The sequence below is a fragment of the Catenovulum sp. 2E275 genome (assembly GCF_025515275.1).
In the GTDB taxonomy this organism is placed as follows: domain Bacteria; phylum Pseudomonadota; class Gammaproteobacteria; order Enterobacterales; family Alteromonadaceae; genus Catenovulum.
The window spans coordinates 1-113037 of sequence record NZ_JAOPFU010000008.1 but is presented as its reverse complement, the minus strand read 5'-3'; the positions used below and the strand labels follow the sequence as shown (position 1 = coordinate 113037).

Annotated in this window: 79 protein-coding genes; 26 read left to right on the top strand and 53 right to left on the bottom strand. The window is 38.1% G+C overall.

The window, feature by feature from the left end; translation table 11 throughout:
* Positions 1–202: 202 nt before the first annotated feature.
* The 6 genes from N7931_RS06675 to N7931_RS06650 all read right to left on the bottom strand — a co-directional run bounded on the left by N7931_RS06675 (position 203) and on the right by N7931_RS06650 (position 11542).
* Positions 203–2230 carry an ATP-binding protein gene (locus tag N7931_RS06675; RefSeq protein WP_262792839.1) on the bottom strand — a complete coding sequence of 676 codons (2028 nt, stop codon included), beginning with the start codon at positions 2228–2230 and terminating at the stop codon, positions 203–205.
* A gap of 188 nt (positions 2231–2418) precedes the next feature.
* Positions 2419–3855, bottom strand: a complete 1437-nt coding sequence (locus N7931_RS06670; RefSeq protein ID WP_262792837.1) for a pectinesterase family protein — start codon at positions 3853–3855, stop codon at positions 2419–2421.
* Between the two features lies 1 nt (position 3856).
* The gene (locus N7931_RS06665; RefSeq protein ID WP_262792835.1) at positions 3857–5047 is read right to left on the bottom strand and encodes a substrate-binding domain-containing protein; all 1191 of its coding nucleotides are present in this window, start codon (positions 5045–5047) and stop codon (positions 3857–3859) included.
* Positions 5048–5121: 74 nt separating this feature from the next.
* Complete coding sequence (locus N7931_RS06660) at positions 5122–6540, bottom strand: glycoside hydrolase family 28 protein (RefSeq protein WP_262792833.1); 1419 nt, start codon at positions 6538–6540, stop codon at positions 5122–5124.
* A gap of 71 nt (positions 6541–6611) precedes the next feature.
* Complete coding sequence (locus tag N7931_RS06655; RefSeq protein ID WP_262792831.1) at positions 6612–9641, bottom strand: TonB-dependent receptor; 3030 nt, start codon at positions 9639–9641, stop codon at positions 6612–6614.
* 533 nt (positions 9642–10174) lie between these two features.
* Positions 10175–11542, bottom strand: coding sequence for an alkaline phosphatase PhoX (locus tag N7931_RS06650; RefSeq protein WP_262792830.1), 1368 nt, complete (start codon positions 11540–11542; stop codon positions 10175–10177).
* A 241-nt stretch (positions 11543–11783) separates the two neighbouring features.
* Here N7931_RS06650 and N7931_RS19530 point away from each other — a divergent pair, with 241 nt between their 5' ends.
* Positions 11784–12371, top strand: coding sequence for a sugar O-acetyltransferase (locus N7931_RS19530; RefSeq protein WP_316250568.1), 588 nt, complete (start codon positions 11784–11786; stop codon positions 12369–12371).
* A gap of 54 nt (positions 12372–12425) precedes the next feature.
* Here the strand turns inward: N7931_RS19530 and N7931_RS06635 are convergent, their stop codons facing one another.
* The 3 genes from N7931_RS06635 to N7931_RS06625 form a co-directional block, all read right to left on the bottom strand.
* Positions 12426–13442: a family 43 glycosylhydrolase gene (locus N7931_RS06635; RefSeq protein WP_262792828.1), complete on the bottom strand. Its 1017-nt coding sequence runs from the start codon at positions 13440–13442 to the stop codon at positions 12426–12428.
* Between the two features lie 274 nt (positions 13443–13716).
* Positions 13717–15393, bottom strand: coding sequence for a glycoside hydrolase 43 family protein (locus N7931_RS06630; protein ID WP_262792826.1), 1677 nt, complete (start codon positions 15391–15393; stop codon positions 13717–13719).
* A 139-nt stretch (positions 15394–15532) separates the two neighbouring features.
* Positions 15533–16813 (bottom strand): glycoside hydrolase family 105 protein, encoded by a 1281-nt coding sequence (locus N7931_RS06625; protein WP_262792825.1) that lies wholly within the window; start codon positions 16811–16813, stop codon positions 15533–15535.
* A gap of 591 nt (positions 16814–17404) precedes the next feature.
* Here N7931_RS06625 and N7931_RS06620 point away from each other — a divergent pair.
* Together N7931_RS06620 and N7931_RS06615 are read left to right on the top strand one after the other, a co-directional pair.
* Positions 17405–19543 (top strand): TonB-dependent siderophore receptor, encoded by a 2139-nt coding sequence (locus N7931_RS06620; protein ID WP_262792823.1) that lies wholly within the window; start codon positions 17405–17407, stop codon positions 19541–19543.
* 198 nt (positions 19544–19741) lie between these two features.
* On the top strand, positions 19742–20635 hold the full coding sequence (locus N7931_RS06615; protein ID WP_262792821.1) for a LysR family transcriptional regulator: 894 nt from the start codon (positions 19742–19744) through the stop codon (positions 20633–20635).
* A gap of 2 nt (positions 20636–20637) precedes the next feature.
* Here the strand turns inward: N7931_RS06615 and N7931_RS06610 are convergent, their stop codons facing one another.
* Complete coding sequence (locus N7931_RS06610; protein ID WP_262792819.1) at positions 20638–21618, bottom strand: DMT family transporter; 981 nt, start codon at positions 21616–21618, stop codon at positions 20638–20640.
* Positions 21619–21941: 323 nt separating this feature from the next.
* Between N7931_RS06610 and N7931_RS06605 the strand changes: the two genes are divergently transcribed.
* The 3 genes from N7931_RS06605 (at position 21942) to gdhA (ending at position 24251) form a co-directional block, all read left to right on the top strand.
* Positions 21942–22361: a GreA/GreB family elongation factor gene (locus N7931_RS06605; protein WP_262792818.1), complete on the top strand. Its 420-nt coding sequence runs from the start codon at positions 21942–21944 to the stop codon at positions 22359–22361.
* Positions 22362–22464: 103 nt separating this feature from the next.
* Complete coding sequence (gene rnk / locus N7931_RS06600) at positions 22465–22845, top strand: nucleoside diphosphate kinase regulator (protein ID WP_262792817.1); 381 nt, start codon at positions 22465–22467, stop codon at positions 22843–22845.
* A gap of 53 nt (positions 22846–22898) precedes the next feature.
* Positions 22899–24251 (top strand): NADP-specific glutamate dehydrogenase, encoded by a 1353-nt coding sequence (gdhA, locus tag N7931_RS06595; RefSeq protein WP_262792815.1) that lies wholly within the window; start codon positions 22899–22901, stop codon positions 24249–24251.
* A 65-nt stretch (positions 24252–24316) separates the two neighbouring features.
* On the opposite strand, the gene N7931_RS06590 is transcribed toward gdhA, so the two are convergent.
* The 3 genes from N7931_RS06590 to exbB are packed head-to-tail and all read right to left on the bottom strand — an operon-like array spanning position 24317 to position 26544.
* Positions 24317–25138: an energy transducer TonB gene (locus N7931_RS06590; protein ID WP_262792813.1), complete on the bottom strand. Its 822-nt coding sequence runs from the start codon at positions 25136–25138 to the stop codon at positions 24317–24319.
* Entirely contained in the window at positions 25135–25572 is a 438-nt protein-coding gene (gene exbD / locus N7931_RS06585; protein WP_262792812.1) for a TonB system transport protein ExbD, read from the bottom strand. The genes N7931_RS06590 and exbD overlap by 4 nt, the downstream gene beginning before the upstream one ends.
* 3 nt (positions 25573–25575) lie before the next feature.
* Positions 25576–26544 (bottom strand): tonB-system energizer ExbB, encoded by a 969-nt coding sequence (gene exbB, locus N7931_RS06580; RefSeq protein WP_262792810.1) that lies wholly within the window; start codon positions 26542–26544, stop codon positions 25576–25578.
* Between the two features lie 156 nt (positions 26545–26700).
* On the opposite strand from exbB, the gene N7931_RS06575 reads away from it, so the two are divergent.
* On the top strand, positions 26701–27207 hold the full coding sequence (locus N7931_RS06575; protein WP_262792809.1) for a sigma-70 family RNA polymerase sigma factor: 507 nt from the start codon (positions 26701–26703) through the stop codon (positions 27205–27207).
* Here the strand turns inward: N7931_RS06575 and N7931_RS06570 are convergent.
* From N7931_RS06570 to N7931_RS06525, 10 genes are all read right to left on the bottom strand, one after another.
* A complete protein-coding gene (locus N7931_RS06570) occupies positions 27204–27578 on the bottom strand; it encodes a YbaN family protein (RefSeq protein ID WP_262792808.1) in 375 nt (124 codons plus the stop codon). The genes N7931_RS06575 and N7931_RS06570 overlap by 4 nt on opposite strands.
* Positions 27578–28186 (bottom strand): biliverdin-producing heme oxygenase, encoded by a 609-nt coding sequence (locus tag N7931_RS06565; RefSeq protein ID WP_262792807.1) that lies wholly within the window; start codon positions 28184–28186, stop codon positions 27578–27580. The genes N7931_RS06570 and N7931_RS06565 overlap by 1 nt, the downstream gene beginning before the upstream one ends.
* A gap of 86 nt (positions 28187–28272) precedes the next feature.
* Complete coding sequence (locus tag N7931_RS06560; protein WP_262792806.1) at positions 28273–29646, bottom strand: tetratricopeptide repeat protein; 1374 nt, start codon at positions 29644–29646, stop codon at positions 28273–28275.
* 25 nt (positions 29647–29671) lie between these two features.
* A complete protein-coding gene (locus tag N7931_RS06555; protein ID WP_262792804.1) occupies positions 29672–31102 on the bottom strand; it encodes a surface lipoprotein assembly modifier in 1431 nt (476 codons plus the stop codon).
* Positions 31103–31260: 158 nt separating this feature from the next.
* Positions 31261–32067, bottom strand: a complete 807-nt coding sequence (locus tag N7931_RS06550; protein ID WP_262792803.1) for a Slam-dependent surface lipoprotein — start codon at positions 32065–32067, stop codon at positions 31261–31263.
* Positions 32068–32250: 183 nt separating this feature from the next.
* A complete protein-coding gene (locus N7931_RS06545) occupies positions 32251–33192 on the bottom strand; it encodes a TonB-dependent receptor domain-containing protein (RefSeq protein ID WP_262792842.1) in 942 nt (313 codons plus the stop codon).
* A gap of 226 nt (positions 33193–33418) precedes the next feature.
* Entirely contained in the window at positions 33419–34948 is a 1530-nt protein-coding gene (locus tag N7931_RS06540) for a transposase (RefSeq protein WP_262792802.1), read from the bottom strand.
* 92 nt (positions 34949–35040) lie between these two features.
* Positions 35041–37194: a TonB-dependent receptor gene (locus N7931_RS06535; protein ID WP_262792800.1), complete on the bottom strand. Its 2154-nt coding sequence runs from the start codon at positions 37192–37194 to the stop codon at positions 35041–35043.
* A 159-nt stretch (positions 37195–37353) separates the two neighbouring features.
* Positions 37354–38289, bottom strand: a complete 936-nt coding sequence (locus tag N7931_RS06530) for a FecR domain-containing protein (protein ID WP_262792799.1) — start codon at positions 38287–38289, stop codon at positions 37354–37356.
* A gap of 51 nt (positions 38290–38340) precedes the next feature.
* The gene (locus N7931_RS06525) at positions 38341–39612 is read right to left on the bottom strand and encodes a TIGR03862 family flavoprotein (RefSeq protein ID WP_262792797.1); all 1272 of its coding nucleotides are present in this window, start codon (positions 39610–39612) and stop codon (positions 38341–38343) included.
* A 145-nt stretch (positions 39613–39757) separates the two neighbouring features.
* On the opposite strand from N7931_RS06525, the gene N7931_RS06520 reads away from it, so the two are divergent.
* Positions 39758–40228 carry a VF530 family protein gene (locus tag N7931_RS06520; protein ID WP_262792796.1) on the top strand — a complete coding sequence of 157 codons (471 nt, stop codon included), beginning with the start codon at positions 39758–39760 and terminating at the stop codon, positions 40226–40228.
* 64 nt (positions 40229–40292) lie between these two features.
* Here the strand turns inward: N7931_RS06520 and N7931_RS06515 are convergent, their stop codons facing one another.
* The 7 genes from N7931_RS06515 to N7931_RS06485 form a co-directional block, all read right to left on the bottom strand.
* Positions 40293–41180, bottom strand: a complete 888-nt coding sequence (locus N7931_RS06515) for a hypothetical protein (RefSeq protein WP_262792794.1) — start codon at positions 41178–41180, stop codon at positions 40293–40295.
* A 3-nt stretch (positions 41181–41183) separates the two neighbouring features.
* A complete protein-coding gene (locus N7931_RS06510; protein WP_262792793.1) occupies positions 41184–41882 on the bottom strand; it encodes a hypothetical protein in 699 nt (232 codons plus the stop codon).
* 218 nt (positions 41883–42100) lie between these two features.
* A complete protein-coding gene (locus tag N7931_RS06505; protein WP_262792791.1) occupies positions 42101–42451 on the bottom strand; it encodes a DUF2200 domain-containing protein in 351 nt (116 codons plus the stop codon).
* A gap of 75 nt (positions 42452–42526) precedes the next feature.
* Positions 42527–42859, bottom strand: coding sequence for a YnfA family protein (locus tag N7931_RS06500; protein ID WP_262792789.1), 333 nt, complete (start codon positions 42857–42859; stop codon positions 42527–42529).
* Positions 42860–43013: 154 nt separating this feature from the next.
* Complete coding sequence (locus N7931_RS06495; protein ID WP_262792788.1) at positions 43014–44801, bottom strand: hypothetical protein; 1788 nt, start codon at positions 44799–44801, stop codon at positions 43014–43016.
* Between the two features lie 83 nt (positions 44802–44884).
* Positions 44885–46711 carry a PhoX family protein gene (locus N7931_RS06490; RefSeq protein WP_262792786.1) on the bottom strand — a complete coding sequence of 609 codons (1827 nt, stop codon included), beginning with the start codon at positions 46709–46711 and terminating at the stop codon, positions 44885–44887.
* A gap of 67 nt (positions 46712–46778) precedes the next feature.
* On the bottom strand, positions 46779–48899 hold the full coding sequence (locus N7931_RS06485; RefSeq protein ID WP_262792785.1) for an endonuclease/exonuclease/phosphatase family protein: 2121 nt from the start codon (positions 48897–48899) through the stop codon (positions 46779–46781).
* A gap of 203 nt (positions 48900–49102) precedes the next feature.
* Between N7931_RS06485 and N7931_RS06480 the strand changes: the two genes are divergently transcribed.
* Entirely contained in the window at positions 49103–49801 is a 699-nt protein-coding gene (locus N7931_RS06480; protein WP_262792783.1) for a phosphoglycolate phosphatase, read from the top strand.
* Positions 49802–50005: 204 nt separating this feature from the next.
* Positions 50006–50791, top strand: coding sequence for a BPSS1780 family membrane protein (locus tag N7931_RS06475; protein WP_262792781.1), 786 nt, complete (start codon positions 50006–50008; stop codon positions 50789–50791).
* Between the two features lie 83 nt (positions 50792–50874).
* Here the strand turns inward: N7931_RS06475 and N7931_RS06470 are convergent, their stop codons facing one another.
* From N7931_RS06470 to N7931_RS06415, 12 genes are all read right to left on the bottom strand, one after another.
* Positions 50875–52227, bottom strand: coding sequence for a DUF58 domain-containing protein (locus tag N7931_RS06470; RefSeq protein ID WP_262792779.1), 1353 nt, complete (start codon positions 52225–52227; stop codon positions 50875–50877).
* A gap of 45 nt (positions 52228–52272) precedes the next feature.
* Positions 52273–53253 (bottom strand): AAA family ATPase, encoded by a 981-nt coding sequence (locus N7931_RS06465; protein ID WP_262792777.1) that lies wholly within the window; start codon positions 53251–53253, stop codon positions 52273–52275.
* Positions 53250–54515 (bottom strand): DUF4350 domain-containing protein, encoded by a 1266-nt coding sequence (locus N7931_RS06460; protein ID WP_262792776.1) that lies wholly within the window; start codon positions 54513–54515, stop codon positions 53250–53252. The genes N7931_RS06465 and N7931_RS06460 overlap by 4 nt, the downstream gene beginning before the upstream one ends.
* Positions 54516–56099 (bottom strand): hypothetical protein, encoded by a 1584-nt coding sequence (locus N7931_RS06455; protein WP_262792774.1) that lies wholly within the window; start codon positions 56097–56099, stop codon positions 54516–54518.
* Positions 56086–57042, bottom strand: coding sequence for a stage II sporulation protein M (locus N7931_RS06450; RefSeq protein WP_262792772.1), 957 nt, complete (start codon positions 57040–57042; stop codon positions 56086–56088). The genes N7931_RS06455 and N7931_RS06450 overlap by 14 nt, the downstream gene beginning before the upstream one ends.
* Positions 57039–57722: an RDD family protein gene (locus tag N7931_RS06445; protein WP_262792770.1), complete on the bottom strand. Its 684-nt coding sequence runs from the start codon at positions 57720–57722 to the stop codon at positions 57039–57041. Before N7931_RS06445 ends, N7931_RS06450 begins: the two co-directional genes overlap by 4 nt.
* 304 nt (positions 57723–58026) lie before the next feature.
* Positions 58027–58452 (bottom strand): SRPBCC family protein, encoded by a 426-nt coding sequence (locus N7931_RS06440; RefSeq protein WP_262792768.1) that lies wholly within the window; start codon positions 58450–58452, stop codon positions 58027–58029.
* 45 nt (positions 58453–58497) lie between these two features.
* Positions 58498–59511, bottom strand: coding sequence for an alpha/beta hydrolase (locus tag N7931_RS06435; protein ID WP_262792767.1), 1014 nt, complete (start codon positions 59509–59511; stop codon positions 58498–58500).
* Between the two features lie 354 nt (positions 59512–59865).
* Positions 59866–62040, bottom strand: coding sequence for a family 43 glycosylhydrolase (locus tag N7931_RS06430; protein ID WP_262792765.1), 2175 nt, complete (start codon positions 62038–62040; stop codon positions 59866–59868).
* Between the two features lie 123 nt (positions 62041–62163).
* Positions 62164–64878 (bottom strand): TonB-dependent receptor, encoded by a 2715-nt coding sequence (locus N7931_RS06425; RefSeq protein ID WP_262792763.1) that lies wholly within the window; start codon positions 64876–64878, stop codon positions 62164–62166.
* 368 nt (positions 64879–65246) lie between these two features.
* Complete coding sequence (locus tag N7931_RS06420) at positions 65247–67223, bottom strand: metallophosphoesterase family protein (RefSeq protein WP_262792761.1); 1977 nt, start codon at positions 67221–67223, stop codon at positions 65247–65249.
* An 18-nt stretch (positions 67224–67241) separates the two neighbouring features.
* A complete protein-coding gene (locus tag N7931_RS06415) occupies positions 67242–68330 on the bottom strand; it encodes a phosphatidylinositol-specific phospholipase C1-like protein (protein ID WP_262792760.1) in 1089 nt (362 codons plus the stop codon).
* Between the two features lie 346 nt (positions 68331–68676).
* On the opposite strand from N7931_RS06415, the gene N7931_RS06410 reads away from it, so the two are divergent.
* Positions 68677–69705 (top strand): LacI family DNA-binding transcriptional regulator, encoded by a 1029-nt coding sequence (locus N7931_RS06410; protein ID WP_262792758.1) that lies wholly within the window; start codon positions 68677–68679, stop codon positions 69703–69705.
* A 444-nt stretch (positions 69706–70149) separates the two neighbouring features.
* Here the strand turns inward: N7931_RS06410 and lldD are convergent, their stop codons facing one another.
* Positions 70150–71289 (bottom strand): FMN-dependent L-lactate dehydrogenase LldD, encoded by a 1140-nt coding sequence (lldD, locus tag N7931_RS06405; protein WP_262792757.1) that lies wholly within the window; start codon positions 71287–71289, stop codon positions 70150–70152.
* Positions 71290–71429: 140 nt separating this feature from the next.
* Between lldD and N7931_RS06400 the strand changes: the two genes are divergently transcribed.
* The 7 genes from N7931_RS06400 to N7931_RS06370 all read left to right on the top strand — a co-directional run bounded on the left by N7931_RS06400 (position 71430) and on the right by N7931_RS06370 (position 84035).
* Positions 71430–72344: a LysR family transcriptional regulator gene (locus tag N7931_RS06400; RefSeq protein WP_262792756.1), complete on the top strand. Its 915-nt coding sequence runs from the start codon at positions 71430–71432 to the stop codon at positions 72342–72344.
* A 167-nt stretch (positions 72345–72511) separates the two neighbouring features.
* On the top strand, positions 72512–74578 hold the full coding sequence (locus N7931_RS06395; RefSeq protein ID WP_262792755.1) for a glycosyl hydrolase 115 family protein: 2067 nt from the start codon (positions 72512–72514) through the stop codon (positions 74576–74578).
* Between the two features lie 209 nt (positions 74579–74787).
* Positions 74788–75765: an inositol oxygenase gene (locus N7931_RS06390; protein ID WP_262792753.1), complete on the top strand. Its 978-nt coding sequence runs from the start codon at positions 74788–74790 to the stop codon at positions 75763–75765.
* A gap of 143 nt (positions 75766–75908) precedes the next feature.
* Positions 75909–79064: a glycoside hydrolase family 2 TIM barrel-domain containing protein gene (locus N7931_RS06385; RefSeq protein ID WP_262792752.1), complete on the top strand. Its 3156-nt coding sequence runs from the start codon at positions 75909–75911 to the stop codon at positions 79062–79064.
* Between the two features lie 21 nt (positions 79065–79085).
* Complete coding sequence (locus N7931_RS06380) at positions 79086–80024, top strand: family 43 glycosylhydrolase (protein WP_262792751.1); 939 nt, start codon at positions 79086–79088, stop codon at positions 80022–80024.
* A 61-nt stretch (positions 80025–80085) separates the two neighbouring features.
* Positions 80086–82032 carry a glycoside hydrolase family 97 protein gene (locus tag N7931_RS06375; RefSeq protein WP_262792750.1) on the top strand — a complete coding sequence of 649 codons (1947 nt, stop codon included), beginning with the start codon at positions 80086–80088 and terminating at the stop codon, positions 82030–82032.
* A gap of 392 nt (positions 82033–82424) precedes the next feature.
* Complete coding sequence (locus N7931_RS06370) at positions 82425–84035, top strand: RNA polymerase sigma factor (RefSeq protein ID WP_262792749.1); 1611 nt, start codon at positions 82425–82427, stop codon at positions 84033–84035.
* An 83-nt stretch (positions 84036–84118) separates the two neighbouring features.
* Here the strand turns inward: N7931_RS06370 and ccoG are convergent, their stop codons facing one another.
* A complete protein-coding gene (gene ccoG, locus N7931_RS06365) occupies positions 84119–85450 on the bottom strand; it encodes a cytochrome c oxidase accessory protein CcoG (RefSeq protein WP_262792841.1) in 1332 nt (443 codons plus the stop codon).
* A gap of 152 nt (positions 85451–85602) precedes the next feature.
* Between ccoG and N7931_RS06360 the strand changes: the two genes are divergently transcribed.
* Positions 85603–87012: a PLP-dependent aminotransferase family protein gene (locus N7931_RS06360; protein ID WP_262792748.1), complete on the top strand. Its 1410-nt coding sequence runs from the start codon at positions 85603–85605 to the stop codon at positions 87010–87012.
* Between the two features lie 192 nt (positions 87013–87204).
* Here N7931_RS06360 and N7931_RS06355 read toward each other — a convergent pair whose 3' ends face one another.
* Positions 87205–89292: a TonB-dependent receptor gene (locus tag N7931_RS06355; protein WP_262792747.1), complete on the bottom strand. Its 2088-nt coding sequence runs from the start codon at positions 89290–89292 to the stop codon at positions 87205–87207.
* A 288-nt stretch (positions 89293–89580) separates the two neighbouring features.
* Here N7931_RS06355 and hsdR point away from each other — a divergent pair, with 288 nt between their 5' ends.
* The 4 genes from hsdR (at position 89581) to N7931_RS06335 (ending at position 97393) form a co-directional block, all read left to right on the top strand.
* Positions 89581–93102 carry a type I restriction-modification system endonuclease gene (hsdR, locus tag N7931_RS06350; RefSeq protein WP_262792746.1) on the top strand — a complete coding sequence of 1174 codons (3522 nt, stop codon included), beginning with the start codon at positions 89581–89583 and terminating at the stop codon, positions 93100–93102.
* Positions 93103–93230: 128 nt separating this feature from the next.
* A complete protein-coding gene (fic, locus tag N7931_RS06345; protein ID WP_262792745.1) occupies positions 93231–94337 on the top strand; it encodes a protein adenylyltransferase Fic in 1107 nt (368 codons plus the stop codon).
* 15 nt (positions 94338–94352) lie between these two features.
* The gene (locus tag N7931_RS06340; protein ID WP_262792744.1) at positions 94353–96044 is read left to right on the top strand and encodes a type I restriction-modification system subunit M; all 1692 of its coding nucleotides are present in this window, start codon (positions 94353–94355) and stop codon (positions 96042–96044) included.
* Positions 96044–97393, top strand: coding sequence for a restriction endonuclease subunit S (locus N7931_RS06335; RefSeq protein ID WP_410369337.1), 1350 nt, complete (start codon positions 96044–96046; stop codon positions 97391–97393). Before N7931_RS06340 ends, N7931_RS06335 begins: the two co-directional genes overlap by 1 nt.
* A gap of 235 nt (positions 97394–97628) precedes the next feature.
* Here N7931_RS06335 and N7931_RS06330 read toward each other — a convergent pair whose 3' ends face one another.
* Positions 97629–98063, bottom strand: a complete 435-nt coding sequence (locus N7931_RS06330) for a MarR family winged helix-turn-helix transcriptional regulator (RefSeq protein WP_262792741.1) — start codon at positions 98061–98063, stop codon at positions 97629–97631.
* A gap of 95 nt (positions 98064–98158) precedes the next feature.
* On the opposite strand from N7931_RS06330, the gene N7931_RS06325 reads away from it, so the two are divergent.
* Positions 98159–98935 (top strand): siderophore-interacting protein, encoded by a 777-nt coding sequence (locus tag N7931_RS06325; protein ID WP_262792739.1) that lies wholly within the window; start codon positions 98159–98161, stop codon positions 98933–98935.
* 54 nt (positions 98936–98989) lie between these two features.
* Here N7931_RS06325 and N7931_RS06320 read toward each other — a convergent pair whose 3' ends face one another.
* The 5 genes from N7931_RS06320 to N7931_RS06300 form a co-directional block, all read right to left on the bottom strand.
* Complete coding sequence (locus N7931_RS06320; protein ID WP_262792738.1) at positions 98990–99964, bottom strand: Gfo/Idh/MocA family protein; 975 nt, start codon at positions 99962–99964, stop codon at positions 98990–98992.
* A 7-nt stretch (positions 99965–99971) separates the two neighbouring features.
* Complete coding sequence (locus N7931_RS06315; RefSeq protein ID WP_262792737.1) at positions 99972–101789, bottom strand: NPCBM/NEW2 domain-containing protein; 1818 nt, start codon at positions 101787–101789, stop codon at positions 99972–99974.
* A gap of 384 nt (positions 101790–102173) precedes the next feature.
* Entirely contained in the window at positions 102174–102977 is an 804-nt protein-coding gene (locus N7931_RS06310) for a sialate O-acetylesterase (RefSeq protein WP_262792736.1), read from the bottom strand.
* A 635-nt stretch (positions 102978–103612) separates the two neighbouring features.
* Positions 103613–106426 (bottom strand): TonB-dependent receptor, encoded by a 2814-nt coding sequence (locus N7931_RS06305; protein WP_262792734.1) that lies wholly within the window; start codon positions 106424–106426, stop codon positions 103613–103615.
* A 79-nt stretch (positions 106427–106505) separates the two neighbouring features.
* Complete coding sequence (locus N7931_RS06300; protein ID WP_262792732.1) at positions 106506–108476, bottom strand: right-handed parallel beta-helix repeat-containing protein; 1971 nt, start codon at positions 108474–108476, stop codon at positions 106506–106508.
* A gap of 528 nt (positions 108477–109004) precedes the next feature.
* Between N7931_RS06300 and N7931_RS06295 the strand changes: the two genes are divergently transcribed.
* Together N7931_RS06295 and N7931_RS06290 are read left to right on the top strand one after the other, a co-directional pair.
* A complete protein-coding gene (locus N7931_RS06295) occupies positions 109005–109256 on the top strand; it encodes a hypothetical protein (protein ID WP_262792731.1) in 252 nt (83 codons plus the stop codon).
* A 259-nt stretch (positions 109257–109515) separates the two neighbouring features.
* Positions 109516–109806: a hypothetical protein gene (locus N7931_RS06290; RefSeq protein WP_262792730.1), complete on the top strand. Its 291-nt coding sequence runs from the start codon at positions 109516–109518 to the stop codon at positions 109804–109806.
* Positions 109807–110169: 363 nt separating this feature from the next.
* Here N7931_RS06290 and N7931_RS06285 read toward each other — a convergent pair whose 3' ends face one another.
* Complete coding sequence (locus N7931_RS06285; RefSeq protein WP_262792729.1) at positions 110170–111192, bottom strand: LacI family DNA-binding transcriptional regulator; 1023 nt, start codon at positions 111190–111192, stop codon at positions 110170–110172.
* 204 nt (positions 111193–111396) lie between these two features.
* Positions 111397–113037 (bottom strand): hypothetical protein (locus tag N7931_RS06280; protein ID WP_262792728.1); only part of this gene is annotated, 1641 nt, incomplete at its 5' end.

Here is a 113037-nt window from a genome sequence, read left to right as displayed (position 1 = left end):
GCCTTAAATTTATTGGTTTTTAGTTTAAGTTCTTTTTCTAGTGAGGGATTTTTTCTGAGAACAAGGCGAATTTGCGTACGTAATAGCTGGCTATTGCTAGCGAATTCAACGTAGTTATCGGGGAAAATAACCACTAGAAAGCAATTTGTTATCCAGAGTTGAGGTTATTTAATAAAGTGACTTTTAATGTCACCCAAACAACTTAGACTAACTGCTTACAAGCTTTAACGTCTATAGCTTCTTTAACCGCTTTATAAAGCATTGGTAACTTAATGGGTTTAGTAATGAATAAATCCATCCCTGCTTTTTTACATTCTAACTTATCAGATTCCGAAGTATTAGCAGTTAAGGCTGCAACAGGCACCTCTGGGGAAATTAACCGCTCCTTTCTAATTTGTTTTGTCGCTTGCCATCCGTCCATTTCAGGCATTATACAATCCATGAAAATCAAATCATATTGAGTCTTTCTGCATTTAAATACTGCATCTCTACCATCTATTGCAAACTCGGGTTTTATATTAATTTTTAATAAGCAAGATTCCATAACTATTCTATTGATTTCATTATCATCGACCACTAATACTTTTAATATTTCAGCATCTTTAATTTGAGGTATCGGCTCACTTTCATGAGTTTCTTGCACTCCCTCAAACATAGTCAGATTAACTGTAAAAGTCGTACCAACCCCCAACTCACTTTCAACCTTTATCTCTCCTTCCATCATTTCAACTAGTTCTTTTACAATAGACAGGCCTAAACCAGTTCCGCCATATTTTTGTGATATGTTTTCAGCCCCTTGAACAAAAGGTTTAAATAAAGCATTTAAAGTAGATTGACTCATTCCAATACCAGTATCAGATACTGATAAAGTTAACAGTATTTGATGATCAATTTTTCGGGTATGCACAGTTAGCTCAACATAACCTGAGTGTGTAAATTTAATCGCATTATTTAAAAGGTTTGAAACGATTTGCCCTAACCGAGTCACGTCAAAATGAACATAGGTAGCATTTTCAATTTCAAGTTTATGTCTGAGTTGAATAGATTTATTTTGGCATAAAGGTGTGAATAATGAGACTAAATCAACAAAAACCGTTTCAAGTAAGAAATGACTCGGCTCTAGGCTAAGTTCTCCATAACTAATTTTAGAATAATCAAGAACTTCATTTATTATACATAATAATAAATCGGAACTTCTTAACGCTACTTTCAATTTGTCACGCCGGCGGGAATTATCGCCTTCATCAATTGCGGCAGTTAACATCCCAATAATGCCATTAAGTGGTGTTCTTAATTCATGACTAATTTTGGCAAATAACTTACTACGTTCAGCAAGAGCAAACTCCGCTTCTTCTTTTTTTCGCCTTAATTCCTGACGTAATTCTACTGAATCAGTGATATCCTGAATAGTGCCAAACAGCCGTATACATTTACCATTAACAAACTCTGCACTCCCTTTAGTAGCAACCCATACCGCTTTATTTTTTGCTGTAATAATTTCTAATTCTAAGTTCCAACTCTCTCCCGTTTGTATTGCTACCTCAATTGCTTCACTGATCAAATTCTGATCATCTGTGCTTTTATAAAATGCCAACGCATCTTGTATATTAGGTTGGTAATCAGGTGAGACTTCATGCAAAATTTTAGTTTGTGCACTCCAATCTATATGATTATTAACCAAATTAAATTGCCATGTGCCAATTTTTGCGGCTGATTCAAGTTTTTGAAGAGTTTTATTATTTACTTCAAGCTCATATATAAATTGATTACGAGATAACTCTGCCCCAAGCCATTGTGCAAATAACTCAATATAATCTATATGTTCTGAAGTAAAAGGGAGAGACGGCTCAACAGAAGAAAAATTCACTGTCCCATAAGTTTTACCATCTATTTTAATTGGAGCACCAATATAAGATTCTAACTGAAAGTTTTGGTAGCATGGATGCGTCGCTATTTTACTTTGCCCTGCATGATGAAATGATAAAGCTTTATCCGCTTTTAACGTATGAACACAATAGGTGTTTTCTAATGGAAAACTAGCCCCTGTTTGTAACTCCTGATTATAACAAGCAACGTAAATAACCGTATAATGATTATCTTCAACTTGACTGATGATTCCTATATCTAACTGAAATACCTGTAAGCCAAATGATAATAAAGCTTGTGATTTTTGATCAAACGATAACGCTTGGTCAGTTACTATATTATGAAACGTTCGTAAAAAACTCACCCAAAACCTCCCTGAACCAATTTAAGTTAAATGACTTATATTCTTATAGTTACTTAACTAATTAGTTTTTTGAAAACTGGCATAAGTTTAGTCAATTATGCTCTTAGATTCATACATTACAGAGTATAGTTAATAACTCATATTTTTTGAGGTTGAAAGAGTTTTTTGGAAAAACAAGTCATTATAGATTATGGTATCCAACCACTGCCATTGTTAAAGCTTTTAAAAATAAAGGCTTTATCCATATATTGCTGAGCCTCTGAATAACTTAACTGTTTGGCGTGTTGGGATCTAAAACTATAATCAATTGGCTCACCAGTTAAATCGGTTGAACCATATTCCTTCCAACCAGTTAAAGCATTAGCGTAGGATGGATTAGGTGTTTTTTTAGCTAACCATGCTTGAGGTGCTATATGTTCACCTAACTGAGCATTAATTAAGGTAATATTATCAAATAATTTATCTGAGCCAGCGCTGCGAGCAATAAAAGTAGATTGTGGTAAAACCTGATTTCCCAACGCCCCTTGTGCTGATGTAAACCGGCTATTTAAAAAGACAAAACCGACCGCGTTTTTATCTGGTGTTCTAGCCTGTAAAACATAGCCGCCTTGACTATCTTTTGGATACACTTTGGTATCGGCAATAGTTTGAATTTCGCAATCTTCAAATAAAGTTGCCTGACTATATCCCCAAATAAAATCGACATTTCCAACAATTTTAGAATGATAAAACCAGTTATATCCTTTCACCAAAATTGTATCCTGCTCACTGACAAACGTCATATTTTTAGCCGTCAAACGGCCTGTTTCGCTATTAAAATATAAAGCTTCGGCTTGATCACCTTTACCTGTTCGTAAATGAGTATTTTTAACGGTGAAATTCATCAGGTTAATTTGGTCAGAATCTTCAATTAAAAATAATGCGCGGTTGGATGCTCCCGGGTTTAGCCCATCATTATTAGTATAATAAACTTGTGTTTGTTGTTGGTCTTGACCTGAAATCGTTAAATTACTAACCCCTTTTAAATATAATATTTCATGGTAATCACCATTTTTTATTTCAATATGTTTTGGCGCAGTATTTTGGAGCGCCATCATATAATTTAATGCACCTTGCACTGTGGTAAAGTCAGCCACTCCACTACTGTCTACTACCATCTTAGCTTTATATTTTGGTTGAGGTTTTATCTTAAATGCCAACGACTTATCTCTAATCCCAGTAAAAGGCTGGCCATTTAATACGCCAGATACTAAATTACTAGAAATATGTACATAATAGCTCTGCCCATATTCAAATAGCATGTCGTTTAACTCAATAAATAACGTATTTTCTTGCAGATAAATTTGTTGTTGATTGACCTTTCGGCTAAAAGGCAAACCGACTTTTTGTTTGTTCAAACCTGGGGTTATGGTTTCGATTTTTTGATTAGTTAAACCATCATAAATGGTAACAACTCCCTGTTTATTCAGTTTGACCTTACTATCAAACTGAATCCGCACTACATGATCTAAGTTGACTAATTGATAATTTGAATCAGCCTTGCTTGGTAGCTGGCTACAGCCAGATAAAGCCCATACAAAATATAAAAATGGTATAAATTTAAAACAATAATTTTTTTCAAACATATTAATTCTCAATAGCTTTATATTTTTTACGGTAAGCCGTTGGTGTGGTCTCAAAATGCTTTTTAAATAAGGTATACATATACTGCAAAGATGGGTAACCACAAACTCTTGAAATGGTATTAACATCCATATCTGTATGTCTTAATAAATCACAGGCTTTGTTGATTTTGACATTATGGATTTCAATATGTAGTGTATGCCCCCGCTCTTCGGTAAACCTTTGTTCTAAATTTGAACGGGAAACACCAACAAAATCACAAACTTGTTCAACTTTAATGCCATGAAATGCATTATTTCTAATAAAATGCACAGCCTGAATTACATGCGGATCTTTAACTGCTTTAAAGTCAGTTGAGTCACGTCCTATCACAGCCGAAGGAGAGACAAGTTCCACTTTTTTTTGGATACTATGTCCGCGGAGTAGTATATCCAGATTCTTAGCCGCTAAATAGCCGATTTCGGTTCCATTTTGGCGAACAGACGATAAACTGGTTCGGGATAAACTACGCACTACATCGTCGTCGTCAATTCCAATAATCGACACTTGATCCGGTACAAAAATACCAGCTTTTTCACAAGCACTTAATAAATGCCGCGCTCTGGAGTCTGTCGCTGCGACTATGCCACAAGGGTGCTCTAGTCTTTTTAATATTTGTACCAAATAGTCCATTGATACTTTCCATGTATCCGATTTAGTTAATAATCCTTTTATCACTTTGCAAGGAAACTCATCTTGCTTAGCCAGCTTCACCATTGCTTTTTCGCGCTCACTTGCCCAATGGTAAACATATTCATCGGGAAAACCATAAAATGCAAACCGAGTAAAACCTCGTTTTTTCAAATGGTTATACGCAGCTTCGACTAAAGCATAATTGTCGGTTGCAATATAGGGGATATCCGGATAATGTGCCGGGTTTGCATAAGATCCACCTACACCAACAATAGGCAATTTAGCTCTGAATTTTGAGCTGGTTAAAACCTGACTCAATCTGGGATCATCAAAATCGGCTATAATACCATCGCCATACCAATTGTTTATTTGCTCCTCACGCCATCTAAAATCTTCTTCGAGATATAAATCCCAGTTGACTTTGCTTGACTGTAAATAGCGTCCAACCCCTTCAATAATTTGTCTGTCAAATGCCTTGTTGGCATTTAATAATAAAGTAACGCTATAGCTTTCTTTTTTCATAATACAATCCCTGCTACTTGGCACTGCGTAGTATATCGACTGAACAGGTAAGCTCTACTAACTTATTCTAAAAATTAGAAAGATTGACCATTAATAATGACATTGTGTTTATCGAGCTGGTCAATGTGTTGAATTACACTCTCTTTTTCTACTTTAGCAAATTGAACATTATCTAATTTAATATTGCTAACAGGGGATGTTGGATAGCCATTAATCACAAAAGCACGCTGAGCTTTTTCACAATAAAAATTGGTAATAGTTAAATTTCTAACAATGGGCTGATATTGCCCAGCATCACCTTCGCCATAAAAGTAATTAATCACAATAGCATCCTTGACTTGACCAACTTTTATATCTTTAAAATGGCAATTTTCAACAATACCACCACGCACAGAGTTTGTTTTAATTCTGATTGCTCGATCCAGCTCAGGGCTATCCATAAAACAGCGTAGAGCAAAAATATTACGAACCGAACCTGTTACTTCACTGCCAATAACCACCCCTCCATGACCCGCTTTCATCTGGCAATCTTCAATTACAATATTTTGGCACGGAATATCAACACGCCGACCATCCGTGTTTTTCCCTGACTTAATCGCTATACAATCATCACCGGTATCAAATATGCAGTTTTGAATGAGTACATTACTACAAGAATCTGGATTACACCCATCTGAGTTAGGGCCAAGTGAAACGCAGTGCACCTTATTTACAGTTACGCTGCGGCAAAAAACCGGAGTTATACACCAAAAAGGGGAGTTTTTAACTGTAATACCTTCAATTAATATATTTTTACATAAATATGGCTGAATAAACGGTGGCCTCAAATAATTCTGCTCTAATATACGGTTTTCAACCGGTACATTTGCCTCAATCATTTTAACTAATGCGGGCACAGATGCTCTTTGTGTTTGACTATTTGGCCGGTTATTAAATTTGCCACTCCATGCCCACCAATTGTCTTGATTAGCATTACCTTCGACTATTCCTTCACCAGTAATTGCAATATCGGTTTTATTAAAGGCATAAATAAGGGGCGAATACCCCATTAACTCCATTCCTTCATATCGAGTACGTACCAAGGGTAAATATAAGCTAGGGTCAGGTATAAAAGATAAAGTAGCACCTCTCGCAATATGCAGCTCCAGATATGACTCTAAATGGATAGCACCAGTTAAATAAATGCCCTGACTTGCAATCACCCGACCACCACCAGCCTGACTTGCTTGCTTAATCGCCTCAGCAAAAGCTTGTGTACAATTGGTTTTTCCGTCTGCTACAGCACCAAAATCTTCAACATAAAAATCGCGGTTAGGTATTGCTGGTTTTTGAATGTTTTGTTTAATTTGTTTAACGTGCTGGGTAAACTCTTGCTCGTTTAAATGAGTCGATGTTCTGTCCATCCTTGCGCAAGCAGTTAATGAGCAGATACTAGCTACACCGCTACCAAACATTGCAGTTTTTAGTATGTTACGTTTAGAAATATTAATCATAATGACAATCTTCGTATAATGCTAACACTCGCTCACATTTTAAATAAGCATTTAAAATGTGAGCTAAATTATTAAATTGAACCTCGAATCCCTAACAAATATTGTCTGCCATTAGCAAAATATTCATACGGATTCTGGAATTCTACCGAACTCCATTGTTTACGGCTTTCATTGGTAATATTGATTGCTTCAAATGATAAAGATAAATATTTATTTAACTTATATCGTCCTGAAAACTTAAGAGAGCCATTGCCAATTTGACCTCTACCAAAATTACCTTCACGTTTACGGACGTTAAAGTCTTTAATATAGTCAGCACGTTCAGAGTACGAAATCCGGCCACTCCAATCGCCTTCTTCATAATATAAAGTGGTATTAAAAGTAGTTTGTGAAGTACCTTCTGGCTCAACTTTTAGCATTCTGCCGGTAAACGGATCTTCATGTTCTACGGTAAAATCAATATAAGTATAGTTAGCTGAAATACCCATTTGACTCAGTGGATAAGGGAGATCCGTGAAAGGTTGCTGATAAGTGAATTCCGCGCCCCACATTCCTTCAGGTTCATTATTGACCAGTTGCTCTATACTCCACAATTTTTCGGGTGTCCAGCGCTCAACATCACCACCAATACTTGCTAAATATTCGGCAGATACAGTTTGCTCGTTCGATTTTTTACTAAGCGTTGCAATATCTTTATAAAAGAAAGTACCAGCCAACAACGCTTCTGGAGCAAAATACCACTCTGCGCCAAATTCGTATTGAGTTGCTTCTTCTGGCTTTAAGGTAGGGCCGGCACCTAATCTAATTCGGCCAACCGCTTGTGAACTATCGCCGCCCTCACCATCATCACCATAACTAACAGATATGTTGGATGCTAAATCACTTAGCTTAGGTCGAGTAATTGCTTTTGATGCACTAAAACGCACGACTACATCATCTAATACATCAACCGCTAAATTTAACGAAGGTAAAAAATCTTCGCTGGTACTTTTTGCTTCTACCCATTCAATACCTGCATTAGGATCATTAAGCAATAAAGTTTTACTATCATAAGTACCCACTTTAACGCTCCACGCATAGTTTGTATTTTCAAGATAACGTACCCCTAAATTACCACGCACACCTAAACCGGCAAGCTCGGTATTAAAGCTAAGTTGAGCATAAGCAGCGTCTACTTCTTCTTTAATAATGTAACCATTATTTAAACGTTCTCTCGGCTGAAAATAATATTTATCGCCGTATTCACCCAGCATTTTTTTAAAGTCTGGCGCTAGCCAAGTATTTTGAGTTAATAATGAATCTGAAGGGACGCCTGCAGCATTACCAAACTCTAAACCTTGTTCAGAAATAGTCGAAGCGAAAGCAGTGCCATCTAAAATAGCATTAGGATCACATTTCATTAATTCTTCCGCATTGCGGAATCTAGCTTTATCATCGTCATAATCTATACAGCCGGAAACTTCCTCCTGCCAGCTATTACGCCAATTATGACGCTCTGTTTCAAATGAGCGGCTATTCACGCCAAATTTTAACGTCAAGCTATCATTTAAAATATAATCAGCATCAATTTTAATGGTCGAGTTTTCACTTTCTATGGTATCAGCTTCGGTTCTGGCTAAACCAACCGTATATTGACCACCATTGGTCATTAGCTGGCTCAGTTCTTGAGCTGTATAGGCAGTGCCATCTAGTTTGCGTCCAACACCCGGCGCAAATGCAAAAGACATCATATCCCGATTAATTTCACCGCTACCAACTACACCGGTCTGCCCATTAATTAAATCAAGCGGCGCATGATTTTTATCAAAACTAAACGCAACCATAGATTCAGCATCCAGACCTAAAGTTGTTTTATAAGGCACATCGGTATCTGATGTGCCTTTACCAATTAAAAATTGAACATTTAGTTTGTCATTTATATACCAATTAGCATTTAACGATAGCTGATTAAACTCTGATTCAATTTTATCCTGACGTGCTTCAGAACGAACCGGTGCACTTGAAAAAGCACCAGCAACAATACGTCCTTCATCATCTTTAATCAGGTTTTCAGCATAAGTGGGGTTATCTTTATTGTCTCTAAATAAAATTTCATACTGACGTTCATTAACCAAAGTATCTAATTGAGCATGTAAAAAATCTAAGTTAAATACTAAGTCTTCAGTTGGTGCATACTGTAATGCTCCGGTAATGCCTAACCGAGATTGGTCTTTACTGTAAACTGAATATCTTGGGATACGTGGTAGCCATGCACCATCTAAATCATCATTGGTGTAACCCGCATTTGGGGTAATTATGGTATTGTTTTCATCAATCACATAATTGCTTCCACCCTCTGTTACCAAATCACCATCGGCTACATAATTTGGGTTTAACCGAGTCCAATGCACAGTAGATGCACCTTCGGTTTGAACCAATCCTTCAGAATAAGCAACAGATGCTAATACCCCAAATTTATTGTCAAAGTTTTTACTTGCCATAAACGAAACTCGGGGTTTAGTTTCACCGGAAATATCGTTGTAACGCGCATTTAAATTATAAGAAAGTTTCGTACCCTGATATTGAAACGGTCTGGCAGCTTGTAAATCGACTGTACCACCAATTCCACCGTCTTCAAGCTCTGCGGCTGGGGTTTTATCTACTTTTATTTGGGTGAATAACTCAGAAGCGAAAATATTGAAATCGAATGCGCGTGAAGTATTTGAACCACCACCCGCATCAGAGCCGCCACCAGCAGAAGCTGATTCCATCCCATTTATTGTTGTCTTAACGTAACGCGAACCTAAACCACGAATAGATATTTGACGGCCTTCACCGCCATCCTGTTCAACCGAAACCCCCGGAATTCTCCCTAAAGAATCGGCAATATTCAGATCAGGAAATTTCCCTATGTCTTCGGCTAATATAAGGTCGCTGGTACCAACTGCATCACGCTTTGACATCAAAGCAGCATTTAAGCTACTTCTAAAACCTGTTACCTGAATTACTTCAGCTTGTTCTGCTGAATTTTCAGTTGTTTCTGCCGCTTGTGCGGCTAAAGGTACAACCAGACCGGCTAATAATAAACTACTCAATATTTTGTTTAACTTGTATGTTTTCATCTTGAGTTTCCCATACCTATGGCTTTGATATTAATATTCCGTATGCATACACTTCGGTATTTTTGCTACCGGTGGCAATTATAGTAAGAGGATTTAATGTTAAAAAATATTGAAAGATAGTTTGCAAAAAAATTGAAAATAAAAATAAAAAAACATAAAACGATAAAATAAATAGAAACAAGATAAACTAACTAATAAAGCGATTCATCATGCAATCTTATTGTTTTTTAGACACAAACAAAAAATAATACAAGACTTTGTATTTTAAATAAAATAAAACAAAAAAACATGGTTAAAATGACTATATTGAAGACATAAAATGCCCAGCGTAAAGGATTAAAATAACTCGCATACAAGCTTAAAAAAATAAAAAGAAAAAACGTAATGTGAAAAAACATAATTATAAAGAGTTATAATTTTTACTTTTTTACATTAAAAAATTTACAAAATGAAAAAACAAAGCAAATCTCACTTTATAAAAATCTGATTTGCTTTGTTTGATTTAGATGTGTAATCCAGAGAAATGCTTATTTTTAACCTGTAAATTTGTCCCAAGGGCCGGTAATTGCAAGCGTTTTGGCAGGTGAATATGCGTTAACAAATAATACTTTTCCATCTGGCGAAAAACAGGCGCCAGCCAGTTCTGTTTGGGCTATTAAGCGGGCAAAATCATATACTTTGCCTTGTGGAGTCACGCCGCGTAAATGATTATCAACCACTTCGGTGTATTGATCTTCACATACAATTAAATGGCCGCTTGGTGCAACCGTTAAATTGTCACCAAAGTTATAAAAAGATTTATCCATGCTTTCCATAAATAACTGAATTTTTGCAGGTGATGCTTTTTCTGCTGGCTTGCCCTCATGAGCTGACGGCTGATAACGCATAATTTGGCCTAATTGTTTTGCGCCGCCATTAGTACAGCAAAAATACAATTCGTTATCGCCCCAATGAATCCCCTCACCACGCGCAAATAACGCAGCGCCAGCGCTATAACCTCGGGTTCTTAAATCATCTTCGGGGCTAAGTGGGTTATCTAAATCAATCCATTCTGCGTCAAACCAACTGTGTAATGGCATCCCGGTTTGTGCCCAGTTGCGGGTATCAAACTTAGGCTTTTGTTTAATGACCATAGCTTGAAGCTGGCCGCCTTTTTCTAATTTGCCATATTCTTTTGGAATAAACCGATAAAACAGGCTATCGCCTCTGTCTTCGGTTAAATATACAATCCCAGTTTTTGGGTCAACCACTGCGGCTTCGTGATTAAATCGGCCTAGCTCTGGTAACGGTTTGGCTTGTATCAATCCACTTGCATTGGCAGGCACTTCAAATACAAAGCCGTGAGCTTTAGCAAATCCATCTTGCTGATCTAACACAGTTTCTTCACAGGTTAACCAGCTTCCCCAAGGTGTAACACCGCCAGAACAATTACGAATTGTGCCAACCAGTGATAAAAATTCCTGCTCTTTTTTACCGGTTTTTAAATTATAAATAATGTGACTCGTACCGCCGGGTAATGCAACTCCCTCGGCTGTCGCATTATACGCCAGCGGCGTTTTATGCTGCTGAATTGAATGCTCAGCTTTTGCTAAGTCTTCTGGTTTTAATTCGTGATTACGAATAAGTGCAACCCGTTCTTCGTCTAACGCAATACAACCCATACCATCGGCTTTATTAGGAACCGTAAAACCATCTGACATGGTTTGCCCTAACTCAGAAATGACTTTGTAACTAAAACCGGCGGGTAAATCCAATAACTTGTTAGGATCTGGAATCAGCGGGCCATAACCTAATACTTTTTCAGATAAATCATCTAAAGAGACTTTACCAAATGCACTTTTGGATAAGCCAATAAACGCCAGCGAACCGGCACTAACTAAAAAGTTTCTTCTTGTAATCATACTGCTGTGAAGTTCCGTATAGAAATTATCCCCATTTACATGGGCTTGAAGATGCATCAGAGCGCTAGAATACTGCAAACTTTCGCCAAAAATTAAAAGGGGCAAAAACTTAATAAAAATGTCATATAAGGTTTTATTCTTTAGTCATTTTTCACTCAACTTAAAAAACAATGATGAAAACTGGTGTTATCAAACCCACAATATTATTGTCAATTAAACTTTAAGGTTGAGATTGTATTGAATGACTAACAAAGAAAAAATGCTCAATGGTGAATATTATATTAGTTGGGATCAACAACTCACCGATGAACGAGAAGCAGCAAAAGATCGTTTATTTGAATTTAATGCGATTCGCCCATCATTAAGAGCGGAAAGAGAAGCCATTATCCACAAATTATTTAGCAAGGTTGGCAAAAATTGCTGGATAGAGTCACCATTTAACTGTGATTATGGCTATAACATTGAAGTGGGCGATAACTTTTATGCCAACAGTAATTGCTGCATTTTAGATTGTGGCCGAGTGGTTTTTGGCAACAACGTCTGGATTGGGCCTAATGTTGGTTTTTATACGCCAGAACATGCCTTTGACAATGAAGAAAGAAGCGCCGGTTATGAGCAGTCTTTACCCATTCAAGTAGGTGATAATGTCTGGATTGGTGGCGGTGTGAGTATTCTTTCCGGTGTTACTATCGGCTCAAACTGCATTATTGGCGCTGGCAGTGTTGTCACCAAAAACATACCGGATAATTCACTTGTGGTTGGCAACCCAGCCAGAGTATTAAGGCAAATTACAGAGCAGGATAAAATTGGTTTGTTAAAAAATGCCTGAAACTGAGTTTCAGGCATTTGGGGTTAATTAACGGGTAAATAATACGACAAACTTTTACTTAATTTTTTGCGCAAAGTCGCTTACGCCTTTGTCTGTGCGCTCAACTGGTTTAATGGTGCCATCGTCATTAAAGTATAAATATTCAGCTGCACTGTGGCGTTGTCGGCCGCAGGCTGAGTCTATATCTAACCATCTGTGATAAAACAAAATCCACTGGCCTTTGTATTCAACAATTGAGTGATGATTATTGCTGTTATGCTCCTGCTCCATAAACTGGCCTTTGTATTCCCACGGGCCGGTTGGCGATTCAGACATATAATAAGTCAGCACTCGGTTATTTTCCGGCATGGTGAAATAATAGTATTTACCTCGTTTAAATATCCAAGGGCCTTCCATTTTAGGTTCGTATCCGCCCATATCCATTTTGATAAAATCGCCTTGGGTACTGCGCATATCATCAGCCATTTTAATCACATGGTAGTCATGTTTAGTGCCGTGATAGTACAAATAAGCTTGTCCGTCATCATCAATAAACATGCTTGGATCATTAGCATAAGGCGTGCGCCATAACGGGCCACCAATCATATCTTTAAATGGGCCGGTTGGTGAGTCACTTTCAGCAATACCAATTCCCATCCATTTAGTGCTTTTTTCTGGATTCACTCTGTCTTTATGGCCATTGCCAGCCGGAAATACCAAATAATATTTTCCGTTTTTGTAAGCTGCATCCGGCGCCCATGCGTAGTTATCAGCCCAAGTTAAATCGTCTACTGATAATAACGGGCCATGTTTTTCCCAGTTTTGTAAATCGGTAGATGAAAATGCATACCAGTCTTTCATCCAGAAATCTTCCTGACATTCTTCGTCATGCGAGGTATAAACATACATTTTGCCATCTGCCCACACATGGCCAGACGGATCAGCGGTGCGAATATTACCGCCAAAATTAAGCGGATTGCCTTTAAGCTGCGTACTGTCATCCGCTTGTTCATTGGTCTGCTGTTGTGCACAACCTGCCACTGCGGCCATTAATACACTGGCAGTTAATATTTTTAATACAGGTTTAAACATAATTTTGCCCTTTGGTTAGTTTTGCTTGATGTTTTTCTCTTAGTAATTAACTTAACCTGAACTGCGTATAAGAAATGTTGAAGTAAATTGTTCAACTATTAGATTAAACAATAACAAACCTACCTTAATTTACGTTCCAACGAGGATATTTTTTTGTCTATCAAGGCATTTTTTCTGTATCTAATAGCTAGCTATTAGTCAGAAAAATAACGATGAGAGACGGAAAAATAGCCCGTTGGGCAAATTTTATTATGTGCAGTTCAGGTTAACTAGCTTAATCCAGCGGATTAAAACGAACATAGTCCACATCAATATATTGGCTATGGTCAGTTTGTTCAGGTGTGACTGCAAATAACGCCACTTTAGCACCAACCCAACGCCCTCTTAATGCAGAAAAATGCTCGCCGATAATTCTAAATCTATCCATATCTGGAGTTTTGTAACTAAAGATAGCTTCTGCACCAGATTGCACAACCACTCTTAATTCAATTTCGCTGGCGGTTAATGTTTCAATTTCTTTTTCTTGCTGACCTTCATCACAGCCTTTACGTGCGCCATGACAATGCATATAGACAATTTCCTGCTCGCCCTGTGCATTTTCAGAAATGCCAATCCATGCGTAATCTTCGCCAAAAATACTTAAACCTGCCTGCATTTTGGTTAAATTATCGGATAAATTAAATTTAGTAATCACTTCAAATTCTTCAGCAGGTAGCTTCTGCACTAATAAAGAGGGTGTCATCCATAAATTATCGCCTGTGGTTTTAATTTTTGGCTGAGCATATAACCTGATGTGACCCGGATTTTCAGTTAACGAATACCAGTTTGATTGTGGATTAGCATTCCACTGCCACTGTAAAGCTAACTTGTCTTGATTAAATTCATCATTAATTTCAAGCTGTTTCTCACCTGTGTAGTGAGCTGTTTTTGGTCTTGGATAAGTTGTCACCGGCTGACCAATCCCATCTCCGTCTTTATCTTCACCAATCACAGGCCAATCGTTTTGCCAGTGCATAGGTTGTAAATGCGTGATCCGCCCATAGGCTTTTTTCGCCTGAAAATGCACAAACCAGTCTTCATTTTGATCTGTATGTACCCAAGCGCCCTGATGCGGCCCATTAGTGCGGCTTCGGCCTTGCTCCATCACAATTTTTGCTTCGTATGGGCCGGTAATTTGTTTTGATCTAAATACGGTTTGCCAACCTAAATCAACGCCACCTGCCGGTGCAAAAATATAATAGTAGCCATTTCGTTTATAAAATTTAGGCCCTTCAATCGTCCTAAAATGCTTTAGCTTATGACCATCAACAATATTGACATATTCATCCGATACCCAGCTAGTATCAGCAGCCATTTCGCGCAGGCTCAGCACATTATTAAAACCCGCACGACTTTTTGCCCATGCATGTAACAAATAAGCTTTGCCATCGTCATCCCACATCGGAGTTGGGTCAATAATACCTTTACCCGCTAAAATTAATTTAGGCTCAGACCATTCACCCGCCGGATCGCTTGTGGTTGTCACATAAATCCCAAAGTCAGGATCAGGATAAAAAATCCAGTATTTGCCATCATGAAACCGAATATTAGGTGCCCAAACGCCCTCACCATGGCGCGGAGTGGCAAAATGATCAGCCGGAATCTGCACTGGCAATGCGTAGTTAATTAACTGCCAGTTAACCAAATCGGTAGAATGCAATATCGGTAAACCAGGCGCAGCGTTAAAGCTTGAAGCTGTCATATAATAATGACCACCAACAGCCACTACGTCCGGATCAGAATAATCAACATGCAAAATTGGATTAGTATAAGTTTGTTGACTTGTTTTATCTGCCGCTGGTGCAGTTTCAGCTTGCGCTTGCTGAGGTTGTTGCTGTTTTGTTTGCTCACCACAACCGGCGGCTAAACCCGCTAGCATCAATGTAGCTGCAATTAAATTTAATTTTTTCATTGGATACCCTGTTTTGTTAATACCGTTTTTGTCCGTTCTTTTTTAGCTCGATCTATTGTTTGTTAATTTAAATAACCTGAGCTGTATATAAGAAAATTTGCCCAACGGACTATTTTTCCGCACCTCAGGTTAAATAAAATTAAGGCTTTAGATTTAATTCTTCAATTAATAAACTCGCCATAATAAATGGCCCAACCGCTTTAGGATCGTTCGCCCGATAAGGTTCGTTAATATAATATTGATAACTGGCATCGCGGTACGGATTGCCCCCTAACCCCGCCACTGCACAAACCTGCTCAATACTGATTTGATTTTGTGGATTAGCGCTAATTAAATGATCGAGAATGCCCTGATAAGCAGTTAAACCAACGGGTAAAAGGCTTGGGTCTAAATCGTGCTGTTTGTAAGCTTTTAGTACCGAATATGCCATCATAATACTGCCGGATGCTTCTAAATAATTTCCCGCTTTACCCGGCAATTCAACCACCTGATACCAAAGCCCTGTACTGTCTTGATATTTATTCATTGCTTTAACTAAACGATTAAAACGCTCAGCCAGCCATTTGCGCTGTTCACTTTGCTGTGGCAAAAATTCAAGTACATCGACCATAGCCATGGCATACCAACCCACCGCACGCGACCAATGATGAGGCGACTGGCCGGTTTTAGGATCTGCCCATTGTTGTTGTCTGGATTCATCCCAGCCATGTACAGGTAAACCCGTATCCGCCCGATAAAGGTGTTTTTCAATTAATTCAAATTGTTTAATCACATCTGAATAATCTTTATGATCAGCAAATTCGTAAATATACTGCGCATAAAATGGCGTACCCATATACAGGCCATCCAACCACATTTGTGAGGTATAACGCTGTTTATGCCAAAAACCACCCTCTTTTGTTCTGGGATGATCTTTTAACTGGCGACGCAGGGTATCCATAGCTAATTTGTATTTTTGTTCACCCGTCTGGCGATATAAAAAGAATAAAATTTTACCCGGATTGATCATGTCAATATTATATTTTTCAATATCATAGGTTTTAATATTGCCACTTGAGTCGATCAAACTATCAGCATAATCTTTAATGTAATTAAAATAACGAATATCGCCGGTTTGTTGATAAAGCTGGCTAAAACTTAATAAAACCAAGCCATGAGTGTAAGTCCATCTTGGATATTCACGCCAATCAATCGACCAAGCTTCTGGATTGCGCAACATTTCAGACTGAGCCATGCGCTGCGACATCGGCAATAACGAATTCAGTACGGGCTGGTTAGCGTGAGTTAAATTAGCAGAGTTGACTAATTTATGGCTTGGCTGATGTTGAGCACTAGCCTGCGTTGAGGAATTAGCCAAAACGGATTGGCTCAATAAAGCCAGTAATAAACTGGCAGTTAACGGATATAGATTTTTTCTCATTTCACTTTGTCCACCGGTGGCAAAACATAGTTAAATGGTACACAAAGATTTTACATTATCCATGCAAAATTTTACTTTTTTGATTATAAATAATTATAACCTTTTATAATTATTGTATATCTTAATATCATCTTATATTTAATTTTTAATTATAATTCAAACAGTTAAAAACACATAAAATCTTAAAGCTAACTCAATGAAAATTTTACATAAAGTATTTAAAATATCTCCAACCCTATTAAAATTTAACATTTAGTCATTTAAACTATTACATTTAAAGTAAATTACAAATCGTGTTATTTGGCATTTCTTCTGAGTGCCCTTATATGAATGTGGAGCGGAATAATGTTGTAGAAGTATACAACTCAGTTATGTAGCTATTACACAACCGCTATTCCTTGAATAAATTCAAAAAACTGCTGAAAAATTGTACTTAGACGTTTAGTGGATCTTAGATATGTATAGTCGCACCTAGTGCAATATTAAATATAGTGATATTTACTGAATTATTGCTGATGATAAATTAAAATAGTAAAATGATAATAAAAACTATTATCAATATCATATTAAGCAATTAAATTAGGATGAAAAATGGTACACTTTAAAAAAAAACTATGTGGCTTAGCGGTATTAGCTTTAATGAGCCCATCGCTATCATTTGCACAAAATATTGACGAAGAAGCCGATCAACAAAATGAAGAAGTCAAAGAAAAAATATTTGAACGCATAGCAGTAATAGGTAGCCCACTAGACAGAGCAACTACAGCAACAGGTTTACCACTAACGTTAAGAGAAACGCCTCAATCTATTTCAGTTATCGATAGAACGTTTATTGAAAGTTTTGCACTTGATACAGTCGCCGATGTAATGCAATTTGCGCCAGGAATTCAAGCACAACAAGCAGAAACTGATCGTTTTTTCTTCCGAGCAAGAGGGCGTGATGTAACTAATTTCCAATTTGACGGAGTACCAATTTCTTACAATAGCTTTTTCAGTGAAGCCTTAGCCGATTCGGTAGTTTTTGAACGTGTAGAAGTTGTACGCGGCGCAACTGGCTTATTAACAGGAGCTGGAGAGCCTTCGGCAGCCATTAATTTAATTCGTAAACGCCCTAAACTCAATTCAGGAGGTTACGCCAGCGCAAGTTTTGGTTCATGGAACAATATTCGCCTAGAAGCTGATCACTCACAAAATTTGAACCCCGAAGGGGATATAAGAGCTAGAGTAGCAATTGCACATGAAAAAGGTGATAGCTATGTCCACCTGTCAGAAAAAAATAATACTCAATTATATGCCGTAATATCAGCAGATATATCCGATAAAACTCGTTTAACAATAGGTACAGACCATAGTAAACGAGATCCTAAAGGAAGTATGTGGGGCGCACTACCTTTATTTTATTCAGATGGTACACAAACTGACAACTTAGATGTAGGTACAACTACAGCTTCGACTTGGAATAGTTGGGCAAGAAATAGTACAAACGCTTTTGTGAAGATTGAACATGCATTTGATAATGGCTGGGATCTACAAGTGGATGTTGAGCACAGAGAAGATGATATGAATGGCTATCTTTTATATTTGTCTGGATATCCAGACAAAGCGACTGGAGAAGGCTTAGGTACGTCACCGAATCACTATGTTTCAGACCGCGAACAAACCTCGTTTCGTTTTTTAGCCTCTGGCCCCTTTGAACTATTTGGCAGAGAACATCAATTAACGACAGGAGCCTTGTATTCTAAACAAGATGTTAAAGCGAGCTCTTATGGGACCAATGACGAAATAACGGTTCCAAGTTTATATAACTGGGGAAAAGGCGTAAACAAGCTTAATTTCAATAATACAGCCAATTACTCAACTACAGAAGGACATGTTCAACAAGGTATTTATGCCGCCGTCAAACTCAACTTACTGGATAACCTCACAGCGATCCTAGGTAATCGAATTACTAATTATGAGTATGAGTCTGTCTCACCTTGGGCAAGCGGAGAATATAAAAATGATAGTGTAAATACCCCCTATGCTGGGTTGGTTTATGATATCGCTAATAACATTTCTGTCTACACTAGCTATACCGAAATTTTCCAACCTCAAGAAGCTCGTGATATTAACAATAAACAAATAGGGCCTGTAGAAGGTTCTAATATTGAACTTGGTGTAAAGGGTGATTTCTTTAGTGATTCATTAACCGCCAGCTTTGCAGTTTATAAAGTTGAAGAAGACAATTTAGCTGTCGCTGACCCAAATAACCAAGAACCAATTCCAGGAACAAGCATTTTCCCGTCAATCGGCGTAAAAGGAGCTAAAAGTACCGGATATGAAGTCGAGTTAAATGGGCGGCCTATAGATAGTGTAAATATCTTCCTTAGTTATACTCACAATGATGCAGAAGATGCTAGTGGAGCAGACTATGTTCCATATCTGCCCGAAGACATGATCAAAGCGAGTATTTTATACGACATTTCTGAAGAAGTTATGTTAGGCATTAATGCAAACTGGCAAAGTGAAACAACTAACCCAAACATAGGACCAAACGGTGAAACTTTTGTGCAGAGTAGCTATGCCATAGTTAATCTAATGGCTAGTTATAAACTCACTGCAGATTTACAGCTGAGTGCCAACATAAATAATCTGTTTGATGAAAAATATTTTTCTAGCATCGACTTTTATAACCAAGGATATTTTGGTGCACCCAGAAATGCTCAAGTCAGTATTCGATATAACTGGTAACACTTAGTTCCAAACCAAATGATAGTACCTAAGATAAACTTAATTTAGGTACTATCATACAACCTAAAGACCTATTTTTAGCTAATAATTTTGTACCTGTCTTAAAACATTTTCATCAAAAGTAACATCATTACAACCAGCTGAGTTTATTTTATAATAAAGCCCATATTTCAAATTGAGTGATAACCAAGATTAACCATGCAACTAAAATACTCTCTTGATGATCTGCGTTATTTTTGCATGGTCGCAAAATTAGGCAGTTTTAAACAAGCAGCACAGCATCTGGATATTCCACTATCAACCCTCAGCCGCAGGATTTATAAATTAGAACAAGATTTACAATTAAAATTACTGCACAGAAACGCCCATAAAGTCGCTTTAACTCACAGCGGCGAATATTACTACTTACGTTCCAGTGTATTATTTGACGAATTAAATGTAATTGGCGAGGAGTTATATACAGAACAAAATAAAGCAAAAGGCAAAATTAGAGTGACCGCACCAATTTATTCCGGCACTCAGTTTTTAAGACAATTTTTCTATGAATTTTTATTAAAATATCCGCAAATTCAATTAGATTTAAAATTTTCAAATAACTTAGTCGATATTGAAGCTCAGGGGATTGATGTCGCCTTTAGAATTGGCGATCCAAAACTAGAAAACTGGATCGCCAGAAAGCTGAAATCTACCTGTAATATTTTGTGCGCACCTTTAGATTTTCCCGAGAAAAATCTTAATCATCCCAAACAACTCGCGGAATATGCCAGTGTTATTTGCCACCCAATTTCACCGTGGCAAATGTTAAACCTCAATACTAACGAGACATTTACCCACCAGAAATTTAATATAATTCGCTTGGAGGTCGATCAAATACAATTAGTGCCACCAGCAATAAAAATGGGCTTAGGGATCAGTTTTTTACCTGATTATATTGCCCAGCCCATGATTGAAAATAATGAGATAAAACACATTTTACCCGCTTGGCAAAGCACTGAGCGAAACTTATCAATGCTTTACCGAGACCGAACCAATATGCCTTATCGGGTCAGGTTATTTATTGATTTTATTGTAGAAAAGTTTAGTCAGCTCTGAGTTTAGCTACTGGTGCTATTTTCACAGAGTTTGTTATTTGACTGCTTATACTGAGTTTCAGCATGGCTTTTTTTCACCCGTACAACCAAATAAATACCAGAACAAACCAAAATTAAAGCAATCATATTTTTCCACTCTAAAATGGTTTCATTTAAAAACCAAGCGGAAAGCAAACTACCAAAAACTGGCACTAAAAAATTAAAAATAGTCACAGTGCCCACTGAGTTGTGTTTTAACAAGGCACTCCACAACGCAAAAGCAGCAGACGACAATACAGCCAAATACAATAACAACAGCAAAGATTTAACATCAAAGTGTCCACTTTGGCCGCCAAACACATAACCAACCAATAATAACGCAACTCCACCTATGGTTAATTGCCACGCAGTCATTAGCATTGCATCAAAATTCTGCGATATTTTTTTACCATAAAGCGATGCCGCCGCTAAAATAAAAGCTGCTAATACAACCGAGCCTTCTCCGGCTAAGCTAAACTGAAAGTCGAATAAAGATTGATTAAAATTAACAATAAACACACCCAAAAAGCCCACGGCACAGCCCAAAGATTTACGGTGCGTTAGCCGATCATTTTTATAAATAAAATGGGCCAGCAATACACTAAAAAATGTAACCGTTGAATTAATAATTGAAGCTTTAACGCCGCTGGCAAAAGCCAAACCAATGTAAAAAAAGATATACTGTAAACTGGTTTGAGTCAGGCCCAACACAGTTATTTGTTTGATAATTTTCGCCGAATACTGAGCTTTACATCCGATTAATTTAGCAAGCGCCAATAACAATACACCCGCAATTAAAAACCTTTGCCCTGCAAAAACCATTTGAGAGGCAACATCGTGCGACGCAATATTTAACATTTCATAACCGGCTTTAATTGCTGGGTAGGCACTTCCCCACAACAATGTACACAAAATGGCCAAACAATAAGCTATGGCTGGTTTAGAAAAATAACTGGGTGAACTCATTTAATTATGACCTTGGTAACAAAGCTAAATCCGAATTTGGATTGAATAGGATTAAGATTATATTGATTCCACAATTAAGATTAAACAACCAAAAATGGTAGGTTTAATTTCAAAAATGGAACGGTATAACTCGGGTTTAGCCGTTGTTTAAAAATTTTTTGTCGCTATACTCAAATGTCGTTCAGAGGAAAATATGTCTAAAAAATACACGATCAACATAATAAAGAGCAACGTTCTCAACTTCCCAAATTAAGCCGGACGTAGCTCACTACGTTCGGCAGCAATTCTATTTCCTTTTTTATGATTCGGTCGGAGACATAGCCGTGCTTAATTGTATCTATCGTTTTGGTGCGCTGTTTTTACACACCCAAAATAAGGCATTTAAAGATGCCAGCTATCAAATTTTAATGAACCCAATAAAACTCAGCATATTAATAAACCAGCTTGAGTTTAGTCAGACACATGCGTCTCGCTTAACCAACCGCGTTGGCATTGGCAGTTGGGTTACCTTAAAAAATTTAACTAATAATCAAATCATTAAAACTCAATTAGTTAAAACCAGTTATGCAAGTTTACCGCCTCAAACACTGTATTTTCTGTCGGCAATTGGCGCAGAAATAATAGGACGACAACAAGGCGATATGATTGAAATTAAACTTGGGAAACAAACCGATTTATGGAAAGTGATTTGTATTAGCAACAAAGTTGATAAGCAGTACCAAAATAAGTTTATAAGGAGGTAAACCATATTATTTGAAAACACTTAAGTTTTTGAGCTTTTGAATTTATCAATGCAAGCGTATCACAGCGAATTATTAACTTTATATAACTGCGAAGAATTGAACTATGAACACTAAACCAGAAATTATTATCTCTAAAACCGATTTAGCCGAAATTGAATCTCGTCTTGAACAGCGAAAATTACCGGTTGAACTAGCCGACGCTTTAGAAGAAGAAATTGCCAGAGCCACCATTTTACCCAATAACGAAATGCCAAAAAATGTGGTGGCATTAGGCAGCCAAGTGGAATTTAAAGTGCTCGAAACCGGTAAAGTCTTTACCAAAACCTTATGTTTACCTGAGGACATTAGCAAATATCAAGATTCGATTTCTATTTTTGCGCCAATTGGCTCAGCAATTATTGGCTTATCTATTGGTCAAAAAATTGAGTGGCAGCTCCAAAAAAGTATTCAAACCGTTGAAATAATTAATGTTTCAAAAATTTAAAGTAAATCAAAGCGCAGCATACCTGCGCTTATTTTTTATAAGGTATTAATAAAATGACATACGTGCATGACACCATTTCGTCTTTACAGTTAAGTAGCCCCGCTCAATCAGAGTTTTATCAAGCGGTTGAAGATGTGCTCAGCTCTTTATCACCTATTTTGGAAAGCAATAATTTTTATAAAAAACAAGCCATAATAGAACGAATTGTCGAGCCAGAACGCCAAATTATGTTTCGAGTTCCGTGGGTTGATGACAATGGCAATATTCAAGTTAATAAAGGTTACAGAGTCGAATTTAACTCAGCACTTGGGCCTTATAAAGGTGGGTTAAGATTTCATCCATCAGTAAATGCCAGCATTATCAAATTTTTAGGGTTTGAACAAATTTTTAAAAATGCCTTAACCGGCTTGCCAATCGGTGGCGGCAAAGGGGGTTCTAACTTTAACCCAAAAGGTAAATCAGATGGCGAAATTATGCGTTTTTGCCAATCATTTATGAACGAACTCTACCGCCATATCGGCCCGGTTACAGATGTTCCGGCGGGAGATATAGGGGTAGGCGCACGTGAAATTGGGTATCTGTTTGGTCAATACAAACGTTTAACTGGACGCTACGAAGGCGTATTTACCGGAAAAAGTTTACTCTGGGGCGGCTCTTTAGTCAGAAAAGAAGCGACAGGCTATGGTACGGTTTATTTTGCGCAGTATATGCTTGATGACAGAGGCGATTCATTACAAGGCAAAAAATGTTTAGTATCAGGCGCGGGCAATGTTGCCATTTATGCCATTGAAAAACTTTATCAGTTAGGGGCAATTCCTGTTACCTGCTCAGATTCAACCGGCACAATTTATCACCCGAAAGGCATCGACCTTAAACTGTTAAAAAGATTAAAAGAAGTTCAGCGCACTGGATTAATTGAGTACCTTGAAACCTATCCTGAAGCCACTTTTACCCCAGTTGCAGATTATCCAAAAGATGGTCATGCCGTATGGCGCTATAGTGCAGATGCAGCTTTTCCTTGTGCGACTCAAAATGAGTTAACCGAAAATGATGCTGAAAAGTTAATCGAAAATGGATGTAAGTTAGTGAGCGAAGGCGCCAATATGCCGAGCACCAGTGGCGCAATTAATTTATTTATTAGCGCAGGCATTGCTTATGGCCCGGCCAAAGCGGCAAATGCGGGCGGCGTTGCCACCAGCCAATTAGAAATGGCTCAAAATTCTAGCATGCAAAAATGGTCTTTCCAGACGGTTGACGACCATTTAAAACAAATTATGAAAAACATATTTATCAGCGCAAATGAAGCCAGTCATGAATTTGGTCAAGCTGGTAATTTAGTTTTAGGCGCTAATATCGCGGGTTTCAAGCGAGTTGCGGATGCAATGATAGAACAAGGCGTGGTATAAAAACCCAAATTAAACAGGCTCTAAGCTATTTGAAAATATCTGATTTTTTCAAATAGCTTAGCTGATCAATTTAAAAAAAATTCTACCGGTACAACAAATTCAAGTGCGCCTTGCATACCCGTTGGTGGAACTGGTAAGGGTTGCGCCCGTTCAATCATAGCTAATGTTTCTTTGTCTAATAGCGAATAGCCCGAGCTTTGCGCTATGCTGGCAGTTAAGACATGGCCAGCGCGATTCATTGAAAATTTGAGAAACACAGTGCCTTCTTGACGAGAGCGCCGCGCACGAGATGGATATTGTTTGGCTTGATTTATTTTCATCATTAAACTCGCTTGCCAACTCATCAGTTGGTTGGTATCAACAACTGGGTTTGATACGCCCTGATTAGGCGCTGCGGCTTTAACATCCTCTTCTGGTGCTTTTGGTGGTGCCGTGACGCTGCTGGCAAGTTGTTCTTTTTTATCGGTATTATTTTCTGGTTCTGCAGTTTCTTGTGGTTCTATTGGCGGCTCTTGTGGTTTGGGCTCTGGCTCAACAGGCGGTTTTACTTTTTCAATCACGACTTCTGGATCGAGTGCATTTTCTACTGCTGGAATTTCAGTTTCAACCGGTTTAACGGGTTCAGGCTTAATTTGTATGGACTGGGTTTGAGTTTGTTCAGGGCCAGGCGGTAAATCAGCAGGTGTTGGGGGCGCAACAGGCGCTGCGGCAATTTCCACCACCATAGCGGCCGGAGGTGGTAAATGACTACTCGCCGTAGTATCCGGCCATAACCACCATACAAGGGGAGCAACATAAATCATTAACACCAACATCAGCGAAGATAACCACAAACGGGATTGCTTACTCAAACTCAAGGTGAATCGACCGGTTAAACCTCTGCTCATTTAGCATTTTCCTGCTGCGCTGGTCCATTTTCCAAACCGACTAAAGCAATTTTTAAATATCCCGCTTGCTGTAATTGATTCATCGTTTGCATGAGGGTCTGATAATCCACGGTTTTATCTGCCCGTAAAAATAGTCGCTGTGTGGTATCACCCGAGGTTTCGCTATTAAGTTTTTCGGCTAAATTTGCCAATGTAACCGTATTATTGCCCAGTGATAAACTGTGATCAGCCTGAATGGTTAAATACAATGGCTTGTCAGGTTTAGGCTGAGGTTGTGCTGTTGAGGCCGGTAAATCCACTTTCACATCTACCGTTGCCAAAGGTGCTGCAACCATAAATATAATCAGTAAAACCAGCATTACATCAATAAAAGGGGTTACATTTATTTCGTGATTTTCGGCCATTTCATCATCGTGTTGAAATTGAGCAGCCATTTATTACTCCTGAATGTGTGATGTTTTTTCAGCTTGGGGATTGTATTGGCTTAAGTCACGCGAAACTAAACGCAAAACCGCAGCCGATGTATCAGCAACCATTGCTTTATAGGCTGCAATTTTACGCGCAAAGTGGTTATAAATAACCACAGCCGGAATTGCAGCAACTAACCCTAATGCGGTTGCCAATAAAGCTTCAGCAATACCGGGGGCGACCACGGCTAAATTGGTTGTCTGAGCTTTAGAGATTCCGATAAAACTATTCATAATTCCCCATACAGTGCCAAACAAACCAACAAAGGGCGCTGTTGAGCCTATCGTTGCTAAAATGCCAGTACCCGCCGTAGCCTCTCGGCTTGCCGCCACTTGTAATCTTTCTAAGCGTGAAAAAACTCGCTCTTTTACGCCTTGAGTGTCGGCTAAAACTGCGGCGGACAATTCTAATTCGGCAATTGCAGCTTGCGTAAATTCACGGTTACCCTGCTCATTGTTTACATGGTGATCGGCCGTTGTTAAATCAGGCGCATTGCTGGTTAAAGATAATGTAATATTTTGTCTATTAACCAAAACCGTTAACTCGCGCTGTTTCGCCACTAACACTGTCCAAGTTGCAATTGAAGCCAGCAATAAACCTATCATCACAGTTTTAACGACCCAATCTGCTTGCATAAACATACCCCAAGGGCTTAAATCATGCGGTAGTTGAAGTGATTGGGTGGATGGTTTTACTTCTGGCTGAGCCATTGCCAGCTCATGATTAGGCACTAAAACTTGAGATTCATCCGGTGATAACTGATTGTCAGATTCTACAAGCTGGGTTGGGCTATTTGTCTCATCAATCGCCAATACTGCTGATTGAGTTTGTCCGGTTTCACCTGTCGGTTGGTCAGCCATATTGTCCTGCGACCACAGGGGTGTACTGTATAATACCCAACTTATTGCGAGCGCCAACCAAGCATATTTTTTAATCATTCAGATTCCTTTTTTATCATTTTTGTTATCATATTGATAACTTATTGGTGTAAATCTTTAAGTTTTTTAAGCAGTTGCATTCGCCACCCCAATGTATGATAATGATAACCATTACTATTTATTGCAAGATCAAATTTTGGTCACAAGGGGTAACCGATGAACTGCATCAGTAAATCACAGGCTGCACAAATAGACTCTTTTTATGTAAACCACCGCAGTTGGCTTTCTATGTTTGTCCAACGTCGTATGGGCTGTAGTGAAACAACAGCCGACTTAGTTCAAGATACTTACCTGAGAATCATGGCAAGCGGTAGACTACCTGAACACAAAGATGCGCGTCGTTACCTGACCCATGTCGCCAAAGGTTTAATGGTTGATTTACTTAGACGCAAGCGCATTGAAACAGCTTACCTAGAACACTTACAGCAACAACCAGAAATTTTGGCGGTTTCACCTGAAACTCAAAGCCTAATGATTGAGGCTTTAACCGAAATTGAGACTATGCTCAATAAATTACCGAAACATTGCCGCCAAGCGCTATTACTCAGACAAATTGATGGCTTAAGCTATAAACAAATTGCCGAACAAATGAAAGTATCGGTCTCTTCGGTCGAAAAATATGTTGCCAGTGCTTTGCGTCATATTTTATTGAATACAGCTTAAATTTGTTGGTAAACCCTTTCAGGTCGGCTTAACAACCAGCATAAAACCAATAATATTGTTAAAATCAACAGTACTTTTAGCCATAACATCATTTGGCTGCTGACTAATAAATAAACGCTAATTCCCATAGTAATACAGCAAAAAATCTTGGCTTTTCGCGGCATAATTTTGTGGGTGTTCCATTGCGTAATCACTGGCCCAAAAGTTTTGTGATTTAACAACCAGTTATTTACCGCAGGCCAGCCTTTACCTGAACTCCACGCCGCCAATAGAACAAATTCAGTCGCTGGTAATCCAGGTAATACAGCGCCTAACACAGCTAACGCCAATGCAATTATGGTTAAAAATCGCCACCAAAAGGTTGTGAGCATTAGGTGGATGCCACCACCTCGGGCATGCAAACTTCAACACTATTTATGGTGTAATCAAAAGCCGCAACCGCGCCATCTAAAGCTTGCTGCTGTTGTAACTCAGTTAAGTCGAGTTTATCGAGCAAAGTTTTAAATTCGCGCCAATGAATTACGCGGCCGTCATCGTGTGCGGCCATATGCCTTGCACCAAAGGTTTCTGAAAGCTGCAAACACTTTTTAACCTGTTTTAACAACATAGCCGCACCCATAGTAGAGCCTTCAACTGTATACAGCCAGCCCAAACCATAATATGGATTGGTGATGTTAATAGTAGTTGCTTGTTGTAAGTCTTGTTGCTGTAAATCGGTATCAATCTTTAAATCGTGGCAATCGGCAATCACCGCTTTTAACCGGCTGCGAAAGACTAAACCTGGTAGTAGATTTGCATAAAAATTGGCTTTATATAACGACTCTGCCGCCGCGTGTAAACGCAGTTGCATGCGTAAAAACCCTTGATAACTATTTAAATCCGCAAATGGTTGGCTTTGCATAATGCGTTTGTCGAGTTGTCTATGCTGTTGCTCGGTACCGCTTTTTAACCGCTCTGATAAATTTAGTTGTTTTTCCATTTCATTCATCTTTTTATTTAGGTTGTTTATTTCTTACTTATAGATATCACCGAATGAAGATGCCATTTCCGTAATATATTTTTAATTTATTTTAAATTATCGGCTGTTTGTTTTAATTGCCTCGCCCTGCGCTGGAATGGTCGGGCTTTATTACTTTTACCCCAACTGGTATACAGTGCAGTTAAATTATCCAGTGCAGTTAAATTATCCAGTGCAATTAAAACACTTTTACTGTCGGCCTTTTCGGAGCTATCAAGCCAAGCTAAAGCCTGTAAAAACGCTGGCTCGGCTTTGCTGTATTCGCGTAAACGATAATAAACTGATCCTAAATATCCAGCCGTTCTTGACGCATCAATAGGTTTGAAATTAGACGACTTAGCCTTAGGGTCTAACGCAAATTTTTTATGTAATAAATAACTTTGCTCAAACAAGACCTGAGCAGCCTGCAAATCATCTTGGTTTAGCTTAACACTGGCGTAATTTCCCAAAATTAATGCCTGTTCCACCGAGCCAGTTTGTCCAAGCTGAACCAAAGCATTAAGCGCTTGCTGATAAAACTCACTCGCTTGCTGATACTGAGCTTTTTGTTGGTGGTGCAAAGCCAGCTCGTTGAGCTGCATAACTTTAACCATGCTCACGGTTTCCATTGAATTTAATGCCAAAATTTGGCTGCGAACTTGAGCAGATTGTTCAAACTGTTTTAGCTTATCGTAGCTATTTGCCAATAACTCGAGTATTGCAGTGTGCTCGGGTTTAAAAGCCAATTGCGCGTGTTTAAAACTTATTCTGACTTGTTCAAGCGTTTTAATCGCTTGTACATAAGCTTGTTGCTTGTATTCAAGTTGTGCTTTTAACAAATTTAACTCTGTTGCCGCCGTAATATTGGGTATATGCTCAAACGCCTGTGTTTGCGGGTAACCGGCTAATGCATGGGCTAAATTGGCAATTGTCTGTTTGGCTTGGTTAAACTGAGTAATTTGTGCGCGGGCTAATTCGGCCTGCCATAATTTACCACCACCAGTACTGCCTAGTTTGAGATAACATGCTATCGCTCGGCTTAAAACCGATTCGGCTTGAGTATTTTTACCCGCTTGTTGCAATAATAAACCTTGGTTAAATAAAAAAGCCGCAACTTGTTCATTTGGCTGTTGCGGCAAAGTTTCAGCCAGTTTAACCGCAGTTTGCACACTTGTTAGTGCTGTAGTTAATTGGTTATTTGCAGACTGTATAAATGCCAATAAATTATAACTACTCGCCAAATACGACTGACCATTATCCGCTTGTTCTGCCCGCGTAATGGCCTGATTAACCGCTAAATAAGCGGCCTCATAATCTCCGGATTGATAAGCCAGAGTTGCTTTTCCATATAAACTTTGCCAGTCGTCAGCATAAACGAATCTACTAACCAAAAAAAAGCCAGCCAAAATCATCATTAACTTAAATGGCATAAAATTAAACATAATTTCTCCGTGACAAAAAATTAACTTAAAACTTTTTTTCCAACTTAAAGCTAATGCTATTGCGATTGTGTGAATACAACCAGTCAACATTACTGCGTACTTTGCGATGCTTTAAAGTTAAATTGGGTTCTAACCCATAAAACCTGAATTTGGGAAAGCGGACAATTAACGTATAGTTTTGCTCGATATCACGACGTTTTTGCTCAAATATCGCGCTGTACTCATCGTGATCACGTTCGCGTAGCGCGGTAAATAACACCGCATTAATTCCCTGATTAAAGGTTTTAGCCAAACCCGTACGAATGCCAGTTTGTTGGTAAGCAAGCTGATCAACCTGAGCTTTTTTGCGGCTATAATCAAGCCCACCAAACACCATCCAGTCATTAGGTAGTGCGTACCAAGCAGTCGCAAAGCCAGACCAAATCCCACCGTTGTATTGATCGGCCAAATTATCTTTGCGATAACGCTGATCTTTATAATCAGCCTCTAGCTTAAACATGACTTTATCTGTTAAATAATGCAGCCACTCCCCATGTACCCCCCACGCGCCATATAACGAGTTATTACCATAATGGCTAAACTCAAATGATGGTGCAATTGCATACTGGTTACGCATATTGTGATAACTGTAACCAAATTGAGTACTGAGTTGGTTTTCATTGTAATGGGCATAATCTTTATAGTTTTGCCCAAACCACACTGAACGAACATACATCCCGTGATGACCAGACAAAGCAAATCGTTTATTTAAACTCAGCTCGTATCCCAAGCCGTGAGCTTGAATTGCCGACGGGGTTTCGCGCTCGTAAACACAAGTTTCATCGTAATAATACAAGCAGGTATAACTTTCTGAGGTTTGATTCAAATTATCAGACCATACCGGCCCTGCGGCAATTGAGCCTTGCCACGACTGACGTTTATCTACCGCTTGTAAAAATCGTTCAACCGTTGTTAAAACCCCTTGCTGGCGAGGATCATCTGGATTGAGTGAAGTAAAAACTTGAGTCAACATTGCCTGTGATTCACTGTCTTTACGGTTTTCAAATAGTACTCTTGCCAGCTCTAACTGCCCCAATAAAAAATCGGGTTGAATCTCCAGTAAAATTTTAAATTCAGCTTCCGCTTGATCCATAAAACCTTGCAAGCGAGCTAATGATCCTTGAGCATACGCCACAAGCATAGGATCAGAGTTTTCAAACATTAAATACTCATTGAGAAAATACACCACCGCAGACCACTGTTTTTGTTGTACAGAAAGGTATAGCGCCCGCCCAACATCGTTGACCTCATGGCGAATAGTGTAGGTTTTACCATTTATAGTTAAGGTGGGACGCTCGCCTTTAAGATAATCCTCATCTTTAAGGATTTGCCGTTCTTGCTGATTTGCTTCTAATTCAAGACGCTGATTTAACCGTAACGCAGTGTCCTGATCATCAGCATGGCTGCTTAAACTCAACAATAGCAAGCTGAAAAAGCCGCAGGGAAAAACAATATTTTTTGTGTGGGTATTGAAAAATAATAAAAGTCTGGTTAGCATACAAGCGCTCAAAGCAAAAAGAAGCCAGATACCTCTGCCAAGGTATCCGGCTTTGTTTAAAAGACTAGGTAAACAATTTAGTCGGCTACTGAACCACCAAAGGCCGTGTCATATTGATTATTGGTAAATTCAACCATGCCGGCTAAATCTTCATGGCTGTTATAAAATCGGCCAGAAACATCACCATTACTTGCCAATGAACCACTGGAGTCAGAGGCTTCAGCGGTAGAACCAGAGATAATAGCAGTAGATGAGATCGCAGCTGTTCCAATATCAATTTTAAAGCCATTGCTATTTTCTATGCTGCCTGTCAGTGTTCCGTATGAGCCATTGAACGTAGCTTCAAACTCTCCTGATAATAAATTGCCGCCACTAGCTGAACTATAATCATTAATTCCAACAACGTTATAAGTGACACTGCCAGATGATGGAATTGAACTGTCATAATCTTTACCAAAATAATAAACCGTATGTGACCCATTTGTTACATCACCATTAGATGACCATTCACCAATCCATAAATCGTCACTGCCTATTTTGGCAAATGCAAATACACCCATATTACCATGGCTTGACGGTGCGCCAGAATAAGGAGCTGAAAACTGGAAAACTTCATGAGTGCCCCAGTCAACATTTGCATAACTACTGGTTGAATAACCACTTATGCCTTGAAAGTCCACTTGAGTGCCTATTCCGGTTGCGTTTACCCCAAAACCGGCAAGTCCGGCGGTATGTACTGTACCTGCATTCACATCTGATTTACCAACGCTTACATAACTTCCGTCACTGGTATCACCATAATAGTTACCCTCGGTAACTGCAGCCTGAGCAGTTGATGCTACAAATGTAGCTGTAACTAATAATGCTAGATTAAATTGTTTCATAATTATATTTCCTTTTAAGTTTATATACCCAAGCTACATGAAAGTGCATATCTCGTATCTTCAAGCAGTTTGGGGGTCAGTCATTAAAACGATCCTTGTACTTATACCCGTGCTCCCTCAAGATGAATATTTCAAGCATCTTGAAGCAGCACGGTATATCTTCCTTGTATTAACCGGCTCGGCTTAAAACCTAGCGGTCAAACTGAGTTTAACCGTGCGCCCCGGTGCAGCCATAGCCGAGCGGGTGGCAGGGTCAACATAATATTGGTCGGTTAAATTGGTTCCTACTAACTCCATAGTGAGCCTTTCTGTTACCTGATAATTTGCATACGCATCAACCAGTAAAGTCTCGCCCCAGCTAAACGGAATATTATAAAAATAGAGGTAGTTGCCCACCCCTGGGTTATCCGGGTTATAAGCATGGCTGGCATACCAGTCTAAATCTTTATTTTTGTATTTTTGATAGTAGGTAATACGACTGCCCAGTTCTAACTTGTTTTCCAAAAAGCGGCCACCAACCGACCAGTTTGCTGAAAACTCTGGCGTTGCTTGAGTTAATAAATAACTGTTAGGAAAACCGTATTTCATACACTGAGGGATAGGATCTGTTTTGGCTAAGCTCATACTTTGCATTGAGAGTATAGCTGCGGTATTTTCATCACAAACTTCATTTTTAAAGGTGGAATTAACCCCAAAATCAGTGAAGAAACGACCAGAATCATATCTTGCTGTAAACTCAATCCCGCTAATAATTTGTTTGTCGATATTTTCAAAGCGGAAATAATTATCGCGGTCAATCACATCGCGAGTTAAGTGGTGATAGTAAGCCAGTTTTACATCGGCAAATTCAGCTTCCGGCAACCATGGGGTTAAATCTGAGACAAAGGCAAGTTCCCAGTTATAAGCATGTTCGGGTTTAAGTGGGTATTGACTCGTTGATGCCGAAAAGCCGACTGTGCTTTCAAACATGGATGGATAACGCAAATCTTCTGCGTAGCGGAAATACACTCGGTTGTGATCATTTATATTTGCGGTAATGCCAAAATGCGGAACCCAACCATTGTCTTTTTTACGCTCGGCATTTACGGTTTCAAAGCTATTAACCGCTCGAGTGCTACAATTAATGATGTTTTGATCATCCAGCGAACCATTTAAACAGGCATTGAGACTGTAGAATTACTCATTTTTTGAAGTGATTTATTCTTTTAATGGCCAATATTTTTATCTGATTTTGATTACTGTTCATGTAGTCATTTTTGATATGATTTTTATCTGGTTTTTCTAATGAGTAGTGAGGCGGTGGCTAGCTACTTTGATCGTAATTTCGGGCGAAAAGGCACCTTTTAACCTTTTATTGCAGGCTATTTCTGAGTTTTTCGATGTTGTGAACTAAGCAGTACATTTGCCATTGTGCATTCACTTTGGTTTTCCCGCGTAAGGTGAAGTAACCCATCCCTTTATTTTTGGAAATATTAGCAAAGACAGGTTCAATGCAGCCCAGTCGTTTGCTGTATTCACGTCGCCCTTGTGGACTGTCTATTTTGGCTTTCATTTCATCACTGAGTATTTGAGCCTTTGTGCGCTGTTTATCTATCGGAATTGAAACTTGCCGGCCATGATTTTTAGGCTCTTTTTGCATACATTGTTTACGCAAAGGGCAATCCCGACAATCTTTCAGGTAAGCCTGAAACCGCGTATGCGTTGCATCGGCTTTTGGTTTGGCGGTTAGCCACATGAGGTTACCCGCTGGGCAGATACAGGTTAGGTCAGCCTGATTGAATGTGAACTCATGGTAGGTAAAGAGTTTGTGGCTTTTATCGGTTCGCGCCTTTCGTTTTTTAGCCTGATTTTGTTGATAGGTTTTACTGCTTTGAAAGAGAGGATTACGGCTTCTGAATCCGGTATCGGCAATGTAAGCATCTATCTTTTCGTTGGCTAAAAACTGAATATTATCATGGCTGTTAAATCCGCTGTCGGCACTGAATTTGGCGGTTGTTAAGGAGCCTGATTGTTGAATTTGAGTGAGTGTATTTTGCAGCTGTTTGATAGCCGGTTGTAAAGTTTGTTGTTCACCAACAGAGCCCCACGCTTGTGCTTGTAAGATAATTTGATGTTTGTCATCGCTAATGGCAATGCCATTGTAACCTTGAATGGTGCCTTTACTGGTGGTCATTTTAGCACTGTCGTTATCGGTGATGTTGCTTTTAACAGGAACATTTCGACTGCCGATTCGTTCTTCATTTTTTGCTAAGAAGTGTTCAATTTTCTGGGCGGTATTGTCTAACTTTTCTTTTTGCTTTAAATCCTGAGCGATATCATTTTCGGGTAATTCATCCTGCGCTTTATGTGCGGCGATAATCCGTTTGCTGGCTTGTCTGAGTCGTTTAGCTTTTTGTTTAAGTTCTTGATGTGTACCACTCCATTCTTTACTGGCATTAGATGGTATTTTGCAACCATCAATAGCAAACATATGGTGGCCAATTAAGTTTTCCTGCTCACAAATCATTAAGACTTGCGTAAATAAGGGCTCAATGTAATCACTCATATTGGCGACAAAGCTGGCAATTGAAGTGAAGTGAGGTTGTGCATCACCAGATAAAGCCATAAACGTGATATTGGTTTGGCAGGCCTGTGCAATTCGGCGGCTTGAAATATAACCGCGAGAATAGGCGAACAATATGATTTTGAGCATGACGGCAGGAGAATAGGCAGCAGCGCCGCCTTTATCATTTTTATAGCGGTTATCAAACGTGGTTAAATCTAAGTGTTTATCGACAATATGGCTTAGTGCGAACTCGAATGTACCGGGGAGGATTTGCGCAGAAAAATCAACGGCAATAAATTGATTTTGGTGTGAGTAATCAGGCTTGTAATTGGCCATAAATAGGAAGCATAGGTGAATAATAGTTATTAGATCATATGAGATCTGGCAACTCAATGTTTCTTTTCAATAAGTTACAGATTAAACTGAATTTATTTATAAAGGCGAGATGAGAGTAATTCTACAGTCTCATTATCCGCTCGATCATAATTACCGTCTGTATCTGGTTCCCATAAAATAACATGCTCTTCATCAACATATTCTCCAGTGCCGCTTATAATCCCTCCCACAAAGATGTCAAATATAAATTGAGGCATTTCACCTGAATCAACTAGCGCTTGCCACTCTTCAACTTGAGGTGTGCTATAGATGTAATCGAGCTTATCTTGCTCATCGTTAAAATAACGCCGAGTTTGATAATTCAACTCATAATAATGAGTATACTGAGTACTAATTTCGCCTTCGTGAGCACTTACATAATCATCAAATGCCCAAAACGAGCTGTAACGCATACCGGCATTTAACTCCAAAAATTCAGTTGGGCGCCAAGCAAAATCAAAATCAAATTCTTTTTGCTGGCGTCGCCCTTCCCGCGGAAACATAGCACTTGCATAGGTAAGCCGTTCGTCATCTGAACGCAATTGCTCATGCTGATAACTAGCATTTATGGTTAAATCGAGCGAGTGGGTTACATTAAATTTGTTACTTAAGTTAATACCTGAGCGCACATTGTCTGAATGGCTAATCGCGTTGTTTTCAATTATCGGATTTCCCTGCTGAGTATTCATATTGTAATCAACATAATTAGGGAATCCGCCTCGGGTATAGGTATTACTTTCAGTATCTGTATGCCATAAATTAATATGCAGATCGATCCAGCGGTTACCTTCTGGTTTAGCGATATATTTTATATGATACGCTTTTGCATCTATTTTACTCAGTGGCCACTGTACTGTTCCGCGTTGTAATCGGTCGATTCGCGATGGCATTATTTCGCCATAAGTTGAATCTGACTGACGAAAACCCAATTCAAGTTGCTGGTTATCTGACAAATGAAAAGTGGATTTAAATAACCAAGACTCCATTTCGTTGGAGGTATTTAAGACCTCGTAGCCGGGTTTCCAGAATGAGGCCATAGAGGTTATATAGTCTTTTTCGGATGCTTCTCCGGGCGTATCGTAATAACCTGTGTTATGAGTACCTGCATAATAATTACCGCGTTTTCGATAAGCGTAACTGGCTAAAATATCAACTAAATCTGTTTTGTTAGCAACCGCTAAACGGTAAGTATAATCGTCACCAGAAAACACATTAATACCACCGCTGTCACCATCTGGTTGTACAACTAAAGTTACATCTTCTATGCCGTTATTATCCGGATAACCTTCTACGTCACGAAAATCTTCACCTGTGTGTAAAGCGGGCACCCGTTCTTTTACCGCATTACTGCTGCCCTCTATTTTTACTTCTACCCCAAAATTTTCACCGGGTTTAACAATGTCATCCACGCTCAGAGTATTGACCACCATTGCGCCACCAACACCGGTATTAACATCTCTTACAGAGCCAGCTCCTTTATAAATTTGCACATTGCTCACTAAATTAGGGTCAATATAACTTCGGTTAGTTGCGCCGTTATAACCACGCCAAACGACTATTGATTGCTCTGAACCATCAATTGCAACAGGCACTCTACCCGGCCCTTGAATGCCGCGAATATTTAAATCTAATGCGCCACTATTACGCGCTTCGCCGCTGAATATACCGGGCATGCCTTGCAATAAATCTGACGGCGTAGCACCTTTATAACGTTCAACTTCAACTTTACCCATATAGGTAGTTGAAATATTTTTATCAAATACCTCGTTGTAACCTTGCTCGTCGCGACTAATCACGACACCGCTCCCTTTAACCGTTACTTTATCCAGATACATGACATTGTCTGGTATTTCTTTTAATAACTCACTGCTTGTCCCTATTCGGTAAGCACCGTTTTCCTGTTCTAGCGCTATCAGCCCTGTACCTGCGAGCAAGCTTTGCAAACCGTCTATTGGCGTGTAAGACCCCTTTAAGCCTGCACTGGTTTGATTTTGGCTTAACGCACCATCCAAATACAGCTCTAACCCTGCTTCAAGCCCAAATTGGGTTAATACTTGATCTAAACTACCTGACGGTATATTGAATTCGCGGCTTTCAGTAAGTTCTGTTTGCGCTTTAACTGGCATAGAGACTGCTGTTGCTGATAGCACAGCAAAAGATAATGCGGTCAGCGCAAATTTAACTTTGGGGATTGATTTTAAATTCACTTACGGTGTTCCTCTTATTTTTGTTTATTCAGAATTTTACTAATAACACCGAATAACAAACAAAAAAACCGTAATGATAATAATTTTCATTTTCATTAAATCATTATCAAACCTTACTTTCAATCACTTAAATAATAATGATAAAATGCGTTAAATAGTTTAGCGAGCGCTTATATTAATCCACCACGGGGTAATATATTGAATATCGACAGGCAAAATCTCACTTACCCGTGACAAAACTTTATGAGTATCGTTTAGAGAAAAAACGCCAGTAATAATCTCTGCAGATAATTCAGGGGCAATTCTGATAATGCCCGAATGGTAGCGCGATAACTCATGAATAAATTCGGTTAACGACATATTGGATACTGCTAACTTGCGATAAACCCATGCTTTTGAGTCTAGGTAAGCTGAAAAGTGTTTGTGGATACCGTTGGTATCAAAATCTGCACCTTTATTGGTTTCAATAATATAGTTAAATGACTGACTTTTAGGGGTAATTTGTACCCGTCCCTGATAAACATTCAACCGTGTTTGCTGATTCAGTTCACGAACCGTAAACTCAGTGCCCAATGGCCGCATTTGGCCATGGCGGCTAATTACGGAAAACGGCTTGGAATGATCGCCCGTTGCAACCCAAATTTCCCCTTCAAGTAAACGAATATGTCGCTGGTTTAAATCAACATCAACTTTGGTTGCCGTATTTAAAGTTAACCGCGTACCGTCATCTAATAAAATATCGCGAATTTCACCGGTTTGAGTCAGGTAGTCTGCCTCTTCATTTAAGTGTGAGCTCAATTGACGGGTTCCCACAACACCAACGCCCAAACCCACGCCAATAAAAGCTAATAAGCGGCGGCGGCTAAAAGATTTGTGCTGAATTAAAATACGGCTGCCCATTTTGCGATCAGGCAGCCTATCAAAAGTATCACATAATTTTTGCAACTTTTGCCATGCGTCTTCATTGGCGGGATCAGCCTTGCGCCATATTTCACAAGCTTGTTGATCCTGAACAGTTACATCATCCGCCAACAAACGAGCCATCCAAATACAGGCCTGATCAAGAGGTTCAACGGGTGAGCTGCTTCTGTCCATGTAATGCTAAGTATCCAATTGCTAAAAGAATAAAGCAGCAATTATTGCGAATTAAATCTGCTTGTTCAAGTTGTTGCTTAAAAAATCACATACCCCTGTAGCAGCAAGCCGCCCAGTCGCAAAACACGCAGTTAATAAATACCCACCGGTTGGCGCTTCCCAATCCAGCATTTCGCCAGCGCAAAAAATACCGGGGAGCGCAGTTAACATTAAGTTGTGATTAACACTGGACTGACAAACACCACCGGCACTTGAGATAGCTTCTTCAATCGGTTTCACTTGGGTTAATGTAACGGGCACTTGTTGAATTGCACGGGCTAGGTATTCAATATTATGTAATTGTGTTTTATCAAATTTTTCAAATAACAAAGCTATTTCGAGTGAGTTAAGCGCAATACTGCGTTTTAAATATTTATTAAAACTTTCTTTTGGTTTTTTATTGCTCAGCTTTTGGCAAATTTGCTCAAAACTTAAATCCGGAATTAAATCTATGGTGATATTTGCCTGACCAGTTTGATTAATCGCATCACGTAAATATTTAGAAAATGCATAAAATAAACTGCCCTCAAAACCATCTTTAGTGACAATACATTCTCCTTTTTTAACCATTTTTTCGCCATTTGGTGCAGTAAAATGCAAGGCAATATTTTTAAGTTGAGTACCGGCAAATTGATTTTGAAGATAAGTTGACCAGTTGCAATAAAATCCACAATTAGCACTTTGTAGCTTATGCACACTCACGCCTTTATCCGTCAATAAGTTAAACCACTTACCGTCAGAGCCCAATTTAGGCCAGCTTGCGCCGCCCAAAGCTAATACAACTGCCTGCGCGGTTATTTCAGTCGGTTCTGCTTTGTTGATAAAGCTTAATTGATAGCCATTTGATTGGTCATGTAAGTTAAATGGTGCTAAGGCGATTAATTTATGATTGGGATAAAACTCAACTCCGTTGTCTCGTAAATTTTTTAACCAGTTACGTAACAAAGGCGCAGCTTTCATATCCTGCGGGAATACTCTGCCGGATGATCCGGTAAAACTGTCTATGCCTAAACTTTTCATCCAAGCTTGAATATCATCTGCGGTAAATTGGCTGATAGCTTGGCTAAGCCATTGTGATTTTTCATAATAACGGGTAATAAATTGCGGATAAGGCTCTGAGTGTGTGATATTCATGCCACCAACGCCCGCTAATAAAAACTTACGTCCGGCGCTGGGTTTTGCATCAAATACCTTTACCTTAAAACCGGCTTGACTAATCACCTCGGCAGCCATTAATCCGGCAGGACCCGCCCCAACAACCACAACAACTTTATCTGAATTCACTCAATTTAACTCTCAACAGCGCAGCCAACGGCTGAAAAGATTATTTTATCTCATAAATTGAGCAAACAAATAGCGTTAAAATAACCAATTTACTTTGATTTAGTTATACAATACTCAGCCTTGAATCAATAAAAGAGCAGCGATCATGACAGAACAAAACGAAATGCTGAATAACCCGCTACATGGGGTAAAGCTTGAGCAGCTATTAACTGAGTTAGTTGAGCATTATGGCTGGGAAATTTTGGCTGAGTACACCCGGATAAAATGTTTTGATAAATTGCCAAGTATTGAGTCAAGTTTAAAGTTTTTACGTAAAACCGAGTGGGCAAGAGAAAAACTCGAAATTTTTTATTTATACAAATTTAAAAACCTGCCAAAAGCAGACGATGCCAATTATGCCCTGCCGCCACGCAAACGGATTATTCCTGCGCATCAAAAACCAAGACAGCCTCAGGTATTAGTTTTAGGTCAAGCACCTCAGCCAAAAGACCGAGGTTCAAATAGCCGTAATCAAAATACCAGTAAACACCCTGCACGTAGAACACCAAGAAATAAAACCCGTCAGGATAACCAATCGGCAGACAAACCCTATGATCCTTGGGCAGTCCATAGGTAAAATAAGCGGGTAAATGCTTTTATAATAAACGCATCTAAGATTTGTTAAGTATTAAACAATAGCGTTAGTGTTGGGCTGCTATAGTACAAATACCACTTTTACTGGTATTTACTTTTTCAAGGTCTTGAATAGGAAAAGCAATAAACCAAGACCGAATATCTTTTACTATATTCATTCCACATCGTTCATCGACAATATTGCCTCTAATAACTTGACGTTGTGTATCCTGCTCTATTATGAAAGTTTTAGCTTGTGCATTTATATCCTGATACTGTCCAGCTAAAGCGTTTTTAGCTATTTCGAGCGAGGTAACAAGTAACTTACTCAATATTTTAGACAATAAATTCACATCTCCAGATTTGAGTGACTCTACCTCATCTTTATTTAAGGTTTGTCCATAGACTTGAACCATATTTTGATATTGATTATCCGGCTCTTTACGTGATTTTTTGTTCTGTTTTCGAGGGATCCAAACATGCGTTTTAACAAATAACCTATTCATTTCTGAGTTACTAAAAAAAATTGGTTTAATAAAAACAGGAGAAGTTTCAGCTTGTTTAATTAAAGAGCCATTAATTAACTCAGACAATGAAATATTCTGAGATAAATCAATAAGAGGTGTTATTTCTGAATTGGCATTTTTCTGTGCTTCTGCTAGTTTTTTATCTCTTTCAGAATCAATTAATGTAGAGTGTGTTCCAATTTGTAAGACTAAACCAGCAATTCCTGCATCACCTTGATATAAAACGGGTGTTCCATCTAATGTATTGTTGCGATTATAGAGGCCTCTTAGATCAACTAAACCATCCCCAGAGAACTTAATTTTAAAATCGATATAGTCAGACTCGAGATGATTTATGTGTTTTAAATAATCATCTTGATAGGGGGTAGAGCCACACCCTATCAACAAGCTTGCAACCAATAAATTGATTGCGAATATAAACATTTTCATGTTTTAAATAGCGGTCTTAATTTTATGCTTCGTATTTTCTATAGCTTGATAATAAGCCATAGTTACATTTGGAAATGTTGGCGGTTCATCCCATTCACCTGATGGCTGAATCTTTTCATCAATTGATAAATATTGAAGGTAAGCATTTGTATTTAAATCAATAGCGTATAATAAACCAGATAAGTATCCCTGCGGATCACCATTAGGAATATAGTTACTAAAACTTCGAAATGCCCCATACTGGTGTATTTCTAACACCACCAACACATCAATGCCTAAACTTTCTTTTAATGGCCTAAAATCTTTTTTGGCGTAACCAAGTTCACCTTTAAATTTTTTCAACTTATTAATCGGCTGGGATAGCTCAACCATTGATATATTGTTAGAACGTTTCTGATATGAAGATAACACTAAACCTTTAATATTATCTAGTTCTTCGGTTGTTATTGTACTCTCTAAATGAGTATCTAATTTACTTGTTAATGCAGAAGCAACTCCATAGCATAGCAAACACCCAGCACCATATATATGAGTTGTAGCTTTATCAGATGGTGATACATAAACAAAACCTAGTTTTAGTTCATCTTTGGCCAAAAGATTCGTATTTAATTCAACTACAGGCTGAGGCGTTGAACCACATGAAGCCAATATTAAAGTAAATACTAAAACAAAAAACGCTCTGAGTTTAATTTTCCAATTCATTTTATTATGTTCCTATTTATAATTTTTAATCTATCCTAGAGTTTAGTTACTATTTATCTTTATTTTTAAAAGACCAAAATACTTTACATATTTACATATTTACATATTTACATATTTACATATTTACATATTTAAATAAATAACAAATATTTAAAATAAAACCTCTACCATTCTCTCTAAAAAAGTACAAAAATCTGATAAGAAAAAGTACTTATGAATTACGCTGAACGCAAAATTTTATCCATTGTTTTACCTTTAGCGAGTTCATCAATTAACTTATCCAAATAACGGATTTTTTGCATGAGAGGATCATCTATCTGCTCAACCCGTACTCCACAAACCACACCTTTAATCAGGTGAGTATGCGGATTCATTTTTGGGGCCTGAGCAAAAAAGGCTTCGAAACTATGATGGTTAATCAGCTGTTCTGCCAACTGTGTTTGGTTGTAACCAGTTAGCCAGCTAATAATGTGATCGACTTCTGCCTGAGTGCGGTTTTTACGCTGCGCTTTTTGCACATATAGCGGATACACTTTAGCAAACGGCATACTAAAAATTTTATGTGTCATACTATTAGCCCATGCATCCAAAGTTGTTCAAAAATCAAAAAATAATCCAGAGTCATGCCAAATATCATCCTTTTGTTATGACGATCTTGGCGCAAACATAATAATCGCCATTCCGGCTAGCGCGACGGCTGAGCCAATTATATCCCATGTGCTGGGGCGAATACCGTCAACGCCCCATAACCATAAAATGGCGACAAAAATATAAACACCACCATAAGCGGCATAAACCCGGCCTGCCGCGGTGGGGTGCAAAGATAATAACCAAGCAAATAACATTAAGCTAAAAGCTGCCGGAATAAGCAACCAAATACTTTTCCCTTCGCGCAGCCACAAATAAGGAAGATAACAACCCACAATTTCTGCAATTGCGGTAAAAATAAATAAAATAAGAGTTTTAAATTCAGCCATATCTGCTTTGTTCCCTGAGTTAACTTTAGCTCAAGTTTTTAAGCATAAGCTCAATTTAATATCCTTCCAAATCTTTTCACTGGCAAAGCCGATGGTCTAACAACTTAAACCACCGGTTTTGTTAATTCATATACGGCTTTACTGCCAGTTTCGGTTATCTTAATACGACTTCTAATCCGGTTGGCGTGCCGTTCTTAATAAACTCATGCATATTATTTGTAGCCGGTTTAAGTAAAGGTGTGCGCCCCCAAATATAGCTTTGTTCTTCAACTATGGTTTTATAAGTTTTATTTAACTGACTCGCTCTTTGTTGGCTGGGTTTGAGCAAAAGATCAATATTGTTATGTAAATCGTTATAGTTAGTTTGTGCTAATTTTTCCGAGACAGTTTTAGATTCATCATTCACTCTGTACTCATCCGCAAAACCACCATTGTGTTTTAAATACGTTGTATACTCGTTATCGCCATTGCTCAGTTTGCGCTCAATGGTGCCAACAAAATCTTTTTGGCTCCAATGATACCAGCCTAAATTAAACTGGTTGTCGTTGTATTTACGTGAATAGGCAAACGCATTATCAGTGACAGCGCTAATTCCAGAGTGGCAACCCATACAAAATACAGTTTCTTCATAGGTTTGAGGACGCAAGTCACCTTGTTTATCTTCAATAAACCCTTGCATTTTCCAGCCTAAACCCGTTTGCAACCCTTGTTCAGCATCGCCTCTAAATTGGCGTAATCTATCGGGAAAATCATGTTTTTCTTTGATTTCACCTAATCCCGCGTTTTGGAGCTGCCCATAATTATTCCAGTTCGACTTTTGGCTGTAGCGAATTTCTTTCATCCGGTTAGCCAATTGTAAACCGCTGTTTTGGGTGTAATCGATATATCTTAAAGTGTGTAAAAACTCGGTACCGACCGGGTATAAACGAGCCGCCATCTTAATTTCACCGCGATTAAAAGCCGTTTTAGCTTGCCCAACATACGACATAAAAATATTTTGATTAGGTGCCCATTGATATTTTATGGTATCAGTTTGAGTTAATTGACCATTTTTATCCAAATCCACCTGATAAAGCTGCTCATCAACAGTTTCAATTTTTAAATCCTGTTCTTTAATCATTGCTTCGACAACCGCCAAGTTAATTTTATAAACTTGCGCATCAAACTCGCCTTTATCATTGAGCCTAAATACTTTTGGTAAACGAATTAAAACATCACCTGTTTGGCCATTGGTTGGTAAAAAGCTGCCCGGCAGAGGCGCATAAGCAAAGGCTCGCCAGCCGGTATAAGTGTTATCTGGGGTGCGATCAAATCCTTGATTATCAAAGTTAAAGTAAGCATCTGGAATAAAACCATCCCACTGCCCGTTTTGATTAGCATCCCATGCTTTGTCGGCTAATTCAGTTAAGCGTTGTTTAACCATAATATTGCCATTTTCATCAAAATAATTAGATTGTTTAATATATTGTTTAATTTCCTGAGCGCTTATTTGTGCCGTTTTTGTACTAAAGTCTCTAAACAGGTTTTTCCAGCGATTAGTTTGGGTATATTCTGCGGTAAACCCGTATTCAAGCTGTAAATCAACATCATTAAAATGATTCGGTCTGATGGCTTGGCCGTGACAAGCAAAACAAGTGTTGTAGGTTTTACCTAATTCGTCCTGAGTTTTTACATAACATTGTGCTGGTATATAAGCCGACTCGTTATATAAAACATCGTCACGGGTATAAGTTTGGTTTTTTAAAAAATCAGTCTGCGCAGCTATATTTTCGTTATTTTTTTCGCTTTGGTTTGCAGCCCTTGTTTTAGTATCAGCGCTTTGATTAGAGGTTGTATTTTCTGTGGCTGATTTGGCAGATATTGGTTGTTCTGTAGGTTTTTCTTCTGATTGACAGGCAGCTAATAAAAACAACACAACACAAGAAAAAATTAAGTGTTTCATGGTTCACAACTCAGGTTAATTACAAAAAATGGGAGTGGCTTTCGCACACTCCCAATCTATGCTAATCCGTTAATATGACAGGATTATTTTGCAGAATTAAATTTAAACGGGCCAACATAACCCACTTCTGATTTAGAAGAGTCACCAAATGGATGTTGTGTTACCGCCGTTAGGTAACCAAAGCCGTTAATATCTTTATGCCAGAAAGGCGATGTTGTTTCTGCATCAACCGGAGTGGTAAAAATACGGGTTAACGTGCCTTTGTCTAAATCATAGTTCCAGATCATATTATTAATATGTGCACTGGTATCTTCGCCAATAATTAAGCTGTTAGAATCGGCTAAATAAGTTACGTTATCCGGCGATGCAATTGAGGTCACGTCACATGAGTTACCAGCATAGTCGCTCCCTTCTTCATAACTCGCCGGAATCCCTTCAACCAATGAGCTGATGTTTTTAGCAACATAGCTTGAACCAATGTTTGAATCTTCACCCACTGCTAGCTCATATACTGCACCACATGCGTTTTTAGATACACGAATATCATTATTGCTGCCTGCATCATTGCTGCTGTTATCTTCCATCCCCCTTGCAACTTCAGACATAGCTAAATATAACTTGCCGTCTTTAGCGTTATAGCTGATACCTTCTTCTTTGCGGAACTCAGTTGTTGCACCTTTGTAACCGGCAAAACGGCGAGTTTCTAAACGAGAGGCAACCATTTCATCCATAGCATCTACTTTGCCATCTTTAGTAATGTCTAATAATTTCACACACTCTAAACCAGCAGATGTATTGATAGCAGTAAAGCCTTCGCTACAAGCATTATTTTCATCTGCTTGTTGTATTTCAAAAATTTCAGACAGGTGTGGTTTAGCTGCAACATAAGGACGAATATCTGCATTAGATGCATGACCTAAATTAACCCAAGTTAAATCTGCTGCACCCGCACCTTCGGCAGAGGTTTGATTCCATTTAACGGCATATAAAGTACCGGCACTTAAATCAGTTGCTTCATCTGCGATAAACATGAAAAAACCACCGTTAGTACCGTCGTCAGATAAATAAACTGTTTTATTATCTGGCATTACATACGCAAGCTCGTGCGCAAAACGCCCCATGCTATAGTGTTTGCTATAAACTGCTTCGCCATCGTCATTAATATGTACTTCTGGTGTCCAGCCATAATAATACGGGTTAGCCATATTCATATCGCCACCCCAGTAAGGTGCGACTGCATCAAAATAACCGTCACCGGTAGAATTATCTGTGCCAACAGTTAAGTCACCACTTGGCTCATATTCTTCAGAACCTAAATGAGATTGCCAAGGGGTTGTTTGACCCGCACAGTGGATCCAACCACCAAATTCTTCTTTTTGGCTGATAAATTCTAATGTTCCGGCTACTGGGCTTAACTTACCCATTTGATCTTGTTGTAATTGCTGTACATATAATGAGCCGATATTACATTCAAATTGTGAAACCATATAAATTTTGCCGTTGCGCTGCAAAATACTGTTATGGTCTAAGCCTGAGCCCACCGCTTCATCTGCACCGGTACAAGTATAAGGGCTGCCATCTTCAAACTTGATAACTTCATCCTGATAGTCTTTAGAAATACCAAATTGTTCACCCGTGATCTCATCTTTATAATAAGTTTCCATCAAAGTGTGGTAATTAATGGATTGTAGTTCACCATTTATTGTCACTTCGGTTGATGCTCTAACTGCTTTTTGAGCCGCATCGGTTAATGGCACAGCTAATTCAGCAAACTCAAGCGTAACGGTTTGTTGTTGAGGTTGTTCTTTATCATCCTCATCATCACTTAAATCTAAATCTACCGAACATCCTGCTAAAGCCACAGCAACCGTAGTTGCTAATAAGCTCATTTTAAATAAATTGCTTTTCATTTTTTTCTCCATGGGTGTGGGCTGTGGCATTGCTTAATGCAGTGCCACAATAAGTTTTATAGTGTTATTATTTTTGTCGTCTGATTTGTCTTCTTAGCATTGCCATCACTAAACCTGCTAGTGCAAACCAATAACCTGAAGAGCCACTTTCAATTACTAAATCAGCCTCTTGCTCATCCGGCTCATCAGTAATTTCTTGTGTTTCGGTGATGGCTAAATCTAACCAAACTAATCTGTGATCAGATGAAGCAGTACGGCTTTCAACTAAATAAAAAGCATCGGTTTCTTCTGTTGGCCAAAACACACCGCCCTGCTCTACATTTAAGCCAGCTTTTGACGGTAAAACATAATCAGCCCGCATAGCCCAAGTTGCCGTGTGAAAAGGAGATAAATCCGAGTAACCTGCATTAGCAGAGCCCCCTTCAGACGATGGTGCATAATTTGCTGAAACGAGCGGATTTAACAATAATTGTTCGATAGTGCCAGGATAAGAATCACCCTCGGTAGATGCATTTAAATCGCCGGTAATGACAAAACGTGCACCTTGATTTAAGCCACCTTGTGCGCCGTTATCGTCGTATATATAAGCGGCGGTTGAGGTATCAACATAATCAGCCCAAAATCGAATTTCATCATGATTACGGCGACCGTTTCTGTCTTCGTCACCATCAAATGTTGGTGGGGTTGGATGGCTAGCTAATACGTGAATTGTTTCACCATCTACCATAACTGGCACGTCCCAGTGCGATTTAGAAGATAATCTAAACTCTGCTGTTTCTGCCTCGTTGTACCAGTTAGCACCTGTTTGCGGATCGCTTGGCATTAAATGATTAGGCATGTCTTTCCATAAAAATTTCTGGAAAGTACGAACTTTATCTTGCGCGATTGGGTAACGCGATAAAATAACCATTGCATAATGCCCAGGGAAACGTCCAAACCCATAAGCATCATCCTGAGTTGCAGTAAACTCACCATCATTATTTAAATCAAAACTGGTCGGCTCGCCGGTGTTAGAAGGGGCAACAAAATAATAAGGGTAATCAATGGATACCGCATTTTCGTTCTGAGCAATGTTAAGGTATTGAGAAATAAACATTTCAACACCTGAGTTAGTGTCTGCAATGTAATCAAATTCATTTAATAAAATAACGTCTGGACGCACGCGCTGAATAATCTCAGCAATATTTTTAATTTGTTGATTTTCACCAGAGGCAAGTTCATCAACTAAAATTTGTGAGCCTTTTGTGTCAATATCATCCGAAGTATAGTTTTCAGCTTCCATACTGACATTAAAACTGGCAACTCGAATTGAATCGGCAGATTTTTTTGCTTTAACCTGATATTTAACTGGCTCTTTAACCGCCTCAACCATAATCGTTTTAGTCACAGTTTTGGAATTTGAGCCAGTGTCTGTCACAGTTAAACTTACGGTATACTCACCTGCTGCGGCATAAGCGTGGGTAAATTCGATATCAGTTGAATTGCTACCATCGCCTAAATCCCATGAATAGGTATAATCACCAGCAACACCACCATAAGCATAAGCTGAAAAATCAATTTCATCGCCTGCCATTACTACACTTTCAGACATGACCAAACCCGCCTGAACCGGAACGGTCTCTATACCTGCCACATCCACCATAACATCATCAATATGCCAAGCAGCGTTATTGCCTTCTGCATCAGCAGTTGTTTGGTAGTGATACGCTAAATAAACGCTTTGCCCTAAATAAGTCGCTAAATCGATATTACCTGATGACTCAAAGGAAGAGCCACTAGAGCCTTGCCCGTCTTGTGGTAAAGCTGCGTTTAACTCAACCCATGTTGCTTTACTTGGGTCAGTTCCGGCTACATAATCAGTTGATGCTTTAACACTTAAATTTTTGCCGTCAAACCGAACGCGAGAAGTAAAACTAAATTGAGCTGCAGTAATGCCCGCGGGTGTTAAATCAATAGCAGGTGAAATCAACCAATCGTCACTGCCAGTCGTCCCACCATAACCGTTCATTAAAGCTGTAATTACGCCTCTATAGTCATCTAAGCCCCAGTTTTTATCGCTTGAGACGCTATAAGCCGTAAACTGACCATTCAAACCCTTGCTAAAATCTTCACTAAAAAGGGGTACTGCATTAGCCTGTGCAAATATCGCAGACGCGATTACACTGGTTGTAATTAACTTGCGTAACATGCTGTATCTCCGTGATTTATTGTTTTAATACTTAAACAGAGCTGTATGCTATGCAGCCAAGGTTAAAGTTAAATGACCAATAAGTTGCATGTTGCAGACAATTTAATGACAGCGGAGCATAAAATTGAACCAGTCAATGACAAACAAAGATAAGCTGTTAAAATGCAGCTTCATTTTTAATCGGCAGTAACAGAGATAATATTTTGAGTCAGACACAAGCAAACGTTTTATTATTTGATTTAGATGGCACTTTAATCGACAGCGCACCAGATTTGGCCTTAGCCGTTAATTTAACACTTGCTGAACTGGGACGTACTCAGTTTCCAGAAGAAACTATTCGTGGCTGGGTAGGCAATGGCGCAAAAGTATTAATTGAACGGGCGCTGAGTGGTAGCCAGCAAATTTCAGAACATTTAGATCCCGCTTTTGCTAAACAAGCTTTGGCGATGTTTTTAAATAACTACCAAAACAATATTTGTGTGAAAACCAAACTCTACTCAGGGGTAAAACAAAGTTTAGCCGAGTTAAAAGATTCAGGTTACCGTTTAGCAATAGTTACCAACAAACCTGAGCAATTTATTAACCCTATTATCAAAGGCTTAGGTATTTTAGATTATTTTGAAGTCTGTGTTGGCGGTGATACCTTAGCTAATAAAAAACCTTTGCCGGACCAACTGTATTACGCTTGTGAAAAAATGGAAGTCGATATAAGTCAATGCATTATGGTAGGTGATTCGCGCAACGATATATTAGCCGCTAAAGCAGCAGGCATTGCCAGCGTAGGCCTAACTTACGGCTATAATTATGGCGAAAACATTGCTGAACAAAACCCAGAGTGGGTATTGGATAACTTTGCAGATTTAACCAATATCTTAACTAACTTACAAACTCAACCGGCTTAAAAAAGTTTATTCATTCCAAAATATATTGTGCTATCAGCAGCCTTAATTAAAATAATTCAGGCTGCAACACTTATTTCTTAAATCACTCATAAAGCTTTAATACAAATCTATTTTTCAGCAAAACTTTCCAATAAAATCAATTGCCAAAAGTGTGAACCACTGCCAAAATAAACACTTTATTAACATTAAAATATGGAAGTATGTATGGAAAACCTAAGTACAAACCCTTATCAAGCACCCGAGGCAGAACTAGACCCTGTTATCGACCCACAAAATTTAGCTTTTGGCGATCCACAAAAAAAACCGGTTGGTCATGGCTGGCAATGGATTAAAGATGCTTTTGCCTTATTTAAACATTCGCCCGGAGGCTGGATTATCACTATGCTGATCGGTCTGGTTTTATTTGTTGCAATCAGTTTAATACCGATCATCGGTGGTTTATTTATGATGCTAACCACCTACGTTTGGGCTGCTGGCTTAGTGCACGGTTGCGGTGAGCAAGAAAAAGGCAATAAGTTTAAACTCAGTTATTTATTTGCTGGTTTTAAATTAGCCCCTGGAAAATTAATTGGTTTATCATTTGTTATAAGTATAGTGAGTGCGGTCATTATGATCGCTTGTGTTGGCTCAGTTTATATGGATTTAATAACGGGTGCTGGTAACCCGGATGCAATAATCGGTCAAGATCCGCTCAAATTTGCTCTGTCTATGCTAATTGGTTTTGCACTCTATTTACCGTTAATGATGGCGGGTTGGTTCGCACCGGCTTTAATTATTTTTCATCAATTTTCAATATTTAAAGCGATGAAAGCTAGCTTTAGCGGCTGTTTGCGCAATATTATGCCGTTTTTAGTATATGGCATCATCTTTTTTGTATTTTTTATCTTAGCGATTATTCCAATTGGCTTAGGATATTTAATTGTGATGCCTATGATGTATGCTTCAATGTATACGGCATACAAGGATATTTATTTGCGTCAAGGTGAATAATCAGCTCTAAAACAGTTTAAACGTTAAAATGGCTGCAATTGCAGCCATTTTTATATTCCACAATTTAAGGTTTGTTAAAGTAATTACAGCAGGCCACTTTTTTTAACTGACAAGTAAGTATTAATTACTTTTGCAGTTAACTCATGTGTTTTAACTTGAAAACAAATAACGCCTTGATGCTGCAACAGGGCCAATCTTTTTTTAATTTTATGCTCCAACAAGCTGGCAGAACTATAGGCCAATGCTTGTTCAAAGCTAACCACCTCGGCCTGGCGCATATTTTCGTATACAGGCTCAGTAATACTCACCACAGCTACTAAATGTTTTTGTTGTAAGAGCTTACAGGCTTCGAGCAAATCAGCAAAATCTTCATCCCTTAAGCAGGTAACCAATAAAGTTAATGAGCGTTTGTGCTGATTTTTCATTAAGGTTTGTGCTGTAGCTAAATAATCACTTGCGCCGGCATCAGGATATAAGTCAAAAAAATGATTTAGCACCTGCCCTACATTTTTACCACCTTTGACTTTACCTAACCAACGGGTTTGCTCACCAAAACTCATAAAGCTGAGTTGGTCACCACTTTTAAGCACTGTATAACTTAATAAAATTAAGGCATTTAAGGCATGATCAAAATAGCTTAGTTCATCATCCTGCACTTTCATTCGTTTACCACAATCCAGCAGTACCGTAATATTCTGGTTTTTTTCTTCCTGATATTCACGGGATATTGGTTTGTTAAACCGGCTAGTTGCCGCCCAGTCTATTTGCCGAATAGAATCGCCTTCGCGGTAGTCTCTTAGTTGATTAAAATCCATACCTGAGCCACGTTTATTAAATACTTTTAATCCTGCTTGGGTTAAATTTAAACTACCGTTTAGTCCGGCTAAATCAGCGATTGCGGAAAAATTGGGAAATACGTTTAGCTCTGTTAGTTGGTTACGCTGCCAGCAAACTTGCCAAAACCCAAATCGGGATAAACAGCGTAGTAAACTAGCAGGTATTTGGTATGCTCCGCGCTTAACTGCATTAAACTGATAACTCAATTTTTGCTCAGACTGAGCTGCTAAATCAAATGAGGTTAACGGCGTAAGCTGGTGGCAAATCTCGGGCAGTATATCAACTACTTCTATCGTCCACTTTTTAGTGCTCTGGTTGGTTAAAATTAAAGTCACTGTTTGCGTAACATTAAGTGAAATATTTGTTTCATGTATTCGCTTTAAACCGATATCCGGTAAACTAATCCAACTCAACCCTATATCAAATAAAGCTAAGCCAGCCAGAAAAACCAACCCAAAGTAAAAATAACTAATTTCAAGCTGATGCAAATAATGCTGTTCAATCAATGGAAAAATCAAAGACACTAGCATCAAGCATGCAATCAAGCCAAGAAATGCTCTGGTTGGCCGGATACTTTTTAGGTTCTTATCGGCTTTCATGGTATCTCCTGCAAAACAGAGTTTATTAGCAATAACAATAAAAACCTATTGGCGCGGTACATCAATTTTATTCACCAACTCAGTTAATACCTGAACCGGTGTAACACCTTCAATTTCACGCTCTGCGGATAAAATAATTCTATGGTGCAATACATCGGCAACACTTTGTTTAATATCATCAGGCGTCACAAAGTTTTGTCCTTTACTCAGCGCGTGTACTTTTGCAGCCTGAACTAATGCAATGCTGGCACGAATTCCGGCACCATGCGAAATTCCATGCCATTCTCGAGTTGTGCGAACAATATTAACCGCATACTCAATAATTTTTTGATCAATGATCACTTTAGATGCCCAAAGCTTAAGCATTTCTATTTGTTCTGCGGTAATAACCGGTTCTATTTTTTTAGAAAAGCTCTGGTTTTCAATCAATCCAGTATTCATCATTGTCAATAATACTTCATCTTCCAGCTGCGGATAATCTATGTTGACTTTCATCATAAATCGGTCTAATTCAGCTTCAGGTAATGGATATGTGCCTTCATTATCAATTGGGTTTTGAGTCGCCAAAACCATAAAAGGCGATGATAATGGGTAAGCTTCGCCATCAATAGTAATTTGTTGCTCTTGCATTACTTCTAATAATGCTGCTTGAGTTTTTGCAGGCGCACGATTGATTTCATCGGCCAATAACAAGTTGGTAAAGGCTGGCCCTTTACGAATTTTAAACTGCCCTGTTTGCATATCTAATAAAGAATGGCCAGTCACATCGGCAGGCATTAAGTCCGGAGTAAACTGGATTCTTTGATAATGAGCTGAAATGGATTGCGCCAGTGCTTTTACCAATAAAGTTTTCCCTAATCCAGGTACACCTTCTAACAATACATGGCCACCAGCAATCAATGCAGTTATCACTTGTTTAACCACTTTTTGCTGGCCTATCAATACACTGGCGACAGACGATTCTAGTCGGTTAATCCAATCTGATGCTTGTTGTAATTCTTGTTCTGTTAATTCCACATCACTCATATTAGTGTCCTTAATTTTTGCAAAATACGAATCTGCTTAGTAAAGCTTTGTTCATGCTGATGATTTTTTTGATAAAGTGCTTGTAAGATCAACTGGTTGTCTAGTTCAGTTAATTCGTTTAAATAAACTAATTGCTCATTTTGTTCTGCTAATGTGAATCCCGGCCAGCGCTTATTCAACACCTCAAATATTTCCTGCTGTAAGCTGCCAATTAATAATAATTGTTGGTTATGTTTCCAATAATATTCACCAGCGGCTTCTATATGTTGGTGAAAAAAATGTTTTTGCGCTTCGTCTGTCGTAATAATTGAGCCAAAACGTACAGCTTGCCGCCATACAAATAAAATAACCAACAAAATGCTTAAAAAGATGAATCCCGGCGACCAGATAAACAAATTAATGAGCCAATGGTTTTCCATCTGAGCCGAAAATAAAGTAACGTCTGTTTTATCATTGGTTAACCAATGATAAAAATAAGCATTATGCGCCTGATCTAACTGACGATTATTCCAGATATCAACTTCGGTTAATAAACTCACAATACCTTTCTCTAATCCAAACTGAACAAAGGTTGCTCCTTGCTGGTCACCAAAAAAAGTCATTAACTCAAGACTCTCTGGTACTGCAATTCGATAGCTTTTTTCAAGAAAAGTATAAAAAACGGCTCCTGTATCAGTTAATATTTCCGTTGAAAATTCATTATCAAATTTATTTTTTTCAGCTGTTTCTTCTGGGTCTTCTTCTGTCTGAGCAGATTCATCCTGCTCAGCATCTAATTCAACCTCTGCTTGTTCCTCTGTTGAATTATCATCTTCAGGTTCATCTAACTCAAGTGGACTATGTGCGGATATATTTAGTTGCTGCCATAACGGGTGCTGTATATCCCTGACTTGCTTATAAAAAGCGGCATCCATAGCCAATATTAAATGTCCGCCAGATTTAACCCAGTTAATAATTTTTTCTGCCTGTAGCTTGCTCAAATGAGTATCGCTTCTTGCTAAAATTAACACTGAATCTGCTTTTGGCTGGACATTGCCTTTCTGTTCAGTAAATAGCAAATCATATTCCTGGTAGACCTTAAAGTTTTGCTGATACTGTTCAGCCAACTTATTCAGTGCTAAAAACGGATTTTGCATTACAGTATTGGGTAAATTTAATCTGATCTGATTTTCTTTCAGTTCAAAATTTTGATAACAACAAGTGCTAACCAAACCAACTAAAACTGAAATAAGACACCAACGAAGGAGTTTACGCCATTCCATTTAATGAAACTCCGTACGACTGTTTAGCGTTGCGCTATCCGGTGCATAAAAATAATCCTGCGTTTGTTGATACAGCTCCAAGATTATATTTTGATTGGCATTTTGATGTGCCCAAGCCAAATTAATCCAAACTTTAAATAAACGCTCTAAATAAGCAAAAACATCCTGATTCACTTTGGGTTTAATTGCGGCAAGACATTCGGCTTCGGTCATTGATTTGGATAAACTAACTGAGTAGTTTTTTACTAGGTTACGTAAACAAAGTTGAATGAGTAACGCGACTGCCAGCCGATAGTTTGAGCCGCTCATAGCCAACTCAAACTGCTGTTTAAAATTTAATTGAGCACTATCCAGCGGCATTGCAGCAGTATTAATAAAGTCAGGGATTTGCTCATAATCAACTGTCATTTTTTTAGTTTTATTTCGCCAAAAAAATAGCTGATCACGCCAATAAAACAATAAAAAACCAACTAAAGTAATAAACAAACACCATATACCTACCTCAAGGTATATGCTGAATGATTCAAGTAGTTTTTTAAGCCAGTCTAATTCCAACCCAGAAAACTCATCCATTTTTAAATCTGGCCCAATCCAGACTATTTCATGAGTTGTTTTAATATTTTCAAACGGAGGTTGACGGTAAACTTGTTCGAGTTTATGGTCAATATCGGTTAAATCAACCACCTGCTTTATTGGCGGCTCGGTTAGTTCAAGCTGATCATCTACCGTTTTTTGCTCAGCTTGTTGTTGCTCAATTGCCTCAACAGGAACAACTGGTTGGGGTTGATTTGCATAAAGTGGATCCGGCATCAACACTCCAAAACCTAAAATAAATAGCGTAAGCGCATTCGCTATTTTACCTGCAAGTCTTTGCTTAATTTTTTTAAACTCTAGTTCAATATCCCATGCTTCCAGTTCAACCCTGCGATTTAAATATAAGGCAAAGCCAGAAGTTAAATAAAAAGGCGCAGCAAATGCAAAACTAATATATAAAGTACAGGCACACATAATTTGCCAAAAACTAGAAAAAAAGAGTTCATAAAAACCAAATTCAGCAACGCCTTCTGGTGCCATTAACCGAACAAATGTAAATAATGCAAATACGATTATCCATTCCCATAAAAAACAGATAAAACTCCACCAGCCGGACAAATCCTGATTGGTTTTATGCAAAATATCTAACCGTCTGCTCAAAGCTTTACCTGTTAACTGTTCAAGCTGGATCACCGCTAAATTAAAACTACGAGACGGAGATAAACGCCGCCAACTCAAGCTTGAAAACCATTCATTTTTAAGTTGAGCTGGCCAATTAGAAATGGTGCTCTTGATGTTTACCGGTTCAGAAAATACCGCCCGACTGACATAATACAAAAGTGCTCTTTCAAAATAAGGTTTGAAAAACCAAATACTTAAGATTGCTAATAAAGGGGAAAACCAAAGCAAGATTAAAAAAATTGGTAAAGACAAAATTAACCAGATAAACAACAAAGGTTTAAACCAAAACAAAGTCATTTTGCAACCTAAATCAACAGCTTGCCAAACCGTACGGGGCTTGAGCTGAATAATTAACTTATCGAGCTGCATGTTTGTGTCCCCGATAAAAATAAATCGCAATAAAAATCCAGCAGCAAGCACCTACCGTATATTTAACAGAGTTAGGCAACCATAAACTTGATGACCAAAATGCTTCGATAAATGCAGCAATAATTAAAAATATAAAAGCGCCAAACATCACAGGAAATGCCCGCTTAGCGGCTTGTTTAACCGCAATACTCCGAGATAAACGCCCGGGGTTTAACAAGCTATAGCCTATGTGTGTACCAGCTGCGGCAGACAATACTATTGCAGTTAATTCAAATGAGCCATGCGTAATAACAAATGAGAAAAAAGTAGATTGATACCCAATATTAACGATATGAGCACTGATAGCGCCAAAAAAAAAGCCATTAAAAATTAAGAAAAATAATGCCCCAACTCCCAAGACTAAACCACCAACAAAAGTTTGAAATGCCAGTTTGATATTATTGAAAATATAAAAACCAAACATAGCAAAATCACCGCTAGATGCCCGTTCTTTCAATCTATACTTTGACTCAGGGTTATACATTGACTCAATATTTGATACTTGAAAATTATCAACAAATTGATATATCAACTCAGGCTTATAAATAGTTAATAAATAAGCAACTAAAGCCAGACCATAGAACAGAAAATGGTTAATAATCACTGCACGCTTTAACTGAAAAACAGAAAGAGGAAAACCAACCCGCATAAAGCGTAATAACTCATACCATACCTTATGTTTAGGCTGATACATTTTCGCCTGCGCAGAAGTCACCAGTGTATTCAACTTATTCACTAAGTCCGGACTATAAGAACGGCTTTTTGAAATTGCTAAATCATGTGTTACTGCACGTAACAAGGCCGGTAAATCGATAAAATCTGTGTTTTTGTCAGATCCTTCAATTTCACGCTCCAGTAATTGCCAGTCAGCTTTTCTGGCGTTAATAAATTGAGTTTGTTTCATCTGTGACCTATATAACGGTTAGCCATAGACTTTAAGCACTCGCGTGATTCTAATTCACTGTTTAAAACCGGAGATAAAATCTCAGCCAATTCAGTTGCTCTGGAATCGGATAGCGTTTTAGTTCGTTCGGCAAAACGAATCACTGCTACTTGCTCCTGAGTGGATAATTCAAACTGGGGTTGATATAAAACATCTGTTTTTGGTAAGGAATAATGATTAGTTGTACCTTGGTATACCACCATAGTACCAGCAACCCAATCGCCAATACGCTGGAATTTACCTGTTAGCATCATACTAATTAAGCCAACCAAATAGCCAAAAGGTAAAATATCAATGGCTCGAAATAAATTTCGGGTCATTGCTCCGGGTAAAGTAAGGGGCAGTCCATTGGCATAAATAACTTTTAAACCTATTAATTTTTTACCCGGAGTCGCCCCCCAAAAATGTTCAAATAAAATGGGGTAAAACCACTCAAGTAAAAAACTGCTTAATAAAATAATTCCTATGCCAAACTCGCCAACGGCACTAAAAATAAGGCTAATGGCAATTAAAGCGGCTAAGCGCAAAATTAAATCAAATAAGTAAGCGAGAGTCCGAGCAGCAAATCCTGCGGGTTGAAAATCAATGCTAATGCCTTCGGCAGTTTCAACCTGAACGTCTTCCGTTATTTTAGCCTGCATAACAATAACTAAAACCGACTAGATGGGAAAAATAGAGAGAGACCGACATATATTACCTTATTATTATATTTATTCCTTTAACGCGATTATGCCACAAAAATTTTACATTTAAAGTGAAAACTTAAACAAAATCAACCTTCAACCATTTCCGTATTTTTAATACATGTAAGAATAAACTAGCATCATGTCGATTTATTTTTTAGCAGTTAAAGCCACTTTAAATAGCAATGTTCACGCATAATTGCGACTACACCTATATTGTTTTATATCTATTTATTGCCCGAAAAACTTATATATGTTTTGGCTATTCAAGTTCGATTGGCAATAAACTAGCTTCAAGCACTGTTTTTAATCTTGTTAAATCGGCTATAACCGCTTGTTTATCTTGCTCAAATGCATCATCTGTCATTTCGCTTTGGCGAATCAACGTAAAAATAAATTCACTCCCCGCACCATGCTGAATGACTCTCATTGGGTTATAAACTTGCACGCCAGATTCAAACTCAACCCAATGATCCAAAACCCCGTAGGGGTTTGTTTCAATAAACCTAACTTTAACCAAGCCAAATGGAGCTTGCATCAGCCAGTTATCACCTTGTTTTGAAACCTCTGAATTAGCTAAACCAGCCGCCCACTGTGGTAAATTTTTTGGATTACTGGCAAATTGATATACTTGCTGAGGCGAGGCATTGATATAATTACTAATATGTTCAATTTGCTGATTTGTCATTGTTATTTACCGGCTTAAATTTTAATTTTTTATCGCTAAAACAGCTTAATTAAAAGCTTTTTTAAGGAATAAATCTATTTTATCTGCGGTTTTGCTCAACCAAGGTTCAAACAACCAAAATGTGTGAATTGTTTGGGGCTGCTGTACCAAATAAAACTCAGTTGCAATATTAAGCACTTCGAGTTTAGCTTTAGCTTGCTGATAACCGGCGGCAAAGCGCATTTGGCCGCTACTGATAAATAATAAGGCAGGCGAATGTTCATTGATATAAAGTAATGGAGATGCTTGTTCCCATAATTTTTTATCGTCCTGATAACTTGCCCCAAGCCATAAGCCCATTGCCGAGTTTTTACCTTTTTTATTTTCATATTCAAGTGCTTCTGGCGTCGTTAAACCAACCACACCATCCATATCAATAATAGCGTTTACTTTAGTATTAAATGTTTTTTGAAGAGGATTGCTAGCATCAATAAAATGTCCAGTTGAGCCACTAAATCCTAATAATGCAGCCATGTGGCCGCCAGATGAACCACCGCCAATTGCCAGTTTATTAATATCGAGCTGATACTGTTTTGCATTCGCTTTTATCCATAAAATAGCATTGTTTAAATCCACTAATCCGGCTGGAAACTGAGCCTCTGTCGATAAACGATACTCTGGGGTAAATACAATATAACCACGTTTTACCAACTCATTTGCCAACGCAAACATGTGGCTTTTATTACCAGAACGCCAGCCGCCACCATGAATCAGCATAACGCCGGGAGCTGTTTGGTTAGCTGTTAATTTAGGCTGATAAATATCCAGATGTAGCATCCGGTTTAATTGAGTGGTTTGATTTGGATAAGCGTACGCTCTGTCTTGATAAATTCTCATCCCCTCAGCTAATTGTGGATCTGGATAAGCTAAACCCGGCTCAGTTTTTACATATCTGTCATATCTTTCCTGAACCGTGTATCCATCATCTACTAAAAATTCTGCGGCACTTGAGCCAGTGAAGAGCAAGCTAAACAGGGTAAATAATACTTTATAGAAATCCTTTAGATTAATTTTCAACATTTAACTACCTTTACAATTTAAATTAACATTAGCTTAAAATGCTACCGGTAGCATTATGCCGAAATAATAAATTCAGTCAAAACAAACCTGATTTTCTTTTTGGTGAATGGTCAGAGAAATTTTGTGAATTGTGAAAATCACCAGGGCCTGTTGATTTTTTGAGCACAACTTTTCAGCAGTTTATTTAGTATTTATGCCAGATATTATGACTGATGTGGAACGTATATATTAAGAGCATAAAATTTTTCTATTCCTGTAAAGTGACGCTAGTCCACATCCATGTAGGCTAACGTAGAAGAAATGCCAAAATTTAGGTTTTAACTAAATTTGTATCAAACCTCAGCTTCCTCCCTTTTACTGAGGATTTATCCCTTCGAGAGTCGGTATCGTTTGTTTGATGGAACCATCAGGATTAAACACTAATTTATCAATACAAACTTCGCGGTGGAATCCTGCTGCTCGACCCATATTTTTACCATGAGGACGATTAAACCTATGATAAACAATATACCACTCATCAGTCCCAGGTTTATTAATCACAGAATTATGACCTGTTGCAAATATCTGTTTTTCAATATCTTTGGCTATGACTAAATTATTTTCCGAGATATTTAGAGGCCCGGTAGGAGATTTTGATGTTGCATAACGCACACGATAATCAGGATGACGGGTATCATTTTCTGACCATAAAAAATAATACAGCCCATTTCGATAAAATACTTCTACTCCTTCACGGAAAGTTGTATTTGGAGTTAATACCCGAAGTGATGATTTATCGATGCTAGTCATATCTTTATTAAGTTCAGCAACCGCCATATATATATTTCCCCAATATAAATAACTTTTACCGGAAACCGGATCTTTAAATACATCTGGATCTATTTCCTGCCCGTCAGTAATACCGTCAGGTTTAAAATCAATCAGTGCTTTACCTGAGTCTATAAAAGGCCCTTGCGGATTATCGGCAACCGCAACCCCAATTTTTTGAGCTGCAGTAAAATAATAAAAATATTGATATTTATCTGAGGTTTTATGTTCTATTGCGGCTGGCGCCCATGCATTGCGATCTGCCCATGTTACCTGCTTTTTAAGATCCAAAATCACGCCTTCGTTTTTCCAGTTGATTAAATCTGTACTAGAAAATGTTTCAAAATGAGTTCCAGACCAATCAGTAAAACCATCCGAAGTCGGATATAAATAATATTTCTTATCCCGTTGTGAATAAATAATTTCCGGATCGGCATAATAACCGGCAATAACGGGGTTATTATTCACCCTAGCACTGACTTTATAGGTTTTTGTTTGTTGATTTACTGTCACTTGATAATCGACATCGCCTGCTGAAAAATCCTGTTTTCCTGTAGGTGATATGCTAGCACCAGGCGTTAAAATAAATTTAGGATCAAAAGCCGTTAAATCGGTACCAGATTTAACAGGTAAATAAATGGTTTGCTTCTGGTCATCGATCACTAAGTTCATTTTTTTGACCTGCTCCGAAGCAGATGAGGCAACCGCACCGTTAAACGATCCCCATTTTTGAACTAAAGCATCAATTTCGCTTTGTGTCACTGGGATTACGCTACCATGACGGGGATGAAAGTTCATTGTTATATCTTGATCAATAATCTCAAAATTTAACAAATCATTACTTTTAGCAAATTGATATTCTCCTTTTTTATACACATCGTACATCAATATATATTCATCTGAATCAATTAATTTAAAAGTAGCACTGCCCTCAACTGAATTAACTTCACGATCAACCCGATCTGTACTAACTAGTTTATAACCTTGCGTTAACTCATCTGAAATAGCTAATTTGATCCCTGGTGTTCCATCCTCTGCTTTATGATATAAATAGAATTTACCATCCTTTTCAATAATATCGCCATCAATAGATGCTTTGCTATTGCTCTGCGTAGGTGGAAAATAAAGTTGCTTAGGGGTCGATTCTAAATCGGTAAATGACGGGTTGGCATAAGCATAATAAATAATATCCGGGCCATCAGCTTGTTTCATACTAAAGTACAACATATTTTTTTCAGCGGCTTTATCATAAATTGTTTGTGGCGCCCAAACCCGATTAACATCACCAAACTGAGTTGGAAAACGATTGGGAATATCAATTATAGAATGACTCCAATTAATTAAATCTTTTGATTTAAGCATCACCATGGCAGTGTTATTCCATTGCATCTTAGGTACATATAAATCTGTTAGTACCATGTAAAAATAACCATCCTGACCGCGCAAAATATGAGGATCTCTTACCCCGCCAGTAGAACTGATATCTGTTGAGTTTAATACTGGCTTACCTTGATTTAATGCTCGATAATTAAAGCCATCCGCACTTAAAGCAAAATAAACTTGCTCTTCGCCGGGGTCATTACCAACAAAATATGCAAATAAATAGCCAGCATACTGCTGTGCTTCAATATTATCTGTCTGGTTAGTTTTAACCCGCTCAGAAGAACAAGCAACTAAGCCAGTCATAACAAGACAAAAAATAGAAATGACAAGTCGTTTCATGTTTACATCCATTGATCTAAATATATTAATCAGAAACAAAAAAACCTGAGTGTAGAAAACTCAGGTTTAAAAAAACACGCCAAAGGCTAAATATCAGCCCCGGCATGTTCAACAGAGGAGAGGTTAAAACTTGTAAGAAGCACCTAAATAGAAAGTACGTCCACTGGTTGTCACATTATAGATACGGTCAGCAGTATCACTGTATTGTTCGTCTTTTTCATCTGTTAAATTAACCCCTTCTAAAGTTAACTTAAGATTGTCATTGACTTGATAGAATACTGACATATCCATAAATGTAGTACCATGGAAGCCGTGCTCATCTTCATCTTCAGCTACCCCAGCACCCCAAGTGATATAGTCACTTCTTGTTGCAGCAGATACACGAGCACCCCATTTTTCAGTTTCATAATATAAGGTGAAGTTTGTATTATGTTTTGACAGACCTTCAAAGGTTTTATATTGATCAACGCCAGAGTTTTGAACGTTTTCATATAAAAACTCACCATCAGCATACGTATAGTTTGCTACGACACCCATATTATCAAATGGCGCTGGTAAAAATGTAAACAAGCTTTGGAATGAAAGTTCCATACCTTTAATATCAGTAGACTTACCATTTTCAGGACGTGTATAGCTAAAAATAGTATCACCTGTCTGACCTAAACTCTCGTCCAATAAAGAAAGAGGGAAACCTGTCTCTGAATAAGGAACTTCAACCGTTTTACCAATAATAAAGTTGTCAATTTCTTTATAGAATAATCCAACAGCTACAGAGCCTTCATCAGAAAAATACCATTCATAAGAAGCATCATAGTTATTAGATTCAAATGGTTTTAATCTTGGATTACCAGCAGAAACATCTAAACCTCTAGAGCCATCAGGGTCAACTTGTACTTCACCCGATACACCTAACGAACCTAATGAAGGGCGGGTAACATTTTTAGCTGCACTGAAACGAACGACTGTATTGTCTGTTGGTTCCCATGCTAAGTTTAATGCTGGTAATACACCATCATAACCTGAGCCAATTTTAACATCTGTTCCATTAGTTACGCCATAAGAGGTGATCTCAGTGTCATAATAACGAAGACCAAAATTACCACGTAATACACTGTCACTAAAATAATTCACCCATTCATATTCAACAAAAGCTGCATTTGTTTCTTCTTCAACTTTTCCGGATGCACTATTAACAATGTCATTAGAAGTGAGTTTGCGATCTACACCATAAAAGTCCATTGCTTTATCTAAATCGATTGCAATCCAATCATAAACATCATGATTTGAATATGTATAAGCTAATTCATCGATAGTTCGAACATCATTATTTTGAGGGGTTTCAGTACTATTACCTATATCGTTGCTTTGTCTAAGCTCACGTTCGTTTTCGAAACTTTTTAATGAAATCCCAAATTTTAAAGAAGATTCATCAGTTAATACATAGTTACCATCTACACTAAAGATATCAAAAATGTTATCAATTCTATCTTCACGTAAATCAATCTCTCGGAACGTCCAAACACTGGTATCAGTAGGGTCTATACTATAAGTATTAACTGGATCAAAGCGATGAGAACCACGATAATCCGTCGTAATATCCCCTGTAGTTTCAGTATAAAATTTATCCAACTTTGGCTGACTAAATTTAGATTCTGAATGCCCAATTAAAGTTTTAAAAGTTAACCTATCTGATACAACCCAGCGATTAGATAAAGTAATTTGCGTGAATTTTGTGGTATCTAAATCTTCACGAGTTTCTGTGCGCAGCGGAGTATTTGAAAACTCACCATACACTGCTTCATAACCATCGCCATCTGATGCCGGGATAATTTCTAACGCATCAATATAACCAATAGCTGTACTACTAGAACCTGAAGTAGGTAAATGGAATTCACTTCGGTTATTAGTTAGTTCGCTATATAAAATATCTAAGTCAAAGGTCAATTCCATTGATGGACGATATTGTAAAGAAGTAGCTAAACCTGTTCTTTCTTGCTCGTTTTCCCAAACAGAATATCGGTTACCTCGGTTAAAAAATATTTCGCCATTTTCTAAAGCATCTTTAACTTCCTGAGATAAAGAATCACTATAACCAGAGCTATCGACAGTACGCTTACGCCAGCGATAACCATTATAACCTTGCTCATTAATATTACGTTTACTATAAGATGCTGAGAATAAAGCCCCAAAATCATCCCATGTATTTGAAACAATAAAAGAAACACGAGGATCGATTTCATCAGTCTGACTATTTGTTCCTAATTGAGCATTAGCAGCAGCAGTAAATCCATCATAATCAAAAGGTTTAGCTGAACGTAAATTAACAGTACCGCCAATACCACCTTCATCTAAACTAGCTTGATATGACTTTTTAACATCAATTTGGTTAAATAATTCAGATGCAAAAATATTAAAGTCAAATGCACGCGAACGGCTAACAGCACCACGGCTATCCATCGCTGATGCGCTGGTAGCTAACGCTTCCATTCCATTTAACTGAACTCTGGCAAAATCAGGACCTAAACCACGCAGAGAAATATTACGGCCTTCACCGCCTTCACGAGTAATCGAAATACCAGGGACACGCTGTAAAGAGTCAGCCAAGTTTAAATCAGGAAAATCCGCAATATCTTCTGCCACAATACTATCTTGTGAACCTATAGCATCGCGCTTTAAATCACGAGCTTTAATTAATGAACTTCTAAAGCCTTTAACTTCAATGACTTCTTCAACATCTGTTTGTGCGCCTTCAGCAGCATAGACAGAAGAATGATATAAACTAGTTAAGCCACTTATTACAGCCAGAGACAACAAACTTTTATTGTGTGTAAATTTCATGTTAGCACTCCAGTTTACGATAAAATCGCATCAGGTTATTGTTTAAGCATTATTTAAAAATTTAGTATTCAACTTTAATTTAGTTCAAATCAAACTATAAAAAGTTATTTTTCTAAATTTTCAAAACCACATGACACCGGTGTCATGCATTAATAAATAAAAAAGTATAAATTCCGCTATTTTCTTCGCTGACAACTTATACAGCAAGATCCGTTAACTATTTTTATACAACAAAAGTCACATCAATTAACTTTAAGCTCACTATACACTCACACTGACACCGGTGTCAAACACTTTATAGATTTTTTTAAACACTTATTTAACACTTTGAATATAAAAAATATTAATAATAAACAACAGTTTATATTCTATTTAGGGCTTCTACGTAATTTAGATTGTTTTAAATCAATAAAAAAATGATCTGCTGGTTCTGACTTTATAGACTGACCCATAGCCAAAATTAAACATGATACTCTCTGATTAAAACTGTTTTGATCCGTTAATTTAATCTTAGTTAAAGGACAAGAGCCTATTGCTAAATCTCCACTGAGTATTTGATATTTTTTAATTTGCTGGTGACTAATATCGCTTCGTCTAGCGAGCTCATCAGCAGAGGCCATTCGATAATAATCATTGATAAGTTGCATAAAAGGCCAATTCCAATTTTCTTTTACCTGTTGATGACTAGACAACCACTCATCAGCATGTTTACATGCTTGACCCCATATTGATAAATCCGTTTGATTTTTTTTGAGGTTTAATAAATATTCAGCTGAATAATTTTTTCTAGGTAAAAAAGCGCTCACGACCATGTCATAGCCAGTCAACTCAGAGAAAGCATCAATTTCAACCTGAGCCCAATCTTGTTTTAGAATTCTGTTTTTGACCAATTCAACTAAATGGAACTCAGTAAATTCTCTATAATTTTTTGCGGATAGTATGTCATCTTGCCATATATTGTTTGGATCTGTTTTTACTAAGTGTTGGTATTCTTTTTGATAAATCGAAAACAATTTATCAAACTCGGCAACTTGTTCCAAAGCAATGCTTTCGACCTCAAATAACTCTTTAGAATGTATCGTCAAAATTTTATAAGCTGGGCTATATGCAGCAATTGAAGGTGCTTGAATGTTAAATAAGCTATTGCCAGCTTTATCTTTATATACAGAAGAATCATTAATATGCATATGTCCTGCAAAATGAACTGTTAACCCTGTTTTGGCAAAAGTCGATAGTGTACTCTCTACAGGAAAACGTCTCTGATTATAGGTATCTTTACCAGCAAAAGGGGCAAGAAAATCCGATGCTTGATCATAAAAATCGCCCAAAGGAAAATGGCTAAAGGCAATCAAAACTTTATTATTTGCTCTGGCTCTTTCAACCACATTTTTTATCCAACTAATCAAAAAAGGCTTATTTTTTACCACAGAGTTATACCCTGCATAACTTGAACCTTTTAATAAATCGCTACGTTTGTGTTGGCTAATTAAAGATAAATCTTGCTCTAGTATTTCTGGTTCATACACATTGGCGTCTATAGATAACAACCAGAGTCCATCTACAGGTTCAACCAAATAACTTAAATCTGGCATCTGCATACAATTTTTCTGAGACTGGTCATCACAAAATAAAAAATGTCTATTTGTTAGTAATGCCGCTTGTTGGCCTTTTTGACTTTGATAATTTGCCTGAGAGTAGTTTGAAAAGGGAGTTTCAAAATATAAATCTTCATTACGTGGCGTAAATCCAAATTCACCTAAAGTGTTTAATAACCCCTGATAACCATACGCACTTAATCTATCATCACAATATATAACTTGACCCACCTTAGAAGTATTTTTTTGTTTACAGGCCGAATGCTGAGTACTATAAATGGCAAACTCTTCTCCTTTGGCATTTAAAAAATCGGCTTTACCATGTGCACTTTGCCATGGTTTCACTGGGTCATGATTACCTGGCGCTAAATAAAATCGCATGCCATAACGTTTTTCATAATCGGTAAATAACTGCTTTAACTTTTGTAAATGGATTGGCTGTCCATCATCACTAAAATCTCCCGGCAAAACGACCAGCTTAATTCCCTGCTCTGCTAATTTATCCAAAGCTGAAATAAATGCAAAATAAGGCTCATTAAATAATCGAGTAGAATTCATTTGAGCTTTCATACTTCTGATCAACATAGGCTGCTCAAAAATAGCTTGCTCTGGCAACTCCAAATTAGCGTAAATATCCTGAAAATGGACGTCTGGCATAAACGCTATTTTGTTTATGCTTAACCCAACAGCTCCAATATTAGTTGATAAAAAAAAGCAATATAACCAAAGTAACTTAATAAAAAATTTCATATAAAACCTTTAACTAGACTAAAAATTTATCCATATATTTGGTTTAAAACTGACCGTGAAATGATATTGTTTTGACAAGGGTGAGTTAGGATAACTATCTGTAGAAATAATCTGAGCCCCGCTAGCAATCGCAGCCTGAGCCCTTTTAGTATTATGCTCTAAAATATCTTGGATAGTGGCATCCGATCGAGTTCTTACAATAAAACCAGAACTAACCAAATGTTTTATTTTATAAAATTGATTTACAGGATCATTTATTACAAAAATGGCAGCTCCGGGATCTTGTTCGTCTACGCTGACAAATAAAGATAAATTGTTTAAATTTTTATTTTCACCACGATAGCGGTTAATCTGCTCAGCCGATGCATCCAGAATAAAGATAAATGAGCCTTTGAGTTTTTCCAATTTTGGCCACCCATGCTGCTTTATGGCTTGTGGTAAAGAAGTATAGTGCCCTCTTAATTTATCAGGTGTAAAGAGTTTCTCTTGGAAAGCATGCTTTAATATATTGTCCAGTTGCCTAAAGTCTTTAGGTAAAAATGTTTGTGGCTGCTGTCCTTCAACAATACGAGTTGCACTCTCTTTAATATTCATTAATATGAATATTGGTAAATGTTCAGGATTCTGCTCAGACCATTGTTTCAATTGGGTTAAACAAGTATCAAATAAAATACAGTGACTCATAAAATCGATATCTGGTTTATGCATCACCTTGAAACCAGGTTTAGCTAAATCTTTTTTTTCTGAGCTGGTAAGTAATTTTTTTTTAGCGATTGTCTCCCCTATTGGGTTAACAAAAACACCACCTTTACTATCTTTAAGAATATCGATTTCCAGCTGCCTTAACCCAAGAGTAAGCTGGGTAGATAAATCGGGGTGATAGTAATTCAACGCTTGTGCCTGTTGCGGATCCTTAGAACTGATAAATTCCAATAAAGCCGACTCAATAGGCCGTTTATAACTGTTATGTGAACCCAGGATTTGAATTTGATTGAGTGATAATGACAAAGGTACATTCAAATCAGTCTGACAAACAGCATTGATGCTAAAAAATAAATAGTAAAACCCTATCATTTTATAAAATGGCTTTTTCAATAATTGCTTCACGGTATAAACCTATCTAAATAATCTGAGGATAAATAATGTTTTGTATAGAGGAAAATTATCCTTATAGACATATAAAATAGAATTTGATAATCCAATAACATAGGAATTATCTTCAACAATTCTTATATCCTGATCAGGTTAAATTAAAATAATATTAAGGAGTCAAACTTACACAATTTGACACCGGTGTCAAACAAAACTAAGATGGATCTTCAGGCAATATGTTATGATAATCAGCAATTATGTATAGATTGTACCCATTAACTTTTATTTGTTTGGTACACAATCATGAGCAATGTAAAACAACATAACTGCAAATATTCAAATAATAATTAAGTAAATTCTAATGAAAACTGCAACTATAAACGATGTCGCAAAACAAGCAGGCGTTTCTAAAAAAACCGTTTCTCGAGTTATCAATAATGAAGCGAATGTAAGTGAAGAAATGCGTGCGAAAGTACAAAAAGCCATTATTGATACTGGATTTAAAAGAAACCCCTTGGGAATGGCTTTAGCTAAGAACCGCTCATTGTTTATTGCCCTTTTAACAGATAATCCAAGCCCTGGTTATTTAATGAAATTGCAAAAAGGTATTTTGCAAGGTTGTACCGAAGAACACATGGGGCTGTTTTTATATGACTGCAGCTATTATTCCAATAGTTTATTAAAAGAAATTGAAGAGTTTATTGATAATACTTTGGTAGACGGTTTTGTTTTGGCACCTCCTATCTGCGATAAACTTGAGCTACTCGAAATGCTTAATCGCAAAAATATCCAATACATTAGAATTGGTCCCAGTTATAAAAACCAAGGAGAGTTTGTCGGTTTAAATTATCATAAAGCCAGCTACGATGTTGCTAGTTATTTAATCAGACTAAACCATAAGCGTATAGGCTATGTAAAAGGACATCCTGATGAAGAATCTAGCTTTATTAAAGAAGCAGGATTTAAACAAGCTTTAACCGATAATAAGATTGAGTTAGAGGATAACCTAATGGCTCAGGGTTATTACACTTATCAATCTGGTAAAGACGCTGCTGCTTTATTACTAAATAAAACACCTCGTCCAACCGCCATATTTGCTTCAAATGACGAAATGGCAGCAGGTGTTCTTTATGAAGCTCAAAGCCGTGGTATTAAAGTACCGCAAGAGCTGTCGATTTGCGGTATTGATGATATTTCAATTACCACAAAAGTATTCCCAAATATCACAACTTACCGTCACCCACTTGTAAATATTGGTTACAGAGCTGCTGTATTACTCATTAATAGGCTTAAAAACAAACAAAATAGTGCTCCGCAAGGAGACTCAAAAAATAACGAAATTTTTGATGGAGAGTTAGTTATCCGGGACTCTACTGCTCAGCTAAAATAAATCATAAAAAAAACTATAGGTACCTAATAAACGACACTAGGGTCTGTTGACGTTTGATGTACAAATTTTGTTCTAACTAAATGCTTTTTAATCGAGGCACGGCGTTGAAGGCCTAATGAGTTAAGTCAAAATGCTACAAAGCTTCCGCTCCATGCTCACGCTCCTTACCTACATCCATATAGGCAACAAAGAGTAAAAAGCCTTTAGGACGAACCCAAAGGGCAGCGTTTGTTTGGCACTTCTTCTGCGTTATCCAACATGAACGTGGGGTAAGGTGACTTTGCAGGAGCACAAAGTTTTTATAGCTCATTTATGTAGCTCACTACACGTCAATCGCTATGCCTTGGATAAATACCAAACAAACTGATTAAAAATCATACTCAAAAGAGCAACAGGCCTTAAATACCTTGCTCGCTGAACCGCATTTTATATACAAAATAAAAATTATTTAAAAGCTACCAAAGAATCTCGATTTAATTCACTAATCTTTTTCGCACCAGTTAATGTCATAGCAACTTTCATTTCTTTTTCATATAGGTCAATCAAGTTCTCTACTCCCGCTTGCCCTTTAGCAGCCAAAGCATAGATAAATGAACGCCCGAGCATTGTACAATCAGCGCCTAACGCTAACATTCTAACAACATCTAAACCGGTACGAATACCTGAATCTGCAATTATTTTTAAATCGCCTTTTACAGCGTCGGCAATCATAGGTAAGGCTTTTGCAGATGATAAAACACCATCTAGCTGACGCCCGCCATGATTAGATACCACAATACCATCGGCACCAAATTTAACAGCATCTTTTGCATCATCAGCATCTAAAATGCCTTTAATTATCATGGGTCCATCCCAAAAGTCCCGAATCCATTCTAAATCTTTCCAAGAAATAGAAGGATCGAAATTTGCTCCGAGCCAACCAATATAATCTTCTAACTTAGTTGGACTCCCTCGATAAGTTGAGATATTACCTAAATCATGAGGCCTGCCAAATAAGCCTACATCAAATGCCCATTGAGGATGAGTCATCGCTTGAAGCATACGACGAAAAGGTGCATTAGGACCACTCATGCCAGAATGCATATCACGGTAACGTGCACCAGGAACAGGCATATCGACCGTAAAAACAAGCGTAGTAACACCCGCCGCTTTTGCCCGTTCTAATGCATTTTTCATAAATCCACGATCTTTTAATACGTACAACTGAAACCACATCGGCCGTTGGATAGCTGGTGTAACTTCCTCAATAGGGCACACTGATACTGTTGATAATGTAAATGGGATGCCTTTATTATCTGCTGCTTTTGCAGCCTGAACTTCACCCCGACGCGCATACATTCCAGTTAATCCAACAGGAGCCAATATTAATGGAAGATTTAATTTCTCACCAAATAATTCTGAACTTAAATCCAGCTCTGACATATTATTTAATACTCGCTGTTTTAAAGCGATATCAGCCAAATCTTCAGTATTTTTTCTCAAAGTATGTTCACCATAAGAACCACCATCAATATAGTGAAATAAAAACGGAGGCAATTTGGATTTAGCTGCTTTGCGATAGTCAGTTGAAGCGGAAATAATCATCTTGTTAACCCTGCTATTAAAATTTATTGTTTGGATATAAAAATTTTTTAATTTAGATTAATTTTACGCTTTATTTTTTGTCAATAAACGGAAATAATGAAAAACACTATTTCAAAAAATAACATAATAGATTAATAAATATGCTTGCAAATGATCTGATTTTATTTTCTCAGGTAATCGAGCTAGGTAGTTTCAGTAAAGCCGCTGAACAAAATAATTTAACTAATTCGGTTGTCAGTAAACGTATTGCGCGTTTGGAATCTGAGCTAGGTGTTCAACTTTTATATCGCACTACCCGAAAGCTGACTGTAACTGAGGCTGGCAATGTGCTCGCAGCAGGCGCAAAGAATGTCGAACAAGCAACTTTAGAAGCTTTATCGACCGTTTCCGGTTTAGGAGAAAATATTAGTGGCCATATAAAAATGTCGGTGCCAACAATCTCCGGCGATTTACTCTTGGCTGATGCAATCGCACAGTTTTGTAATGCTCACCCGGGACTAACTGTAGATATGTCTCTTGACAATCGTTTTGTTGATTTAATTAATGGAGGATATGATCTGGTTATTCGAACAGGTTACCTTGAAGATTCCAGTTTAATTGCCCGCCATATTATAGATTCTCAATGGGTCGTCTGTGCCTCCCCTGTTTACTTGAAGCAAAATGGCAAACCACCAACACCAAAAGATTTAAAACAACACAACTGCCTAAAATACGCCTACCAAAGTTCAGGTGCAAACGAGTGGGAATTTAAATCTGACAATGGAAATTATTTTGTACAAGTAAATGGAGCCTTTTCAACCAATAATGCAACAGCATTACGTAAAGCAGTTCTCGGGGGACATGGCATTGTTTATGTTCCACAATGTCTAGTTTATGAAGACATGCAAAGAGGTGACCTAATTGAGCTTTTCCCTGAGTTAGTCGGTAAAAAATTGGGGGTATACGCGGTGTACCCTTTTACTAAACATCCACCTAAAAAGGTAAAAATGCTAATCGAGCATATTAAACAGCAGTATTTGTCAATTGCTCATTATTTTACAAATAATTTGGTTTAAACAATACATATAAAACTTGATTTAGCTCAGCCTCCATCTCCAAAACACAATTTATTTACTTTTTATTGACACAGGCACACTGATCTTGTAACTTACCAATTGACACCGGTGTCAACAAGTTAAAATAACGATATAAGTTCCAAAAAACACTATAAAGGCCATACTAAATGATTCGATTTTCAACCCTGTTTTTAATATTTATATTAACTGCTTGTAATCAGCAACAGCAGGTTGAAGATTTCGAGCAGTCTCAGCAATTAGACACGATGAAACTAACCATCATTATTAGTGAAAACGCCAGTAAACCGGTAAAAATATCAGCTAATGATTTAAAAATGGATTTAAACCGGGTTCTTTCAACACAAGTTCAGATAACAACTGACAACTTAACTTTGCCCAACAGTCAATATTATATTGTCTTAGGGCAGCTCAACAATTTGCTGAAAAGCCCTTATATCTCGGATTCAGACAAAAATATAATTCAGTCAGACACTCCTAAAGCACGTGGGGGGCTTATTCGGCATATAAAAATTAATCATCAGCCCGCTGTTTTACTAACAGGCCGAGATATTCAAGGCACTCAATATATGGTATATGACTATAGTGAACAGGTGCTTGGTATTGATAAATTAACTTACTGGACTGGGGGTCAACCTGCTCAAATAGAACTAGCACAAATTATCAATTTTCATAATCAATCAATAGCTCCACCAATAGTCCCTCTACTCGTTTATTTTGAAAATGATGTCGATGAACTCGCGAATTTAAAAAAACCTTATCTAGAATATGACTGGCAATCTTTTACCCAAATGATCGATGCTTTAGTCAAGCTTAGATACAATGGTATTGAGTTTTTTGACATGCTCGGCAGAGTCGAGTTTTACACTCGACCTGAGTACCTTCAAATGCATCCAAACTATCAGCTCAACGTTGAGTATTTAAATAAAATGATCGACTACGTACACGATAAGGGGATGTATGTTCAAATTGATATGATGATGGGGCGGCAACTATTAAATTTAAGTGAAGAAGCTTCCACCTGCTGGCGCGATCATAAGCAGGAATGGATCAATACCTGGCATCACTATTTAACTAAAACACCTGTAGCCAAAGCTGATATTTTCGCTTTACGCCCTCGAAATCAAGTATGGGATTGGGAATATAAAAGTAGTTGTGGTGAAGATAAAGCTGAAGTATTCAATGAAGTATACGCATCATTAGAAAACGTAATTGACCAATATAAGCCAAATGCAACCAAAGTTTGTACTTGTTATCACGATGGTATGGAAATTTTTAACCAAAATTTTAATCCACCAAAAAGTTTTATTATCGCGTGGTCAGATAACGGCTGGGGCGAGTTCGATTATTTACCAAAAAATACCAAAGGCTACCAATTTGGTACTTATATGCACGCTGGATTTTGGCTCAATCATGATGTAGCAGATCCATATCCAGAGCTGATTGATCAAACAATGGATATGATGTACGACCGTTTTCAAGCAACAGAATATATGATGGTTAACGGACAAACATTCCGCCCTTTTCTCTTAAATTTAGAAGCTTTTTCTGAATCAGCCCGTTTAGGAATAGATTTTGATGGTCAAAAGTTTTATAAACATTGGGCTAGTCGCTACTTTGGTAGTAACAATGCGACCGATATTGTTAAATCACTTAAATTACTTCATAAAGCACATGAAGATCACGTTGGATATGTTGAAATTCTTTGGCAGATAAAAAAAATGACTGCATACCTAACGGATACACCTTTACAAAGGCCTGGTCTATCATCTGTGGCTGTTGAATATAATAGTATTACAGAGTTTTTTACTGGTACAGAGCAAAGAATCAATGCCCTATTAGAAGCTCAGAACCTAGTAAAAAAAGTACAAACAAACCTTAAGCAAAACCAGATATTTTTCCATGATTACATCAGCTTACCTATACAGCTGTATCTAGATTTACTTAAGTATAACCAAAACTTGATCGAACTATCCAAGCTCAAAGCAGGCTTAACACCCGAGAATAAAATTCAACAAGAGCCAGCGATTAACCAAATATTAGTAGAAGCAGAGCTAAACCTAGAAAATATTTATCATAGACGTTCAACAGGTGATTTAAATCCTAAATGGAAAACATGGTATGCACCTCAAAAGCGTAGGCCAAATAATGGCTTCCCTAATTCAAATTCAGTTAACCAAATTAGACAGTCTTTGCTTGGCATAGGCTCAAGTTAGTTTGCATTTTAAGTTTCAAAGTTAAATTTAGTTTTAAAAATTGTAATTGATATTTTTTAATAAAGGTGATTCAATATACACATGACACCGGTGTCAGAAGATTAAGCAGTGAGTAACTTAAATTCTGTAACTTTTGAGAAATGTTTATGTGGATACACCATTTTCAGCAACAAGGTCGAATGAACCACAAATACTCATAGGAAAATGATATGAACCAGACAAGCAATACTGAATCATTTGGCGAATTCAGAAATTATACAGACTCAAAATTTCAAGATAGAGTTGAACGCACTTACCGTGAAATGCAAACTAATCAAACTGTTGACTTTGTTAAAGCGAAAAAAGAGCACTACTTCAGATTAGCGCATGGCAGTATGAATGTTTATGAAGTATTTAAACTACTTGAAGATATTGTAGATGAAAGCGACCCTGACAGCGATATGCCACAGATTATTCATGCATATCAATCGGCTGAATCTATTTTTGAATTTGCAATGAAAAATGAAACTGAATTAAGAGATGATTTGGTTATCAAAGATTTATTTAAAGAAAAAGCGTGGAATGAACTACCAAGCAAATGGCGTGATCTATTCGAGCAGAATACCATTAAATCATTATACAAAGATATAACGGACTGGTCATGGTTTCCTTTAGTCGGTTTTATTCATGATCTAGGTAAAGTCATGCTATTACCTAGCTTCGGTGAACTACAGCAATGGTGCGTAGTCGGCGATACTTATCCTGTAGGTGCACCTTTCTCTAGCTCTAATGTATTTTTTGATAAAAACTTTTCACATTTAAGTTCAGATTACCCTAAGTATGAAAAACAGGATTCACAAACTTTTGGTAAATATTTACGTTGCTGCGGTTTTGACGCAGTAGATATGACTTGGGGACATGATGAATACATTTACGAAGTTATGCGCCAAGGCAGTAACCTAAATAAAGAAGCTTTATATTTATTACGTTATCACTCTTTTTATCCTTGGCATACACCACAAAATGGCACTATGGCTTATCTAGAATTAGCCAGTGACTTTGATTGGTACATGTTGCCACTATTAAAAGCATTTCAAAAAGCAGATTTATATTCTAAAACACCCGACTTGCCACCTCAGGATGTTTTAGAAGCAAAATATACAGCTCTATTAAACAAGTACATCCCAGCAGAAAGAATTAGCTGGTAATAGTTTTCGCCTGAACTTGGAGTAGTCAGTCAATTGCTTGAGTAAACTGTCTAAAAGTCCTCTGTTAGCCAAGTTCAGGTTTTTTTATTCATACCCGAAGGTTCGGGTATCAAACTTTTATCTAAAAACCAAAGGGTTCTTTTATGGTTAAAGTCAAATATTTATATTTAGGATATGCATTATTATCTGGCTTAAATACAGCAAACGCTGTTGAATGGCAGGATTTAAGTGTATTTAGTGTTAACACTCAGCCGCCCAAAGCCACATTTATTCCTTATACAAGTCTAGAAAAAGCCTTGGACGATAATTATTTAACAGCGGAAAACTATAAATTACTTAACGGTAACTGGCAATTCAAATGGTTTGCAAATCCAAATCAGGTAACGCCTGATTTCTTCACCGATAATTTTGATTCATCAAATTGGGATAGCATTCCTGTACCATCAAATTGGCAAATGCATGGCTATGATTATCCAATTTATACCAATATTAAATATCCGTTTCCAAGAAACCCACCTTTCGTTCCGCAGGATAATAACCCGACAGGCGCTTATAAAACTCAATTTACAGTGCCAAAAAGTTGGCAAAATAAACAAATTTTAATTCACTTTGGCGCAGTAAAATCAGCTTTTTATGTATGGGTAAACGGTAAAAAAGTTGGCTACAGCGAAGATAGCAAAACAGCAACCGAATTCAATATTACACAATATTTAAAACCAGGCCAGAACTCTCTAGCTCTGCAAGTCATTCGTTTTAGTGATGGTAGTTATTTAGAAGATCAAGATTTCTGGCGATTAAGTGGTATAGAGCGAGATGTATTTTTATACACAACTGAAAATGCCCATATTCGAGACTTTTTTGCCAAAACGACTTTATCGAATGATTATAAAAATGGCCTATTGAATTTAGAAGTAGAACTCAATAATTTAAATTCGAAAAAGGTAAAACGTTTTACCGTTAAATCTAGCCTATATGATAAACATAACCAGCTAATCGCTCAGCAAGAAAATACACATAGCTTAAACAGCCAAGAAAAAACAAAAATACAGCAAGACTTTATTATTAAAAATGTTAAATCTTGGTCTGCTGAGACACCAGAACTTTATACACTTATCATTTCAGCTAAAGCAGATGACCAACCATCACAATTTGTGACTGAACAAATAGGCTTTAGAAAAATAGAGCTAAAAAATGGTCAAGTATTAGTCAACGGTCAACCTATTTTATTTAAAGGTGTTAACCGACATGAACATGATGATAGAGACGGACATGTCGTATCACGCGAAGATATGCTCGCCGATATAAAAATGTTCAAACAATATAATATAAATGCCGTTCGAACAGCACATTACCCAAATGATCCCTATTTGTATCATCTGGCCGATAAATACGGCATCTATGTTATTGACGAAGCTAATATAGAATCCCATGGGTTCGGTTTTGATTCAGATAAAACCCCAGGTAATAATCCTGATTTTAAAGCCATGCATTTAGATAGAGTAAAACGAATGGTTGAGCGTGATAAAAACCATCCCTCCATTATTTACTGGTCTTTAGGCAATGAAGCCGGCGATGGAGAAAACTTTGTAGACGCTTACCAATGGGCTAAAAACCGAGATGATTCTCGTCCGGTTTTATATGACAAAGCTGATATAGATAAAAATCATAGTGACGCGACAACTTGGATGTATGCTTCGTTTGATAAAATCCGCAATGACTTTTTAAGTAAACAAAAAGAACATCCTTTTTTCTGGGTAGAATATTCTCATGCGATGGGGAACAGTAGCGGAAATTTTAAAGAATATTGGGATTTTGTCCGTAGCGAAAAACAATTACAAGGCGGTTTTATTTGGGACTGGATGGATCAAGGGTTAGTCAAAACTACTACTGATGGAATTGAATATTGGGGTTATGGCGGAGATTTTGAGCCAGATGATGTCTACAATGATGGTAATTTTTGTTTAAATGGTTTGGTAAACCCCGACCGAACGCCTCATCCTGCGCTATACGAAGTAAAAACAGTTTATCAAAACTTACACTTTAAGCAGTTAACCTCTACCCAGTATGAAATTTTTAATGAAAACTTTTTTGTTGATACACAAGATTATACTTTTAGCTGGCAACTGTTAGTTAATGGCGTTAAATCAAATTCAGCCGAATTTGATTTAACAGTCGCTCCCCAACAAAGTTTAAAATTTAGTCTTGCAAACCAGTTAATTCCTTTACTGAATCATCTTGATAAAAATGATGAAGTTTTATTAAATCTATATGCCAAAGCTAAACACCAACGTCCTTTAGTCGATCAAGGGCACCTCTTAGCACAAGCTCAATTTACGGTTCAAACAGGTCAGCCTGTTGCGTTTAATACAAACCCTAATGGTGATTTAACCCTTACCGAAACCAAAAATGGCATTCATATAAACAACGAACAATTTAATCTAAGCTTTAACGCTGAAGGTTATCTTGCATCATACCAAATCGCTAACCGCGAATTAATAAAAGAGCCACTTAAACTAAATTTTTGGCGTGCACCAACTGACAATGATTTTGGTAATAAATTACCTGAGCGCGGTCAGAACTGGAAACAAGCTAGCCAAAACCAACAAGTTGATAGCTTAAAAATCATTAATAAAAGCAAAAACTTAATCAAGTTAAAACAAGAAATTATATTAAAAGAAATTGAATCTCGAGCAATTGTTACCTACTTGATAAATAGTCTCGGAGAAATACAGCTTGATATTGAATTTAATCCATCTAATCCGCAAACCTTAAGTGAATTGCCTAGACTCGGTACTAATCTTCAAATGCCGGGGAGTTTTAATAAAACAATATTTTATGGCCGAGGCCCATTTGAAAACTACTGGGACAGAAAAACAGCAGCTTTAATTGGCTTATATAGTGCCAAAGTAGAAGATTTAGGGTTCGCTTATATACGTCCACAAGAAAATGGTAATCGAACTGATACTCGTTGGGTCAGTTTTACTGATGAAAATGGTATCGGATTGAAGTTTATTGGTGAACCTGTAATTTCTTTTAGCGCTCATCATCAACTACTTGATGACTTTGATCCAGGCATTAGCAAGGCACAACGCCATACTATTGATGTGCCAAAACGCGATTTAGTCAATATTTTTATTGATTACAAACAATCTGGTTTAGGTGGCGATACAAGTTGGGGAGCAAAACCGCACCCTCAATATCAACTGCTCCCTAAAAAATATCAATATAGTTTTCAAATAGCGCCTGTATTATCAGACAAATATGCTAATATACTCAGCGCTGCACAAAAAATTAAATAAAAACTAACAAAGGTGAAATTCATGATGAAAAAAATAATTGCAGCCGGCATTTTAAGCAGTGTTTTCGCATCTGCTTCTGGTTTGGCTGAAACTCTGATTTCTGATCGGTTTTGTGCCGACCCTTCTGCACATAAATTTGGTGATACCTTTTATGTTTATGCGACTAATGACCAAGAAAACTCTGGTAAATATTGGGATTCAACTCAATGGCGCTTATTCAGTTCAAAAGATTTAAAAAGCTGGAAAGACGAAGGTTCGTTTTTGCACAATAGTGTATTTAAATGGGCAGCAGAAGATGCTAAAGCTTGGGCTCCCGGTGCTTTTGAAAGAAACGGAAAATATTATTTTTATGCCCCTGTAGGCGGCAATCAAATTGGGGTTGCAGTTAGCGATAATCCAAAAGGCCCGTTTGTTGACCCAATTAATAAACCGTTAGTTGAAAAACCTAGAGACAAAAATGTAGGTGATGAGCCTATTGATCCAGCCATTTTTATTGATAAGGATGGACAAGCCTATATGTATTTTGGCACCCGAGTGCCTAAAGTTGTACCGTTAGGTGAAAACATGGTGAGTTTAGCTGGCGATATTACCGATGTTGTCATCAATGGTTACCCAAAAGATGATCCAAAGAAAAAATACGGCGAAGCGCCCTTTTTACATCAACATGATGGTAAGTATTATTTTACGTTTTCGACTGGATGGCCAGGACAAATTGTTTATGCTACCGGAGACTCTCCATTAGGACCATTTGATTATCAAGGCGTGATTATTGATTACCTAGAGATCAATACAAATCATCATGCAATTGTGCAAGATGGTGATAAAAATTACCTTTTCTACCACGATAAAGTAAAAGAAGGTGGTGGGAATTATCGACGTTCAATTCTAGTTACAGAAATGGAATATGGCGAAAACGGTAAAATTAAACAAATCGATTTAAAAAACCGGAAAATAAATTAACGACCGGAAAGTTTTTATAAACCCTCGACTATCGAGGGTTTCTTTTTTGATGAGGGAAAATATGAAATTTAAATATAATTTATTATCAACCGCCTTGGCGATGTTTTCAGCCAGCGCATTAGCTGATTTACCCGCTCAAATCAGTAGCCCAGACAATCAATTACAAGTGATTGTTGATTTAAAAAACGGTCAACCAGTTTATCAGGTAAGCTACAAAGGCCAAACCTTTCTTGAAGAATCAAAGCTAGGTTTAAAAACATCGCTGGGTGATTTTACTACTCAGCTCAGCTATCAGGATGATAAACAATCAAAAATTCAAAAAAGCTATCAGCTTGATCGCGCCAAAGTCAGTCAGGTTAACTATCAGGCCAACCAATTAGTAACCACCTTTAAAAATAAAAATAACGACGAGCTGGATGTAATTTTTAATTTATCCAATAACGATATTGGTTTTAGTTATGCGCTGCGTTCAGCACAAGGTGCAACCAGAGTTAAGATATTTGAAGAAGCAACCAGTTTTAACCTGCCGGATAAAGCCACTACTTTTATTACCCCACAAGCTTTGCCTATGACAGGCTGGCAACAAACCAAACCGAGTTACGAAGAACCTTACACTTATAATGAAGCGCTTGGTACACCATCTTTAAATGGCGTAGGCTATACTTTCCCGGCATTATTTAAAAATGAAAACAAAGGCTGGGTGCTGATTTCAGAAACCGGTGTCGACAGTAATTATGTAGGCTCAAAATTAAGTGAAAGCACTAAAGACGGCATTTTTAAATTAGAGTTCCCGCAAGCGGGTGAAAACGCTGGCATGGGAGATACTTATGCAGCCATGGCAATGCCAGCCAAAACACCTTGGCGCACCATTACCGTGGGCGATGACTTAGCGCCAATTGTTGAGACCACAGTGAGTTTTGACTTGGTTGACCCTTTATACGAGCCTTCGATTGATTACAAAATGGGACGCGCCACTTGGAGCTGGATTGTCTGGCAAGACAACAGCATCAATTACGACGACCAAATTAAATTTATTGATTTAGCGGCAGAGCTTAATTTTGAGTATGTGCTGATTGATAACTGGTGGGATAAAAACATTGGCCGTGAGCGCATGGAAAAACTGGTGCAATATGCTGCAGCTAAAAACGTCGCCGTTATTTTATGGTACAACTCTAATGGTTGGTGGAACGATGCTCCACAAACCCCACAAGATATTATGAATAATGCCACCGCACGTAAAAATGAAATGGCATGGCTACAAAAAATTGGGGTGAAAGGTTTAAAAGTTGACTTTTTTGCTGGTGACAAACAAGCCACAATGAAGCTGTACGAAGATATTTTATCGGATGCAAATGACTATGGTTTAGGCATCACATTCCACGGCTGTACGCTACCGCGTGGTTGGGAAGTTATGTACCCGAACTTTGTGACCTCTGAAGCCGTATTAGCCTCTGAAAATTTAGTATTTAATCAATCATCGCTTGATCAGCATGCCTTTAACGCAACAATTTTACCGTTTACTCGTAATCCTGTCGCGGCAATGGATTTTGCGCCCGTATTTTTAAATCATAAACTGTCGCAAACTCAGGAAAAAGGCACAATTCGTTCAACAACCGATGCATTTGAACTGGCAACCAGTATCCTGTATCAATCGCCCATTCAGCACTTTGGCTTAACACCAAATAATTTAAATGAGCAGCCTGAATATGTACTCGATTTTATCCGTAAAGTACCAAGTGTATGGGACGAAACTAAATTTATCGCTGGTGAACCGGGTAAATTTGCAGTACTAGCCCGCCGTAAAGGTAATAACTGGTATGTTGCGGCAGTTAATGGTGAGAAAAAAGCCAAAACAATTCAAATTGAATTACCTATGCTGGCCAATCAATCTCTAACTTTATTAGCAGATAATAAAGATAAAACCGCGAAACAACAAAAACTGACAATTCCAGCTAATGGTAAAGTAAAACTCAACTTACTTGCCGAAGGCGGTGCAGTGATTTATTAATCTAAAGTAGAAACTCACCAAGTTAAGCGTAAATAGCCGGCACTTTAGCTGGCTATTTTATTGATAAGCCTAAGCTTACCTTCCCACTGAATTTTTAATTCTTTGAGTCTAATAAATATGGCTCTGATTTTATATCCATTAAGCACTATCGAACTCTAGGTTGCAATCTTCTGTTATATTGAATTGAATGAACCTGATCTGCAGATAAAAAATTGCCACTGTGGACTATTTTTCTGATGAATAAATCGCTATTAAATACATTTTTTCTGCACACTGAGCAGATATAACTGTGATCTAGTAATAAAAACGACATAACAGCTGTAATTGATTAAAAAATTTGTCACCTGTTGTTCAAATTTGGCACTTATTAGTTTGAACCTAGAGGTAAAAATATGAATAATTTAAAAAAACAAAATTTAATCACTGCGACAAATGATACAGAGCTAGTGAGGCTAGCATTAAGCGGAGATCAGAATGCTTTTGCAGATATTGTAGGCAAATACCAGAATTTACTCTGCTCGCTGGCTTATTCATCATTAGGAGACTTAAGATTTAGTGAGGATATAGCTCAGGAAACGTTTATTGAAGCATGGAAAAAGTTAAATACTTTAAAAGAACCTGAAAAGTTAAAAGCTTGGCTTTGCGGCATTTTACGGTTTAAATTGAGCCATTTTCAGCGAAAGGAAAATAAACAACCTCTAAAAGAGGCAAATATGATTGCTGAATATGACATGCCAGAAGCAGTCAATAAAGTAATTGACGATTCAGCCATTTTGGCTCAGGAACAAGCTTTACTTTGGAAATATCTAACCCAAATGGATGTACACTACCGGGAACCATTAATTTTGTTTTATCGAAAGCATCAATCAATTGAGCATGTAGCAGCTGAATTAGATTTATCTGTTGATACAGTAAAGCAAAGGCTTTCTCGTGGCCGTAAAATATTAAAACAGTCAATGAGTACTTTTATTGAAGATGCACTTAATAAAAGTAAACCAGGTGTGGGCTTCACTACTGCTGTTATTACCGCTATTTATGGTATCTCACCACCAGCTAAAGCCGGAGTAGTTGGTACTATTGCTACTAAAGGTAGTTTTCTAATAAAACTAAGTACATTTTTAACTGTTTTAGCTTCCGTCTCTGGCATTATCAGCTCTTTTTTTGGCTTAAAAGCCAGTTTGATTCAGTCAAGAACAGCCAAAGAACGCTTACATAGTATAAGGTTAGTCACTATTTTTTTCTTAATTGCGATAATATATATTGCAGTTATGTACTCATTAAAATATTTAGCTGCTCAAGACAACGAAAATGCTTTCTCATATAACCTAACAGCTCAACTAGTTGTAATGGCATTTATAACCAGTTATCTGTTTTTAGTCAGTCAAATGTTTAATTGGATTAAAACCTTACGTACAACAGAACGTCTAACTAACCCACAGTCATTTACTCGTGAGGTTGATCAACTGAATCACCCACAACGACAATATATAAGTAAACTCTCTCTTTTTGGTGTCCCACTTTTACATTTCCAATTTGGAATGCCTGAGAACAATGATAAACCTGCTTATGGCTGGATTGCAGGTGGAAGTAAAGCGTATGGATTGTTATTTGCTTGGGGTGGAGTTGCAATTGCACCAATTAGCGTTGGTATTGTATCAGTAGGATTAATAAGTGTCGGTGCAATTGGCATTGGGATAATAGGCACGGGGGCTGTAGGAATAGGTTTATTCGGGTTCGGAGCTTCAGCAATTGCTTACCAAGCTTATGGCTCAATTTCAGCATTAGGCTGGGAAAGTGCGTTTAGCGGTGGTTTCTCAATTGCAAAACAAGCAGCAATTGGAACCGTTGCTTATGCTAGCCATATTAATAGTGAGCAAGCAGCAGAAACCATAAATTTGACTTTACTAAGTATAATTTTTCCATGGATTTTAGCTGCTATGTCTGCATTCGTTATTATCCCGGCAATCTTGCATTATCATCAAGTACAACGTCGGATGCAGTAAAAATAAAAAGCACTACACTAATTGAGAGTAGTGCTTTTACAAACACACCAACGCCTATGTACAGCTGAATTCACCATCAAGCTTTACTGCTTTGGGCTATAAAATCGAGTGTAAATGGTATTGATATTTTGTTTAGTTAAGTCAGTAACCTGTAAAACGATTTGTTTTTTACCTAAAGGTTGATTGCTATTGCTAGACACTGAAATAACCTGAGTTTTTGACTGGCCCCCTAAGAGCCTAAATATAGGCTGTTTTTCAAGCACAAACTCTGAATTATCTTGTAATGTAACCTGAAACTCTTTCGCATTCTGAGATTTATTGAGGACTTTAATTGTATAGGTGTTCTCAACTGTTCCAGCATAATTGACCCGATACAATGCATTACGATCTCGCTGTAAATCGACTTCAAAATCACTCCTATTGATAATCCATATAAGTAAGCTTAAAAAAGCCAATAAAGTAACTGACCCATAAGTTAAATGTGGTTTCCAACGGTAAACAGGGTCAGTTAAATTATTATATTTAATTAACCCTCTGGGGTAATTAAATGAGTCCATAACTGAATCGCAAGCGTCTATACATAAACCACAATTGATACATTCATATTGCAAACCATTACGGATATCGATCCCGACAGGACAAACATCAACACAAAGTTTACAGTCAATGCAATCTCCCAGCCCTGATGATTTTATTTGGTTGCGTTTACGTGCCCCTCTACTTTCTCCACGAACTTCATCATAGCTAACTAATTTAGTATGGTTATCAAACAAAACAGATTGAAAACGGGCATACGGGCACATATGTAAACACATCTTCTCTCTTACCCAGCCAGCATTAATATAAGTACACACAGTAAAAAATATAATCCAATTTTGTGTTAAAAAATAATCTTTAAAATTGAATAAATTAAAATAAAGTTCTTCCACAGGGACAAAGTAAGATATAAAGGTGCAAGCTGTTAACCAAGCAATTAATAACCAAATACTATGTTTAAGTACTTTTTTAAAGATTTTATGAATATTTAAACCAGATTTATCTAATACTTTACTCTGCTGGTGGCTGCCTTCTATTCGTCTTTCGATCCAATTAAACATTAACATCCATATAGTTTGCGGACATGTATAACCGCACCAAACTCGACCATATAAACGAGTGATATAAAAAAGCATAAAAGCGGCTAAAATAAACAGAATTCCCACAATCATTAAATCTTGCGGATACAATGTAATCGCAAAAAATCGTATGGTTTGAGCCGCAACATTAATATTTAGCGCTGCTTCAGATTGATACCGCACAAACGGTAACAGTATAAAAAGCACAATCAACCCTATTGCTAATTTTCGTCTGATGGATTGAAAGTATCCAAACTGCTCCCGGAAATAAATCTTATTGGATTTCACAGCAGTAGTCATAATGATTTGATTTGGGTTAGGTAAGCTCATTAACTTCACTTTATAAAATGCAAGTAATTCATTTTATAAAGCGTAATCTGCCATTGATATGGACAAAAAAATAAAAAATAATAGGGACAGATGAAAATATTAAATTTTAGCAGGTTAGTTAAGTGGCACAGTTTTTATATGAATCTTTAGCAGAACAGTTTCGTAAAAATATTGAACGCAAAATTTGGCCCGCTGGACATAAATTACCTTCTATTCGTCAGTTGAGCTTAACTTATCAAGCCTCAAAAATTTCAATACAAACGGCCTTACAAAAACTAGAAGCTGCGGGGTTAGTAACCGCCAAAGTCCGATCTGGTTATTATGTTCTTCAACATACTCATCCTCAACAACCTGAGCATAACTACACAATAACCCAGCCGAAAAAAGTAGCTGTACCAGATATTTTTTATCAAATAATGCAAAAAAGTGCGGCATTTGATATTTACCCAAATGCCAAGACTAATACTAGCACCAATCACATTCTTACTTTAAACCGGCATATAAACCGTGCTTTACGTCACCATGCTGGTAATAACTCCCTGTATTATTCTCCTCCACAGGGTAATTTGGAATTAAGGCAACAAATTAGTCAACATTATTTAAGTCGGAATTTATTTATTCAGCCTGAACAAATTTGCATAACCTCTGGTTGTCAAAATGCTCTGTATTTGGCTTTAAATGCATGTACAAAAGCAGGTGATACTGTAGCTATTGAAAGCCCAGCGTTTTACGGTGTACTTCAAATTTTGCAACAACTAGAATTAAAAGTAATAGAAATACCCTCGTCTGCCACTCAGGGCATTTTGTTAGATAAACTTGAAAGTGTTGCTAAACAATGGCCATTAAAAGCTTTAATTGTGACCCCAAATTTTAATACACCAACAGGCTCTGTTATACCGGAAGCCAATAAAATAAAATTATGTAAACTCGCAAATCAATTTAATTTTAATGTTATTGAAGATGATATTTATGGTGATTTAGGCTTTCATCGAGTCGCTTTACCATTAAAAGCCTATGATCAATTTAATAAGGTGATTTTATGTAGTTCTTTTTCTAAATCTCTTTCCCGAGACTTAAGAATAGGATGGATTATTTCAGGGCAAGGTTTAAACAAAATACTCCATTTGAAAATGCTAACACAACTTTCAAATAGTGAATCCATTCAACAGGGTTTAGCTAGTTTTTTAAAAGAAGGCTACTACCGAAAACATATCCTGCAATACAAGCAGCATCTACTGAATCAAAGAAACCACTTAATTAAATTACTTAATCAAAACTGGGATTTTAGCTTTAAATATACCACCCCTGAAGGCGGTCTTTGCTTATGGTTAGAGCTACCCAGTGGCCATAACAGTATCAAGTTGTATAATCAGGCATTAGAAAAAAATATAACATTAACTCCCGGTGCACTTTTTTCAACCAGTCCAATCTTTAACCATTTTATTCGTTTAAGTTTTGCTCATGAATACCAAGCTGAAAGAATGAATGCGCTTAAACAACTTGGTCAAATCATTAAAAATAAACAAAGTTAAACTTTTGAGTGGGGTTTAGCTGCTGTCAGTCAGGTTAAAGTTTATGCAAAGCATTGCTGCTAAATGTCGTCAATCACATAAATAAACTATAAGTTTTTAAATCCGCAAAGGCTTTTACCTACCTAAACTTGTAACAGCACTGAAAACTAAATAAACGCATTCAATGCTGTTTCCAATAATGACAAATAAACTTTAAAATTTAAATTGAATACCTAAATTAAGCGAACGCCCAGCGCCGTTAATTTGGCTAAAACCCGCTTGAGGATCGGCGTTATATCTGGCGATATTAACCCCGCCCAGTGGCAGTTGATAATATTCATCCAACAGGTTGTTAATCGCCAGTTTCAGGGTTACTGAGTCTAACTCTAATGTGCTGGTTAAATGTAATAAATGATATGCCTGAGTGGCGTTTTCAAGCCTGAGTTCGTCGATCTCTTTTTTAGCGCCAACCCATTGCCAGCTCAGGGTGTTTTTCCACTGGTTTAAGGTTTGAGTCAGGCTAAGTTGAGTTTCAATTGGTTTAATCTGATATAAGTTAGTGCCCGAGTCGCGTTCACCTTGGGTAAGAGCTGCATTAAACTCTGCATTTAAATCGCCTAACATTTGCATTGTGCCAAGCGGCATGACCGCATTAAATTTAGCACCGGACAATGTGGCGTCTGTATTTTCAAACTGCAAAATATGGCGTTTGCCGTTGTCTAACCCAGAGCGGTTAAATTCGCCAATGATGTTAGCGTCAATATAGTCAGATATTTTGCTGTACCAAACATTTGCTTGCCAATGTAAACCTGATTCAGCCATAAAATGATAAGTAGCGCTGATTGTATCGGCAGTTTCCGGTTTTAAATTTAAGTTACCCACATAACCGTTGCCATCGCCGTACCAGCCGATCATACTGCTGGCCATTGCACCCTGCCCCCAACTATAACGCTCGTATAAATTAGGTGCGCGGTTTTTATGTGCTATACCCGCTTCAATTTGTTGGTGAGCATTAATCCGGTAATGCGCGGTTAAATTTAAATCGAGCACATTATCTTTTATTTTGTGCTCTGCCTGATTAAAAGCCTGCGCAGCACTGTGATCAACATTCGCCATGCCCATCATTGGCATGTCACTATATGCCTGTACTTCATCGGCATTGGTTGTAACCTGCTCGGCTCTTATCCCAAGTTGCCACTTTAAATAATCTGTAGCTCGTTGATTATATTCAGCAAAAAGTGCAACACGCTGGCGCTTGGCATTGTTTAAATTAATATAATCATTGGGTCCCATCATCATTGAGCCTTCAATGGCTGGCCACCAGTCATCAATTTTATGGTTAAAATATTCATGTCCAATTAACCAATTTTGGCTTTGGTCTGGTTGCGCAAGCCAACTTAGCCGATAACTAAAATCGCTGCCTTTGGTATTCATTGGCATCATGCCTGTTTTTTCAGCGCTGAAAAAACCCATTTCATGTTCAACCTTATGCCAGTTAACATTGGCATTGAATTCGGCTGAATCAAACTTGGCTTTATATTGCGTTAACATGCCAATACTCTGGTTATGAGTCATATCCATATATTGATTGGCAAACCCCTGAAATGGAATGTACTGATAGTTTAATTTAACCGCAACCGACTGATTATCCTGCTGATATGCAGTAATTAAATGATGATTTTGACCTCGGTATAACGTATCTAACTCTTTTTCGCCCTGCCCGTTTTGATAACTTTTGGCATTTTGATACGCACCCTGATACGCCACACTCCACTGTGCGCTCGACACCTCAGCACCTAAACCGACGATTTGCGCCTGATTAACACTTTGATATTCAGTGGCAAAATAACCGGATTGCCAGCTTAATGCCTGATTATTTGAAAAATTTGGATGAATTGAATTAACTTTGATCACACCGGCAATATTATCTCCAGCCATGCTAACGGGTGTAATCCCGGCAAACACCTCAATATCTTCAACCTGATTGGCCGAAACATAAGACAAAGGCGGGTTCATCTGATTAGCGCAAGCCGCGGTAACATCTGCACCATCGAGCAATACTTTAACCCTGTCGGCCATTAGCCCATTAATCACAGGTAAAGCAGACATGCCACCAGCCGCCGACATATCGACCCCTTTTTTCTGTAACGTATTATTTAATGAATCTAAACTGTGATCAGCTAATGCCGAATGGCCAAGAATATGAATGATTTCAGTTTGATGATCGGCAAAAGCAGAGCTAACAGAAAAAGTGCAAACCGCACCAACAAAAAAAGTGACAGGCTTAAATTTAAAATACAAACGAGAATCCATAAATTTGATTTATGACTGAGAATTGAATAAGACAAATTTTAGTTTCCGTCAATTAAATGTAAATGCGACAAATTGTCGCACCTGATAATATAAACCATGACAAAATGTTGAAAATCCATCTGTTTTCCACAACTTCAATTTCAAATAAGTTGAGAAAAATCATAATAATGCTAATGTATTAACCACTCAAAGCCATGATTGATGCATAGTTATTAAGTTTTATTTTTTACAAATAACATAGCCAAAAACGAATAATAATAAATGGAGTTTTTAAGCATGTCGGCAACTAACCAAACCAGCAATTTCGGATTTCTTGCAGAACATGATCCGTTATTTGCCGAACTAGCGTTATCTGCCGAACGCGCCTTTAAAAGTGACCCAAATACAAGCTTAATAAAACTACGTCAACTTGGTGAAGCGCTTGCCCAGCACCTTGCGGCCGCAGCAGGAATTAGCTTTGATAAGCAAACTTCACAAGCCGATTTACTATATAAAATTCAGCGTGAATTAAAATTAGAGCCTGTTGTAAAAGAGCTATTTCATATACTGCGTATTGAGGGCAACAAAGCCACTCATCAATTTAAAACCCAACATAAAGAAGCTATAAACGGTTTGGTGGTTGCGCGAAAATTAGCCATTTGGTTTCATCAAACTTTCGGAAAAGCCGGTTCAAAATTTAAACCTGGGCCATTTGTACCACTGGCCGATCCAAGCGAACAATTGCAAAACCTACAAACCGAAATTGCTAAATTAAAACAAGACTTACAACAAGCCAGCCTTGATCTAAATTCAAGCCAACAACTGAACGAATTAATCGCTCAAGAAAAAGACGAATATGAAGCCCTAGCGCAAGCAATGGATGACGAATCCCGTGCACTCGCTCAACAAGCCGCGGCGCATGAACAGGCATTAGTACAGCAACAACAAGATTACGAAAGCAAAATAAAAGCCCTGCAAGCGCAACTGGCGACACAAGACGACAAAGCGCAAACCGTACAACGCCAACAACTTAGTCAAAATACTCAAGCGGCAACTCAACATATCGTATTAGACGAAGCGTTAACACGCATTTTAATAGATAACCAACTTATTGAAGCAGGCTGGCAAGCCGATAGTGAAGCGTTAACTTACCAAAATGGTTGTCGCCCAGAAAAAGGCAAAAATCTAGCCATCGCCGAGTGGCCTACCGAATTTAAAGGCAAAAAAGGCCGAGCAGATTATGTATTGTTTGCCGGTTTAACCCCAATTGGCATAGTTGAAGCAAAAAAAGAAAATACCAATGTTGCGGGCAAAATTTCACAAGCTGAACGCTACAGCAAAGGATTTAGCTTAACAGCGGCAATGCAAAGTGCATGGGAACTAGCAGGTATGACAATCGCTTGGCCAGACGAAGAAGATAGCCACTATAAAATCCCTTTTGTTTACTCCTGCAATGGTCGGCCGCATGTACCACAATTAGCCGAACAATCCGGTACTTGGTTTAGAGATGTGCGCGAAGCCGCTAACCTTAAACAAGATTTGCCCAAGTTTCACACTCCAGCAGGCTTGCTTGATAGGCTTAAACGCAGTAAAACCGCCGCAGAGCAAAAACTAAAAACCGAACCGTTTGGTTATTTAAAAGTGCGCGATTATCAACAAAAAGCCATTGTCGCCGTTGAAAACGCGTTAGCTAATAATGTGCGCCATGCTTTATTAGCCATGGCAACAGGGACAGGTAAAACCCGTACTATTATTGGCTTAATGTATCGTTTTTTAAAAGCCGAGCGATTTAAACGCATTTTATTTTTGGTTGATCGCACCGCACTCGGCCAACAAGCGATTGACTCGTTTAACGAAGCGCCATTAGAACAAAACCGTACGTTATCAAAAATATATAACGTAGCCGAATTGGGTGATATGCAGGCCGAAGCCGAAACTCGAGTACAAGTTGCAACTGTACAAGCTATGGTGAAACGAATATTTATGAGCGATAACCCACCGCCGCTTGATCAATTTGATTGTATTATTATCGACGAAGCCCACCGTGGCTATACGCTCGACCAAGAAATGACAGAAGGCGAATTAGCTACACGCGATACCAGCCAATATTTATCCAGCTATCGCCGCGTATTAGAATATTTTGACGCAGTTAAAATAGCGCTAACCGCCACGCCAGCTAAACACACCAGTGACATTTTTGGCAAACCGGTTTACACCTACTCGTACCGTGAAGCGGTAGCTGACGACTGGTTAATTGATCACGAACCACCCATTCGTTACCAAACTCTGCTCACCCAAAATGGTATTAATTTTACTAAAGGTGAAACGGTTAACGCCATAAATACCCAAACTGGTGAAGTTGCCAGTGCCGAGCTGGAAGACGAACTGAGTTTTGAGGTTGACGCCTTTAACCGCAAAGTAATTAACGAAAACTTTAACCGCGTAATTTGTGAACAACTGGTACAAGAGCTAGACCCATTTGGCGACGAAAAGACCATGATATTCTGCGCCACAGATTTACACGCAGACATGGTTAAACGTTTATTAGATCAAGCTTTTAAAAACCTATATAACGGTGAATATAACCAAGCGGCCGTGGCAAAAATTACCGGCCAAAGTGATAAAGTAGAACAACTGATCCGCCAATATAAAAACGAACGCTACCCAAATATCGCCATTACCGTTGATTTGCTTACCACAGGTATAGACGTACCAAAAATTTGTAATTTGGTATTTATGCGCCGAGTAAAATCGCGCATTTTATACGAGCAAATGATCGGCCGCGCCACCCGCCGCTGCGATGAAATTGGTAAAACCGTATTTCGTATTTACGATCCAGTGGACATTTACGCAGCATTGGCCGATGTTAATACCATGAAGCCACTGGTGAAAAACCCAAATATTACGCTAGAACAATTAGTTGATGAAATCACGACCCCAGAAAAACTAGAACGCGCACTTAATGCGCCGGGTGACACTTCTGAGCAAAGCCAAGCAGATGCCGTTTTGAGCCAACTTAGCCAAAAAGTGATGCGGGTACTGCGTAAAGCTGATAAAAAATCAGAAAACAAACCACAATTAAAACAAAAATTGGAAGAACTTCACGATTTATGGGGTGTTGAACCTAAAAACCTACATACTCATTTACATCAGTTAGGGCCAAAACAAGCGGCGGTATTTATTAACCAGCATACCGGTTTATTAAATCAATTAGCTGAAGTAAATAGCTTATTAGGTAGCGAGCGCCAACCTATTATTTCTGAGCATTACGATAAACTTGTTGACCGAGATCAAACTTACGGAATTAGTGAAAAACCAGCGGATTACCTCGACAGTTTCAATCAATTTATTAAAGAAAACCTTAACCAAAGTGCCGCCTTATCAGTCGTTGTAAACAAACCGCGCGATCTCACCCGCGAACAACTAAAAGAAATAAAACTATTATTGGATGGCGCAGGCTATTCCGAGGCCAAATTACAAAGTGCCGTGCGCAACCAAACCAACCAAGATATTGCCGCCAGCATTGTTGGCCATATTCGTCGCGCCGCATTTGGCGAGCCGTTAATTCCGTTTGAAACCCGTGTTGCTGGAGCCATGCAGCGAATTTACCAAAGCCACAACTGGTTACCCGCACAACGCAAATGGTTAGAACGCTTAGCCAAACAACTGGTGCACGAAGTGATCATCGACCGAGATTTTGTTAATAACCGCTTTGGCGAACAAGGCGGTGCAAAACAACTTGATAAAGTATTGGGTAATCAACTTGATATTGTTTTAGACGAACTGAGCGATGCTATTTGGCCACCAAAAAGTGCTTAAAGAAATGTATAAATAAATTTAAAAACTATATATGTCGAAATTTTTGAAAAATATCGACATATTTTGTGTTCATGTCGATGGAATCGACATATACTCACATCATGTCGAAAAAATAGAAAAATATAAACATGAGTTGGCAACCACACCTAGCATTTAATAACATCCCATTATTACCGCCCCCTACAGAATCAATTGAGTCGATTAAGGTGCTTAAAGCCTGTATTTCTGCACGCGCAGCCTTAGCCGAGCTGAAACAAGCGGGCGAGCTTTTGCCAAATCAAGGACTGTTAATCAACTTACTACCCTTGTTAGAGGCGAAAGACAGCACCGAAATAGAAAACATAGTAACCACGTCTGACAGGTTATTTCAGTTTGCCCAAGAAGAGTCATTGGCGGATGCTGCAACAAAAGAAGCATTACGCTATCGAACGGCGCTATATAACGGATTTATTGAACTAGCACGTATGCCTTTATGTACTAATACCGCAGTTAAAGTGTGTAGCACGATTAAAGGTGTGAACATGGACATACGCAAAATACCCGGCACAACTTTAACCAACCAAGCCACTGGTGAAATTATTTACACACCTCCACAAGGTGAAAAACATTTGCGTGATTTATTAGCCAACTGGGAACAATTTTTACATAACGAACAAGACGGAATAGACCCATTAATTAAAATGGCGGTTAGCCATTACCAATTTGAAGCAATACATCCATTTACCGATGGCAATGGCCGTACAGGGCGGGTGTTAAACATGCTTTATTTAATCGAGCAAAACTTATTAACCCTGCCAATTTTATATTTGAGCCGTTATATATTACAAAATAGAGCTGACTATTATCGCTTATTAACCGCGGTAACCTGTGAGCAAAACTGGCAAGAATGGATTATCTATATACTTACGGCGGTAGAACAAACCGCAATATGGACAACCAACAAAATTGCAGTTGTAAGAAATTTAATTGAGCATACCTCTAATTATATTCGTGAATCACTCCCCAAAATATACAGTTATGAATTGGTGCAAATTATTTTTGAGCAACCCTACTGTCGTATCCATAATTTGGTCGATAACGGTGTCGCCAAACGCCAAACAGCCTCAGTTTATTTAAAACAACTGGCCGACATAGGTGTGCTGACCGAAACACAGTCGGGCAAAGAAAAACTCTTTGTTCACCCAAAATTAATTCAACTGATGACAACCGACAATAACCAATTTAGCACTTACTAAAATTAACGAGACCCCATGACCAATAACGACATAGTACAAAAACTCTGGAACCTGTGTGACGTGCTGCGCGACGACGGCATTAACTACAGCGATTATGTTACTGAATTAGTTTTACTGTTATTTATAAAAATGGTGCACGAAAACACCGAAGCCGGCACCTTAAAAAAACATCCATTGCCAGAGGGTTGCCGCTGGACAGATATTAACGAACAATCGGGCATTAATTTATTAAACGACTACAAACGTATTTTATTAAGCCTTTCAACCGGTAAAGATGCCGACGGTAACCTAGTGCACGAAGACCCACTGATAAGCGCGATTTATGCCGACGCTCAAACCCGTTTGCGCGAACCACGCCATTTAGAACAAATGATAAAAACCCTAGACCAAATTGACTGGTTTAGCGCGCAAAAAGACGGCTTGGGTGATTTATACGAAGGTTTATTAGAAAAAAACGCCTCAGAAACTAAAAGTGGCGCTGGCCAATACTTTACCCCTCGTGCATTAATTAACAGCATGGTGCGCTGTATAAAACCGCAAATTGGCGAAGTAATCCAAGACCCTGCCGCAGGCACGGCCGGCTTTTTAGTGGCTGCCGACCAATATATGCGCGATCAAACTGACGATTATTGTGATTTAGATTTAAAACAAACTGAGTTTCAAAAAAACAAAGCCTTTGTGGGCATTGAGTTAGTGCCCAATACCCGCCGTTTAGCCTTAATGAACTGTTTATTGCATGGCATGGAAGGCGACGATGAAGGCGTAGTGCATTTAGGCAATGCGCTGGGTGATGCCGGTAAAAACTTAAAAGCGGCCGACATTATTTTAGCTAACCCACCGTTTGGTACCAGTAAAGGCGGTGAAGCCAGCAATACGCGTGATGATTTAACTTATAAAACCAGTAATAAACAATTGGCGTTTTTACAACATATTTACCGCAATTTAAAACCCGGTGGCCGCGCCGCTGTGGTATTGCCCGACAACGTATTATTTGAAGCTGGCGTTGGCACAGAGGTGCGCCGCGATTTAATGCACAAATGTAACTTGCACACTATTTTGCGTTTACCCACAGGTATTTTTTACGCGCAAGGGGTAAAAACCAACGTATTGTTTTTTACCAAAGGCAGCGCAACCGACAAACACCAACAAGAAAACTGTACACAAAATGTTTGGGTATACGACTTACGGACTAACATGCCAAGTTTTGGTAAACGCACCCCGTTTGGCGATTCAAATATCGGTTTTACCGCTGAATGTTTTGGTAAAGATCCACACTTGGGCGCTTTTGAAAAAGTGTTTGCCCCTGTAGGTTGGGATTTATCCCGACAAGAAAAAATCGCCGAAATCCTCGCCGCTCGCACAGAAGGCGAATATAGTTTCAACGTGCAGGACGCAATAGTGTCGCCAGAGGCAGAGATGCCGGAAGCGACCGGTGCTGAACAAATTGCCGTTGATAAAGACGCAGCCGCAGAAAATAAAAATATTGACGACAAGTTATTGCATAGCCGCTGGCGTTGTTTTAGCCGTGAATGGATTAGCGAAAGCAAAGGCGACTCGTTGGATATTTCATGGTTAAAAGATAAAGACAGTGTTGATGCCGCCGATTTACCTGAGCCAGACGTATTAGCGCGTGAAGCGAAAGACGAACTCACCGCTGCGCTAAGTGAATTAGATGAGTTATTGGCAGCGTTAGGAGATACAAATTGATAGCAATACCTGCATCATGGAAACAAACTGAGCTAGGGGAGATATTGCTTTCTATAGTTGGGGGCGGTACTCCAAGTAAATCGAACCCAAGTTATTACCAAGGCAATATTCCTTGGATGAGTGTTAAGGATATGAACAAAAATATACTTAACGACACAGTGGATCATATTTCAGAAGAGGCTGTAGAGAATAGCAGCACAAATGTGATTCCACCGGGAACACCTATTATTGCTACCAGAATGAGCTTGGGTAAGATTGTTGTTGCCAATTTTGATACTGCGATTAATCAGGATTTGAAAGCTCTGTTTCCAGCAACAGGAGTCGAACGTAATTATTTGATTTATTGGTATAGGTCCATTTCGAGTAAAATTGAAGAGCTAGGAACGGGTACCACTGTTAAAGGTATTCGTTTAGAGGTTCTTAAATCGTTGGAATTTCCAATGGTTCCCCTAGCCGAACAAAAAGTGATTGCCGATAAACTCGACAAGCTGATAGCGCAGGTGGAAACCACCAAAGCCCGCCTTGACCGCATTCCACAAATCCTAAAAACCTTCCGCCAATCCGTCCTCTCCGCCGCTGTAAGTGGTAAGTTAACGGAAGAGTGGCGAGGAGAAAGTTTAACTATTGCGGATATTGCAGACTTTCAAAATGGGTATGCCTTTAAGAGTGATTGGTTCGAAACTAATGGTGAGTATCAAGTTATAAAGCTAGGGAATATCCGAGATGGATATTTAGCAATTGAAAATGCTGCTGCCTACTTGAAACGAGACATAGCAGAAGATTATATTCGCTTTACTCCAAACCGTGGCGATACTCTTATAAGTATGACGGGAACGAGATTCAAACAGGACTATGGCTTTGGCTGTTTAGTTGGGGATGAAACAAATTTACTAGTAAACCAAAGGGTTGGGCGATTAATCCCTGATAGGTCTGTTGTGCTTCCGGAGTTTCTGAACGTGTTTGTGCGATCAGAGCTTTTCAGGGGGCAATTTTTTAAAGGAGAAACTGGTGGGGTTAATCAGGGCAACGTAGGTTCTAAACACATTATGAGTATAAATGTTGAACTTCCTACGCTTGAAGAACAAACCCAAATCGTCCGCCGTGTCGAGGAACTATTCGCCTTCGCCGATAATATCGAGCAAAAAGCTAATGCGGCATTAGAGCGGGTAAATAAGCTAACCCAATCTATTTTAGCCAAAGCTTTTCGCGGTGAGCTGACCGCCGAGTGGCGCGCACAAAACCCTGAGTTAATTAGCGGCGACAACAGCGCCGAGGCATTACTGACGAAAATTAAAGCAGAACGTGAGGCAATGAAACCGAGCAAAAAAACAAGCAAGAAAAAGACATAACGGCTCTAAAAAGGGAAAGTTAAACAGCGAAAAACCTCGATGCACTCACCGAGGTTATAACGCTGTTTGGGTACACCAAATAACCAAGGCAAGTAACGGTGAACAAACTGATTAACCAATTCGCTCAATTAGAAAAAAGCACATTTTGGGCATAAGTTAACTTATAAATTTTGACTTTTATTCTCTGAATTGTGAGATGAAATATACAGAGTTCATAGCCATATCGAAATCTAAGTTAGCGATTTAAATTATTCATCATTTTAAGGGTAATTTGATTAAATAAACTTAGCTCTTCAGGGGTTAAGCCAGCTTGCATTTGTGCCAAAATTTGTTGCTCTGCCTGCTTTATGGTCTGGGTCAGTTGTTTACCTTGTTCCGTTAAAACTAATAACTGACTGCGTTTATCTAACGGGTTTTCTTGTTTAGTTACTAGACCATTAAAAATTAACTCTTTGAGCAAACGGGCAATTTGCGCTTTATCCCGGCCTAATAATTTTACCAATTCATTGGCTGTTGCTTCACTTTTTGGCAATCTCGCTAATATATTAATCACACGAACATGCATCCCGGTTAAACCTAGCTCCCGAGCATTTACCGCATGCCGAATGTTTTTTTTGTATTGATGAATAAGCCCCATCAAAGATTCTTGTATGCCTGTTTCTTTTTTCATACGCGCCATAAATTAGTTGACATTATCTACCAAATAAATGTAAATTCAATTTAGTAGATAATATCAACTAAATTGAATTTAAGCTAGGAGTAAACATGCAGCAACCCAAAAAAGGTCAATTAAGACAAACCCATATTAGCCAAATTAGTGTTTTGTCTAATCATCTACTGCGTATCAGTCTATCCGGTGAGGCATTAATTGGTTTTCCCGAAGACGCGGCTGGTGATTATTTTAAGCTGTTTATTTGCGAGCCAAATGAGCAACCGACTATGCAAAGTATTAAACGTTCATATACGATTAAAGAATTTAGCTCTGTAAATCAAACTCTAATATTTGATGCTGTGATTAATCGCCATAACGGACCGGCAACAAACTGGGTTAGGCAGGCTAAAGTTGGTGATACCGCTTATATTGCCGGACCGGGCCCCAAAAAATTAGTAACCTTTAATGCCAGCCAATACATTTTAATTGGAGATATTACGTCAGTGAATGCGATTCGCCAGTATTTAACTTTAATCCACTCAGCAGCCAAAGTTGATGTTTATATTATGGCTCCCACAGAGCAAGATAAGCAGGCTTATTTAGCCGACAGATTTTGTGCACAAAACCCGAATCAGCAAGTTCACTGGTTGGTTAGCGAGGAGCAAACCATTAATAATCAAACGCTGTTGCAGGCAATTCAACAACATGAACAATTAAAACCTGACACTCAAGTTTTTATGGCATGTGAAGCGAGTTGTGTGCGCCAAATTAAAAGCTATTTAACTGAAAACTTAAATTTGCCACGCCAACAAATTGCGGCCAGTGCTTACTGGAAACAAGGGTTAAATTCAGATCAATTATCCATTGAAAAAAGAGCTGAACAACAATAGCGTTAATCAGCTTAACAAAAGCTGATTTTTCCAGCACTTTTTAGAGTTTAAGTTTTATATTTGATTTAAAATTTTCGCCATCACCCAAGCGGTATGTAAAGCCGTTTTGCCGTTAGATGGATGCGGTTTTCCGCTAATTAATTGATTTTTAATATTTTCAACATGATCAAGCTGAACATTTTCGGGATGTTCTATCATCACTTGCTCAGTGCCTGACTCGGTTCGCCAAATAACCGGCGAATCAGTAAAAATAGAAAATTCAATTTCCCCTTTATCGCCCATAATAGTTACTTTATCAACCGCACTAAATGCAGCAAAGTTCCAACTTGCCGATCCGGTTACGCCCAACTGATGAACCCAGCTTGCCGTGACTGCATCGAATGCAGAATAAAGCTGCTGCTGATTCACTGCAAAGCCATTAACCTGTTTAAACTCACCTAATAACGCGCTGAATAAATCTAACCCGTGGCTGGCGAGATCATCAAAATAGCCGGCTGGAGCAACCCGTTTATCGGTTCGCCAGTTGTATTGGCCAGATAAATCCAAGTTGCTGGCAGGTTTGTGTAGAGTCCAATGAATGGTTCTAATTTCACCAATTACATTTTGTTCTAGCAAAGCTTTTACTTTTAAAAAACGAGGTAAAGACCGACGATAATAAGCAACAAACAACGGCAGTTTTGCCTGTTCAAATGCGGTTACTATCGCCAAACTATCTGCATAACTTGGCGCAAGTGGCTTTTCAATACAGGCTATTTTACCGGCAGCCGCCACTTTTAAAGCATATTCTTTATGAGAATCGGGCGGCGTAGCAATATAAACTGCATCAATATCAGGGTGATGAATTAATTCATCGGCATTGTCAAAATACAATTCAACGTGATGGCGCTGAGCATAATCTTTCGCAAGTTCGGCGTTTCTTCGCATCACAGCTTTAAGCTCAAACTCTGCCACTTTTTGATAAGCAGGGCCACTTTTAACCTCGGTAACATTACCACAGCCAATAATGCCCCAGCGTATATTTTTTCTCATATTATTCTCACTTATCCAGATAAGCATGTTGCCATAGCCATTGTGCTAAATCATTTTCGTCACTTTCGACGACTAATCTCAGCTTGTTTTTTCCTTGTATATCTAACTTAATTTCGCTGTCAGTTTTATGTGCTTGGCGATATACCAATTTGTCATCAGCCCAAATTTTAACTTGGTAACTTGGATTGAGTGAAGTTAGCTCGCTTAACTGAGTTGAAAATATTTTATACTTTGAGTTTAGGTCTAACACTAATTCTGTTTTATTAGATGTGACTAAAGTATTTAATAATTTTTTGCCTTGTTTAGTTAAAACCTCGCCCGTTAATGTTTGATTAACTCTAGCTGGGATATATTGATTATTTAAATCCAAATAAGGGTTTAAATAATCTTTAGAGCGAACCTCAATTGCTCCCGGAATGTCTGCTAAATAAGTTCGGTTTAATACTTGAGGCTCAGCATCAATTACATATAAAGCGGATGCTTTTGGCGCAAGCGCTTGTTTAAAGTTAGTTACGTCAACCCTGTCGCTTTTCCCTGACCAAAGGTTAGTTAAATTAGCTTGAGAATTTGCTTTAAAATTTAAATCAGCCAAATTTAAACTAAGTGATATATGTTTATCCGAGCGGTTGGCAAACAAAATTGCTTTTTGTTTATTTGCCAATGTTTTAACTAAAATAATTGAATCTTCAGACTGTTGAAAGATAACGGCTTGATGCCCTGCTTTATCCTGATTTAGGGCAATTACTTTTGGGTTTTTAACTAGCTCGATTAATTCAGGTGTCCACTTTGTCAAATCTGAACTTAAGATCAAGGGGGCATTTAACATCGCCCATAAAGAAAAATGAGTTTGAGCTGCAATTAAATGATCAGCATCAAAATCTTTATTGCCAATTTCAAGCATATCAGGATCATTCCACTGACCCGGACTTGAAAATAAAGCACGCCCAGAGGCACTATCAAAGTTATGCCACATAGACGCCCAATTAGATCGAATATCTGCGCTAGTTCGCCAACTTTGTCCGTATTGATAAGCCCAATCAGATACCCGACCTTCTCCCCAAGCACAAATAGAAACAAATTGCTGATTTAAGTTGAGATTATCTAAAGCTTTATCTAAATCTGCATATAAAGATTCAATTTTAACTATATTGGATTGTTGCGCTTGACCTCGAATAATTAACGGTGGGTAGGCGGCATATTGACCAGATTTAACATGTTTTTTATCCTCGCTATAATCAGCAAGCCCACATGCATCTACTTTAATATAATCAAATTTCCACTCATTAAAAAATCGATTTAGGTCTGCTTCTACATGCCCCATTAAACCCACTTCGCGTTCTTGAATATTACCGACCGGTAAATTAGGACTTTTTGAGTCCCACGCCTGTGAGCAAACATTACGACCTATATCTGTATATATACCTGCTTTGTATCCCATCTCATGCAATGTATTGGTGTAAGGGAGAAAACTGGTTGAACCATCCGGCATTTGAGCACTTGGGAACATACTGGTACGAATAATATGCTGACCATTGCTGTCCCGTTTAAGCCACCAGCCATCATCCATATTGATATATTGATAACCAGCCGCTTGCAGTCCTTCTTTCTTCATAACGTCGGCAATAGCTAAAATTTTTGCTTCATTAACTTCGGTACGAAATGCATTCCACGGATTCCAACCCATAGGTGGCGTTTGATTTATAGATTTATGATGAATCTCAACTGATTGAGGTAAGCTATTTGCTGGCGGCGATATTTGTTGGCAACCTAGAATCGACAGTACACATAAAATAGCCAAGTAACTTATATTTTTATTATTTTTCATTCTGATTCCCTTACTTGTATATTGATATAGATAAATTAAAATGTGCTTTTCTAAGCTGGCAATCGACCTAGATCTTATCTTTATTTAAAGCGGTTCAATAAAGTAATATATTTTTGCTTACTCTTATTGAATATAATTTTTTAGTTTCAACCTATCAAAGCTCTAATTATATTCTAAAACTTGCTGCAAGTATTTTTAGCTTCAATATGAAGATGCAACTTGATGAAACGCATTTAAAAAGACATCGTTATCATTAAATCTAATACTTTCAATTGATATATGAGGATTCTGATATAACAATATCTATCTTATTTAACTTGAACCATCCCTACCCAGTATTGTATTACAGACCTATGAAAGAATTTATAATAATTCAAGTTATTGTTATATTGCGTTCTGAGTTTCACACATAGATGCAGCAAAACGCTTACCCATTTCCTGTGCTGATTGTGCGTCAAAATGTAATTGATCGCCTTTGTCAGTTAATCCTTTGGAGCTGGCAAAACCCACTTTAGTCGATTCATCTGCAACTTGTTTAATTGCGGCGCGAACATCCACGGCATAAGGATAATCTTGTTGATCGATAAAATAACCAATCTCACCCACCACAACCGCCAAATCAGGCTGATTTAGATCTGCTCTTAAACTATTAATCATGGCTTTAAGCTGCTGAGCATAAATACTTGATTTTGCACTCTTATCACTGTCGGATTCACCTTGTAGCCAAATCATCCCTTTAATTGTGCCGTACTGACTAGCGATTTTGGCTTTTTGTAAAGCCTGTTCATATAAATCGCCTCCTTTAACCCAGCGTCGGATTGGTGTTCCGCCTACAGCGGTTGGCACCAGACCGATTTTATTTTCACATCCAGCATTGATTAACGCATTGGCAAAACTAATGCCCGGCCCAATACCTGGCTCTGTACGACCTGTTTTTTTGTGAATCGGATCTCTGGCTACACGCCATTCATTATCTTCGTTAAGTGTTAATACTTTTGGATTATCCACTTGTTGATCTAGTGTTCGAGTATCGCGCCCAGCCATGTTAGACTGCCCCATTAACAAATAAATACTGGGGTGATTTTGAGGTTGTGAAGTGGGTAAATTAGCGCAACTGGTTAAACTCACTAAAATAAATAATCCGCTAATTAATACGGTTAGTTTGTTGAATTTTCGATATATCCACATTTGCATAAACCTTATAAATAATTGTATTTTGCTCAGTTGAAAAATAAGAAAATATCCGTTGATTCGAACGCTCATGCCTAAACACTCATCGTTTTTGCATTGAGGTAAAAAAACCGGAACTGCGCATAATAAAATATGCCCGTTGGAACGTAAAATAAGCTAGGTTTGTATTTTTAATCCAATTGTTGAGGAATTTACTTCAACATTTCTTATAAACAGTTCAAGTTAAAAAGAAAAAAGGCCCAAAATATGGGCCAAAAAGTTTATTACACAAGCAGGGCTGATTTATAAAAAACCAATCAACTTCACCTAAGCTTTACGCAGGATTTGAAAGCTATATAAAAATTGATATACCTACTTTAAAAATACATTACAACAGGTAAAGGGGGTTGTGTTTACAGTTTTTCGGAGACCATAAAGCTCATTACCCAATGTATTTCCGTAATAAACAAAAACGTTTATTCAACAGTTAAATTTTAATATTTTTACAATCGTTGTCAATCATTTTCCATCAAAAACATATAATTTATTAAACCTATTGGTCAGTTCTTGCTTGATTAATGACAACCTCTTATCCATTAAGTTAAATTCTTCTATGTTCTTAATGTATTTTTTTGACCATCGTCGTCTTTTTATTAGAATGAACCTCTAATACCTAAAGTAATGGTACGGCCACTGTAATAGGCATAATTTTTTCTTGATTTACCATCACCATATAAACCTTCTGGATTAGGGTAATATTGATATTCAAGTACATTATTTAAATTAGAGCCTTCTAATCTGAGTTCCAATGAATCCGTCAATTTATATCCGAAGCTGGCATCTAAGTAGCCAACACCCGCTTGTACTCGATTTAAATCATTGCCGCGGTTAAGAGGATCAACATATTTATCACTCTTGTAAGCATAAGAAATACGCATGCCAATTGGCCCATCCTCATAAAATCCTGCTAGCGTATAGCCGTATTTTGGAATAGTCGGAATATTGAATACTTTGCCACTATTTGCAACCCAGTTGGCTGATTTAGTATCAACATTGGTATAACTGGCCATCGCCCCTATCTTGTCAAAAGGTTCAGGTAAAAAGGTAAAGTTTTGCTGATAAGCAATTTCAAATCCTTTTAAGTCCTGCTCTGCGCCATTTACGTAGCTGTTTAGTGTAATATCTAAATCCGGCGGAATTTCACCTGTATCAGGATCAACAAAAATAGCCCCTAGCGAGGTATCCGGTAACTTGAGCGATTCAAAGCTGACTATTTCACTAGTCGCCACGGCCTGATCTTTAATATTCTTCCAAAATGCACCTATGCTTAATAAACCACCATCATCAAAGTACCATTCTAAAGAAATATCTTTTGATAAAGACGCTTCCGGCGTTAAATCTGGGTTGCCTGATGTAGCTACATTTTTGAACGGATCAGGAATCACTAAGTTTGCAGCAATTAAATTCAAACCAACACGGGTAATCGTTTTACCGATTGATGCTCTGACCACTAAATCTTCCGATAAATCGTAAGAGGCATTAAGTGAAGGGAGGAAAGTAGAATATTCACCATAATTGGTATTTGGCACGTATTCACCATTATCAAGCGTATAATTATCCGCCATTACTTCAGTTTTAGAGTATCTAGCGCCCACATTGAGTTTTAGCTCACGTTGATATATTTCACCTTGTATATCGGTTTGTAAAAATAAAGAGGTGACCTTCTCTTCAGCAACAAACGATGAACTATAATTAATATCAGCATTTTTATAGGCTTGCTTTGGTTTGAACACATTTAAAATGGTGTCTCTGGAATAAGTAGACCAAGATTTTGGAAAGTCTGAACCAGCATCTTTAGCATAGGGATCAATCGGCATATCATTATCCATAAAAGATAAGCGTTCTTCATTGCTCATCTCGTTAAAGCTTTTTCCATTAGCAATAATCTGAGCTTTACCAATTGTTGTTGCATTTTTTCCTGTGCTGGTTTTGGTTGATATATTTTGACTAACACCAGATTTAATATTGCCGTACCATCCATCAAGCTCATACAACCACTTAAGCTCTAATAACGCCATTTCATCTTTGTCTTCTTCTTTAAATTGATTAAAGGTCAGATCGGTGGGTAAATTCCAGCTTGAAGTATCAGTGAAATCTCGATCATAAGTGAGAGTCGGATAAACTGTACTCTTGCTGGCATCAATGACAGAAGTAACACCATCAGCTTGGTTAATCAGTAAGTCATGATCAATCATAGCTTCACTTTTAGAGGAAGTAAGTTGACCTCTTAACGAAAGATCATCATTAATATAATAATTTGCTCTTAAATTATAATTGGCAAAATCACTCTCACTATCGTATAAGTAACCTGTTGAAAAATAAGTCGTATTACCGAATTGACCATATAAATTATTATTTTCATCAATCCATACATCCATAGGTACTATACCTGGCACGCCATTTTGTCCAGAGTTTCGAATTGCAATACCAAAAGTATACTCATCCCGTCTGTCTTTTAACTTAGCCATCAAACTATCTAAACTAATATCTAAATTATCTGTTTTATACTGTAATGAAAGTACAGTCGACAAACGCTCTCTGTTATTTTCAGAAGCATAAACTCGATGGAAGCGTGGCAGAAACGCATTATCAACTTCTTCTTGAGTTAAATTTCCTAAATCTGCCCGTGGGTCATCATAGTCAATCTCAAACCGGAAAGTGCCCGCCCTTTCTCTGCCTAACGCATTCGTATTATATTGACCAGTAGTTTCATATCCTGAACGAATATTTGTCGCTTTAGCGTAAGCTAATCCAACTAAAGCACCAAAATTCCCCCAAGTATTTCCATACATAAATGACCCTTTAGGGTTAACTACTTCAGATGCATCATTGTAACTTGCATTAATAGTATACCGGCTAAATTCCTCACCGGTTCCATCAAAAGGACGAGGCGTTTGTAGGTTAACTGTACCGCCTATACCGCCTTCGGTAAGCTCGGCTAATGAGCTTTTATAAACGGTTACTTGTCCAAACAGTTCAGACGGAAATACATCGTAGTTAAAATCACGAGTAGAAGTCCCAACATTAACACCTGAAGTGGTATGCACTGGCGCGCCATTGATGGTAGTTACGGCGTATGATGAGTCCAAGCCTCTAATTGTAATACGATTGCCTTCATTACTGGCACCTTCACGTTCTAAATATACGCCCGGAATTCTTTGTAATGATTCAGCAACGTTAGCATCTGGAAATTTCCCTATATCTTCAGCAACAACAGCATCAACTAAACCCGTTTTTTCGCGTTTTATTGATATCGATTTAGCCAAACTTTGGCGAATACCTTTAACTTGAATGGTTTCAGTTGAAGCATTTTGATTGTTTGATTCAACCTCTTGCGCAAATACATAGCCAGTTTGAGCACTTGCCAAAGCACACATGATGGCCAAAGACATTTTAGTTTTTATCATTTTCATAAACCATATAATTTTTAGTAGAAAAAGCTTGGTTGCATACCAAGCTTATTGAGCTAGCTTAAAAAGCTAATTTTTAAAAAACACGACAGGCACTGGTTAGCTGCGCATCATCAAAACTTAAATCTGCGATCACCTGAGTAACTTTAAAACCTAGAGTTAAATCGCCTTTAGCTGACTTTTTACTGGTGAGTACGGCAACACCATGTTCATCTGTTATGCCTTGAACTGTCTCATCAATACTGCCGTTAAATTGCCCATAAATTTTTGCTCCACTTACGGTTTCGCCTAAATTATTAACAATGGTAATTGTTGCCTGTGCTTGTTTTTGGTGTTGATGTGCTTTAGGTACTAAGCCCAATAATTTATAAATCCAGTTAACTTTTGCAGAAGGCGTTTGTTTTGCAAAACTGCTCAGCATAATATCTTGCACGACAACGCTGGCAGGCAGTGGATTAAGCGGTGTGGCAGACACAAGATTGGAATAAGCTGATTCTTCACCGCCTTCAACAACGGTAGTGACAACATAAAAATATTCTGTTGCATTTTGCACGCTAGAATCAGTGTAACTGCTGGAGGTTAAATCAGCGGCGATTTGCTCAAACGGGCCTTGTTGAGTAGTCGAGCGGTATAAATTGTATCCTGTAAAATAGGTTTCTGCGCTTGCATCCCAACTTAAATTAACTTGTTGAACGTCTGCGCTGGTTGTTAGACCAGTAGGTGCTGTCGGCGCAGATTCAAATGCGCCTAAATCAGGTGATGTACCGTTATACGGTGAACCTATGTCGGTTCCTGCATCAATTAAATCGCTATCCTGACTTAAATGGGCATAAGTTATATCCGGCAAATCGCCATTTGCTTTACGTGGAGCTGTTAGTTGTGATTCATCTAGGCTAATAAAATCATCTGCGGTGACTGTCACCGCAAGATCAAAATAATTATGCGATAAATCATTATCTGCCGCAGAACCTAAATTAGCGACTTCGCTACTTCTCGCATCAAACCCTAAATTGTTACGCATATAGTGGCTATAGCCGGGTACGTCTGTTGTATTGTCTGGGGTAGTAGACAACATATTGTAGTTATAGCGATTCGCAATTGCGGTGTTATTAATCCAATCCTGCCCGTCTATATGGTGGTTGGCATAAAAACCACCGGATTTATTGCCAACAGCCAAACAGTTTTTAACGATATGACGAGGCACTGGATTAGTCGGAAAATCAATTTTACCGTCACGTCCATAACCGCCGGCTTTAAACCCATTACCATCGCCCAAACTATTAAAATCAGCATCGTAACCGTTATAAAATGCCCAGCTATTTTCTACTGTAACGACCGTATTTGCGCTAATAAAATCAAAACCATCATCGCTGTTAAACCATGCCCGACTACCACGAATAATATTACCAGAGCTGGAAGTGTCAGGGTGCGCCCCAAAACCGTCAATATTACCGTGAGAATTAGCATCTAGCCCTTTATTACGGTATGCATCGACATTTAAAACTAAATTATCGCTACCTTTAGCTAAATACCAACCAATTGCCATGTTGTCGTAAATCGCTAAATTTTCGAATAAGTTTCTGTCCCCACCATTCACCCGAATTGCTGTAGACTGAGTTCTTTTATAATCAATCGTGATCTGAACGCCGGTAATATCAAACCCTTGAAAAACGTTGTCATCCCCTTCAATTAAAAAAGCAACTACTCGTAAATCCTGTGGTTTAACATTCGTAAAATCAAAAACCGGACGTTCACCCTGATACGCAATATAACGAATCCCATCTTTATCTATTGTATTTACATAACTGCGGGCGCTATCTGTACTGGTAATATTTGAGTTATCCAAATAATAAGTACCACCACGTAAATATACAGTATCCCCCGCTGATGCCGCATTTTGTGCCGCCATTATGGTTGCAAAAGGCGCGGATAAACTACCCGCGTTAGTGTCTGAGCCATTTGGCGCTATATAAAAATCCGCTGCCAAAGTAGCAAGAGGCAAAAAGCTGAGCCAGCTCAAAGCCATAACATATTTATTCAATTTCATTTCCAAGCCTCTGTTAGTTAAAATTACCATCGTTATCATTTTGAATTAAAAAATAAGCCAAAACTTAAATAATTGGCTATTTTTGATTATATTAGATCGATAAAGATTGAATTTAAAGCTTTAAGTTTGATTTTTTGTTAAATAATTTTAAATATGTTTCGTTTTTATATACAATCCAAATTAGAGCTGTCGATTATGTAGACGGATCACTGTGGTTATGCACAAGTTTGTTGCTCAGAATCTGTGGCTGGCTGTGTTGAAGTAGATATTGCGGATGAATCAAGACAAGGGTTACCATCAATTAACAATCAGTGACCGTAAGGCCAGTCAAAAAGTGAGCCTGAGTATGGAACCTATGATGACCGCAGTGATGTTGATAGGCTTAGGGATGATTTAAGATCTGCTAGGAGTAAAAACCGGACGCCGAAGCAACAAGAATCAAATTCTAGACCGCCCAAGCCATATAGTTCTGCACAATGGGTTAAATTACCAAATGGCAAACACGCTTAGGTTGATCAAAAGACTGCAATGGAGATTGGTTCAAGAGGAGGTCATAATGTCGCTCTTGAACGGTGCAGTATGTTCCAAGATTGTATGAGTAAAATGAATAGTGTTGCTTTTATGATGGTGCAAAGTTTAGATAAAACACCAATCAAAGATATCGAAGTAGAGCTACCAAAATATGGTAAATTACCAATACCTAACCCTGCAGCTGAAGTCTCTATCTCAAACTTTTGCTCGTCACTTTACGCTTCTGAATGCGGAGCTACAGGTAAGTAATATGAAATTAGGTCTTTTTATATTTTTTATGAGCTTTTTTTGCACTGGTACGGAAATTAACAAAGATCCTGTTTACGCAGCAATTATTAAAGCTCACCTAATGCAGGGTAATGAGACCGAAGCAATAAAGGTAATATCCTACATGAAAAATGTGAACTATAAATATAGTTCACATGTAACCTTATTTAGTTTAGCTGGAAACATGTAGGCAAATAAGCTTGTTAACGCCTTATTAGAAAAGGGGATTAATTTTAGAGATTTGAATAATAGGGCTGCAATTAACTCTGCATGTATAAACTCAAATTTATCATTGATTCAGTTAGTGGTTGATCATGGTTTAGTTGCTGATTACTTTATTACTGATGCTGGGGAAATACCGAGTTGTATGGATTTTTCTTTGAGTAATGGCAATGATAAATTGTTTGAACTTATCATGGTTTATGGCGCAGGACAGAGTAGAGATAATTTTTGTACGGAATCATTAGCATCAAAAATAAGTAAAATAGAATTTCAAGCTATTTTTAAAAAAGCTTGCAAGCTAAGATTATAAAATTAAATTTATTTTGATTCTTAGAATGCTAAAAAGTGACATTTTACTAGCAGGGTTATACACCCTATGGTCGCTTAAAATGTCTCCTTCTCGCTCAAAGCTGTTGTTTAAATAACTGAAAATAAGATACTTTTAGGTTAACTTTGAGTACAGAGCGGACATTCACAAGTCATCCTGGGTTTGTAAAGACAGCTAATGGAAAAGGAAACCATCAGGGCACCTACACGACTTATTGCAATTCACGTTGCGTAAATGCAGCTATTAACAGTGGCAAGAAAGAAATTGATACTGCATGGGCTCGCGCGAATGGTTTTTCAGGTTAGAATATGATCTACAAAGTCAGCAAATCGCTCATTGAAGGCACTATTTATTGATCTTTATCGGCCCAGCCGAGGCGCGGGTAATAAGTTCACATTTAAATTCAATATCTTGCTCGCTAATATCCTGCTTTTTGATTTTTTTAACGAGCTGGTTTACTGCGGTTTGGGCGAGTTCAAAAATAGGCTGGCGCAAAGTTGTAATTGATGGCCAGATTTGTTGTGACACTGGCGTGTCGTCATAGCCGACAACAGATAAATCAGTTGGTACATTAATCCCAAGTTGTGCAGCTACTTTTAAAACACCTGCGGCCATATAATCATTGCTAGAAAAAATCGCGGTTGGTTTATCTTTTTGGATCAGTAGCTTACGTGCAGCTTCTTCACCAGATGCAAAGGTAAATGCCCCTTCTTTTACAAAAGTTGGATTAACTTCAATATCCCAAGATTTCATCGCTTCTAAAAACCCAAGATAACGTTTTTCAGTTGCACCAAAATCTGGATGGCCTTTAATAAAAGCGATTTTGGTATGGCCTAATGAGATCAAATGATTCGTCATTTCAATTGCGGCTAACTTGTCGTTACAATAAACGCCGGGCGAATTTTTATCCTCGCGAAAAGTTGAAATGCGGGCAAATGGCATTCCTTTTTTAACTAATAACTCACGCACTGCTTGATTGTCACAAACCGGATGCGTTAATAGTAAACCATCCTGTGGTGTATGCTCAATCAAGTCTTCGATGATTTCGAGCAAATTCGGATCTTTATAATCACAAGGCTGCAATTGCAAATGATAACCCAATTTACTGCACTGAGATAAAATCCCGTTTTGTAATTCGTAGATATAGCCCGGATTAGGGTTTGAATAAATTAAAGTAACAACAAATGATTGATTACTGCGCAAACCACAGGCAAGCGGATTGCGTTTAAATTTAAGCTCTGCAACCGCTTTTTCTACTTTTTCTTTAGTGCTGGGTTTAACTCTTGGCTCGTCGTTTAAAACTCGGGATACAGTTTTTACTGAAACTCCCGCTTTTTCTGCGACATCTTTTATTGTTGCTTTTGCCACTATACTTCCTTAAACGTTATCGTTGTCATTTCATGCCAATCAAAGATAAAACGTTTACCCTTTAAACTCAAGTGATTTATGTATAGAAAGTAATACTAATTTCTCAGTTATAAAAAGAATAAGCCTATTTTAACAGACTTTATACCCGTGTAACTTACAGCTACACGGGTATGTCCCAAATTGCTTGGGTATATCAAAGAAGAGTTATTTACCCAAATGTTCGCCAATTAAGGCAAGGTTTTGAATGGCGGCTAGGCCCCATTGCGCTGCGCCGTTAGTTGAAACCCAAGTGGCTTCGTCTACTGGGTTTAATACATTAGGGCCGCTAATGTGCTCTAAGCCTAGCTTTTCATCAATCCACCAGCGATCAGCAAACTCTTTCCATGCACGTTTAGCGAGTTTGGCGTCTTTTTCATGGTACGCTGTATTAGCTGTAATCCGTGAATGACCGACCCTTAAATTGCCTTTTTTATAAGTGCCGATTGCCTCGCGCTGAACCGCTTCCGGTGCGTTATAAATACGACCGTACTTGAGCCACGCCGCTTTGTATTCAGGCACATCAATTAATTGATTTAGCTCTGCATTAATTTCAATTAAGCCAAATACTGAGCGTAAATGTGAAAAGTTAGGTCCTTTGTCAGGATAGGCAATTAAGGTTTGATTTTTAACATCGTAAGCAAAACCACCAGCCCAGAACCCTTGCGGATGATTGCCAATGACTTTCATCGCGTTTTCAAGTCGCTTTTTATATTTGTTATCGCCAGTACGTTCCCAAGCAGTTAACCAGTTAGCCGCGGTTGCACTCCAGTCGGTACCGCCATCAATATGCGAATATTTTGGGTTTGGATCGAGTTTGGCTACTTTTCTGCCTGCTCTTAATGTTGCTAGAGCCTGATCGGCATTCGTCACCTCGGTTAATACATCACCGGTTCTGTCATCTGCGGTTAAATAATAATGGAAACGACGATAAGCTGAGGTGCTAACCCTTAATTGTTTAGCACTACACCCCCAATGTTGGACATTGTGGCGAGTTCCGAATCCTTTAAAACGACCTGCATGATAAATATCCACATCGCGGGTATGGCGGGTCATTGCTTCAATTAAACGGAATGTTTTTGCATCGCCAGTACGTAAAAACGATAGCCATAACCATAAATCCGGCGATAATTCTGAGTTATCCCATGCAAACCCCCCAATGTCATAACGCCAGACATGGCGATCTGAATCATAAGTATGCATCACATCGCCATAGTTCCAGAATCCGTACCAATGGCGCTGATCAACTTGTTTATGGTAATAATCCACCAATAAATCGAGCCTGTCTTCAATGGTACGTTTTTCTGGGGTTGATCTATCCGGTAAGCTAAATAATCCACCAAAAATCCCAGAAGCTAAATAATCCTGCGGCGCTGCAATAATTTGTCCGGGTTGGGCAATCACTTGCGCCATCTCAACCGTATCCTGACGTGCTGGAGTTGTATCTAAAATCGCTAAGCTAAAGTCTGTGGTGCGGGCAACTCCATAAGCTGTGCCAAATCCCGGTTCATAATCTTCATACGTGATATTGAGCGCATCCAGTTGTTTATCATAGGTGTCTTGTCCCATGCCGTCGTGATAAAAACGCACATCCATGGCCGGCGCTTCCGGTGAATAATACCACAGGGTTGCTTCTGAAATATCGTCCCCTGCGCCGCGTATATCAACTTGTACCGGATGCAGTTGCCAGAAGTCGCGCATCCCAAATAATACGCCACCGGATACGCCGCCTAGGTAGGTGCTGCCGTTGGCTCTGTGGCCTTGGTCTGCATCTATCCACGCATGGCCTGCTTTGGTGCGTTTTTTAAT

What these genes read in the sequence shown, in the direction of transcription:
- N7931_RS06670 (WP_262792837.1), bottom strand. Translation starts at nt 3,855, where the DNA reads ATGTTTGAAAAAAATTATTGTTTTAAATTTATACCATTTTTATATTTT.
- N7931_RS06665 (WP_262792835.1), bottom strand. Translation starts at nt 5,047, where the DNA reads ATGAAAAAAGAAAGCTATAGCGTTACTTTATTATTAAATGCCAACAAG.
- N7931_RS06660 (WP_262792833.1), bottom strand. Translation starts at nt 6,540, where the DNA reads ATGATTAATATTTCTAAACGTAACATACTAAAAACTGCAATGTTTGGT.
- N7931_RS06655 (WP_262792831.1), bottom strand. Translation starts at nt 9,641, where the DNA reads ATGAAAACATACAAGTTAAACAAAATATTGAGTAGTTTATTATTAGCC.
- N7931_RS06650 (WP_262792830.1), bottom strand. Translation starts at nt 11,542, where the DNA reads ATGATTACAAGAAGAAACTTTTTAGTTAGTGCCGGTTCGCTGGCGTTT.
- N7931_RS19530 (WP_316250568.1), top strand. Translation starts at nt 11,784, where the DNA reads ATGACTAACAAAGAAAAAATGCTCAATGGTGAATATTATATTAGTTGG.
- N7931_RS06635 (WP_262792828.1), bottom strand. Translation starts at nt 13,442, where the DNA reads ATGTTTAAACCTGTATTAAAAATATTAACTGCCAGTGTATTAATGGCC.
- N7931_RS06630 (WP_262792826.1), bottom strand. Translation starts at nt 15,393, where the DNA reads ATGAAAAAATTAAATTTAATTGCAGCTACATTGATGCTAGCGGGTTTA.
- N7931_RS06625 (WP_262792825.1), bottom strand. Translation starts at nt 16,813, where the DNA reads ATGAGAAAAAATCTATATCCGTTAACTGCCAGTTTATTACTGGCTTTA.
- N7931_RS06620 (WP_262792823.1), top strand. Translation starts at nt 17,405, where the DNA reads ATGGTACACTTTAAAAAAAAACTATGTGGCTTAGCGGTATTAGCTTTA.
- N7931_RS06615 (WP_262792821.1), top strand. Translation starts at nt 19,742, where the DNA reads ATGCAACTAAAATACTCTCTTGATGATCTGCGTTATTTTTGCATGGTC.
- N7931_RS06610 (WP_262792819.1), bottom strand. Translation starts at nt 21,618, where the DNA reads ATGAGTTCACCCAGTTATTTTTCTAAACCAGCCATAGCTTATTGTTTG.
- rnk (WP_262792817.1), top strand. Translation starts at nt 22,465, where the DNA reads ATGAACACTAAACCAGAAATTATTATCTCTAAAACCGATTTAGCCGAA.
- gdhA (WP_262792815.1), top strand. Translation starts at nt 22,899, where the DNA reads ATGACATACGTGCATGACACCATTTCGTCTTTACAGTTAAGTAGCCCC.
- N7931_RS06590 (WP_262792813.1), bottom strand. Translation starts at nt 25,138, where the DNA reads ATGAGCAGAGGTTTAACCGGTCGATTCACCTTGAGTTTGAGTAAGCAA.
- exbD (WP_262792812.1), bottom strand. Translation starts at nt 25,572, where the DNA reads ATGGCTGCTCAATTTCAACACGATGATGAAATGGCCGAAAATCACGAA.
- exbB (WP_262792810.1), bottom strand. Translation starts at nt 26,544, where the DNA reads ATGATTAAAAAATATGCTTGGTTGGCGCTCGCAATAAGTTGGGTATTA.
- N7931_RS06575 (WP_262792809.1), top strand. Translation starts at nt 26,701, where the DNA reads ATGAACTGCATCAGTAAATCACAGGCTGCACAAATAGACTCTTTTTAT.
- N7931_RS06570 (WP_262792808.1), bottom strand. Translation starts at nt 27,578, where the DNA reads ATGCTCACAACCTTTTGGTGGCGATTTTTAACCATAATTGCATTGGCG.
- N7931_RS06565 (WP_262792807.1), bottom strand. Translation starts at nt 28,186, where the DNA reads ATGGAAAAACAACTAAATTTATCAGAGCGGTTAAAAAGCGGTACCGAG.
- N7931_RS06560 (WP_262792806.1), bottom strand. Translation starts at nt 29,646, where the DNA reads ATGTTTAATTTTATGCCATTTAAGTTAATGATGATTTTGGCTGGCTTT.
- N7931_RS06550 (WP_262792803.1), bottom strand. Translation starts at nt 32,067, where the DNA reads ATGAAACAATTTAATCTAGCATTATTAGTTACAGCTACATTTGTAGCA.
- N7931_RS06540 (WP_262792802.1), bottom strand. Translation starts at nt 34,948, where the DNA reads ATGGCCAATTACAAGCCTGATTACTCACACCAAAATCAATTTATTGCC.
- N7931_RS06530 (WP_262792799.1), bottom strand. Translation starts at nt 38,289, where the DNA reads ATGGACAGAAGCAGCTCACCCGTTGAACCTCTTGATCAGGCCTGTATT.
- N7931_RS06520 (WP_262792796.1), top strand. Translation starts at nt 39,758, where the DNA reads ATGACAGAACAAAACGAAATGCTGAATAACCCGCTACATGGGGTAAAG.
- N7931_RS06515 (WP_262792794.1), bottom strand. Translation starts at nt 41,180, where the DNA reads ATGAAAATGTTTATATTCGCAATCAATTTATTGGTTGCAAGCTTGTTG.
- N7931_RS06510 (WP_262792793.1), bottom strand. Translation starts at nt 41,882, where the DNA reads ATGAATTGGAAAATTAAACTCAGAGCGTTTTTTGTTTTAGTATTTACT.
- N7931_RS06505 (WP_262792791.1), bottom strand. Translation starts at nt 42,451, where the DNA reads ATGACACATAAAATTTTTAGTATGCCGTTTGCTAAAGTGTATCCGCTA.
- N7931_RS06500 (WP_262792789.1), bottom strand. Translation starts at nt 42,859, where the DNA reads ATGGCTGAATTTAAAACTCTTATTTTATTTATTTTTACCGCAATTGCA.
- N7931_RS06495 (WP_262792788.1), bottom strand. Translation starts at nt 44,801, where the DNA reads ATGAAACACTTAATTTTTTCTTGTGTTGTGTTGTTTTTATTAGCTGCC.
- N7931_RS06490 (WP_262792786.1), bottom strand. Translation starts at nt 46,711, where the DNA reads ATGAAAAGCAATTTATTTAAAATGAGCTTATTAGCAACTACGGTTGCT.
- N7931_RS06485 (WP_262792785.1), bottom strand. Translation starts at nt 48,899, where the DNA reads ATGTTACGCAAGTTAATTACAACCAGTGTAATCGCGTCTGCGATATTT.
- N7931_RS06475 (WP_262792781.1), top strand. Translation starts at nt 50,006, where the DNA reads ATGGAAAACCTAAGTACAAACCCTTATCAAGCACCCGAGGCAGAACTA.
- N7931_RS06470 (WP_262792779.1), bottom strand. Translation starts at nt 52,227, where the DNA reads ATGAAAGCCGATAAGAACCTAAAAAGTATCCGGCCAACCAGAGCATTT.
- N7931_RS06465 (WP_262792777.1), bottom strand. Translation starts at nt 53,253, where the DNA reads ATGAGTGATGTGGAATTAACAGAACAAGAATTACAACAAGCATCAGAT.
- N7931_RS06460 (WP_262792776.1), bottom strand. Translation starts at nt 54,515, where the DNA reads ATGGAATGGCGTAAACTCCTTCGTTGGTGTCTTATTTCAGTTTTAGTT.
- N7931_RS06455 (WP_262792774.1), bottom strand. Translation starts at nt 56,099, where the DNA reads ATGCAGCTCGATAAGTTAATTATTCAGCTCAAGCCCCGTACGGTTTGG.
- N7931_RS06450 (WP_262792772.1), bottom strand. Translation starts at nt 57,042, where the DNA reads ATGAAACAAACTCAATTTATTAACGCCAGAAAAGCTGACTGGCAATTA.
- N7931_RS06445 (WP_262792770.1), bottom strand. Translation starts at nt 57,722, where the DNA reads ATGCAGGCTAAAATAACGGAAGACGTTCAGGTTGAAACTGCCGAAGGC.
- N7931_RS06440 (WP_262792768.1), bottom strand. Translation starts at nt 58,452, where the DNA reads ATGACAAATCAGCAAATTGAACATATTAGTAATTATATCAATGCCTCG.
- N7931_RS06435 (WP_262792767.1), bottom strand. Translation starts at nt 59,511, where the DNA reads ATGTTGAAAATTAATCTAAAGGATTTCTATAAAGTATTATTTACCCTG.
- N7931_RS06430 (WP_262792765.1), bottom strand. Translation starts at nt 62,040, where the DNA reads ATGAAACGACTTGTCATTTCTATTTTTTGTCTTGTTATGACTGGCTTA.
- N7931_RS06425 (WP_262792763.1), bottom strand. Translation starts at nt 64,878, where the DNA reads ATGAAATTTACACACAATAAAAGTTTGTTGTCTCTGGCTGTAATAAGT.
- N7931_RS06420 (WP_262792761.1), bottom strand. Translation starts at nt 67,223, where the DNA reads ATGAAATTTTTTATTAAGTTACTTTGGTTATATTGCTTTTTTTTATCA.
- N7931_RS06410 (WP_262792758.1), top strand. Translation starts at nt 68,677, where the DNA reads ATGAAAACTGCAACTATAAACGATGTCGCAAAACAAGCAGGCGTTTCT.
- lldD (WP_262792757.1), bottom strand. Translation starts at nt 71,289, where the DNA reads ATGATTATTTCCGCTTCAACTGACTATCGCAAAGCAGCTAAATCCAAA.
- N7931_RS06400 (WP_262792756.1), top strand. Translation starts at nt 71,430, where the DNA reads ATGCTTGCAAATGATCTGATTTTATTTTCTCAGGTAATCGAGCTAGGT.
- N7931_RS06395 (WP_262792755.1), top strand. Translation starts at nt 72,512, where the DNA reads ATGATTCGATTTTCAACCCTGTTTTTAATATTTATATTAACTGCTTGT.
- N7931_RS06390 (WP_262792753.1), top strand. Translation starts at nt 74,788, where the DNA reads ATGAACCAGACAAGCAATACTGAATCATTTGGCGAATTCAGAAATTAT.
- N7931_RS06385 (WP_262792752.1), top strand. Translation starts at nt 75,909, where the DNA reads ATGGTTAAAGTCAAATATTTATATTTAGGATATGCATTATTATCTGGC.
- N7931_RS06380 (WP_262792751.1), top strand. Translation starts at nt 79,086, where the DNA reads ATGATGAAAAAAATAATTGCAGCCGGCATTTTAAGCAGTGTTTTCGCA.
- N7931_RS06375 (WP_262792750.1), top strand. Translation starts at nt 80,086, where the DNA reads ATGAAATTTAAATATAATTTATTATCAACCGCCTTGGCGATGTTTTCA.
- N7931_RS06370 (WP_262792749.1), top strand. Translation starts at nt 82,425, where the DNA reads ATGAATAATTTAAAAAAACAAAATTTAATCACTGCGACAAATGATACA.
- ccoG (WP_262792841.1), bottom strand. Translation starts at nt 85,450, where the DNA reads ATGACTACTGCTGTGAAATCCAATAAGATTTATTTCCGGGAGCAGTTT.
- hsdR (WP_262792746.1), top strand. Translation starts at nt 89,581, where the DNA reads ATGTCGGCAACTAACCAAACCAGCAATTTCGGATTTCTTGCAGAACAT.
- fic (WP_262792745.1), top strand. Translation starts at nt 93,231, where the DNA reads ATGAGTTGGCAACCACACCTAGCATTTAATAACATCCCATTATTACCG.
- N7931_RS06340 (WP_262792744.1), top strand. Translation starts at nt 94,353, where the DNA reads ATGACCAATAACGACATAGTACAAAAACTCTGGAACCTGTGTGACGTG.
- N7931_RS06330 (WP_262792741.1), bottom strand. Translation starts at nt 98,063, where the DNA reads ATGAAAAAAGAAACAGGCATACAAGAATCTTTGATGGGGCTTATTCAT.
- N7931_RS06325 (WP_262792739.1), top strand. Translation starts at nt 98,159, where the DNA reads ATGCAGCAACCCAAAAAAGGTCAATTAAGACAAACCCATATTAGCCAA.
- N7931_RS06320 (WP_262792738.1), bottom strand. Translation starts at nt 99,964, where the DNA reads ATGAGAAAAAATATACGCTGGGGCATTATTGGCTGTGGTAATGTTACC.
- N7931_RS06315 (WP_262792737.1), bottom strand. Translation starts at nt 101,789, where the DNA reads ATGAAAAATAATAAAAATATAAGTTACTTGGCTATTTTATGTGTACTG.
- N7931_RS06310 (WP_262792736.1), bottom strand. Translation starts at nt 102,977, where the DNA reads ATGTGGATATATCGAAAATTCAACAAACTAACCGTATTAATTAGCGGA.
- N7931_RS06305 (WP_262792734.1), bottom strand. Translation starts at nt 106,426, where the DNA reads ATGATAAAAACTAAAATGTCTTTGGCCATCATGTGTGCTTTGGCAAGT.
- N7931_RS06300 (WP_262792732.1), bottom strand. Translation starts at nt 108,476, where the DNA reads ATGAAATTGAATAAATATGTTATGGCTTTGAGCTGGCTCAGCTTTTTG.
- N7931_RS06295 (WP_262792731.1), top strand. Translation starts at nt 109,005, where the DNA reads ATGGAGATTGGTTCAAGAGGAGGTCATAATGTCGCTCTTGAACGGTGC.